The sequence below is a fragment of the Brevundimonas sp. TWP1-3 genome, from assembly GCF_049896085.1.
In the GTDB taxonomy this organism is placed as follows: domain Bacteria; phylum Pseudomonadota; class Alphaproteobacteria; order Caulobacterales; family Caulobacteraceae; genus Brevundimonas.
This window is the reverse complement of the sequence record NZ_JAFCTP010000001.1, coordinates 1,223,635-1,334,625: the sequence shown is the minus strand read 5'-3', so window position 1 is coordinate 1,334,625 and position 110,991 is coordinate 1,223,635. Positions and strand designations below refer to the sequence as shown.

Genomic DNA, 110,991 nt, shown 5'->3' with positions numbered 1-110,991 from the left:
GTCGTTATGGGCCATGCCCATTGCGGCGGGGTCAACGCCATGATCAACGGCGCGCCGGACATCGTCGCCGACTTCGTCGGCCCGTGGATCGCCCAGGGCACGCCCGTGGTCCAGCACGTCGCCGAGACCGTGGCCCATGACCAGCTGGAACGCGCGGCCGAGGAAGCCATCGTTCGCCTGTCGATCCGAAATCTGCGCACCTTCCCCTGGATCGCCGAGCGCGAAGCCAGAGGCGACCTGAAGCTCAGCGGCCTGCATTTCGGCATCTCCGAGGGCGCCCTGACCGTGATGACCGACAAGCCGCGGTTCGAGCCGTTGGCGTGACTTGCGAACCGTGTCACACCCGGCGCGTTGAACGGATATGACCATGACAGCCGCCCACCGCGCCAATCCCATCCCCAACATCTTGACCGGCCTGCGCCTTGTGGCCGGGGTGGTGATGTTCGCCATGATGGCCGGCGCGGCGCCGGGCGCGCTGGAGGCCTGGCTTTCGCCGGAAACCCAAGGTCGGTTCAGCGTCTGGGCCTTCTGGATCTTCGTCATCGCCGCATCGACCGACTGGGTCGACGGCTTCCTGGCCAGACGCTGGAACTCCACCACGCGCTGGGGCGCCATCCTCGACCCGATCGCCGACAAGGTTCTGGTGACAGGCGCCATCCTGGGCGTTCTGGCCTCGGGTTCGCTGCCGGGCATCGCCCTGCCCTGCGGCCTGATCCTGTTCCGTGAGTTCGCGGTTTCCGCCCTGCGCGAGACCATGGCCGGGCGGATCGAACTGCCGGTCACCTTAGCCGCAAAATGGAAGACCACAGTGCAGATGGTCGCTCTGGCCGCCCTTCAGCTGACCCTGCTGTGGAGCGCCCTGGGCCTGCAGAATCCTGACGGCTCGCCGTTGGCCTGGCAGCCGGCGTTCGAATCCTTCGCCATCTTCCTGATCTGGTTCGCCGCCATCATCACCCTGTGGACGGGCTGGCAGTATTTCAGCGAAGCCCGTCGCCAGATGAAGGACCTCTAGGGCCGCAGCGTCAGCCCGACCGGCGTGGCCTCGAAGGCCGAAAGCCGGCCCAGATAGCTCATGCCCAGCAGGGAATATTCGAGGCCCTGTTCGACGACCAGCGCCTCGACCTCGTCCACGCGCGCCCCGGCGACCGAGACTGATTTCAGCTGAACCGGGGCGGCGCTCACGACGCCCGAGGCGGTCTGGACGCGGCCGGTGAAATCCGCCGGTTCGGGATCGACGCCCAGCCGCAGGGCGTCCGCCCGCGTCAGGGCAACGACGCTGGCGCCGGTGTCCACCAGCACCCGCACCGCCCGCCCTTCGATCCTGGCCTGGGCCCAATAGTGACCGTCCGCGCCCTTGACCACCTGGGCGTCCGTGCCCGACGCGGGGGCGGTCGAAGCCGCGACCACGGGCGTCGCCGCCTGGGCGGCGCCGTCGCCGTCCAGATGTCGGATCGTCAGCGCCGTTCCGAACGAGGCCATGAGGGCGACGCCGAGCACGATGACGGACTGGAAATCGATACGAGCCATGTCGTCGGTCTAAGGCGCCAGCGTTTGGATGCCGTGAAACGACGTGGCTGACGAAAGCTTAAACCCCGAACCCCGCTAGCCCAGCTTGGCCGGATCGACCTGCGACCGCCGCGTCGGCAGGTCGGCCATGACCGCCTCGCGTTCGGCGTCGCTGAGCGCGCGCCAGCCGGCGATCTCCTTCAGGGTTCGAAAACAGCCCAGGCACAGGCCGCTCTCGCCATCGACGGCGCAGACCATGACGCAAGGCGTGGCGATCGCCTTGGGCGGTTCCGGCCTGCTCGGGATGGGGATGCTCATTGTGACACCGAAGCGAAATACACTCCGACTCCTGACGAATAAATTTGCAAATTCACCAAACTGTCTTATATTGCCCAATGACGCGAAACGACTGACGGTGGAATCCCATTGGTACGACGCGTCTCTTTTCATCGTTCTGCGAAAGGAGACGCCAAGATGAACGATAAGGAGCGTAACCTCCAACACGCCATGATGTCCTTCGCCCTTTGGGGCGGGATGCTGGTCAACAGTCGGCATATGCCGTCGAATTCGAGCCGGGTGGTCAGCCATCCGTCGAACTTCGTACCCTATACGATCAAGAAACGCTGACGGCCCTTTTCGGCCCAAGCCTGAAAAAGCCCCGGTCTCGACCGGGGCTTTTGCAATTGCGGACTTGCTGACGCGGCGTTCGCAGCCGATGACGGGCGCAAACAGGGAGACGACACATGGGCCTGATCGCCGAAGACCGCCAAGGTTCTATCCTGATCTGGACGCTGGACCGCGAGGCGCGTCTGAACGCCCTGCCCGACCTGACCGACGGGGACGAGGTTGCGGCGGCGTGCGAGCGGGTCAATGCCGAACCGTCGATCCGCTGCGTGGTCCTGACCGGCGCAGGGCGGGCCTTCTCGGCCGGCGGCGACCTGACCGCCATGCGGGACCGTCGCGACCTGTTCGAAGGGTCAGGCGCCGCCATCCGCGAACGCTATCGTCGGGTCGTGCACCGGATCGTCCGGTCGCTGTACGGGCTGGAGGCTCCGCTGATCGCCGCCGTCAACGGGCCGGCCATGGGGCTGGGCTGCGACATCGCCGGCCTGGCGGATATCCGCATCGCCTCGGATCGCGCCAGCTTCGGCGTGCCGTTCCTGAAGCTGGGCATCATCCCCGGCGACGGCGGGTCCTGGCTGCTGCCGCGCAATATCGGATACGCCCGCGCTGCCGAGATGCTGTTCACCGCCCGCTCGATCGACGCCGCGACGGCCGCAGAATGGGGGCTGGTCAATCGGGTGGTCGCCCATGACAGTCTGATGGACGAGGCCCTGACCACCGCCGCTCAGGTCGCGGCCCAGCCGCCCCAGGCGCTTCGCATGGCCAAGACCCTGTTGCGCCAGGGGCGCGACACGACCTTCGACCAGATGCTGGAGATGTCGGCGGCCATGCAGGCCCTGGCCCACCTGACCGAGGATCATCAGGAAGGCGTCGCCGCCGTGCTGGAAAAGCGGCCGGGCGTCTTCACCGGCCGCTGATCCACTCGCGTTCTACTGCGCGCGCATCGCCTGGTTGGGACCGACGCCGGTCGTGGCGACGCGCTTGGCGCCGGCGGTCTCGCCGGGCTTCATGAACTTGACCAGCACCCGCTGGCCGATCAGCAGGGGCGCGTCGCCGGCCGAGGCGACCACCTCCACCACCCGCTCGTCGGTGCGTTGCGAGGGATCGTCGGAGGCCAGCTTGCGGGCCCCGAACACCGCCGCGCGACGCATCACCGCGCCGATATAGACCTTGGTGGCGTCGCCCTCGGGGCTGATCTCGACAGCCTGGCCGTCGGTCAGGTTGGGCAGGTCGCTCTCGACCACCTCGGCGCGGACGATGCGCGGGGCGTCGGGCTCCAGGTCGAACATGTTCGAGACATTCAGGGTCGAGGCGCCGGCGCCGGGGTTGGCGTAACGCCGCACGATCCGGCCGTCGCTGGGCGCGCGGATGATCGTCAGTTCCTGATCATAACGCGCCTGGTTCAACTGGGCGCGGGCGGTCTGGACGGCGGCGGTCTGGGAGCCCAGGCGCGCCTGGGCGGTGGCGATCTGGTCTTCGGCCTGGTCCATCCGCTGGGCGGCGACGAAGTTGGTGGCGACCAGCCGTTGCAGACGATCGCGTTCGCGCTGGGCCGTGCGGATATCGACGCGGATCTGGGCCAGCTGGCTTTCGGCCTGGGACACGGCGGCCTGGGCGCTCTGGACGGCGAGGCGGGCCTCGTCGTCCTCCTGACGGGCCAGTATCTGGCCGGCGACGACGCGGTCGCCTTCCTGCACCAGAACGTCGCGCACGATGCCGCCGCGACGGGCCGCGATCTGGATGATGCCGCCCTCGACATCGACCTTGCCGTTGGCGATGGCCGCATAGGGGCTTTCGACCTTTGTCGCCGCCGCCTTCTCCTGCTCAACCTTCTTGGTCTTAGCGGCGGACTGGAACAGCATGAAGCCGACCACCAGCACGATCACCAGCAGCAGGCCGATCCAGGTGCGTTTTTTCTTCAGAAAGCCGGGCATTGGCGTGTCGTCCTAAGAGGAAATCGTCGTGTCGGTTAGTGGGACGCCAGGATGGCGTTCGGATCGGGAATGCGGCGCTGGTCGTCCAGGATCTTGCCGTCCTCGATATGGATGACCCGGTCAGCCCAGGCCTCCAGGCGCGGGTCGTGGGTCACGCAGATCACGGCGGCGCCGTGTTCGGTGGCGGCGCGACGCAGCAGCTTGATCACCACCTGGCCGTTCTCGCCGTCCAGGGCCGAGGTCGGTTCGTCGGCGAACAGGATCTTGGGATCCTTGGCCAGGGCGCGGGCGATGGCGACGCGCTGCTTCTCGCCGCCGGACAGGGCCGCCGGTCGCTGGTGCAGGCGATGGCCCAAGCCGACTTCTTCCAGCGCGGTCGTGGCGCGTTTCCTGGCCTGGCCGGAGGTCAACCCCTGGAACTTCAGCACGGTCTCGACCTGTTGCAGCGCCGTCAGGGCGGGGAACAGGTTGAAGCCCTGGAAGATGAAGCCGCAGTTATCCAGCCGGAACTTGTCGATCCGGCCCGAGGACAGTTTCCACAGGTCGTCCACGTCCAGCACGTCCACTCGACCCTCTTCGGGTTTCAGCAGGCCGGACAGGGCCGCGATCAGGGTGGACTTGCCCGAGCCGGACGGCCCCATGACCATGGTCAGGTCGCCGTGTCTGGCGTCGAAATCGACGCCCTTCAACACCTCGACCCAGGCTTTGCCGGATTTGAACCGCTTGACCAGGCTCTTGGCCTCGATGGCGAAGTCGCCGTGCTTGCCGTGAACCTTTGTATGCCCAGAACTCATGTCGGTCATCGCAGCAGGTCCGCCGGTTGGCTGTTCTTGAGGATGCCCAGGGACAGCAGGCCGGACACCATGGCGATGGCGATCAGGCCGATCCCCACGACGATCAGCAGCGACAGCGGCAGGGCGATGATCACCGCCCCCATCATCGCCAGCAACGACACCAGCCACGTCAGGACGATGGCCGCGATCACGCCCACGACGCCGACCCAGAAGCTGAGTTCGACCACGATCCGGCGCAGGGATCCCATGCTGACGCCCAGGGCCCGCAACGAGGCGAACTCCTTGATATTGGCCATAATGGCCCCGCGCAGGGTCTGCCAGGTGATGGCCACCCCGATGATGATGCCCAGCACGACGCAGCCGCCGATGATGATGACCAGGATGCCTTCCTCGAACATGGCGCCGGCGTTGGCGTCGGCCAGTTGCTGCTTGGTCCAGGCCTTCCACTGACCGTTGCCCATGGCGTTCAGCTGAGCCACCACGACCGGCGCACGTGCCGGATCGCGCAGCTTGACCATCAACGGCCCGACCCGCGCGCCGGTATCGGCTTGGCCCAGCATCCGCAGGGTGTCACGCGACATAACCACGCCCGGCTGCATCATGTTGGGATAGCCGCGCGTCACGCCGACGACGGTGACGGTCTGGCCATTATACAGAGCCTTGTCGCCCAGCTTGACGCCCAAGGTCGTCAGGGCCGTCTCGTCCACCGCGACGGTGTAGGGCTGACGCAGGGCATCGACCAGTTCCTGGGAATAGTCGGTCGGGATGGTCACCGAGCCGGGGCGGGTGTCGATGATGCTGGCCTGGACGAACTTCTGACGCGGCGCGCCCTGGTTGGCGTTGTCGGCCTGGCTCTTGGTCGGATCGACGCTCTTGATATTCTGGAAGGTGCCGCCCGCGCCGTCCAGCGGCATGACCTCGACCACCTCGGGGTGGTTGTAGGCCAGCGGGATGAAACGACGCGGCACGCCCGACGGTCCGCCGATCAGGCTCTTGGCGCCGGGTTGCATGATGAAGACGTCGGCGTTCGACCGTTCGATGGTAGCGGTGAACCCCTTGCCGATGCCGATGAAGACACCAGTCATCGCCAGGACCAGCAGGCCAGACAGGGCCAGGGCCATGACCGCCGCCATATAGCGGCGCCACTCGAACAGCAGCGTAGATAGCGCAAGCGACATGGTCGTCGATAAACCCCCGGTACGTCCGCCTATCTGAGCGTGAGCCGCCTCACCGCCAAGTTAAATCGGGGTAAGGGTTCCGTCTTGCAGACATTGCGGGTTCGAAATCAGGGGATTAAGGGCGGTGCAGCCTCTTGGCGCCGGCCCTCTATCGGCGTTAGTTACAACATAACAGATGGGACAGGCCGTCCCACGCTCCGGGAAACACGCTTCCATGTCCTTGCCCTCGCTTCGTCTCACCGCCTCGCTGATCGCCCTGGGCGCCGCGACCGCCGTCCTGTCGGCCCCCGCCACCTCCGCCCGCGCCGACGAGGGCATGTGGACCTTCGACAACTTCCCCATCGCGACGGTGAACGAGAAATACGGCACCAACATCGACCAGGCCTGGCTGGACCGGGTGCGCAACGCCGCCGTCCGTCTGCAGGGCTGCTCGGCCTCGCTGGTGTCGAACGAAGGCCTGGTGCTCACCAACCACCACTGCGTCGTTTCCTGCATCCAGGACCTGTCCACGGCCGAGAACGACTACGTCAAGAACGGCTGGATGCCGGCCACCCGCGAAGAAGAGAAGAAGTGCCCCGGTCAGACGGCCGAAATCCTGACCGATATCGTCGATGTCACCGACCGCGTCACGGGCGCCGGCGCCGGGCTTGAGGGCGCCGCCTTCGTCCAGGCCCGCGCCGCCGAGATTGACAAAATCCAGAAGGAGACCTGCGGCGACGACCAGAAGCTGACCTGCCAGGTCATCAGCTTCTACCGCGGCGGCCAGTACAAGCTCTACAAGTTCCGCAAGTATGACGACGTGCGCCTGGTCTTCGCGCCCGAGTTCCAGGCCGCCTTCTTCGGCGGCGACCCGGACAACTTCAACTTCCCCCGCTACGCCCTGGATGCCGGCTTCCTGCGCATCTACGAGGACGGCAAGCCGGTCGCCACGCCGAACCACCTGACCTGGAACGCCAATGCGCCCAAGGAAGGCGACGTCACCTTCGTCGCCGGCAACCCCGGCTCGACCCAGCGCCTGCTGACCATGGCCCAGCTGGAGGTTCTGCGTGACCAGCAGATGCCGCTGACCCTGATCCAGTCGTCGGAACTGCGCGGCCGCCTGCTCGAATATTCGACCACCGGCGAAGAGGCCAAGCGCGTCACCGTCGATCCGCTGTTCGGCCTGGAGAACAGCTTCAAGGTCTTCTACGGCCAGCAGGGCGCCCTGACCGACCCGGCCTTCATGGCCACCAAGCGTTCGGAAGAACAGGAACTGCGCCAGCGCGTCGCCGCCGACCCGGCCCTGGCCCAGCGCATCGGCGATCCCTGGGCCGATCTGGAGCGCGTCTCGACCGCCCAGCGCGACCTCTACCTGCCCTATCGCCAGCTGGAATCGGCGGCGGGCCAGCGCTCGTCGCTCTACAGCTACGCCAAGGCCATCGTCCGCGCGTCCAAGGAGCGCGCCAAGCCGGTCGCCGAACGCCGCGCCGGCTATTCGGACGCCGACATCGCCTCGCTGGGCCGCCGCCTGGCGACCGAGACGCCGATCTCGACCGATCTGGAGAAGATCTTCGTCGACTTCTGGCTGTCCAAGACCCGCGAATATCTGACCGTGGACAACGCCAATGTGAAGGCGCTGGACAAGGAAAGCCCGGAACAGGTCGCCGAGCGCCTGATCGACGGCACGCGCCTGGCCGATCCGGCCTTCCGCGCCCAGGCCCTGGCCATGACGCCGGAGCAGTTGGCCGCCTCGGGCGATCCGCTGATCGCCTTCGTCCTGGCCAATGACGACGCGGCCCAGGCCGTGCGCACCCAGTGGGAATCGGCCGTGTCCGGCCCGACCAGCCGCGCCGGCGAGAAGATCGCCCAGGCCCGGTTCGCGGTTTACGGCACCAACCTGTATCCCGACGCCACATTCAGCCTGCGCCTGTCTTATGGTCAGGTGAAGGGCTGGACCTATCGCGGCGTGACGGTGACGCCCTTCACCGAGATCGGCGGCCTGTACGAGCGCAACACCGGCGCCGAGCCGTTCAACGCCGCCGAGGACTGGATGGCGGCCGAGGACAAGGTCAACAAGTCGACCGTTTATGACTTCGTCTCGACCAACGACATCATCGGCGGCAACTCGGGCTCGCCCGTGATCAACGCCAAGGGCGAAGTCATCGGCGCGGCCTTCGACGGCAACATCCACTCGCTGGGCGGCAGCTTCGGCTACGATCCCGAACTGAACCGCACGGTGACGGTCTCGACCGCCGCCATCACCGAGGCCCTGCGCAACGTCTACAACCAGCCGCGCCTGCTGCGCGAACTGGGCGTGCGTCGCTAAAACCGACACATAATCTCCTCCCCGCTTTGCGGGGAGGAGGACCGCGGAGCGGTGGAGGGGCTCTTCACCACCGCACCGGCGCCTGTCATGTATCGCAGAGCCCCTCCGTCACGGCGCGAAGTCGCGCCGCGCCACCTCCCCATCCGCTGCGCGGATGGGGAGGAGACATAGGACCGTACCCATGCGTCTCGCCCTCCTCGCCTCCACCGCCGTCCTCGCTTTTGCCGCCACCTCGGCCAGCGCTGAGGAAGGCATGTGGACCTACGACAACTTCCCCATCGCTCGCGCCAACGCGACTTTGGGAACCGACATCGACCAGGCCTTCCTGGACCGTGTCCGCCTGTCATCGGTGAAGTTCGGCGGCTGTTCGGCGGGCGTGGTGTCGGGTCAGGGGCTGGTGATGACCAACAACCACTGCGTCGCCACCTGCGTCGCCAACCTGTCCACGCCCCAGGTCAACTACGCCGAGACCGGCTTCACGCCGAAGTCGCGCGAGGAAGAGCTGAAATGTCCCGGCGCCACCGCCGAAATCCTGACCGACATCAGCGACGTGACCGAGCGGATGCAGAAGGCCGGCGAGGGGCTTGAAGGCCAGGCCTTCACCCAGGCCCGCGACGCCGAGGCGGGCCGGATCGAAAGCGAAGCTTGCGGAAACGATCCCAAGATCCGCTGTCAGGTCGTCAGCCTGTACCGAGGCGGCCAGTTCAAACTCTACACCTACCGCAAATATTCCGACGTCCGTCTGGCCTGGGCGCCGGAAGACCGCGCCGCCACCTTCGGCGGCGACCTGGACAACTTCTCCTTCCCCCGCTTCGCCATCGATGCGGCCTTCATCCGCCTGTACGAGGACGGTAAGCCGGTCGAGACCCCGACCCATTTCGCCTGGAACCCGAACAAGCCGACGGAAGGCGAGGCCGTGTTCGTGTCCGGCAACCCCGGCTCGACCCAGCGCCTGCTGACGATGGACCAGCTGACCACCATCCGCGACGTAGTCCTGCCGCTGGACCAGCTTATTGCGTCAGAGCTGCGCGGCCGGCTGATCCGCTATTCGGAAGAGGGCGAGGAGCAGGCCTTCATCGCCATGGACCCCATCGTGGGCCTTGAGAACACCTACAAGCGCGGCCGCGGCCGGATGGCCGCCCTGATCGATCCGGCCTTCATGGCCCGCAAGGCCGAGCAGGAAACCGACTTCCGCGCCCGCGCCGCCTCATCCGGCGTCGATCCCTGGTCCACGCTCAGCACGGTCCAGCCTATCGCCCGCGAGCTCTATCCGTCCATGGCCCTGCTGGAAGGCGGAACCGGCCTGGGCACCACCTCGGTCGCGGGCGGGTCGCAGCTGTTCGCCTGGGCCCGCACCCTGGTGCGCGGCGCCCAGGAGCGGGCCAAGCCGTCCGACCAGCGCCTGCCCGAGTTCGCCGACAGCCGCCTGTCGGGCGTCGAATCCCGCCTGTTCGCCGAACGCCCCACCTATCCCGAGCTGGAGCAAATCCGGTTGGAATGGTGGCTGTCCAAGACCCGTGAATGGCTGACGGTCGACAATCCGTCCGTCCGCACCCTACTGGGCAAGGAAAGCCCCGAGACCCTGTCGGCCCGCGTCGTCGCCGGCACGACCCTGGCCGATCCGGCCGTGCGCCGCGCCCTGTGGACCGGGGGTCTCGCCGCCGTCCAGGCCTCGACCGATCCGATGATCCAATACGCCCTGGCCATAGACGCCGACGCCCGCGCCGTCCGCAACGCCTGGGAGACCCGCGTCCAGGCCCCGACCGACCGCGCCTCGGAACAGCTGGCCGCCGCCCGCTTCGCCGCCTATGGCGACGCCGTCTATCCCGACGCCACCGGCACCCTGCGCCTGACCTATGGCCAGGTCGAAGGCTCCGACGTTCCGGGCCAGCGGTTCGCCGCCTTCACCACCTTCGCCGGCCTGTGGGACCGCGCCACCGGCGCCGAGCCCTTCGCCGTCGCGCCCAAGCTGCTGGCGGCCAAGGACCGGATCGACCCGACCGCCGTCATGGACATGGCCGTCTCGACCGATACCATCGGCGGCTCGTCCGGCTCCCCGGCCATCAACGCCAGGGGCGAGATCATCGGCGCCAACTTCGACTCCACCGTCCTGACCCAGCGCAACGCCTATGGCTACGACCGCGCCGTCAACCGCAGCGTCATCGTCACCACCCAGGCCGTCACCGTGGCCCTGCGCGACGTCTATGGCATGGACCATCTGATCCAGGAGCTGGGCGTTTCCAGGTGAGCGAGATCGCCTTCCGCGCAGCGACGCCTGACGATGTCGCCGCGCTTCATCCCCTGATCGAACGCGCCTATCGCGGCGAGACGGCCAAGGCCGGCTGGACGCACGAGGCGGACCTGCTGTTCGACACCCGCACCAGCGCCGAGGAACTGGCGGGCCTGATCGTCGATCCAGAGCGGGTCATCCTGCTGGCGCATCGCGACGATGTGCTGATCGGCTGCGTCCAGGTCGCCCGCGTCGGCGACGACCGGGCCTATCTCGGCATGCTGACCGTCGAGCCGAGCCTGCAAGCCTCCGGCCTGGGCCGCCGCCTGCTGGCCGCCGCCGAGACCGAGGCCGTCGCCCGCTTCGCCGCCCGCCGCATGGAGATGACCGTCATCCACCGCCGCGCCGAACTGATCGCCTGGTACGAACGGCGCGGCTATGCCCCCACCGGCGAGACCCGCCCCTTCCCCGTCGCCCCGCCCCGGCCGGAGCTGGACTTCGTGGTTCTGGAGAAGGCGCTCTGACCTGATCCTTCTCCCGTTGGGAGAAGGTGGCCCGAAGGGCCGGATGAGGGTCGGGCGGTGGGCCAGGTCGCATCACCGGACCCTCACCCTTTCGCGCCAGAACGACGGCTGTCGCCGCCGTGCGCTCAAGCCCTCTCCCCACGGGAGAGGGAAGATTCTTCTATCCCCTTGCAAAACGGACACCATTGTCCATTTAAGCGCGTCACCATGTCGCGCCCTGCCCACAAACCTGTCCGCAAGGACGCCGTCCTTAATCGCGCCGCCGTGCTGGAGGCTGCACGCGCGGTCTTCGCGGACCAGGGTCTGGACGCGCCGCTGGAGCTGATCGCTGAAAAGGCCGGTGTCGGGCGCGGCACCCTCTATCGCCACTTCGCCGACCGCACAGAACTGGCTCTGGCCGTGCTGGAGGCCGATGTCGCGGACCTGGGTCGGCGCACCGCCGAACAGGGGGACGATCCGTCCGTCTTCTTCTGGTTTCTCGATCAGCTGGCCGAGGACATGATCCGCAACGCCGGCCTGGCGGGGGTCGTGCGGAACGTGCAGTCGCCGGATGCGCTTACCCCCTTGCGGCAGAGCTTGATGGAGGCGGGGGCCGCACCGCTGGCGCGGGCCCAGGCCGCCGGTCTGGTGCGAGAGGATCTGCGGCCGATGGACATCCGTCTGATCGCCACCCTGCTGGGCGCCGGCTTTCAGGGCGCCGACGCGGCCGAGCGTCAGGCCGTGTCGCTGCGCACACGGGCGATCATCCTCGACGGACTGAAGCCTCGCGGGGGTCCGCTCTGATGGCCCGCAACAACTGGCACCTGCCCTGGGAACAGTATGTCGAGACGCTGAAGCCGCACGAGCGGCCGATGATGCCCGGCTCGCCCGCCACCCCCGACCATTCCTGGCCGATGCGGATCCAGTACGCCCTGACCGGCCTGCTGGTCGCCATGGTCGGATCGCTGGGCAACGCCGCCGTCACCGCCAACATCCAGAACCTGCAAGGGTCGCTGGGGATCACCATCACCGAGGCCGCCTGGCTGCCGGTCGTCTTCGTCATGACCAACGCCTGCATGAACCTGATCTTGGTCAAGTTCCGTATGCAATATGGGCTGCGGCTGTTCACCCAGATCTTCCTGGGCGCCTTTGTGCTGGTGTGCGCGGCCCACCTGTTCGTCGACAACTATCAGTCGACCCTTTTGGTGCGGGCCATCGCCGGCATGGCGGGCGCGGGCCTCTCCAGCCTGGGCTTCCTCTACATCATCCAGGCCTTCCCGGCGGCGCACCGGCTGAAGGGGCTGATCATCGGCATCGGCCTGGCCAGTTTCGCCGTGCCGATCGCGCGCCTGATCATGCCCAGCCTGCTTCAGCTCGGCGACTGGCGCGCCTTCTACCTCTACGAACTGGGTATGTGCCTGATCTCCTGGGGCGCGGTGCAGGTGGTCAAGCTGCCGCCGTCCGAGCGGATGCGGGTGTTCGACCGTCTGGACTTCCTGACCTTCGCCCTGTTCGCGCCGGGTGTCGCCCTGCTGTGTGCCGCCCTGGGCCTGGGGCGGATCGTGTGGTGGACGCAGGCCCCCTGGATCGGCTGGGCCCTGATCGGGTCGATCGTCCTTCTGACCGCCGCCTTTCTGGTCGAGCACAACCGGAAAAATCCGCTGATCAACACCCGCTGGCTGACGGGGCCGGATCTGCTGCGCCTGTTCGGGGCCATCCTGCTGATCCGTATGGTGCTGACCGAACAGACCTCGGGCGCCGTGGGCTTTCTGACGGTCGTCGGCCTGGGGCCAGACCAGTTGCACGGCCTGTTCGTCGTCATCCTGCTGTCGATGATCGCCGGCACCCTGGTCAGCGCCTTCACCCTGAATATGGAGAAGCTGAACAAGCCGATCGCCATCGCTCTGGCCCTGATCGCGGTCGGCGCCTGGATGGACAGCCATTCGACCGTCCTGACCCGCCCGGCCCAACTCTATTTCAGCCAGGCCCTGATCGCCTTCGCCTCGGCCATGTTCATGGGCCCGGCCCTGATGATCGGCATCGCCAAGGTGCTGACCCAGGGCAAGCAGAACCTGATCAGCTTCATCGTCATGTTCAGCGTGCTTCAGAACGTGGGCGGCCTGGCCGGCGGCGCCCTGACCGGCACGTTGCAGATCATCCGCGAGAAATACCATTCCAACCAGTTGGCGGCCGGCATCTCGGCCCTCGATCCGCAGGTCGCGCTGCGCCTGCGCCAGCTGTCGGGCGCCTATGCGTCCACCATCACCGACCCTGCGTTGTTGAACGCCGAGGGCGCGGCCCTGCTGAGCCGACAGGTGACGCAACAGGCCAATGTGCTGGCCTACAACGACGTCTTTCTGGTCATCGCCGTAGTCGCCGCCCTGGGCTGCGCCTGGGTGACCGTCACCCATCTTCGCCCGCGCTGGAAGGCGCGCCGCGACGCCAAGACCAACACGACCGACGCTGCGACCCAGGCCGCCGCCGTCGCCGCTGCAGATTGAACCGAGACCCGCCATGACCGACGCCGCCCCGCCCGCCCCTGCACCTCAACCGGCCCCCGCCGCGCCGGCGCCGGCTCCTGCGCCGAAGAAGAATGTGCTGTGGGCCGTCATCGCCGCCGGGGTCGCCCTGCTGGGCGTGCTGATGGTGCTCTACGCCTGGCAGTTGCCGCCGTTCAAGGGCGCGGTCCAGCGCACCGACAACGCCTATGTGCGCGGCCAGGTGACCATCATCAGCCCGCAGGTGAACGGCTATGTGGTCCAGGTGCCGGTGCAGGACTTCCAGTCGGTGCAGCAGGGGCAACTGTTGGCCCAGGTGGACGACCGCATCTATCGCCAGCGGCTGGAGCAGGCTGAGGCCAGCCTGCATTCGGCCCAGGCCGCCCTGTCCAACTCGACCCAGACCCAGGCGTCCGCGCGCGGTTCGGTGGCCCAGCAGCGCGCTTCCATCGCCGCCGCCGAGGCGACGCTTACGCGGGCCCAGGCCGACGCCAACCGCGCCCGCACCCTGAAGGCCGGCGGCTGGGTGGCCCAGGCCAATGTCGACATCGCCGAGGCCGCCCTGCGCAGCGCCCAGGCCCAGGTCGCCCAGGCCCGCGCCGCCGAAGGCATCGCCGAGACCGGAGTCACTTCCGCCGTGGTCGGCCGCGACAGCCTGGCCGCCGCCGTGGAGAACGCCCAGGCCGCCGTGCGCCTGGCTCAGATCGACCTGGCCAACACCCGCATCGTCGCCCCGCGCCCCGGTCGCCTAGGCGAGATCGGCGTGCGCCAGGGCCAGTATGTCACCGCGGGAACCCAGCTGATGGGCCTGGTGCCCGACGTGATCTGGGTCACGGCCAACATGAAGGAAACGCAGATGAAGAACATCCGCGTCGGCCAGCCGGTCGAGATCACCGTGGACGCCCTGGGCGGTCAGACCCTGCGCGGCCACGTCGAACGCATCGCGCCCGCCGCCGGCAGCGAGTTCAGCGTCATCCGCCCCGACAACGCCACCGGCAACTTCACCAAGGTCGCCCAGCGCATCCCGGTGCGGATCCGCATCGATCCCGGCCAGGAAGGCATAGACCGGCTGTCGCCGGGGATGTCGGTGGTGGCGAAGGTGAATACGGCGGGTTAGGCGCCCGTTTCGGAACGCCCCGGTCGCCCTCGCGCTTCCTCTCCCATCAAGGGAGATCATCATGGACCGCGAACAGACCGAAGGCCGGGAGAAGAACGGCGCCGACCCCGCAGGCAAGCCCGACGCCCTGACCTCCGACAAGGATACGAAGAAGGTCGGTCAGGCCGAGCGCCAGAGCGCGGGACCGGATGGGCCGGACGCGACAGAGATCGGCGACACCTTTAAGAGAAAGCCCTGACGCCGCGTCTTGAGGCCCTGCGCGCCGACAGGCCGGCTAGAACCGAATGTTGGAATCTGGTGCGGGCGGCCGGGCTTGAACCGGCAAGGACTTTCGTCCGGCAGATTTTAAGTCTGCTGCGTCTACCAGTTTCGCCACGCCCGCGACCGGACCGGCTGTATAGCCAGCCTGTCCGTCGGGGCCAAGCGGGCTTAGCGAGCGGCGGGGGTCGCGGGCTTCATCGCCCGGAAATCCACGTCGGAGTCGGCGATCAGCCACAACAGGCCGGCCCAGGCGGCGACGTTCTGGTTCAGTTGCGCCGGGTCGATCTTGTCCAGGGTGTCGTTGGCGGTGTGGTGCAGGTCGAAATAGCGCGTGCCGTCCTGGGCCAGACCGAAGAAGGGCACGCCCAGCGGTCCCATCGGGCCGACATCGACGCCGCCATCGGTCTCGACCTCGTTCGAGGCCAGGACGCCGATGGGATAGAGGACACGCGTGGCGGCCTTCTGGAATTCAGACCCTTGCGCGCCGGCGGGGAGGCGCAGGGCGTAGACGCGGTCGGCGCCGAAATCGCTCTCGCCGGCGATGATGTGTTTGTCCAGGGCCGCACCCTGGCCGCGCGCATAGACCGCGCCGCCGTTGCCGGTCTGGGCGGTCGGTTGGGCCACTTCCTCGGACCCGTAGAAGATCACGCGCAGGGTGCGGGCCGGATGGCGGCCGCTGTCGGCTATGGCCTTGGCGGCGGCGACGGTGATGGCGCCCCCTGCTCCGTCGTCGATGGCGCCGGTGCCCAGGTCCCAGCTGTCCATGTGCGAGCCCAGAACGATGATCTCGTCCGGTCGCGTGGCGCCGGGCAGATCGCCGATCACGTTCTGGCTGGTGGTCCGATAGGTGCGGGCGGTCGAGGTCAGGCGCATCCGCACCGGCTGGCCCAGGGCGACCAGGCGGCTGACCTGATCGGCGTCGGGCGCGGCCAGGGCGAAGGCGGGGATGGTCGGCTTGCCGTCCACATAGCGGGTGGTGCCGGTGTGTGGCATCCGGTCTTCATCCGAACCGACCGACCGCATGACGAAGGCCGTTGCGCCCTTGGCCGCCGCTACGCCGGGGCCGGCGCCGCGCACGCGGGTCTGGGGACCATAACCGGAGCCGTCCTGCATGGCGTGCATCTGGCCCAGGTCGACATAGACGATCTTGCCCTGCACGGCGGCGTCAGGCGCGGCCTGAAGGTCTTCAAAGGTGGAGAAGCGGACAATCTCGGCCTCGACGCCATTGCGCGGCGTGGCCGGCGAATGGCCCAGGGCGGCGGCGACCAGAGCCTGGGCGTTGTCGCCGACGATGGCGGCAGAGCTTTCGCCCCGCTCCCATCCGACCAGCGGAAACTCCTCGATCCGCACGTTCTGGAAGCCGTTGGCGCGCAGATAGTCGGCGGCCCAGGCGGCGGCCTGCTGTTCCGAGCGCGAGCCGGCCGGGCGCGCGCCGAACCGCGTCGTCAGCTGGGTGACATAGTCCATGGCGATGTTGGAGCGCATCGCGGCGTCGCGCACGACGATGGCCTGGTCCACCGTCGCGGCGTCCTGAGCATTCGCGACAGGGGCGAAGGCGACGAGACCCAGAGCGACGGCGCTGGCGGTCAGCAGGCGGATGGACATGGGCAGGCTCCGGACTCAGGCAAGAGCCGGAACCTAGGTAGGTTCAGTCGTTCTGGAAATAGGGTTCGACAGGACCCTGCAGTTTGACAGTCAGGGCCTTGCCCTTGCGGTCCACGCGATTGCCCAGGGCCAGCCGCACCCAGCCCTCGGAGACGCAATATTCCTCGACATTGGTCTTTTCCTCGCCCTTGAAGCGAATGCCGACGCCGCGTTGCAGCACCTCGGCGTCGTGATGGGGGCTGGACGGATCGACCGAGAGGCGATCGGGAGGCGTGTCGGACATGGTCTTCGAGCGAGCTCAGGTTTTCGGCAAGGCGCGGTGATAGACGCGCGCGCGTCTCATGCCAATCCGAAACCGGGCGGCGGCGTGCTTATGGCAGCAGATGATAGTGCTGGGCCACGGCGACGATCATCACGGTTCCCACCGTCGGAACGGCGACAATGATGGCGCGACGCAGACGATGCGCGACGTAAAGCAGTTCTCCGACCATGACGTTTCCTCGATGCAGTCGCTCTCTGACGGAGCGTTCGAAGATCATTGGTCGAACTGATCATCCTGTCGAGACGAAACGTCCGATCAGGGAGCACAAATATCGTTACTGCACAGTCTGGCGCGGCTGGGCGTTGGGGGCGGCCGACGGCTGATAGGCCTGGGGACCGGCGGGCGGCGTAGCGGCCGGCGCCGCCGGACGACGCGCCGGCGTCGCAGCCGGACGACGGGCGGGCGTGGCGGCAGGGCGAGAGGCCGCTGGCCGGGGCGTCGGACGGGCCGCAGGCGTCGCGGTCGCGGCGGTCGGCTGAGCAACCGGGGTGGACGCAGGCGTAGCGGTCGCGGGCGTCGCAGCCGGCGGCGGCGTGGCGGCTTCGGCGGCGGCGGCGCGGGCGGCCATCTGCTGGGCCTGGAAGCGGGCGGCCAGCTTCTCGGTCAGTTCCTTGGCCTGGGGCGCCGTCATCTGGGCCATGATGGCGGCCAGGGTGCGCGGCCGCATGGCGGCGGCGACGGGCAGGCGCACGCGGTCCTCCAGCGTCGCCATGACGGGGGCGGCCTCCTTGGGACGCATGGCGGAATAGACCTGGACCAGGCGGTCGATCTCGGCCTTCTCGCGCTCGTCCACCTGACCGAGCATCTGCTTCATCTCGGCCTTCAGAGCGGCGAGGGCCTGGATCTTGGCCTCCAGCTTCTGTTCGGCGGCGACCATCAGCGGCAGGGTGGTGGCGAAGTCCTGGTCGCGCGCGTCCAGCGCCTCACGACGTTGCGACAGCGACTGGATGATCCTGAGTTCGGCGGGCGAAATACCCGCCTGCTGGGCCAGTTGCTCGGGCGACAGGGCGGAGCAGGTGCCCGGCAGGACAGGCTTGACCGGCGCGCCGGCTGCGGCAGGCGCCGCCTCCTCGGCCCAGGCCTTGGCGCCGTCGAACAGGCCGGGCGCCACGCCGATGGCGCGCACGGCCACCACCCCGCCGATGGCGATGGCGATCAGGGGCAGAAGGCGGGGTAGACGGGCCATGAAATGGGGTTCCGAACTCAGGCGGCGAACAGATCGTCGTCGAGATTACGACGCGCGGCGTTGAGGCTTTGTTTGGCGGAATGGTTAGCGGAACGTCCTGCCGTCAGGGCCTGGACGATGGCGGCGACATTGTCGCGCCCGGCCGGGGCGGCGCTCGCGGCGGCGCGATGGCTGGTCGAGGGGTTGGCCATGCCCTGGATACGCTCGGCCAGGGCGGCCATGCGCTCGGCGCGTTCCTCGTCTTCGGTCACGACCGGGGCGGCGGCGGGCGCGCGGCGGGCCGGCTCGTCCTCGACGATGCGAACGGGCGCGGCGGCCGGGGCGCGGGCGATCAGGGTTTCAAGCTGCGCCTTGACCTCACGCGCCTTGATGATGCGGTCGTGCAGCAGATCCGTCTCCTGGCCCGAGGCGCGCAGTGTGGCCAGGGCGTTCTCGGCGCGACCGGCGGCGGCGTTCAGCTCGGTCACCGCCTGGGCGAAGGCCAGTTGTCCGGTGCGCAGGGCGGCCAGCTTGCGTTCCAGCTTGATGCCGTAGCCGACCGCTGCGACCAGCAGCAGCATCAGCACCGCGTCCATGATCATTCCGGCCATCAGACATTCACTCCCAGGCGGGCGGCGACTTCGGGATTGACCGGCCCTTCGACGCGTATGGCGATGTGCTGCCCCTTGCGACCCATGCGGCCGGTGGTCAGGGGGATGGCGCCGGCGCGGATCGACACCTCCGAATCCGGCGTGGCGTTCAGCATCAGGGTGTCGCCGACCTTCAGGTTCAGCACGCTGGAAAGGGGCATCATCTGCTCGTCCAGCACGACGCGGACCTCGGTCTCCGTGGTCCAGAGCTCGGTGGCTAAGTGGCCTTCCCAGATATTGTCGCGGCCGAACTTCTCGCCCATGAACTGCTGCAGCAGCATCTTGCGGATCGGCTCCAGCGTCGCATAGGGCAGCAGCAGCTCGATCCGCCCGCCGCGATCTTCCATGTCGATGCGCAGTTTGATCAGGATGGCGGCGTTGGCGGGGCGCGCGATGGCGGCGAAGCGCGGATTGGTCTCCAGCCGGTCCAGGTTGAAGTGGACGGGGGTCAGGGGTTCGAACGCCTGGCGGGCGTCGTTAAGCACGACCTCGACCATTCGCTGCACAAGCACCCGTTCGATGGTGGTGTAGGGCCGCCCCTCGATCCGCAGCGCCGCCGTGCCGCGACGCCCGCCCAGCAACACGTCCACGATCGAATAGATCAGGTTGGAATCGACCGTCAGCAGGCCGTAGTTGTCCAGCTCCTCGGCGCGAAACACCGCCAGGATGGCCGGCAGCGGGATCGAGTTCAGATAGTCGCCGAACCGGATCGACGAGATGTTGTCGAGGCTGACTTCGACGTTGTCGGAGGTGAAGTTGCGAAGGCTGGTCGTCATCAACCGCACCAGACGGTCGAACACGATTTCCAGCATCGGCAGCCGCTCGTAGCTGACCAGAGCGGAGTTGATGATCGCCCGAATGCCCGAGCGTTCGGAGCCGTCGTCATCGCCCAGGTCGAAGCCCAGCAGGCTGTCGATCTCGTCCTGGTTCAGGACGCGTTCGGACATGACGTCGCCGGGATCGCCGAGACCGCCGAACGGGTCGAGCTGGGCTGCGTCAGTCATGCCTATTGCACCAGCATTTCTTCGATCAGCACGGCGTCGACCTTGCCCGGCGCGGCGATCAGATTGACGCGGCGCAGGATTTCGGCCCGCAGCTGATAGGTGCCGGCCGAACCGCTCAGGTCCTCGGGACGCAACTCACGCACGAAGCCGGTGAACATGTCCTGCAGACGCGGCATCTCTTCCTGCAGATGGGTCGCCACCTCGGCGTCCTGCATCTCCAGCGTCAGCTTCAGCTTCAGGAAGGTCGGACGACTGTCGGGCGACTGAATGTTCATGACCATGTCCGGCAGGGTGTAGAAGGTGACGCCGTCAGGCCCTGGCGCGATGACGCCCAGCGACGGGTCCGCCTCGCCGCCCTCGGCGCCGCCGCCGTGACCGCCGCCTTCCTTCTTCTCTTCCTTGCCGTGCTCGGCCTTCGCGTCCGCCTTCTCTTCGCCGTGACCCGCTTCAGCCTCGGCGCCCTGCGCCTCTGCGGGCTTGGGCTTCAGCATGAAGAAGGCGGCGGCCCCGCCCCCGCCCAGCACCAAGAGCGCGACCGGCGCGATGATGAACAGCAGCGGCAGTTTCTTTTTCTTGGGCGCGGCGGCGTCGCCTTCGACAGCGGCCTCGCCCTCCTTCACGGCAGGCAGATTGGCGTCCGCAGCGGGATCGCCCTTCTTCTTGCCAAACTTGAACATGCGCGCGCCCCGGAGACTCTCTCATGACGAGGATCGTCGGGTTTGGTTAACGCGACGTTTACAATGGGCAGGATTTGCCGGGTCATTCGGGGGTCGATGGCGCTCAAACCCGCATTCCGCCTGGATTAACCCTGTTGGCACGGCCGTTGCGAGGGACGAGAGCGAAGGAGCACGCCACTCGTGGAAAACGCCGCCTATATTGGACTGTCACGCCAGATGACGCTGCGCCGCGAACTGGACATCGTGGCCAACAACGTCGCCAACGCCAACACGACCGGCTTCAAGGTCGAGCAACTGATGCTCGGCACGGAGATCGGCCAGCGCGCCCGCAACGATTCCATCCGTCCCTCGGCCAGCTTCGTGCTGGACAACGGCGTCGGCCGCGACTTCGGCCAGGGGTCGATGCAGCAGACCGGCCGCGCCCTGGACTTCGCCATCGCCGGCGAAGGCGCCTTCTTCACCGTGCGCGACGGTGCGAACGGCGAGGCCTACACCCGCGACGGCGCCTTCACCATGGACCCGGAAGGGCGGCTGACCACCAAACAGGGCCAGGCGGTCCTGGGCGGGGGCGCGGAGATCGTTCTGGACCCCAACCTGGGCGCGCCCAGCGTCGGCGGCGACGGCACCATCACCCAGGAAGGCCAGGTCACCGGCCGTCTGTCGGTCGTTCGTTTCGAGGCACTGGGCGTCCTGGAGAAGGGTGGCGACAGCCTGTATCGCAACAACTCCAACACCCAGCCGATCGAGGCGGCGGACGCCCAGGTCCATCAGGGCTCGCTGGAATCGTCCAACGTCAACTCGTTGATCGAAATCACCAATCTCGTCGAGATCAGCCGCGCCTACGAGAGCATCTCGCGCATGATCGAAAACACCAACGACCTTAGCCGTCGCGCCGTCGAGCGCCTCGGCAAGGCCGCTTAAGGGAGCCCCGGACAATGCGCGCACTTCGCACCGCCGCCTCGGGCATGGCCGCCCAGCAGTTGAACGTGGAGGTAATCTCCAACAACATCGCCAACATGAACACGGTGGGCTTCAAGAAGCAGCGCGCCGAGTTCCAGGACCTGCTCTACCAGAACGTCGAGCGCATGGGCGCCCAATCCTCGGCCGCCGGCACCGTGGTCCCGACCGGCATCCAGATCGGCGCGGGCGTGAAGGCCGGCGCGGTCTATCGCATCACCGAACAGGGCACGCCCCAGGCGACCGGCAACCCCTACGACATGGCCATCGACGGCAAGGGCTATTTCCAGATCACCCTGCCCTCGGGCGAGCTAGGCTACACCCGCGCCGGCAACCTGCAGGTCAGCCCGGAAGGCCAGATGGTCACCGACGACGGCTATCTGCTGGAACCGGCGATCACCATTCCGCAGGACACCACCAAACTGTCGATCTCCAAGACCGGTCTGGTTCAGGTGACGCAGGCCGGGCAGACCGCGCCGACCACCGTCGGTCAGATCGAACTGGCCAACTTCTTCAACGAAGCCGGCCTGGAAGCCATCGGCGACAACTTGCTGCTGGAAACCGCCGCCTCGGGCCCGGCCATCGTCGGCACGCCCGGCGATGCGGGCTTCGGCCAGGTCATGCAGGCCTATACGGAGTCTTCGAACGTCGACGCCGTGTCGGAGATCAGCGCCCTGATCGTGGCCCAGCGGGCCTATGAGATGAACTCCAAGGTCATCAGCACCGCCGACCAGATGCTGTCGGTCGCCTCGCAAGTGAAGAGCTGAACCATGATGCTGATCCGCTCCCTCCTGCTCGCCGCCGCCGTCAGCGCCGCAGCCAGCGCCGCAGCCAGCGCCGCATTCGCCGGCCCCGTCGTCCTGCGCGTCAATCCCGTGGACGACGACGGCCGGGTCACCCTGGGCGATCTGTTCGAAGGCGCGGGCGCCGCCGCCAATGTCGCCGTCGCCGAGCGCGTCGGCCCCTCGGTCGTGCTGGAAGCCGGTCAGCTTCAGGCCCTGGCCCGCCAGGCCGGCCTCGACTGGAGCAATCCCAATGGTCTGCGCCGCGTCGCCGTGCGTCGTGCCGCCGGTCCGGTCCAGACAGCGTCAGACGTGGCATTCCAGCCTGCGGCTCAATCCGCCGCCCAGCCTATCGCCCGCGCCGCCTATCGCCCCGGCGCCGCATCGCAGGTCATCGCCCGCAACGACATGGTCCGCGTCACCTATCAGGTCGGCGGCGTGAACCTGGCCGTCATGGGCAAGGCCATGCGCAGCGCCGGTCTGGGCGAGCCCGTCGCCATCATGAACACCACCTCCAACCGCGTCATCGATGCGGTCGCCTCCGGTCCCGGCCAGGCCATCGCCGGCCCCGGCGCCGACAGCGCCCGCGCCAATCCTCAACAGTTCGCCGCCCGCTAGGGAATCCTCGTCATGCGTAAGACCATCCTGATCCTGGCCGTCCTGGCCCCGCTGGCCGCTTGCTCCACCGTCGCCGAGACGGTGCGCGGTCCCGAACTGGCCCCCATCGGCTATCCCGCCGCCCTGATCCCGGCGCAGCAAGCGTATTTGCCGGCGCGCGAGACCGCCCCCGCAAGCGCCAACAGCCTGTGGCGGACCGGCGCCCGCACCTTCTTCGGCGACCAGCGCGCGCGTCACATCGGCGACATCCTGACGGTCAAGATCGACATCGACGACCGCGCCCAGACCCAGAACTCGACCCAGCGGTCGCGCTCCAACAACATTTCCGGCGGCGTCTCCAACCTGTTCGGCCTGGAAAGCAGCCTAGGCCGCGCCTTCCCCGGCGGTTTCGATCCGTCGAACATGATCGGCATGGAAGGCGAGTCCAACTCTTCGGGCGCCGGAACGGTCAACCGCGCCGAAAAGGTGTCGCTGACCGTCGCCGCCGTCGTCACGGACGTCCTCGCCAACGGCAATCTGGTCATCCAGGGTCGGCAGGAAGTACGCACCAACCGCGAGGTCCGCGAACTGACCGTCGCCGGCATCGTGCGGCCCGAGGACATTTCGTCCGCCAACGCCATCAACCACACCCAGATCGCCGAGGCCCGCATCTCCTACGGCGGCCGCGGCGACGTCAGCCGCGTCCAGGCCCCGCCTGTGGCCCAGGCCCTGGTCGAGCGTTTCAGCCCGTTCTAGCCGACGCGGTGAACCGTTGACGGATAACCGCGTTCAGCCTTCATGCGTCGGTCTGGTCTATTGCGGTTACGACCGGGTCTGACGACATTGGGGGCGACGCGGCGATGCGCGTTGTCGGCGGGGGCTGACACATGATGCTTATTTTTTCCGCCGTGATGGCGGTCGCCCTTCAGGCCGCGCCGACGGCCGGCTGGACCTGGAGCCTGTATGAAGGCGACGGTCCCCTGGTGCTGGCGAACGAAGTTCCCGACACGGCTGATCTGCGCGCCACCCTGCAATGCCAACCGGGTTCGGGCGCCGTCTCGGTCGCGGTCTATGCTGAAGACGCGAAAAGCGGTTTCGCCCGGATCACCGCTGGAGGCGCGACCGCCACCAGCGAGGCCCGCGTCGGCCGCGGCGGCAAGCTGGAGACCGCGGTCCCGGTCGATCACCCTGCCTTTTCCGCCTTCGTCGCGACCGGCCGCATGACCGTCGCCGTCGGCGACGCCGCCGACACGATCACGGTCGAACGCCCCCATCTGGCCAAGCTTCGTCGCTTCGCCGACCGCTGCGCCGGATAGGAAGCCTATGCGTCTCTCTCGCCTGATCCTGCCCCTGATCACCCTGTCCGCCCTGGCGGCCTGCGCCACCAATGCGCCCGCCCCGACCGCAAATCTGGCGGCGGCGGGTTCCGCGCCGGCGCCGATGCCCGGCTACGACTGGTTCCTGAACCGTGAAGGGCCGGAGGCGATCCTGGCTTACGGCGTCGCCAACAGCGACGAGGTCAAGCTGCACCTGCGCTGCCAGGCCGGCTCCGGCGCGCTGGAGCTGACGGCGGCCAGCGAAAAGCCAGGCCGCGAAATCCATCTCGAATCGGGCGGCGACACCGAACGCTACCCCGCCGCCTCGGAACCGGCGGGCGTGCATGACGGCGAACTGCTGACGGCCCAGGCCAAGACCAAGGATCCGGTGTTCCAGCGCTTCCGCCGCCTGGGTTGGATCGCCTCCTGGTCTGACGAGGAGCGCCACATCTACGCCGCCCATCCGGACGCCAAGGCGGGAATCGAGCAGTTCTTCACCGTCTGCGGTTGACGCATCGGTCACGCTCGGCTTGCGTGCGCCCCTAAAGAGGAGGGGCGTGATGAAGTTTTCCCATTTGGCCATAACGGCCTTGCTCGCGAGCACGTCGCCGCTGGTCGCGGTGGCTCAAACGCCGCCCGCCGCCGTCGCGGCCACGCCCGCTGACACGGCGCTGAACGCCCTGATCGTCGATTACGAGGCGTATCTGAAGGCGGTCGATCCTCTGTCCGCCAGTGGAGAAGGCGACGTCGAGGCCATGGGCAGGCTTCCCGACCTGTCGCGTGCCTTCGAACTGGCCCAGCGCGCGCCGTTGGAGGCTTTCGTCGCCCGACTGAAGGCCATCGACCCGGCAAGTCTTTCCCACGCCGGCGGCATCAACCACGCTTTCCTGCTCTATACGCTGAACCGCAGCCTGGAGGGGCTGGACTACGACACCTCGCGCCTGGCGTTCGACAGCGAGGGCGGCCCCGGAACCTGGGCGCTCTACATCGGCGGGAGCACCCGGCTGAACTCCGTTGCAGAAGCCGAGGCCTATATCCGGCGCGTCAAAGGCTTCGGAAACATCTACGCCCAGACGACCGAAAACGCCCGGCGCGGCCTGGAGACCGGCCTGATCCAGGCCCGTTCCGTCACAGAAAGCGCCCTGGCCAACGCGCGCAACGACGTGGCGATCACGCCCGATGCCGAGCCCTTGCTCAAGCCGTTGAGCACCCTGCCCGCGACCGTGCCCCAGGCCGACAAGGACCGGCTGACGGCGGACGCCGCGTCTGCGGTCGCCACGATCATCGTCCCGGCCCGCCAGGCCTGGCTGACCCTCCTTGAGACCGACTATCTGCCCAAGGCCCCGGTCGAACCCGGCATCGGCAACCGTCCGGGCGGAAAGGACATCTACGCCTATCTGGTGCGCGGCCACACCACCACCGACCTGACGCCGGACCAGATCCACCAGATCGGCCTGTCCGAAGTCGCCCGTATCCGCGCCCGAATGGATGTGGAGATGAAGGCGTCCGGCTGGACCGGTGACTTCGCCGGTTTCCTGGCCTTCCTGCGCACAGATCCCCAGTTCTACGCCCCCACCCGCGAAGACCTGCTGGAGAAGGCGTCGGAGATGGCCAAGCGCGCCGACGGCGGTCTGCCGGCCCTGTTCGCCACCCTGCCCCGCCTGCCCTATGACGTGCAGCCGGTCCCGCCGCAGATCGAGGAAAACTACACTACCGGCCGCTACAACGGCGGCTCGATGCAGAACGGCGTGGCCGGCCATTATGTGGTCAATACGTCCAAGCTGGACCAGCGCCCGCTGTACGAACTGCCCGCCCTGACCCTGCACGAGGCCGTCCCCGGCCACCACATCCAGATCGCCCTGCAGCAAGAAGCCGAGGGCCAGCCCTATTTCCGGCGCCAGGCGAACGTCAGCGCCTTCACCGAGGGTTGGGGCCTTTACGCCGAATATCTGGGCGAGGAGATGGGCTTCTACCGCACGCCCTACGAACGGTTCGGCCGTCTGTCCTACGAGATGTGGCGCGCCTGTCGCCTGGTCGCCGACACCGGCCTGCACTGGATGGGCTGGAGCGAGGAACAGGCTCGCGCCTGTTTCCGCGACAACTCGGCCCTGGCGCCCCACAATATCGAGACCGAGCTTCAGCGCTACATCGGCTGGCCGGGCCAGGCCACGGCCTACAAGATCGGCGAAATCCGCCTGCGCGAGATCCGGGCGCGGGCCGAACGCGAACTGGGACCGAAGTTCAACGTCCGCACCTTCCACGACGCGCTGCTGACGGAAGGACCGCTGCCGCTGGCGTTGCTGGACCAGCGAATGGATGCGTGGATCGCAGAGCAGAAATAACCGTCACCTCCCCGTTCGCGAAGGCGAATGGGGAGGACCGGTCGCGCAGCGACCAGGAGGGGGGCGACTCCGACAGTCGTGATGACCACGCCAGCTTCTGACACCGAGTCGCCCCCTCCTGGCGCTCGCTGACGCGATCGCCTGTCCTCCCCGCGCGCCTTCGCGCGCGGGGAGGTGAGCTTTCAAGCCCACCCCGGGACCGGCAGCCCCTTCGACGTCAGGAATTCCGGATTGAACAGCTTCGACGCATAGCGCGAACCCGGATCGCACAGGCAGGTGACGATGGTCTTGCCCGGCCCGATCTCGCGCGCCAAACGCACAGCGCCGGCGACATTGACCCCGGCCGATCCACCCAGCGACAGGCCTTCATACTTCACCAGGTCGAACAGGATCGGCAGGAATTCCGCGTCATCGATCCGATAGGCGTGGTCAGGCTTGAACCCTTCCAGATTGCCGGTGATCCGCGCCACCCCGATCCCCTCGGTGATCGACGAGCCCTCGCCCGTCATCTCGCCCTTGGTGAACCAGTTGAACATGGCAGCGCCGGCCGGATCGGCCAGGGCGATTTTCACCTCCGGCTTGCGCTCGCGCAGATAGGCCGCGACGCCGGAGATGGTGCCGCCAGATCCCACGGCCGAGACGAAGGCGTCCACCGCGCCGCCCGTCTGTTCCCAGATTTCCGGACCGGTCGTCGTGTAGTGGGCGTCGCGGTTGGCGGTGTTGTCGAACTGATTGGCCCAGATGGCGCCGGCCTGTTCGCTCTCGTTCAGTTCCGCCGCCAGACGCCCGGAATAGTGGACGAAATGGTTGGGGCTGGAGAAGGGTGCGGCGTCCACCTCGACCAGGCGCGCGCCCAGCGAACGGATGGCCGACTTCTTCTCTTCCGACTGGGTGCGGGGAATGACGATGACCACCGGATGGCCCAGGGCCGCGCCGACCAGGGCCAGGCCGATGCCGGTGTTGCCCGCCGTGCCCTCGACGATGGTCCCGCCCGGCTTCAACGCCCCGGACGCCCGCGCGCCCTGGACGATCGACAGGGCGGCGCGGTCCTTGATCGAACCGCCGGGGTTCATGAACTCGGCCTTGCCCAGGATTTCGCAGCCCATCTCATCGGACAGGCGGTTCAGGCGGACCAGCGGCGTATGGCCGATCAGGTCGATGACAGACGGTGTGACGGACACGTTTCAGCTTTCAGGCGAGGTCGAACGGGAGGGGATCAGGCCGCGACCTGACGCTTGCCTAGGTGGATGCCGCACTCGACCTTGTCCATCCCCGACCAGCGTCCGGCGCGCGCCTCTTCGTCGTCCTGAACCGCGCGCGTGCACGGCCAGCAGCCGATGGAGCGATAGCCCTGCTCGACGAGCGGGTGGCGCGGCAGGTCGTGCGCCTCCAGCCAGGCCTCGACGTCCTGGGCGTCCCAGGCGGCCAGCGGATTGATCCGCAGCACTCCATCCAGCACCTCGAACGGCTTCAGTTGGGCGCGTGTCGCGGCCTGGTAGCGTTTGCGCCCGGTGATGACGGCGTTGAACCCGACCGTCGCCCGCGCCAGCGGCCGCACCTTCCTAAGATCGCAGCAGGCGTCGGCGTCGGTCCGCCACAGGTCGTCGCGGGCGTCCAGGGTCGCCTTCTCGTTCGCATCCGGCGTCACCAGCCTTACGTCCGACAGCCCCAGGGCCTTGGTCAGTTGGGTGCGATAGGACAGGGTCTGGAGGAAATGCTGGCCGGTCTCCAGAAAGACCACTGGCACGTCCGGGTCCGTTTCGGCGACGATGTGCAGCAGGGCCGCCGATTCCGCCCCAAACGAGGAGATGGCGCCGACGCGCAGGCCCAGGGCCGGGTCCAGCGCCGCCTTCAGGATCTCCGACGCATCCTTGCCCGCCGTCTCGCGGTTCAGCCGGTCGGCCAAGGCTTGCAGGTCAGGGTCGTTCGACGCCGCCCGCCGCCTTTGCCAAATGGTCGGCGCCGGATCGACCGCCGGCTGATACGACCCGCTGAAGGCCTGATCCATTCGCGCCCAGGCCGCCGCATCCGCGCCCGGCGCCAACTCCACCGCGTCAAAGCCCGATCGCCGCAGGTGCCGAGCCTGGTCCGGCAGGACCTTGCCCGCCGCAATCAGCCGCCCGGCATAGCCCCGCTCGCGCAACACCGCCGCCAGCGAGAAGCCGCGCCCGTCGCGAAAGGCGTCGAACTCCAGCACCAGGACGTCGGTCGCGGCGGTGGCCGCCTCGACCTCGTCCAGCGGCGTGGTGACCGACAGCCGCGGTCCGTTCTGAACCCCTTCAAGCGTTCGCAGCATCGAGCGTCTCATAGATGGCGTCACGGAAGGGGTCGGGACCGACACGGCGCACCGTGTCGATGAACCGCTCGCCGTCGGCGCGGATTTGCAGATAGCGATCCAGGGTCCGCTGGATCGCGGGCGCGACCTCGTCGGCGGGCAGGCTCTTGCCGACGATGTCGCCCAGAGCCGCCTGTTCGTCGGGCGAACCGCCGACGGTGATCTGGTAATATTCCTCGCCCTTGCGATCGACGCCCAGCACGCCGATGTGGCCCACGTGGTGGTGGCCGCAGGCGTTGATGCACCCGCTCATATTGATCCGGACCGGCCCCAGCTTCTCCTGATAGTCCATGTCGGCCAGCCGCTTCGACAGGGCCTGGGCCACCGGGATCGACCGGGCGTTGGCCAGGCTGCAGTAATCCAGTCCCGGACAGGCGATGACGTCCGTCGCCAGATCGGCGTTGGCGGTCGCCAGTCCCGCCTCGCGCAACGCCCGCCACAGCGCCGGCACGTCGTCCAGCTTCACATGCGGCAGGACCAGATTCTGCTCATAGGCGGCGCGCAGTTCGTCGAAACCGTATCGCTCGGCCAGATCCGCCACCGCATCCATCTGGTCCGCCGTGATGTCGCCCGGCACGCCCCCGACCGGCTTCAGCGACACCACCACCGAGGCATAGCCCGCCTGGCGATGACGCCGCACATTGTTGCGGGCAAACCGAGCGAAGTCCGGGTCGGCCAACAGGGCGCGGTCGAACGGCGCGCTGGCCTTTGGCAGGTCCTCGAACGGCGGCGGGGCGAAATAGGCCTTGATCCGCTCGGCCTCTTCCTCGGGGATCCGCAGGTCTTCGTGGCGCAGGGTGGCGTAATGCTTGTCCACCTCCTCGCGGAAGGCTTCCAGACCAACCGAGGCGACCAGGATCTTGATCCGCGCCTTATGGATATTGTCGCGGCGCCCCAGCAGGTTCCAGGCCCGCAGGATGGCGGTCAGATAGGCCAGCAGGTCCGCCGCCGGGACGGCCGAAGCGATCTCCTGACCGATATGGGGCAGACGCCCCTGCCCCCCGCCGACGAAGACGCGGAAGGCGGTTCCTCCATCCGCTCCGCGCACGATCTGAAGGCCGACGTCGTGCGTCCGGATCGCCGCCCGATCCTTCTCCGCCCCGATCACCGCGATCTTGAACTTGCGCGGCAGGAAGCTGAACTCCGGGTGGATCGTCGACCACTGGCGGATGATCTCGCACCAGGGGCGCGGATCCTCGATCTCGTCGTCCGCCGCCCCGGCGAAGACGTCCGTCGTGGTGTTGCGGATGCAATTGCCGCTGGTCTGGATGGCGTGCATCTCGACCTCGGCCAGATCGCTCAGGATCGCCGGCAGGTCGGTCAGGGCCGGCCAGTTGTACTGGATGTTCGTCCGCGTGGTGAAATGGCCGTAGCCCTTGTCATAGGTGCGGGCGATATGGGCCAGCTGGCGCATCTGGCGGCTGTTGAACGTCCCATAGGGAATGGCGACCCGCAGCATATAGGCGTGCAGTTGCAGATAGACGCCGTTCATCAGCCGCAACGGCTTGAACTCATCCTCGGTCAGGGTGCCGGACGCGCGGCGCGCCACCTGGTCGGAAAACTCCTCGACCCGTTCACGTACCAGGGCGTGGTCGAACTCGTCATAGCGATACATCAGGCGGGCTCCCGCACCAGGCTGTTGCAGACGGTCGGCCCGGTCGCGCGGATATGCTCCTTCAGCCGATCACGGCCGGACGGCGTGTGGTCCTGAACCTCGACCAGATAGGGGTTCACGAAGACGTCGGGTCGCGCGGCGACCTCGGCCAGCACGACCTCGGCCGTCGCCTCGTCCAGCACCGAGGCCTGGGCCAGTTGCTCCACCGGCTGATTGTCAGCGCCCGCATAGATGACGCGGCCGTCCGACAGGCGGTTAGCCGTCACGATCTTCACGCCGCCACCTCGTCCCGCTGGTCGATCTGGCTCGCCGAGAAGGCCGCCGTCTCGCCGACGAACAACAGGGCCGGGCCGGTCAGGGCCGCGCCGCGCACCAGGGCGCCCAGCCCGTCCAGACGGCCGGTCAGAACCCGCTCGTCCGGCCGGCTGCCGTTCTCGACCACCGCCACCGGGGTCGACGGGGACCGCCCGGCCGCGATCAGATTGGCGGCCGTCTCTTCGGCCCGGTCCGTGCCCATATAGATGGCCAGCGTATGATTCGGCCCCGCCAGTCGCGACCAGTCGGCCTCGATCCCGCCCGGCTTGGCCTGGGCCGTCACGAAGGTCACCGCCTGGGCGTGGTCGCGGTGGGTCAGGGGAATGCCCGCCGAGGCCGCGCAGGCCAGGGCCGCCGTTACCCCCGGCACCACGAAGACCGGCACCCCGGCCGCCCGCATGGCCTCCAGCTCCTCGCCGCCGCGCCCGAAGACAAACGGGTCGCCGCCCTTCAGCCGCACGACCCGATGGCCGGCGCGAGCCTCCTCGATCATCAGGGCCTCGATCTGGTCCTGGGGCACCGAATGTTCGCCACGCGCCTTGCCGACATACAGGCGTTTGGCGTCACGCCGCGCCCGCTCCAGCACGGCGTCCGGCACCAGACGATCGTGAATGATGACGTCGGCGTCCTGCAAAACCCGCAGCGCCTTCAGGGTCAGCAGTTCCGGATCGCCCGGCCCCGCTCCGACGATATGGACCACGCCCTGTTCCGGCGCGGCCGAATTCAGCAGACGCAGCATCTCGCGCCGCGCCTCGGCCGTGCGGCCCGCCGCCGCCAGATCGGCCGCCGGTCCCCGGAAGGCCTTTTCCCAGAACCGACGCCGCGCCATGAAGTCGGGCACATTGGCCTTGACCGTGTCGCGCAGCTCGCGCGCCAGCCGGGCTACATTGGCCAGACCGGCCGGCAGCACGCCCTCGACCGCCGTGCGGATGTCGCGCGCCAGGATGGGCGCCGATCCGCCGGTCGCAATGCCGATCACCACCTCGTCCCGATCGATCAAGGCCGGGGTCTGGAAGTCGCTCAGATGGGGCTTGTCGACCACATTGACCTGAGCCCCCGCCGCCCGCGCCAGGGCGCCCAGCCGCGCCAGCTCATCCGCATCGTCCAACGCCATGAAGACCAGCCGCGCGCCCGCCAGATCCTCGGCCTCGGGCGTCCGCAGCACCGGCTCCGGCGCGCTCAGCGGGATTTCCATCCGGGGCGGCGCCCCGTCCGGTGCGAACCACAGCAGCTGCGCCGGCGTGTTCAGAAACAGTCGCAGCTTGGCCAGGGCGGGTTCACCGCCGCCGATGATCACGATCTTGGCGGCCTCAAGCGGAATGGAGGCGAGAAATACACGCATCGTCTTGCTTTCAGGGCCGTCGGGAGAGGAAACAGGGACGACGGCAGGGCGCGAACCTTCGTCTTCCCCGTCCAGACCCGCAAACCAGATTGCCTTTGTCTCGCTGATAGGATTTCTATCCGCGATGGTCCGATCCCTGCTCCCGCTCAACGCCCTGCGCGCCTTCGAGGCTGCCGCGCGGCATCTGAACTTCTCGCGCGCCGCCGACGAACTGTCGGTGACGCCGGGCGCCGTCAGCCAGCAGATCCGCCTGTTGGAAGACATCGTCGGCGGCCCCCTGTTCGTGCGTGAGGCGCGCGGGCTTCAGCTGACCGACCTCGGCCGTTCCTCCGTGCCGCTGTTGCGCGAGGGGTTCGAACGGCTGATGGACGCCTCGGCCCTGCTGCGCGAACCGCCGCGCCGCAAACAGGTATCGATCAGCGTGGCGCCCGGCTTCGCCTCCAAATGGCTGATGCCGCGCATGGACGACTTTCACACCGCCCATCCCGAGATCGAGCTGTGGATCTCAGCCGACATGGAACCGGCCGACCTGACCGAGGGCAAGGTAGACTTGGCCGTCCGCTATGGCCCCGGCGACTATCCGGGCCTGACGGTGGACCGGCTGATGACCGAGACGGTCCTACCCGTCTGCGCGCCATCGCTGATGGACGGCGACAAACCGATCCGCAAGCCCGGCGACCTGATCGGCCACACCCTGCTGCACGACATGTCCAACGACGGCGATCCCAGCCGACCGGACTGGGCCATGTGGTTGAAGGCGCGCGGTGTTCGCCATCCCGATCCGCGTCGAGGCTCGCGCTTCAACCAGTCGGGCCTGCTGATCGAGGCGGCCATATCGGGACGCGGCGTGGCCCTGGCCAAACGCACCCTGGCCCAGGCGGACCTGGCGTCGGGGCGGCTGGTGGCGCCCTTCCCGGACGGCTCGGAAGCGGTCGGCTTCGCCTATTACGTCGTCCAGCCCCGCGACCGCCCGCCGTCGCCCAGCGCGACCGCATTCGTCGGCTGGCTGAAGAAACAGGCCGTGGATCACGACAATACGATGGGTCAGTTGTAGGCTCAGGCCTCATATTGAAAAGGACCTCCGCCATGGCTGACGAAAAGGCCCCGCGCCTCGCCGTCCTGATCGACGCGGAGAACGCCTCCGCTCGCATCGCAGAGGCGCTGTTCAACGATATCGCCACCCTGGGCGAGGCCTCGGCGCGGCGCATCTACGGCGACTTCGCCAGCCCGCAGATCGCAGGCTGGACGCGGGTCCTGGCCCGTTTCGCCATCCAGCCCCAGCAGAATTTCGCCAACACCAAGGGCAAGAACTCGGGCGACATCGCCCTGGTCATCGACGCAATGGACCTGCTGCATTCGGGACGGTTCGACGGCTTTTGCCTGGTGTCGTCTGACGCCGACTTCACCCGACTGGCGGCCCGCATCCGTGAGGAAGGCGTCGATGTCTATGGCTTTGGCGAACAGAAGACGCCCGAAAGCTTCCGCCAGGCCTGCACCCGCTTCATCTATACCGAGAACCTGATCGCCCCGATTCCGGCCGAGGCGGGCGCAAAGTCCCCGGTCGCGGAAAGCCGTGCGGCCAAGCGCAAGCCGTCGGAGGCGGCGCGTCTGATCGCGGCCATCATCGCCGACATGGACGAGGACGGCGACGGCTGGGTGGCGGTGGGCGGCATCGGCAATCGGCTGCGCAACGCCCATCCCGACTTCGACCAGCGCACCTATGGCTACGCCAAACTGTCGGACCTGATCCGAGCGACCGGCCGGTTCGAGGTCGAGACCGGTGAACGCGGCGCGATGCGGATTCGCGACCGCGCCTGACGAAGTTACGCGCGGACGGCCTGACTGGCGGACACGCCCAGGGCCTGAAGCGCGGCGGCGGCGATGTGTTCGGCGTTCAGACCGGCCTGGGCGTACATGGCCATCGGCGCATCCTGGTCCTGGAAGACGTCGGGCAGGTTCAGGGTGCGGATTTTCAGACCCGCATCCAGCGCGCCCTTCTCGGCCAGCAGTTGCAGCACGAAGGCGCCGAAGCCGCCCATGGCGCCCTCCTCGACCGTGATCAGCGCCTCGTGCTCGCGCGCCAGGCGCAGGATCATGTCGGCGTCCAGCGGCTTGGCGAAACGGGCGTCCGCCACCGTCGCCGACACGCCCTTGGCCGCCAGCATATCCGCCGCCTTAAGCGATTCCTGCAGGCGGGTGCCCAAGGACAAGATAGCGACCGACGTGCCCTCGCGCACGATCCGGCCCTTGCCGATCTCCAGCGGGGCGGCAAGCTCGGGAATCTCGACGCCCACGCCGTCGCCGCGCGGATAGCGGAAGGCGCTGGGTCGGTCGTCGATGGCCAGCGAGGTCGAAATCATCGCCGCCAGCTCCGCCTCATCGGCGGCGGCCATCAGCACCATGCCGGGCAACGCCCCCATGAAGCCGATGTCGAACGATCCGGCATGGGTCGCCCCGTCAGAACCGACCAGACCCGCGCGGTCCATGGCGAACCGCACCGGCAGCGACTGGATCGCCACATCGTGCACCACCTGGTCGTAACCGCGTTGCAGGAAGGTGGAATAGATGGCGCAGACCGGCTTCATTCCATCCGCCGCCAGGCCGGCCGCGAACGTCACCGCATGCTGTTCGGCGATGCCGACGTCATAGGTCCGCTCGGGGAAGGCCTGACCGAACAGGTCCAGCCCCGTGCCCGACGGCATGGCCGCCGTGATCGCCACGATCGACGGATCGATCTTGGCGTGTTTGATCAGCTCAGTCCCGAACACCTTGGTGTAGCTGGGCGTGTTGGAAATGGCCTTGGCCTGTTTGCCCGACACCACGTCGAACTTGACCACCGCGTGCAGCTTGTCGGCGCTGCTTTCGGCATGGGTATAACCCTTGCCCTTTTGCGTCACGACGTGAACCAGCACCGGCCGGTCCTCGATGGCGGCCGCCTTCTTCAGGATCGGCACCAGATTGTCCATGTCGTGCCCGTCGATGGGGCCGACGTAGTAGAAGCCCAGCTCCTCGAAGAAGGTGCCCCCGGTGACCATGCCGCGTGCATATTCCTCGGCCTTCTTGGCCGCCTTGCGGAACGGGCGCGGCAGGTGCTGGGCGACGGATTTTCCCAGCCGCCGCACGTTCTGATACGCCCCGCCCGACACCAGACCAGCCAGATAGGCGCTCATCCCGCCCACCGGCGGCGCGATGGACATGTCGTTGTCGTTCAGGATGACCATCAGCTGGCCGCTGGTCGCCTCGGCGGCGTTGTTCATCGCCTCATAGGCCATGCCGGCGGACATGGAGCCGTCGCCGATCACCGCCACGACGCGGTTCTTCTCGCCCTTCTGATCGCGCGCGGCGGCGAAGCCCAGGGCGGCGCTGATCGAGGTCGAGGCGTGGGCGGCGCCGAACGGATCGTATTCGCTCTCGCTGCGCTTGGTGAAGCCCGACAGGCCGCCCCCCTGGCGCAGGGTGCGGATGCGGTCGCGCCGTCCGGTCAAGATCTTGTGCGGATAGCACTGATGGCCGACGTCCCAGATCAGGATGTCCTTGGGCGTCTCGAACACATGGTGCAGCGCCGTGGTCAGCTCGACCACGCCCAGGCCCGCGCCCAGATGGCCGCCGGTTACCGACACCGCATCGATCGTCTCGGCGCGCACCTCTTGCGCCAGCTGTTTCAGCTGGGCGATATCGAAGGCCCGGGTGTCGGCCGGGAATTTGACGGTGTCGAGAAGCGGGGTGTCGGGCATCAGCCGTAAAACCTTGGAAAGTCTGATTGATCAACCCGCAGGTCGCGTCAACGTTTCGTATCAGGACCGGCGCTTTAGCACAAAGTCCACGCTGGCTCTGAGGATTTCAGCGTCTTCGCCGAAGGGCTCCAAGTGCGAGCGGGCTTGGTTTGCGAGATGCGCGACCCTGTGTCGCGCCGCTTCCAGACCCAGAAGGGTGACGAAATTGGTCTTGCCCAGGGCCGCGTCCTTGCCTCCGGCGGCCTTGCCCATCTCCTCGGCCGACCCTTCGGCGTCCAGAAGGTCGTCAACGATCTGATAGGCCAGGCCGACATCGTGGGCGAAGCTGATCAGGGCATGCTGCTGCGACATCGAGGCGTCGGCGATGATCAAGGGGATTTCGAAGGCATAGGCGAACAGGGCGCCGGTCTTCAGCCGTTGCATCCGCGCGACGCCGCCCAGGTCGTCACGCACGCCCAGCAGATCGATCATCTGACCGCCCGCCATGCCGCGCGCCCCGGACGCCAGCGACAGCCGCGCCGCCAGTTCGCACCGCACGGCCGCATCGTCGTGGGTGTCTTCGTGCAGGATGATGTCGAAGGCGGCGGTCTGAAGCGCGTCGCCGGCCAGAACCGCCGTCGCCTCGTCATAGGCGCGGTGAACCGTGGGGCGGCCCCGGCGCATGTCGTCGTCGTCCATGCACGGCAGGTCGTCGTGAACCAGGCTGTAGGCGTGGACGCATTCCAGGGCGCAGGCGGCGCGCAGCACCGACCGCTCGTCGATGTCGAACAGCCGCGCGGCCTCCAGCGCAAAGAACGGCCGCAACCGTTTGCCGGGGCCCAGCGCCGCGTAGCGCATCGCCTCGGTCAGGCGCGATTCGGGGCCCTCGGCGCGCGGCAGCAGTTCATCCAGCGCGACCGTGACCAGATCGGCGACCTCGGCCACGCGATCGATCACCGCCTGCTCGGGCGAGTTGGCGGCGATGACGCGGTTCAAGACCGTCCGCCCATTGCCGAGCTGACGCGGACAGGATTCGTCATTCGAACGACGCCGCCTGGACGCCCTTGGCCTGGCCGTCGGGGCCGACGACGATCTTCTCGACGCGCAGCTGGGCCGCCTTCAGGCGCGCCTCGCAATGGGCCTTCAGCTTGGCGCCCTCTTCGTACAGGGCGATGGATTCTTCCAGCGGCGCCTGGCCGGACTCCAGGCGGGACACGATGGTCTCCAGCCGCTGCAGGGCGTCTTCGAAGCTGAGATCGGCGGGGATGGCGGCGGCGGTGTCGGTCATGGCGCGGACCCTAATGGGGCGCAACCGCCGCATCAATGTCAGAAGCGGCTATCGTTTCTCGTAGCGCCGCTGGGACCAGTATTTGAAGCCCTGGTTGTGGACCAGTTTCCAGCCGTCGGCCTTCAGTGCACGACCGACCATATGGTTGAAATAGCCGTGGGCGAAGACCAGCACGTCCTGGCCGCTCTCGGCCCGCGCGATCAGCTTCTGCGCCGCCTGATCGGCGCGCGCCTCGGCCTGGGCGCGGGTTTCCTGGCCGTCGTGATGGTCGAAGGCGTGCCACCAGAAGCGCGACACCACGCCCCACCATTTGGGCGACAGCTTGATCCATTCAGGGATAGGCGGCGGCGGCAGGGGCGCCTCGATGAACATCACGTCGGCCATCACCTCGCGTCCGGCGGCGGCGGCGGCGGCGGTTTCCTGGGCGCGCTGGCGGGTCGAGGCGTAGATGGCGCCGGCGCCTTGAGCGGCGGCGACCAGTTCCGGCGGGGGCGTCTGGCCGGCCAGCAGACCGCCGATCTCGTATTTCGCCCACCAGTCGCCGTACTGACGGGCCGTGATCAGGCATTTGCGCGACAGCGCCGGCTCGCCGTGGCGCGTCAGGGTGATGGCGCCGGGCCGCAGGGCCACAAGCGCGCCGACAGACCCCGCGGCATCAGACTGGGGCACGGACGGTTCGGTCGAATCGAGGGACAGGGCGGGGGCTGACATGACAAACGGACGGGCCTTTGGTTTCAAGGCGTTAAGCGTCCTCAGTCCTCCCCGAGCGCGGCGACGTGGGCGACCGCAGAGCGGCCTAGTCCTTCAAGGTCGTAACCGCCCTCAAGCGCCGACACAACCTTGCCCGAACACGTCCGACGCGCGACCTCCAGAATCGCACGCGTCGCCCAGGCGAAATCTTCGGCCTCCAGCGACTGATGCGCCAGCGGATCGCGCCTGTGGGCGTCGAAGCCGGCCGAGATCAGGATCAGGTCCGGCCGAAACGATTCCAGCGCCGGCATCAGTCCGCCGGCGAAGGTCGCGCGCCAGTCTTCTCGCGCCGCATGGGGAACGACCGGGGCGTTGACGATATTGCCGACACCGATTTCGGACGCCGCGCCCGTGCCGGGATAGAGCGGCATCTGGTGGATGGAGGCCAGGAACAGGCTGTCGTCGTCTTCGAACGCGGCCTGGGTGCCGTTGCCGTGGTGAACGTCGAAATCCACCACCGCCACCCGCGCCATCCCTTCGGATTGCGCCACGCGCGCCGCAATCGCGACGGACGAGAACAGGCAGAACCCCATGGCCCGATCCGGTTCGGCATGGTGGCCGGGCGGGCGAACGGCGGCGAACGCGCGGTTCATCTCACCCCGCGCCACGGCCCGCACCGCGTCGATCGCCGCGCCCGCCGCCAGACGGGCGGCCGGCACGCTGCCGGGCGAAAGCATGGTGTCGGCGTCCAATGGGATCATCCCCTCGACCGGCGACGCGTCCAGCAGGCGCGCGACATAGGCGGCCGGATGCACCCGCTCCAGATCCGCGACCTCGGCCAGGGTCGCCGCCCGCCGATCGCCGGAAAGCCCCGCGTCGGCCAAGGCGTCCAGCACCGCCTTCAGACGCTCGGGACTTTCGGGATGTCCTGCGCCGGGCGCGTGAGACAGCATCGACGGATGGGTGAAGATCGGCAGTTGGTTCATGGCGGGTTGGTCATTTCTTGGATGCGCCTTGCGGCCAGCCTATCGCAAGCCGATGTGCAAGGCGACGAAACAAGCCCGAGGAGATCGTCATGAAGGCTATTGGCACGACCGGCCCCCGCCCCGCGACCGACCCCGTCGCCCTGGTCGCCTTCGACGCGCCCGAACCGATCCTGCGCCCACGCGACCTGCTGGTTCAGGTCAAGGCCGTCAGCCTGAACCCCGTGGACACGAAGGTGCGCGCCAGCCGCCAGCCCGAGGAAGGTCAAACCAGCATCCTGGGTTATGATGCGGCCGGCGTGGTGATCGGCGTCGGCGACGAAGCCAGCCTGTTCAAGGTCGGGGACGAGGTCTTCTATGCCGGCCAGATCGACCGGGCAGGCTCCAACGCGGAACGGCAAGCTGTGGATGAGCGGATCGTCGGACCCAAACCCAAGTCCCTGACATTCGCAGAGGCCGCCGCCCTGCCCTTGACGGTGATCACGGCCTGGGAGCTGTTGTTCGACCGGTTGAAGGCCGGCAAGGACGAGGACGAGAGCCTGTTGATCGTCGGCGGCGCCGGCGGCGTCGGCTCGGCCCTGATCCAGATCGCCCGCGCCGTCACCAAGCTGCGTGTCGTCGCCACCGCCTCGCGTCCTGAAACCCGCCAATGGTGCCTGGACCTGGGCGCCCACGCGGTGATCGATCACTCCCGCCCGATCGACGAAGCCCTGTCGGCGGCCAGCGAGCGCGCGCCGAAATATATCGCATCCCTGACCCACACCCAGGCCCATTTCGAAGCCTTGGCCCGCGCGGTGGCCGCGCAGGGCGTGATCGGGGCCATCGACGACTTCAAGGGGCTGCCGGTCGAACTGCTGAAACAGAAGGCGGCCGGCTTCGTGTGGGAGTTCATGTTCACCCGACCCGTGCAGCAGACACCTGACATGATCGAACAGCACAGGTTGCTGACGGAGGTCTCGCGTCTGGTGGACGCCGGCGCCGTCCGCACCACCCTGACCGAAAACCTCGGCGCGCTGTCGGTCGAAAATCTGCTTAAGGGTCACCGCCAGCTGGAAAGCGGCGCGACAATAGGCAAGATCGCGCTGGACGGCTTTTGACCTCTGCCTCTATGGGCGGATGATGACCGAGATCGTGATCCGCCCTGCCCACCCCGATGACGCCGCCGCCTTGGGCGCCCTGGGCCGCCAAACCTTCGTCGACACCTTCGTCGAGGGGTTCGGCATTCCCTATCCCGAGGCCGATCTGAAGGCCTTCCTGGACGCCAGTTTCGACGTGGAGCCGACACTGAAGAAGCTGGCCGAACCGGACTGCGCCTGGTGGGTGGCCGAGCGGAACGCCGATCTTCTGGCCTTCGCCAACGCGGGTCCCAACGGCCTGCCCCATCCCGAGGCCCGACCGGAGCACATGGAGTTGCGCCGCCTTTATGTGTCCAAGGCCGCGCAGGGTCTGGGCCTGGGCACGAAGCTGCTGACCCTGTCGCTGGACTGGATGGAGGCCCACACCCAAGGCCCGCTGTGGATCGGCGTCTGGAGCGGCAACGACAAGGCCCAGCGCCTCTACGCCGCCTACGGCTTCGAGAAGGCCGGGGAATATGACTACCCCGTCGGCGCCTGGCGTGATCGCGAGTTCATCTTGCGGCGCGGCTGATCCGGGTTCACATCCGTTCCATGCTTCTCCCTTTCTTCACCGCCCTGCGCGACGCCAAGGTTCCGGTATCGATGAAGGAATGGCTCCATCTGATGGAGGCGATGGATCGCGATCTGGCCGGACGCGAAGTGGAGACCTTCTATCACCTGTCGCGCGCGGTCCTGGTCAAGGACGAAAAACACTATGACCGGTTCGATCAGGTGTTCGGGACCGTGTTCAAGGGGGTGGAATCGGTCGGCTCGGGCGCGGACCTGACCACAGACATCCCTGAGGACTGGCTGCGGCTGCTGAACGAGAAATATCTGACCGACGAGGAAAAGGCTCAGATCGAGGCGCTGGGCGGGTTTGACAAGCTGATGGAGACGCTGAAACAGCGGCTGGAGGAACAGCACGAACGGCACTCCGGCGGCTCGAAATGGATCGGTACGGGCGGGACCAGCCCCTTCGGCCACGGCGGCTATAATCCCGAAGGCGTGCGCATCGGCGGGCCGGGAAAACACGGCCGGGCCGTCAAGGTGTGGGAGAAGCGCGAGTTCCGGAACCTGGACGACACGGTCGAACTGGGCACGCGCAACATCAAGGTGGCGCTGCGTCGCCTACGCCGGTTCGCGCGCGAGGGGGCGGCCGAGGAACTGGACATCGACAGCACCATCGACGGCACGGCGCGCCAGGGCTGGCTGGACATCCGCATGCGGCCCGAGCGGCGCAATACGATCAAGGTCCTGCTGTTTCTGGACATCGGCGGCTCGATGGACGGCCATATCAAGATGGTCGAGGAGTTGTTCTCGGCCGCCAAGACCGAGTTCAAGAACCTGGAGTTCTTCTACTTCCACAACTGCCTCTACGAGGGCGTCTGGAAGGACAACCGGCGTCGGCACACCGAGCGAATTCCGACCTGGGACCTGCTGCACAAATACCCTGGCGACTGGCGGGCCATCTTCGTCGGCGACGCGACCATGTCGCCTTACGAGATCACCATGCCCGGCGGCTCCGTCGAGCACTGGAACGAAGAGGCCGGCGCGGTCTGGATGAAACGCGCCCGTCAGCAGTGGGAGAAGTCGATCTGGCTGAACCCGGTGCAGGAACGCTACTGGAGCTACACCGCCTCGGTCGGCCTGCTGCGCGAGGTGATGGAGGAGCAGATGTTCCCCTTGACGCTGGAAGGTCTCGACAAGGCGATGCGCGCCCTGACAAGGTAGATTCGCGTCTTGGGCGAGTTCCTGCCCTGCGACCACATTGAGGGGCCTTGTCCATGATCGCCGCCGCCTTCGCCCTTCTTCTGTTTCAGCAACCCGCCCCCAGCGTCGTGTGGGAAGCCCCTGCGCCAGACCCCGTGGTCGAGACGCCCGCGCCGACGGTTCAGCATTCCGTGCCGGCGTGGGGCCTGGCCGATCCCTTCGGCTTCGAGCGCGCTCGGTGCAGTCCGCTGGTTCGCGGCGCCAAGTCGATGGAGACCTGTCAGACCGAGGTTCGCGAACAACTGGCCCTGGCAATGGGACCGGACCTGCCCGAGGCTCTGCATCCCAGCGGCATGGCAGGCGACTGTCAGATGATCCAGGCCAACGCCGGCGGCTCGGCCTATGCCGTTCAGTGCGGGCCGCAATCGCGGGCGGCCAGCGCGCCGTCGGCCTTGCGGGAAATGGACTGCCGCCCCCGTCCCGTCGAAGGCGGTTTCAGTTCCGAGTGCCGCCCCGTGGATGCGACGACCAGCAAGGGCCTGTCGATCAAGCTCTGGGGCGACAAGGACTGATCGAAACGCAGAAACGCCGCCCGCTTTCGCGGACGGCGCTTCCTATTTTCGCGCAATTCCAGTGAGGTTTAAGCCTTGTCGCGGAGGCTGTCCTTGACGCCGCCGACGGTGTTCTGGACCTTGCCTTCGACTTGGTCGGCCTTGCCTTCGGCCTGCAGTTTGCTGTCGCCGGTCACCTTGCCGGCGGCTTCTTTGATCTTGCCGCCGATGTTCTTGGCGGCGCCTTCGACACGATCGTGATCAGCCATCTGGACTCTCCGTTTTCAATAGCCGCGACAGGGCGTTGCGGGTTGAAAAGGAAACGACGCAGTCCAGCGCCCGTTCCGTAAGGCTCAGCTTGCGCGACGCAGCCACACGGCGACCGCCCAGGCGTGGGAATCGTGTCTCAGTCGGGACAGGGCGAAGGTCGGATCCAGCCACACCAGGGTATGGTCGTCCTCGCATTTCGCATCCGGGTTTTCTGCAGTGACGGTCGCGGTCCAGAAGCCGCCGACATTGTTCACAGGCTCGCGCGTCGAACGCACAAAATACTGGCTGGCCTCGGCGATGCGATTCAGCGGCGCGATGTCGAGCCCCGTCTCCTCGACGAACTCGCGTTTTAAGGCCTGGACCTCGGTCTCCTCGGTATCCACGCCGCCGCCGGGCAGATCGAAATAGGGACCGGCTTCGCGCTCGACGCGGACACAGGCGATCAGTCCGTCGCGTTCGACGATGCCGAACGCCGTGGCGCGGTGACGATAATCCGAAGCGGGTTTGCGAACGCCGAACTGCAACATCATGGATACCGACCCTAGAGGTCGAACGACAGCCGGGCGCGCACGCCCTTGTGGGCGCCGTCGAACTCGACGGCCGAGCGAAGGCCAGACGCCATGGCCGAGATGATCTTGCCGCCCAGGCCCGTGCCCTTGGGCGTGCCGTCGCCCATGCCGGGGCCGTCGTCCTCGACCATCAGGGAGACCTTGTTATCGCCCTCGCGGCGCAGATGGATGCGGATTTCGCCGCCCTGCCCCGGCGCATAGGCGTATTTGACAGCGTTGGTGACCAGTTCGGTGACGATGACGCCGATGGACACCGCCTGGTCGGTCGTGACCGACAGGGGTTCGGCGTCCAAGGTCAACTTGGGCGATCCCTCGTCCGGCCCGATGGACTTGGACAGTTCGTCCATCAACCCCACCAGATATTCGTCCATGGCGACGGTGCTCATGTCGCCCGAGGTGTAGAGGCGGCGGTGAACATGAGCGACGGCCTCGATGCGCGCCTGAGACTCGCGTAGCGCATCCCTGGCGCCTTGATCGGTCACGTGTCGCATCTGCAGCGACATGAAGCTGGACACCAGTTGCAGCGAGTTGCCGACGCGGTGGTTCACCTCGCGCAGCATCGCCTCCGCGCGGTCGCGGGCCAAGCGGATTTCCTCCTGCGCCAGGTCGTTCTCACGCTGCAGCCGGCGACGCAGCAGGGCGTCTTCCAGCGCCGAGCGCAACAAGGAGGTGAAGTCCTCGGACACGTCCTTGATGACGTAGTCGGCCGCGCCTGCGCGCAGGGCCGCTACCGCGATCCGCCCATCCTGCGTGCCTGTCACATAGACGACCGGCGGCGGCGCGTTCAGCGCCAGGATGTCGGGCAGGACATCCAGACCATCGCGCGCCGGCATGTAATGATCCAGGGCGCAGATATCGTACTCATGCTGCTGCAACAGCTCCAGCCCCGCGTCCCCGTCGGGGGCGCAGGTAACGGCATAGCCGTGACGCCCCAACTCCTTCTCGACCAGCCGGGACAGGCCCCGGTCGTCGTCGATGTAGAGCAGGCGGATGGCCTGGGGCGTCTCGATCACTCGATCTCCGGCGCCTGGATGACCGACAGGAACAGGCCCAGCTGACGGATCGCGCCGGCGAAGGATTCATAGTCGACCGGCTTGGTGATGTAGACGTTGCAGCCCAGGTCGTAGCAGCGCTGGATCTCGACCTTGTCGTCCGTGGTCGTCAGCACGACGACCGGCGCACGCTTCAGGCGGTCGTTGCCCTTCACCTTCTCCAGAATGTCAGTTCCCGACATATCCGGCAGGTTGAGGTCAAGCAGGATCAGCAGGGGTCCATTGGCCAGAATTTCCTCGCTGAACAGATAGTCCAGCGCCGCGCCGCCTTCGTCGAAATGCTTAATTTCGTTGTTTATATTGGCCCGGCGGATATTCTTTTCGATCAGCTTGGCGTGACCGTGGTCGTCTTCGACCATGATGATTTTGACGGGTTGCGTCACAGCGCGCCTCCGGGTTCAGCTAGGATCAGTCGTTTGGGGAATTTCAGCAGGAAAGTCGAGCCCTTACCCAGCTCGGACTCGATGTCGATCGTGCCCCCGATCCGTCGCACGCTGTTGCGCACGAAGGCCAGGCCCAGCCCCTCGCCCGACCGGTCCTGCTTGCCGGATCGGCGGAAAAGTTCGAAGATCCGTTCGTGGTCGCGCGGCGCAATGCCCCGACCGTTGTCGGCGACCCGGTAGACGACCCAGCCGCCCGGTACGTCCTCGCCCGACACCACGATCTCGCCTGGCCGACTGACGTCCAGATATTTGACGGCGTTGTCGATCAGGTTGCCCATGATCTGCTCCATCGAAATGCGGTCGCTTTCGATTTCGGGCAGAGACTGGACCTCGATGCGAGCGCCAGACGCCTCGGTCTGGTGATGGACGCTGTTGGCGATGTTCTGGGCCATCGCCGTCATGTCCAGCGTCTCCGGCAACAGATTGCGCCGGCCTTCGCGTGACAGTTTCAGGATGGCGTTGATCAGCCGATCCATCTTCTCGGTCGAGGCGCGGATGAAGCCGATGGCCTCGGGCATGTCCTCGCGGACCGCCATGACGACGTCGGGATCGACCGCGCGCGTCTTCTCCGCGTCGGTGATGGACTTGTCGACGATCTTGCCCGCCTGCTCCAGCTCGGAGGTATAGCCCATCACGTTGACCAGGGGCGCGCGCAGGTCATGGCTGACGATATAGGCGAAGCGCTGAATTTCCTCGTTGGCGCGCATCAAGTCGCCGGTGCGTTCGCGGACCTTGTCCTCCAGCCCGGCGTTGGCGGCGTCCAGCGTCGCGCGGGCGGCCTGAAGTTCAGACACGTAGCGCCGCACCATCCACGCCGACAGCAGCGCCAGGACGATCACCAGCAGGCCCGCGATGGCGTTCATCGTCACCGTCAGGACGCCGAACCGCTCGGAGGCCCTACTGCGCTCGGCGATCCGGGTCGATTTGATTGTGTCGAAGTCCTCCACGGCGACGCGCAGCTCATCCATGTAGCGCTTGCCTTCGCCGGACCTTACGGACTGGATCGACTGACCGATCCGCCCCTGCTGCGCCAAGGTCACGGTCCGTTCCATCTCGGCCCACTTGAGGTCCGCCAGACGATGGATACGGTCGATAGGCGCCTTGAGCGTCCGGTCCTGCACCGCACCCTCCTCAAGAAAGACCACGGCCGGCTCCATCTCCGCCCTTGCGTCGCGATAGGGCTGAAGGAAATCGCTGCGGCCAGTCAGCAGAAATCCCCGCTGTGCGGTCTCGGCGTTCAACATGGAAATCAGGATCGTACGCGACGCACGCCGCATCTGCTGCGCGTGCTCGACGGTGCGGTTCACCGACGCCGTCCGCTGGATCATCACGAAGGTCGTCGCATTGACGAGGATCAGCAGCCCGAAGACCAGGATCAGCATGGCCGACATCGATCGCGCGAGCGACGACGTGCGGGTGAAGTCGCGCAATCGCGACCATTGGGATCGGGGGCTTGGGATCATGACGGTGGAGCTTTAGCGGCGTGCTGCGCCGCGTCAAACGTCAAACTGAATCCGCCTAGTTACAGGCGGTTGCTAGACCTGGCCCAGTGTACGCAACCGTGCCTTGGGGTGGATTTCATTCTGGCTCATCACCACGGTCTGCCCCCGGAAGCGTTCGATGATCGACCGGACATAGGGCCGGGTCATCGGCCCGGTCAGCAGCACAGGATTTTCGCCCGTCATGGCGATCCGCTCAAAGGTGTCGCGCACGGCGCGGATGAAGTCCTGAAGCCGCGACGGCGCCATGGCCAACTGCTTGTCCTCGCCCTGCCCGACCAGGCTTTCGGCGAAGGCGTTCTCCCATTCCGGCGACAGGGTGACGATGGGCAGCGCGCCTTCGCCGTCCTTGTTCTGCCAGCAGAGCTGACGGCCCAGGCGGGCGCGGACATGTTCGACCAGGGTGGTGACGCTGGAGCTGTGCGGTGCGGCCTCGGCCAGCCCTTCCAGGATCGCCGGCAGGTCGCGGATCGACACCTTCTCGCGCAGCAGGGCCTGCAGCACCCGTTGCAGGGTAGTGACCGTGACCACGCTGGGGACCAGTTCCTCGACCAGCTTCTTCTCTTCGGCGCCCAGTTCCTTCAGCAGCTTCTGCACCTCCGCATAGGACAGCAGGTCCGCCATATTGTCCTTCAGGATCTCGGTCAGGTGGGTGGTCAGCACCGTCGATGGATCGACCAGGGTGTAGCCCCGGAACGTCGCCTCTTCGCGCATGCCGTCTTCGATCCAGGTGGCGGGCAGACCGAAGGCCGGCTCGCGCATGTGCTCGCCGGGCAGTTCGACCTGACGTCCCGACGGGTCCATCGCCATCAGATGGCCCAGCCGCACCTCGCCCGCGCCGCTCTCCATCTCCTTGATGCGAATGGCGTAGCCCTGGGTCGGCAGGCGCATGTTGTCGAGGATGCGCACCTGGGGAATGACGAAGCCGTATTCCTGGGCCAGCGAGCGTCGAAGGGCGCGGATCTGATCGGTCAGGCGGCGGCCTTCCAGATCGTTGATCAGGCTGAGCAGCGAATAGCCCAGCTCGATCTTGACCTCGTCGATGGTCAGGATGTTGGAGATGGGCTCTTCGACGTCTTCCTTGGGCTTGGCGGCGGCGGCGGTCGCGGCCATCTCGGCCTCGGTCGGTTGCGGCTTCAGGCGGTTACGACCCAGCTTCCAGGCCATGAAGCCCGAGCCGATGGCCAGTGCCGCGAACGGCAGCAGAGGCATGCCGGGGATAAGACCGATCAGGCCGGCCGCGCCCGACACGACGCCCAGCGACACCGGGTTTGTGGCCAGTTGCGTGACCATGGCCTTGTCCGCGGTACCCTCGACGCCGGCCTTTGACACCAGAAAGCCGGCGGCGATGGAGATGATGATGGCCGGAACCTGCGTCACCAGGCCGTCGCCGATGGTCAGCTGGACGTAGGTATTGGCGGCCTCCATCGCCGGCATGCCGTGCGTCAGGGTTCCGATCAGAATGCCGCCGATGGCGTTGATGAAGGTGATGATCAGGCCGGCGACGGCGTCGCCGCGCACGAACTTGGAGGCGCCGTCCATGGCGCCGAAGAAGGTCGATTCCTGCTCCAGTTCCTTGCGGCGGATCTTGGCCTGGTCCTCGGTGATCAGGCCGGACGACAGATCGGCGTCGATGGCCATCTGCTTGCCCGGCATGGAGTCCAGGGTGAAGCGGGCCGACACCTCCGCGATCCGGGTCGACCCCTTGGTGATGACGACGAAGTTCACCACCAGGATGATGGCGAAGATGATCACCCCGATGATGAAGTTGCCCCCCATCATCAGTTGCCCGAAGGCGTTGATCACCTGACCGGCAGCCTCATGGCCTTCCTGACCGTGCGTCAGGATCAGACGCGTCGAGGCCAGGTTCAGACCCAGGCGGAACAGGGTCGAGACCAGCAGAACCGTGGGGAAGATGGCGAAGTCCAGCGGCCGCTTCATCATCACGGCCGTCATCAGAATCAGCACGCTGGACACCAGCGAGAAGGCCAGCAGCAGGTCCAGAAGCATCTTCGGAACCGGCAGGATCAGCAGCATGATCACGCCGATCACGCTCACCGCCATCAGCACTTCGCCGCGGTTGACCCAGCCCAGGACGTCGCGCCCGGTGGGGCGCGCCATGCCGTCCTTCATCATCATGGGCGTTTCAGTCACGGCCCAGCGCCTTCAGTGCGCGACGCGTCGCCTCGGCGATCACGGCGTCGCGCTGATCATCGGTCGCCTCGGGCGCGCCGGTGAAGTAGGCGGCCATAAGAACCGGCGAACCCGACAGCGGCGTCAGCATGCCGATGTCGTTGGTCGCGCCATTGACGCCGGTCCCGGTCTTGTGCGCGACGGTCCATCCCACGGGCGCGCCCGCCTTGATGCGGCTGGGTCCGGTCGGCGAGGCGATCATCCAGCCGCTGATCAGTTGGTCGTGCTCGGGCGTCAGCCTGTCGCTGAACGCCAGTTCACGGATGTTGGCGATGGTTTGGTCCGGCAGGCAGGTGTCGCGCGGATCGTTGGGCAGGGCGGTGTTCAGGTCCGGCTCCAGGCGCGAGATGACGGTGGTGGTGTCGCCGAACGTCGGCCACCAAGAACGCCATACGGCGATTCCACCCATTTCACGGATCAGGATATTGGCCGCCGGATTGTCGCTGACCTCGACCGCCGCCTGCATCAGTTCGCGGATCGTCAGGGTGCGGCCGATGGCTTTTTCGGTGACCGGCGCATGGGGGATCATGTCCGCACGCGTGACGGCGACGGCGCGGTCCAACTGTTCTTCCTCGCGCTGCACCCGCTCCAGCGTGGCGACGGCGAGAAAGGCCTTGAAGGTCGAGCAGAAGGCGAACCGTTCCTGGCCGCGCCAGGACACCCGTCGCTGGCTGCCGACATCCAGGGCCGCCACGCCCAGCCGTCCGCCGTGGCGCTCTTCCAGGTCGTTCAGCAGGAAGGGTTGCGGCGTCTCTTCCGCCTTGGGTTCATCGCGTCGCGGATAGCAGCCGACAAGCGCCAGCGCGCCCGCCCCGCCGATCAGCGTCCTGCGATCGAACCCGGTGGCCATCCTCAGGCCGCGTAACCCGAGGCCGACACGCCGCTCATGGGCGCCGGGATGGCCGTGCCCTCATCGGAATATTCGTTCAGCTTGTTGCGCAGGGTGCGGATCGAGATGCCCAGGATGTTGGCCGCATGGGTGCGGTTGCCGAGGCAGTGGGTCAGGGTGTCCAGGATCAGGGTCTTTTCCATCGCAGCCACCGTCTGGCCCACGAAGCTGCGGGTCACGGCGTCGGCGGCTTGGGCGGCGCGAGCGGCGATGCCCCCCTGCCCGCCATCATAGGCATGGCCCGTCATAGCGCCCGCGCCTTGGCCGGACAGCGGCTGACCGTCCGGCAGGCGGATGGCGTCCACGTCGATCTCGGGACCCGTCGCCAGCAGCACCGCGCGGTGCATGGCGTTCTCAAGCTCGCGGACGTTGCCGGGCCAGCGGTGGGCGGCGATGGCCTGGCGCGCCTGGGCCGAGATCGGGCGAACCGGCACGCCGTTGGCGGCGGCGTATTTCTTGATGAAGTGGTCGGCCAGAACGACGATGTCGCCCGGACGTTCGCGCAAGGACGGCAGGCGCAGGTTCACGACGTTCAGGCGGTACAGCAGATCCTCGCGGAACGTGCCCTCCGCCACGGCCTTGGCGAGATCGCGGTTCGAGGTGGCGATGATGCGGATGTTGACCGAGACCGGCTTGGAGCCGCCGACGCGGTCGATGACCCTTTCTTGGATGGCGCGCAGCAGCTTGGCCTGAAGCCGGGCGTCCATCTCCGAGATTTCGTCCAACAACAGGGTGCCGCCGTCGGCCTCCTCGAACTTGCCGATGCGACGCGCGACCGCGCCGGTGAAGGCGCCCTTCTCGTGGCCGAACAGTTCGGATTCCAGCAGGTTGTCGGGAATGGCGGCGCAGTTGACGCTGATGAAGGGGCGTTCGGCGCGACGCGAATGCTCGTGCAGATACCGGGCCATCACCTCCTTGCCGACGCCGCTTTCGCCGGTGATCAGGATCGAGGCTTCCGAGCGCGCCACCTGGTCGGCCAGCTGCAGCACCGCCTTCATCGACGGATCGGCCGAGATCATCGGCTTTTCGTCATCGGCGACGGCCGACAGGACGGCCGCGATCAGTTCGGCGTCGGGCGGAAGCGGGATGAACTCCTTGGCGCCGGCCTTGATCGCGGCGGCGGCTTCGCGCGCATCGGCGTCGATGCCGAAGGCCACGACCGGGATGGTGATCCGCTCGGCCTCGTTGGCGGCGATCAGGGCGGCGATGTCCAGCTGATAATCGACCATCAGCAGGTCCGCGCCCTGTCCCCGGCGCAGTTGTTCGGTCGCCTGGTCGGCGCGCTCGACGTGGGTGACCTTGGCGCCGTGCGCCATGGCCATCTTCACCGCCGAAGCGAGCTGCCCGCTCAGTCTGCCTACCACCAGAAGACGCATCGTTCTTCTCCCTTAATCTCTAAAATCGGTCGCCTGTCAGGCGCCCGAATCCTCGGTCTTGATGATTTCCGTCATGGTCACGCCCAGTCGGTCATCGACGACGACGACCTCGCCGCGCGCGATCAGGCGGTTGTTGACGAAGATGTCGATCGCCTCGCCGACCTTGCGGTCCAGCTCCAGCACCGACCCCTTGTTCAGCTTCAGCAACTGGGCCACCGACATGTGCGACTTGCCCAGCACAGCCGAGATATTGACCGGCACGTCGAAGACGGTGGCCAGGTCTGCGGCGGTCTTGTCGCCGGCGTCGTCCACGGGCGGCAGGCCCGAAATGCTGGAGAACTCCTCCAGCGCCAAGTCGTCGGATGCCATCAGAACATGCTCCTGTCGACGGGAAGGATTTCGGCGTGTCCGGCCTCGGCTGCGAGGGCGGCGGTCAGCGCCTCAGCGACCCGGTCGGCCGAACCTTGCGGGTCGTGATCGGCGCGGCCATCGGCCCATTCCAGCTGAAATGCCGCGCGCGCCATGTTGGGCTCGTCACGGAACGCGACGACGCCGGTGAACCCGCTGTCGGCGCACGCCCGCTCGATCAGGGCGCGCGCCTCCTCGTCCAGCTCCGACGTGCGCACGACCAGTCGAGGGGAGGCGTCGATCTCCTGGGCCAGCATTTCCAGCGCGGCCTTCAGCGGCGCCTGGGGGAAACGCTCCAGCGCGGCGCCTCCGATGGCGCGGGCGGCGGCCAGGGCCAGGTCGGCGGACTGCTCGCGATGCGCCTGAGCCACGGCCTTCAGCGTCGGCATGGCCGAGGCCACCGACTGGGCGATGCTGCTCAGGGCAATGGCGCGAAGGTTCTCGATCTCGCCCAGCGCTTGTTCGCGGGCCTCCAACCGTCCCTGCGCCACAAGGGCCTCAACCTCGGCCAGCAGATAGGAGCGTTTGGCGGGCTTCCACGCACTGGCGCGCAAGACCGTACCGTCCGCGTCGAACTCCGTGTCGAAGACAAAGGGGCGATGGATCTCTGGGGAATGGGTCATGTCAGTAGATCAACTCATCCTCGGCGCCTTGGCCGGCCAGCATGATGTCGCCCTTGGCGGCCAGGTCCTTGGCGACCTGAACCATGGCCATCTGCGCCGCATCGACGTCCTTCAGACGCACGGGCCCCATCGATTCCATGTCTTCGCGCATGATCTTGGAGGCGCGCTCGGACATGTTGGAGAAGAACATCTCGCGCAGCCCCTCCGAAGCGCCCTTCAGCGCCAGGCCCAGCGAATCCTTGTCCACGCCACGCAGCAGGGTCTGGACGCCGCCGGGATCCAACTTGGACAGATCCTCGAACACGAACATCAGGGCGCGAATGCGCTCGGCCGACTCGCGATTGCGCTCTTCCAGGGCGCCGATGAAACGGGCCTCGGTCTGGCGGTCGAAGCTGTTGAAGATGTCGGCCATCATCTCGTGGCTATCGCGCTTGGACGTGCGGGCCAGGTTAGACATGAACTCGGTGCGCAGCGTCGCCTCGATCTTGTCGAGGATCTCACGCTGCACCGGCTCCATGCGCAGCATCCGCTGCACGCATTCGAGGGCGAAATCCTCGGGCAGGCTGGTCAGGACGCGGGCGGCGTGATCCGAGCGCACCTTGGACAGGATGACGGCGACGGTCTGGGGGTATTCGTTCTTCAGATAGTTGGCGAGGACGGCCTCGTTCACATTGCCCAGCTTGTCCCACATCGTGCGACCGGCCGGCCCCCGGATCTCTTCCATCAGGCCGTCGACGCGATCCTTGGGCAGGAAAGCAGCCAGCAGCTTCTGGGTCTGTTCGTAGCTGCCCATGACCGAGCCGGAGCCCGAAAGACCCGAGACGAACTCGATCATCAGGGCCTCGACGGCCTCGGCGCTGACGCTGCCCAGCGTCGCCATGGCCTGAGAGATTTCCTTGACCTCGTCGTCGTCCAGCCGCTCCCACAGGGCGGTGTGCTCCTCGCCCAGCGCCAGCAGGATGACGGCGGCCTTCTCCGGCCCCGTCAGCTTGTTCGGGTCGTCGATCGCAGACTTCTTGTTGACCAGCTTCGCCATCAGCCTTCGGCCACCCAGGTGCGCAGGATGCCGGCGGCATCATCGGGATGCGCCTGGACGAAGTCGGCGACCTTCTTGACCGAGGACGCCTTCACCTGCCCCTCGATTCGGGCGATGTCGATCTTCTGATCCATTTCGGTGGGGGCAGGCAGTTGAACCAGCTGCGGCTGACCGTCCGCGCCGATCACCGTCGTCGCCACCGTCGTCACCGGCGCGCCGTTGGCGCCCATGACGGCCGGCAGGTTCGTCCCGCCCGAGGCCGTCTTCAGCAGCGGGCGCAGCACGAAGAAGATCAGCAGCAGGGCGACGACCGTCAGTATGCCCAGCTCGACGAAGCGCATGATGTCGTTCTTGGAGAAGTCCAGCAGCGACGACTTGCCCTCCAGACCGCCTGCGATGCCGGTGTCGTGGTTGAAGCGGACGTTGATGACCTCGATCTTGTCGCCGCGCGTCTCGTCGATGCCGGCGGCGGCGGCGACCAGCGACTTGATCTGGGCGATCTCCTCGGCGGTGCGCGGCGCATAGGTCGGCTCGCCCTTGCCGTCGGCGGCGGGCGTCCACTTGCCGTCCACAGCGACGGCCACGGCCAGCTTCTTGACCTCGCCCGGCTCCTTGGTCGTGGTCGTGGTGGTCTTGGAGATTTCGTAGTTGGTGGTCTCGGCGTTTTCCGAGTTGGTCGAACCGGCCGGCGTGGCGCCGGGCGCTGCGCCGCCGGGGATGTTGTTCGTGGCGGTCACGCCGCCGTCGGCTTGGGCGGTGTTGTCAGCGGATTGCGAGCCGTTGGTGGTGGTCGAACGGACCACCTGGCCATCGGGATCGAACTTCTCTTCCTGGGTGGTGGCGCGGCTCTGATCGATGTCGGCCGTCACCTGTACCCGAGCCGAGCCGATGCCCACGACGCCTTCGACGATGTCCTTGATGCGCGCCTGCAGCTGGCTTTCGGTATTGCCCTTGGCCTCGGCGGCGGAGGCCGAGGAGAAGGTTCCGTCGTCGCTGCCGGCGGCCAGGGTGCGGTTGTTCTGATCGGCGACGGTGACGCGGTCCGGCTTCAGGTTCGGCACCGACGAGGCCACCAGGTTACGGATCGCCCGCACCTGATCCGCGCTCAGGTCGCGGCCGCCCAGCCCCACCAGAACGGCGGCGGTCGGATCGCCTGCGGCGGAGGTGAACATCTCGCGGCGCGGCATGGTGATGTGGACGCGGGCGGCGGTGATGCCGCGCATCGACATGATGGTGCGCGACAGTTCGCCCTGCAGCGCGCGCTGCTCGTTCAACTGCTGCTGGAACTCGGTCTGGCCCAGGACGGACTGATTGTCGAACAGCTCGTAGCCGACCGACCCCGAGGTCACGAGACCCTTCTCGGCCACCAGCATCCGCGCCGTGCCCACGTCGTCGCGGTTGACCATGACGGTCGAGCCGTCGCCCTTGGACTTATATTTGATGCCGGCCTGATCCAGGGCGGTGGTGATCTCGCTGGCTTCGCGCAGATCCAGGTTGGAATAGAGCAGCGCATCAGGCGCCTGGCCCATGCGCAGCATGACGGCGACCAGCACGGCGGCCACGCCCGCGGCGACGCCGAGGACCGCGGCCAGACGGCCGATCCCGAACTTCTGCAACGCCGCTGTGAAGCCGCCCACGCGTCCCCGCCCCATACACGCGGGAGACACAAACGCCCCGCTAGGCAGAAAATGCCGCCTGGATGGTAAACGTCGCGTTAAGAGAGGTTACGGTCGCGTCGGCGACCGGGCTTCCAGCTGCGGCAAGACGGCTGGCGCGCACGACGGCAGGGGCGCCTTTGGGTCTCTCAGCCACGACACGACGTCGCGATAGACGATCTCGGCATCCAGATCGCGGTTCAGCAGATGCCAGCCGTTCGGATACCAGGCGGTGCGCAATGTGCCGCCCTCGGCCTCGGCCCGTTGCAAGGCCAGCCGCATCGGCCCCTTCTTCACCACCTCGTCATGGGCGCCATACATCAGGATGGCGTCGCCCCGGATGCGGCCCAGGCTACGCGACGAGGTCTCCATCAGATCGACCAGCCCATAGACGGTGTCGAACCGCGTCGCGAGAATGCTCATCGGATCGCGACCGTTACGGATCAGCTCCAGCGTATTGCTGGAGGCATGGATGTCGCGGGTAATGAACTCGGGCGGCTCCAGCGCCACGTCGCCCAGCGCCCGCGCCGCGATATTCAGCGCCGTGCTGTTCAGCGGCCCTTGCGTGGACCAGCCCCAGACGCCGGGCGCCAGCAGCACGATCCGATCCGCATCCGGCGGGTTATCCGAACCGAAGGCCGCCGCCGTCACCGACCCGCCCATGCTCTCGCCCACCACCGCGATGACGGCGTTCGGATAGCGAGCCCGCGCCATGGCCGTGACCTCGCGCAGATCGTCGGTCATTCTCTGTTCGCCGGCCCACTCGCCCCTGCCCGGCGCTGCCCCGAACCCGCGCTGGTCATAGGACCAGGTCTCGATCCCCTGTTCGGCCCACCATGGGCCGGCCAGACGGAAGCTGGCGTCATGGTCGTTCATGCCGTGCAGCGCCACGATCACCGCCCAGGGCGCGCGATCCGTCGGCCCCCAGCGCAAGTAGGGCAATCGCGCGCCGTCCGACATGACCAGGGCGCGATCCTCGACATGCGCGCCCGCAAACCCCAGCGGCGGCGTCAACGGCGACTGGATATGGGGCGTGGCGCAGGCGGACAGGGCGAGCGCAGCCGCCAGCGGGATCAACTTGGAGAAATGCAAAACCATTGGTCCCACGCATCGCCTCACGAAAGAACTGGGTCCCCGCCTTCGCGAGGACGAGCGGTCGCAGAACTCAGGATCGAACGCACCCGTTCCCGCAAATACGGAACCACCTCCGCCTCGAACCACGGGTTCTTCCTCAGCCAGGCCGTATTGCGCCACGACGGATGCGGCAAAACCAGCAGGTCAGGCGCATAGTCGCGCCACGCCCGCACCGTCTCGGTCATGTTGCGCTTGGCTCGATCCCCCAGCGCCCAGGCCTGGGCATATCCGCCGACCAGCAGGGTCAGCTCCATATGCGGCAGGGCGTCCAGCAACTGCGGCCGCCACAGGTCCGCACACCGTGTCGGCGGCGGATAGTCGCCCCCTTTGGGCACCGTCCCCGGATAGCAGAAGGCCTGGGCCGCCACGCCGATGCGGTGATCGGCGTAGAAGGTCTCGTAGTCCACGCCCATCCAGTCACGCAGCCGGTCGCCCGACGGATCGGTGAACGGAAGGCCGCTTTCGTGCACCCGCCGTCCCGGCGCCTGGCCGCAAATCAGCAGCCGCGTCTCAGGAAAGACCCGCACCACCGGGCGCGGCGTGTGGGGCAGCACGCCCGCGCAGGCGCGACAGGCGCGGATGTCTCTCAGGACCTCATCGAGATCAGTCGTCATCGCCCTCGACGACCGGCGGACGGCGGCTCAGCGCCAGGGCCGTCTCTTCCTCGGTCGCCTGACGCAGGCGCGTCACGCCGCGGACGTGGTCCGGATCGACCGGCTTGCCCTTCTTGGTAATGGTCAGCTTGCCCTGACGCATCAGGCTCAGCGCGATGGCGCGGACCTTGGGCAGCATGCGCTGCCACTGCTCCGGCTGTAGCTCTTTGGCCACTTCGGCGGGCTCAATGCTCTTGCCGGGCTCAAGCGCAGCAATTTTGTTCAGGATTGCGGTTTCGATCGGATCGCTCATTGCGCCTATATGCTGCAACGCACGCCCATAAGTAAGGCCAAGTCTGCATGCCCAAGAAAATCACCATCACAGAGGGCGAGTTCGCCGGCTGGCAGACCTACGATCTGCACGACACCTTCGACACCGTCGTCGGCCCCTTTTACGGCAAACCCGACCCCGACGGTCACATGCGCTGCGCCTTCCGCGCCGAGCAGAAGCACATGAACGCGGGCGGCCGGATGCACGGCGGCTGTCTGATGACCTTCGCCGACATCGCCATGTTCCAGATCGCCTATCAGGAGATGGAGGGCGCCTCGGGCGTCACGGTCCAGCTGGATTCCACCTTCATCGACGGCGGCTATGTCGGCGAACTGATCGAAGCCACCGGTCAGGTCACCAAGGCGGGCAAGAGCCTGATCTTCGTGCGCGGCCAGATCAACACCGGCGAGCGCCTGCTGATGACCTTCTCCGGCGTCATCCGCAAGTTCACGCCGCGCGGCTGATCCGCGCGATACCCGCCATGACAAGAGCGAAGGCGGCGGCGGGCCACAAAGCTGCGAGACCCAGCCAGCCGAACGTCAGGGCGCCCAGCACAGCCCCGAACGTCAAGCCCGCCCATAGCGTCAGATAGTGACGAAAGGCGGATCGGTCCCCACCCCTGACCGCCCCGGCCAGAGCTTGCCCCAGCTTGACCAGGGTTCCGGTCATATAGGTCAGGCTGACCCCGACCTCTCCGTTGCGCAGGAAGACCGAGTTCTCCGCGCCCATGGCCATGACCATCAGGCCTACGGCCGGGGCAGTCAGCCCCGCGCCCGCCGCAGCGGCGGCCAGCGCCAAAAGCAACGCCTCGAACATCAGCACCCGGCTACGCGACCTTGCGTCCTCGCCGCCCGCGACCAGGGCGCCGGCAAAGGATCCCAGCACGAACAGACCAAGCACGGCGGCCAGATGCGCCGCCGCCGGCCAATGTCCCTCGGCCACGCTGGCGGCGAGCCGGGTGGAGTTGCCGCTCATGAAGGAAACGAAGACGCCGCCCAGCTGCAGAAAGCCCAGGCTGTCCACATAGCCCGCCAACCCCGCCAGCAGCAGGGCCAGCCACCGGTCGGACGGCGCCAGGAATCGCAAGGCCGCTTACCCCCCCGCCTTGGCCGGGGGCCGGTAACGGATCATCCGCGCGAACTCCAGGCCGACTACGGCGACGATGTCGGAGATGGTGAACCGGTTCAGGGCGATGAGCTTCCACTTGGTCCGGCGCCGGTCCAGGGTCTTCATGAAGCGTTCCACATTTCGACCACCGCCTGTTCGCGTGCATCTCTGCCGAACAGGTTCGGCTCCGGATATAGCGCGGGCAGATGCGGGTTGGGCGCGCGGTGCGAGCTATAGAGCTTCATGTCGGCCTTCCCGTTGTTTTGGAAATCCTACTATCCGAAGACCGCCGCCGGCATGACCCCGACGATGGCCGCGCTCATGGCTGTGGCCATGAAGCCGGCGAACAGGGCCTTCCAGATCAGGCCCAGCACCTCTTCGCGCCGCTCGGGCATCAGCACCGACAGGCCGGTCACGGTGATGCCCACCGAACCGATGTTGGCGAAGCCGCACAGGGCGTAGGTCATCAGCATCCGCGTGCGCTCGCTGATGGCATCGGCCGGGATTTTGCCCAGGTCGATGAAAGCCACGAACTCGGTCAGGGCCAGTTTGACGCCCAGCAGCCAGCCGGCCTGGCCCGCCTCGCGTGCATCGACGCCGATCAACCAGGCCAGGGGCGTCAGCAGAACACCCAGGATACGCTCGACCGTCAGCGGCTCGCCGAAGACGATGAAGCCGCCCAGCATGACGTTGACCAGGGCCACCAGGGCCACGAAGACGATCAGCACCGCCGAGATGTTCAGCACCACCATCAGGCCGTCGGACGTACCCTTGGAGATGGCGTCGATGGCGCTGTCGTATTTCAGGGCCGAGTCGTAGCTGATCGCCTGGATGGCTTCCTTGTTGGGTTCCGGCACCATGATCCGCGCCAACAGCACGCCGGCCGGCGCCGAGACGATGGAGGCGACCAGCACGTGGCCGGCGGCGTTGGGCAGGGTCTGGGACAGGATGCTGGCGTAGGCGACCATGGTCGAACCGGCGACCGTCGCCAGGCCCACGGTCATCATCAGGAAGATTTCGGACCGGCTCAGCTTGTCCAGATAGGCCTTGATGACGATCGGGCTCTCGATGGTGCCCAGGAAGATGTTGGCCGCCACCGCCAGGGCCGATGCGCCGCCCAGGCCCATGGTGCGCTGGAACAGCAGGCCAAAGCCGCGGATCAGCCACTTCAGGATCTTCCAGTGCCACAGCAAGGCCGACAGGGCCGAGATGACCATGATCAGCGGCAGGACGTTGAAGGCGAAGGTGAACAGGGCGCCTTCGTTCTGGACCGCATAGGGCTGATCGCCGCCGCCCAGATAGCCGAACACGAACCGCGTTCCCTGCGACGTCGCGACCGCCAGGCCGTCGATGGCCCCCGTCACCGCCGTCAGGACGGCGCGCGATCCCGGAATGGCGAACAGGGCCAGGACCAGACCGGCCTGAACCAGGACGGCGCCGATCGCCAGCTTCCATGGGAAGACGCGACGGTTCTCGGAGAACGCCCAGCAGATGGCGATGATGACGACCAGGCCGAACAGGCTCTGGAGGTTCAGAAGACTGAACATGAAAGACGATCCCCACGCCGCGCGCTGCGGCCGTCTGCACGCTTCAAGGACAAGTTGACGCGGCTGGCAAGGGGGACGCGGCCTCAGTCGAGCTTCAGAACCCGATCCAGGCTCGCCGCGCCCGGTCCGCGCGCGATCAGATAGACCAGCGGCCCGGCCCACAGCAGGTGCGTCGGCCAGCCGGTAGGGATGATGAACACCTGAATCACCGCCGTCATCAGCAACAGGCCAATGGCCGCCGGCCGCGTCAGCAATCCCAGAACCAGCAGGATCGGCAGGGCGTGCTCGGCATAGGTCGCCATATGGGCCGCCACGTCGGGCGCCAGCAGCGGCACATGATACTCCTCGGCGAACAGATACTGCGTCGAGGGCGACAGGGTCAGCAAGCCGTCAACCTTGGTGCGCCCGGACAGGAAGAAGGGCGCAGCGATCCCGACCCGCAGCAAAAGGGCCAGCGGCCATTCCGGAACGGCGTCGGTGATGCGCTGCTGAATGCGGGCGATGGCGGTCATGATTTCAGCCTCTGGCGAGCGGGGTTTCGAAGACGCCGATCGCGATCAGACCGGCGAAAAGAGCGGGGACGTCCAGACCGGGCTGAGCCGACTGGGCGCTTAGGGCGGCTGCGCCGAAAGGGCGACCTTTGCGGCAGGCGTCGAGGAAGGCCCATTCGGCGCGGCTCAGGCGCCGCGCGCGAACCTCGGCGTCGGGTCGCTGGATCAACAGGCCTTGCGGCTCCGCGCGCCAGGCCAGTTTAGCGCCTGCCGTCGGATAGCGATGCGCCAGCCACAGCGACGGCGCTGTCCAGTCGAACCAGAACAGACGCACGGACGGATGCAGGCGCGCGGGCATGCCGGTCAGGGCCAGGCCCAGCGTCGCGGCGTGCCGGGCGTCCATCGGCAAGGCGTTCGGCGACAGGTGCGCCTCGGTCCAGGCGCGGTCCAGGCGGGCCATCGGCGCCAGATAGGGCATGTCCCTCGCCGGCTCGAACCGGGCCAGCCAGTCGGGGAAGTCCGCGCCATAGGCGGCCAGCACAGGATCGTCGCCAGGCTGCGCCTCGACGAACTCGCGCGCCGCGGCGCGGAACCAATCGCTTCCGACCATCTGCGACACGGTCGGATAGTTGGCCTCCAGCGCGTCGATCCGACCCTTGACGGCGGTATTGCGATAGACGGCGATGGCGCCCAGCGTCAGTTCGTCCGGCTGCAGATGCGGCCACAGGTCGTCGAACCGTCCGTTCAGCGCGGTCTCGAAGGCGGCGTGAAAGGCGGTCACGCCAGGGCCTCCACCAGCATTAGGGCCTCTGCGGCGCGGGCCTGTTCGCCCAGCAGCTCGGAGAACTCCGGCACGTCGCCGTCGCGTTCGATCAGGGTTGGCCGCCCGCCGATGCGGCCGATCAACCGCTCGTAGAGCCGCCAGACCGCCTCGGCGACCGGGGCGTCGTGACTGTCGATCAACAGGGCCTCGCCCCACACCGGATCGGGCCGATGCCCCGCCAGATGGATTTCTCCGACCAGATTGGCGGGCACGGCGTCCAGCCAGGCCTCGGCCGATCCGCCCATGTTGGCGGCGTTGACATGGACGTTGTTCACGTCCACCAGCAGGCCGCATCCAGCGCGTCGGGCGATCTCGACCAGAAAGTCGACCTCGTCCCATTCATGGGCGGCCATCGGCAGGTAGGCGGTGGGATTTTCGATCAAAATTCGCCGGCCCAGATACGCCTGCGCCTCTTCGACATGGTCGCAGACCAGGGTCAGCATCTCGCGGCTGCGCGGCACGGGCAGCAGGTCGGGGTGATAGACGTTTCCACGCCGCGACCAAGCCAGGTGTTCGGACACCACGAAGGGCTCGAACCGGTCGATCAGGGCGCGGAAACGGGCCAGGTGCGCGCGGTCGGGACGCTCGTCCCCAGCCAGGGACAGGCCGACGCCGTGCAGCGACAGGGGCCGACGCGCACGAATGCGCTCCAGCCAGCTCAGACGCGGCCCGCCGTCGATCATGTAGTTCTCGGGATGCACCTCGAACCACAGTCCGTCCTGCACGCCGTTGAGGCCCCCGACCGCCGGGCAGGCCTCGGCCTCCACATAGTGTTGGGGCTTCAGACCCAGCCCGGCAGTCGGAAAGGCGGACATCAGCGGTTCGCGATCGGGCTCAGCGAACCATTGCCCTTGGGCGTCTGGATCGAGGCGCAGGTGCCCTTGGCGACCAGCTTCCAGGCGTTGCCCTGATAGTCCCGCACCGACGTGCCGGCGCAGGTGGTGCCGGGGCCGGCGGCGCAGTCGTTCTGACCGGCTTTGGCCACGCCGTAGCATTTCTCCATGGCGTTTTCCTGCTGGGCCGTCGGGCGGTTCTGGGCGGCGGCGGCATTGGCGCCGAGGGCCAGAAGGGCGCCGGCGCCGATCATGATTTTGGTGGGAGTATTCATGGGTTCGTCTCCTGGGTGAGGGCCGTCCGAAGCGGAGCGACCTGACAGGAGAGGTTTCGGCGTCGATCCGGCGAAGGTTACGAGAAATATTTTGTCGGATTTCGGCTCCGAACCTGTAACCTCCGTCCTGTCCGGCGCGAATGGGATGCTGCGTGGTCGACAAGGAAGCAGAGCTCAAAAGCCTGATGTTGCGGGGACTCGACGGAGACCCCGTGGCCTGGCGCGCCCTGCTGTCCGCAATGCGCGGCGCCCTGACCCCTTTCTTCAAACGTCGCCTGATCGGTCATGAGGCCGATGCGGAGGATCTCGTGCAGGACTGCCTGATCGCCATTCACGCCAAGCGCGCGACCTATGACCGGTCGCTGCCCTTCACCGCGTGGGCCTATGCGATCGCGCGCTACAAGCTGATCGACCATTTCCGTCGCCTGGGTCGTCGCCACGACGTGCCGCTGGAAGAGGCCTCCGTCCTGCTGGCCGAACATACGGTCGAAGACGGCGTCGTCCGCCGCGACCTGAACAAGGTCCTTTCCATCCTGCCGCTGCGCCAGCGCCGTCTGGTCGAGGACGTTCGCATCGGCGGCTTCAGCCTGGCCGAGGCCGCCGCCCGCAACGGCTTCACCGAGGGCGCGGCCAAAGTCAGCGTCCACCGCTCCATGAAGACGTTGGTCGCCAGCGTGAATCCCGATGAAGACTGAAGACCTGATCGACGCCCTGGCCGCCGGGCTTGAGCCGGCGCAGCCCGCACGGCCCAACGCTGCGCTGCTGGCCGGCGCCGGCTTGGCCGCCGTGACGGCCGTGGCATTGTTGCTGGGGGTGCGTCCGGACCTGACGCAGGCGCTCCAGGCGCCGACGCCGTGGCTGAAGGGACTTTACACCGCCGCCCTGACCACGAGCGCGATCTGGCTGGCGACACGGCTGGGTCGGCCGGGCGTCGATGCCCGGCCTGCAGCGCTTGCCCTGATTTCCGTCGTGGCGGTCGCGGCGCTGTGGGGCGCCGTCGAGATGAGCCTGACCCCGCCTGATGCGCGCATCGCCGGCTGGTTGGGCCAGACCTGGACCATCTGCGGTCGAAACATCGTGCTGGTCTCGGCCTTCGCCGCGCCGCTGGTCTTCCTGTCGGCGCGGCGGCTTGCGCCGACGCGGCCGACGGCGGCCGGTCTTGCGTTGGGTGTGGCGACGGGCGGTATCGCCGCCACCGCCTATGGCCTGCTGCACTGCGGGGAAGCGACGGCGGCCTTCGTCGCTACCTGGTATACGCTGGGCGTCGCGGCCGCCGGCCTGATCGGCGCCGTGATCGGCCGCTTCGCCCTGCGATGGTAGGGCTCAGAGCTGGCCGCGCACCAGCTTGCCGTAGTGGTCCATCAGGTCCAGCGACAGGGCGCCCGGCGTGAAGCGATACTCGCCCACCTCGGCGACCGGCGTCACCTCGACGGCCGTGCCGGTCAGGAAGCACTCGGAGAAGCCCGACAGTTCTTCCGGCAGGATGTCGCGCACCACGACCTCGATGCCCTTCTCGCGGGCGATCTCGATCACGGTCTGGCGGGTGATGCCGTCCAGGATATGCTCGACCTTGGGCGTGTGGATGACGCCGTCCTTGATGAAGAAGACGTTGGCGCCCGTCGCCTCGGCGACATAGCCGCGCCAGTCCAGCATCAGGGCGTCGGCGAAACCGTTACGCTCCGCCGTGTTCTTGGACATGGTGCAGATCATGTACAGACCCGCCGCCTTGGCCGTCGTCGGCGCCGTCGCCGGATCGGGGCGACGCCACTTGGCCCATTCCAGTCTCAGGCCGCGCGCCTTGACCTCGGGGTCGAAATAGCTGGGCCAGTCCCACACGGCGATGGCCAGATGGACCTTGTTGTTCAGGGCCGAAACGCTGGTCTGTTCCGGGCCGAGGTAGGCGACGGGACGCACGTAGCAGTCCGTCAGGCCGTTCTTGGCGCAGGTTTCCTTACACAAGGCGTCGATTTCAGCGACGCTGTAGGGTATCTCGAAATCGAGCAGGTTGGCGGACCGCTTCAGGCGCTCGGAATGCTGCGTCAGCTTGAAGATTTCGCCAGCGTACATACGCTCACCCTCGAAGACCGACGAGCCATAGTGCAGGGCATGGGTCAGAACGTGCGTTTTCGCTTCCCTCCAGGGGACGAAATCGCCATTCACCCAGATCCAGCCGTCACGATCGTCGAAAGGAACGAAGGCCATTGAAATACGTCTCCCGCGAAATTGACGGTGTTAGAGCCTCACGAATCGCTCAGGTCAACGCCCGCAGCGGGGGAAACGTCGCATGAGCATGACGGAATCGCGCTCGCACGGCCGTTCAGGCCCCATCGCCGGCCCCGGCGTGGGCCGCCATCTGCTGATCGTCGACGACGATGATCGCATCCGCGAGCTGCTGAAAGAATTTCTGGCGCGCGAAGGCTACCGGGTCACCGGCGCCGCCCACGCGGCCGCCGCCAAGCGGATGATGGAGCTGATCGAGTTCGATCTGGTCGTGCTGGACGTCATGATGCCAGGCGAAAGCGGGCTGGACCTGACCAGCTGGGTTCGCGGCAAGGCCGAACTGTCCAAGACACCGGTGCTTCTGCTGACGGCGCGCGGCGATCCCGAGGACCGGATCGAGGGCCTGTCGCGCGGCGCCGACGACTATATGTCCAAGCCGTTCGAACCGCGCGAGCTGGTGCTGCGCATCGACGCCATCCTGCGCCGCACCGGCGGCAAGCCGATCGGTCCCAAGGAGGTCAAGCTGGGGACGGCCGTCTTCGACATGGAACGGCTGGAGCTGATCCGCGACGGCGTTCCCCAGCGCCTGACCGAGGCCGAGGCGCAACTGCTCAAGACCTTGGCCCTGCACGCCCACGCTCCGGTCGAGCGGATGAGCCTGTCTCCCGACACCGCCGACATCACCGGCCGCGCCGTGGACGTTCAGGTGACGCGCCTGCGTCGCAAGCTGGAGGTCGACCCCAAGAACCCGCGCTATCTACAGACGGTGCGCGGCGTCGGCTATATGCTGGCGCCCGACTGATCCGATGCGGCTGCTGCCCGCCTATCTGTGGCCGCGGTTCCTGAAGCGGCGCCTGCCGACCTCACTGTGGGGCCGGTCGCTGCTGATCATCGTCCTGCCGGTGCTGGTCATGCAGATGGCGGTGACCTGGGTCTTCTTCGACGCCCACTGGCAGACAGTGACCGCGCGCCTGTCCGAAGGCCTGGCCGGCGACATCGCCTGGGCCGTCGAAACCTATGAGGACGATCCCAGCCCGGCCAACCTGGAAAAGCTGGCCAATCGCGCCGAGCGGTCGATGTCCCTGTCCATCGTGCTCCAGGAGGGCCGCACCCTGCCGACGGAAGAGCGGCGCGGGGCCATCGGCGTGGTGGACCGGGTGCTGGACAAGGCCTTGGACGCCCGTGTGGACCGCCCCTACTGGTTCGACACCACCCGCTACCCCGCCTATGTCGATATTCAGGTGCAGGAGCCGCAGGGCGTCCTTCGCATCATCGCCCCGCGCGAACGCGCCGTGGCGACCCAGGCCCACATCTTCGTCCTGTGGCTGGCGGTGGCGACCGTCCTCTTGATGGGCGTGGCCATCCTGTTCATCCGCAACCAGGTCCGCGCCATCGAGCGGCTGGCCGATGCGGCCGAGGCCTTTGGGCGCGGCGAGACCGTGCCACGGTTCAAGCCGCATGGCGCGCGCGAGGTCCGCGCCGCGGCCGTCGCCTTCATGGCCATGCGCGACCGCATCCAGCGCCACATCGACCAGCGCACCGCCCTGCTCGCCTCGGTCAGTCACGACCTTCGCACGCCCCTGACCCGTCTTCGTCTGGAACTGGCCCTGGCCCCGCCGTTCAAGCGCCAGGCCGCCATGCGCGGCGACTTGGACGAGATGGAGCATATGATCGACGAATATCTCGACTTCGCCCGGGGCGAAGCCGGCGAACCGCCCAAGCCGGTGTCGATCTCCGATCTGCTCAAGGCGGCCGGCGAGGACGCTCGGCGCGTCGGCGCCGAGGTCCAGGTCCTGGTCCCCGAAGGCCTGACCGCATCTGTCCGTCCCCTCGCCTTCAAGCGCGCCTTGGTGAACTTGGCCGGCAACGCCGCCTCGCACGGCGAACATGTGCGCCTGTCGGGCCGCGCCCTGGCGTCCGGCGGGCTGGAGATCATCGTCGAGGATGACGGGCCGGGCATCCCCGAGGCCATGTATGACGAGGCGTTCCGCCCCTTCTCGCGCCTGGACGAGTCTCGCAATCAGAACCGCAAGGGTGTCGGCCTGGGCCTGGCCATCGCTCGCGACGTGGCTCGCGGCCACGGCGGCGACGTCGCCCTGGACCGCAGCGACATGGGCGGGCTGAAGGCCACCATCCGCGTTCCGGGAACCGTCACGGTCGCCGAGACCGTCTGAGGCCTTTCAGCTTTCGCCGGTCAGGGGCTGGCGAAACCGCGCCGCAAGGGTCATCTTGGTTCCGACAGGGCTTGGAGATGAATTCGATGCGTAGACTTGCCTTCTTTGCACCCCTGGTCGCGACCCTCGCAGCCGCCGCCATGGCCCAGGCGCAAGCCCCGGCCGTCAACGTCACGGTCGGCCCGGAACTTCAGCGTCAGGTCGAGAAGCTTGGCGACCGCGAGGTCAACGAACAGATCGCCGGCCTTCAGGCCGAGGTCGGCAAGGCTTTGCAGCAACGCTACCCCGGCGCCACGGCCAATCTGATCCTGACCGACCTGAAGCCGAACCGCCCGACCATGGAGCAGGTGCGCCAGACGCCGGGCCTCGACCCGATCAACAGCATCTCGATCGGCGGCGCCGCGATCAAGGGCGAGATCGTCACGGCGGACGGCCAGACCCTGCCAGTGAATTATTCCTACTTCTCGCCCAACATCGCCGATGTCTGGGGCTACAGCGTCTGGCGTGACGCCGACCGCGCCTTCGAGCGCTTCGGCAATCAGATCGAGCGCGGGCGCTTCTAACCCATTTCGCGGTTGCGCTTCACCGCCGCCGCAACCGTCTCGTCCAGCATCGCCGTCAGGCGGCCGTCCTTCGCCATGGCGTCAAGCCCAGCGCGGGTCGAGCCGCCGGGCGAGGCGATCCGGCCGATCAGGGCCTCCAGCCCATCGTCGCCCATCGAATCCGCTGCGGATCTCAGGGTGGCGCGCGCCAGCACATCCGCCGTCGCCGCATCCAGACCCGCCGCCTCCCCGGCCCGCGCCAGGGCCTCGGTGAAGGCGTAGAAATAGGCCGCGCCCGATCCGGCCACCGCCGTCGCCGCATCCATCAGGGCTTCGACGGCCAGAACCACGGTCTCGGCCATCGGCTCGAACAGCGCCCGCCCGATGTCCCCGGCTCGCGCATCCGCCGACCAGACCGAGGCGACGCCGCGTCCACGCGACACGCCGGTCGTCGGCATCACCCGCACGATGGGCCAGCCCCCGATCCCTTCCGCCAGCGTCGGCGCGGTCACGCCCGCCATCACCGACAGGATGACGGCCCGATCGTTCAGGAACGGCGCCAGCGGGGCCATCACCTCACGCCATAGCGCCGGCTTGACCGCCAGCACGATGACGGCGGCCTGGGTCAGCGCCTCCAGCGGCGGATTGATCCGCGCGCCCTGAGCCCGCGCCATCTCGGCGGCGGGCTTTTCCGACGGGCTGAGGATGATCAGGTCGGACGCCGCCACCGTCGCGGTCAGCAGCCAGCCTTCCAGAATGGCGGATCCCAGCCGGCCGCAGCCGACCAGGACGACAGGCCCCGCCACAGAAGCCGCGCCTGGCATCAGGCGGTGCCGACGGTCTCGAACAGGCAGGCGTCGATGGCCTCCTGCGGCTTCTTGTTCCCGCGCACCATGAAGTCGAAGGCGGGGTAGTAACGATCCGAGGCCTCGATGGCGGCGTCGATCATGGACGCAGCCTGGGCCAGGGTCGGGCGCTCGCCCATCGGCAGGGCCAGCGAGTGGCGGAAGACGATCTCGCCGTCCTCGGCCCAGACTTCGAAATGGCCCATCCAGGTGCGCTGGTTGATCAGGCCGACCAGTTCATAGGCGGCGGTCTTGCGGCTCTTGGCCACCTTCAGGTCCAGCGCGCAGCACAGCTGAAGGCAATCACCCTCGGGCCGCCAGGCGAACCACAGCTCATAATCCTTCCAGTCGCCGGCCAGAGCAAAGGCCAGGTCGCCGTCATCGGTGCGGTCGAACGGAAGATTCTCGGCCGTAAGAACATGCTCGACGACCTCAAGCGGGTCGAACGGCACGTCCACTTCCTCTGACCGGGCGATATCCATCAGTAGTCTCGATTCGAGCTGCGTCCGCGAGAATCGCGGGCATTAACAGAACGGTAAGCCTGTTCGCAGATTCGGCTCAACCGGCTGCGTCCCCGGGTTGAGTTCCATCTGTGGACGTTCCCTCAGAAGGCTTGCTGGCGGGCTTTGCAGCCGGTTTGCCAGCAGGTTTCGAGGCCGCCTTCAGTTCCGAGATCTCGGCCCGCAGGGCGGCGATTTCGTCCTTCAGCACATCGAATTCGTCGCGGCGGACCAGGTCCATCTCGGCGGCGATACGGTCGGCCTGCCCTCGCCAGGCGGTCTTGGCCTCTTCGCCGGCGGCCTGGGCCAGGCCCATGGCGCCGGTCGTCAGTTTGGCGAACTCGTCCAGGATGGGATTGCGGGTCTGCATGGCGGCTCCGACCTCAACGTCGTTAACGAAGGTTCACCGACTATGGTGAACGAAACCTTTCTTTCTGCTGCTTCGCGGATGCCATCAAGGCGTTGTTATTCGTCTTCACAGGCGACGGACGCAGCGACGCTTGCTAAACCGCCTTTCAGAGACTGCCCTTCACAGGAACGCCCCTTGCCCTTTCCCGAATTCGATCCGGTTCTGATCCACCTCGGACCGCTTCCGATCCGCTGGTACGCCCTGGCCTATGTCGCCGGCATCGTGCTGGGCTGGTGGTACGCCGCGCGCCTGGCCAAGACCCAGCGTCTGTGGGCGCCGGGCAAGCCGCCCGTCACCACGACGCAGCTGGACGACCTGGTGCTGTGGATCGTGCTGGGCATCATCCTGGGCGGCCGTCTCGGCTACGCCCTCTTCTACAAGCCGGTCATGTACGGCCAGCTGTTCACTGGCCAGACGCTGGGCGAACGGTTCGAACTGTTCCAGCTGTGGACCGGCGGCATGAGCTTCCACGGCGGCTTCCTGGGCGTGGTCGTGGCCATCGCCCTCTATGCCCGCTCGCAGAAGATCGACATGCTGCGGCTCGGCGACATGGTCGCTCCTGTGGTGCCGATCGGCCTGATGTTCGGCCGCCTGGCCAACTTCATCAATGGCGAGCTGTGGGGCCGCGAGACGACCGTTCCCTGGGCCGTGCGCTTCTGCAACGCCCGCATCGAACAGATGTACGGCTTCTGCCCCGCCGGCGACGCGCCCCGCCACCCCAGCCAGCTCTATGAGGCCGGTCTGGAGGGGATCGTTCTGCTGTCCATCCTGTCCCTGGGCATCTGGAAGTTCGGCCTGCTCAAGAAGCCGGGCTACATCACCGGCCTGTTTCTGGTCGGCTATGGCGTCTGCCGCGCCGCGCTGGAGAATGTGCGCGAGCCCGACTTCGGCATGCCCGACTTCCCGCTGGGCCTGACCATGGGGATGATGCTGTCGATCCCGATGATCCTGGTCGGCGCCTGGCTCATCTGGCGCGCGTGGAAGCGTCCGCCCGTCGCCGCCGAGGCATGAGCCAGGACGAAACCCTGAAGTCCCGTCTGGCGCGAGAGATCGCCCTGACGGGGCCGATGACGGTGGCCGATTACGTCACCCGCTGCCTGCACGATCCCAAGGGCGGCTACTATGCCTCGCGTCCTGACCTGGGCGCACGCGGCGACTTCATCACCGCACCCCTGGTCAGCCAGATGTTCGGCGAACTGATCGGCCTGTGGGCGGTCGAGACCTGGAACCGGCTGGGCGCACCCGAACGCTTCCGCCTGGTCGAGGTCGGCCCCGGCGACGGCACATTGATGAGCGACGCCCTGCGGGCCGCCCGTCTGGCGCCCGGCTTCCTGGAAGCCTGCGACCTGATCCTGATCGAACCCAGCGCCCCCTTGCGCGATCTTCAAGCCAAGGCCCTGGCCGGCGCCGACCTGTCGCCCCGCTGGGTGCGCGACCTGACGCGGACCGAGACCGACGCCCCCGTCATCCTGATCGCCAACGAAGTGCTGGACTGCATGCCTGCGCGTCAGTTCGTCCGCACCGACGGCGGCTGGGCCGAACGCCGCATCGGCGTCACCGACAACGGCGACCTGATCTTCGGCCTCACCGCCATCTCCGGCGGCTTCCACAAGCCCGACTTCGACATCGCGCCGGGCGGCATCCTGGAAATCTCTGAGCAGCAGGCCTTCTTCGGCCGCGACCTGGGCATGCTCATGAAGGCCGCCTCGGGCGCCGCCCTGCTGATCGACTACGGCCGCGCCCGGCCCGAGGCCGGCGACACCCTCCAGGCCCTGCGCCGTCACCAGAAGGTCGATCCCTTGGCGACGCCGGGCGAGGCCGACCTGACCCAGTGGGCCGATTTCCTCCTGGTCATGGAGGCCGCCGTCCGCACCGGCGCCGACGTCACCGGCTGCCTGCCCCAGGGCGAGTTCCTGCGCCTTCTGGGCATCCAGGCCCGCGCCGAGGCCCTGGCGACCAGCCGGCCCGCAGCCGCCCCCGTCATCGCGCGCCAGCTCGACCGCCTGACCGGCGACGACCAGATGGGTAGCCTGTTCAAGGCCGCCGCGATCTTTGCGCCCCGATCCCTGGTCGTGCCCGGCTGGGACGCCTGATATAGGTGGGGGCATGAGCGATCTGGCCCCCATCACCCACCCGCTTCTGACCGCCGCCGGCATCGCCCACGGCTTCTTCACCCGCGCGGGCGGGGTATCGACCGGCATCTACGAAGGCCTGAACGCCGGGGTCGGCTCACAGGACGATCCCGCCGCCGTCGCCGAGAACCGCCGTCGCGTCGCCGCCCATTTCAATGCCGACGCCGACCATCTGAACGGCTGCTACCAGATCCATTCCGCCGTCGCCCGCGTCGCAGAAGGCCCCTGGCATGGCGACCGGCCCGAAGGCGACGCCGTCGTCTCGGCCGAGCCCGGACTGTTGTGTTCGGTCCTGACCGCCGACTGCGCGCCGGTGCTGCTGGCCGATCCCGAGACCCGTATCGTCGCCGCCGTCCATGCCGGCTGGAAGGGAGCCTTGGGCGGCGTGATCCATTCCGCCGTCGCCGCCATGCAGGCCCTGGGCGCCGATCCGCGCCGCACCTTGGCCGTCGTCGGCCCGTGCATCGCCCCCGCCAGCTATGAGGTCGGCGTCGATTTCGAAGACCGCTTCACCCACCACGACCCCGGCAGCGAGCGCTTCTTCCACCCCGGCGAGACCGACGACAAACGCCAGTTCGACCTGCCTGGCTTCGTCCTGTGGCGGCTGCAACAGGCCGGCGTCGGCCAGGCCGTCTGGACCGGCCACGACACCTGTTTGGACGCGGACCGGTTCTATTCGAACCGCCGCGCTTTTCAGCAAGGCGAACCCGACTTTGGACGTTTGATTTCGGTGATCGGGGCTTAGCCCGCGCGCGCCAGCTCCGGCACCCGCGTCACTTCGCGCCACGCATGCGGCGCAGCCAGCAGCGCCCGCACCAGACGGTTGTTCAGCGCGTGGCCCGCCTTGTAGCCCTCGTAACGGCCCAGCAGGGGCGCGCCCAGCACGTACAGATCGCCGATGGCGTCCAGCGCCTTGTGACGCACGAACTCGCGTTCCATGCGCAGGCCTCCGGGGTTCAGGATGTCGTCGCCGTCGATGACCACGGCGTTCTCCAGCGAGCCGCCCCGCGCTAGGCCCGCCTGACGCAAGGCCTCGACCTCATGGGCGAAGCCGAACGTGCGGGCGGCCATGATATCCTTGCGGAACGTCGGCTCGTCCACGACGAAATCGATGACCTGATTGCCGATCACCGCCGACGGGAAGTCGATCTCGAACCGCATCTCGTAACGGTCGCACGGCAGCAGGGCCGCGTGCTTGTCGCCCTCGACGACGTGGACCGTCTCCAGGATCTCGATATAGCGTTGCGGCGTGGGCTGCGGACGGAACCCCGCCCGGTCCAGCAGTTGCACGAACTCCAGCGCCGACCCGTCCAGGATCGGCAGCTCCGGTCCGTCCACCTCGATTACAGCATTCGACACGCCCAGCGCGGCGAAGGCGGCCATCAAATGCTCGATGGTCGACAGGCGAACGCCTGCGCCGTTCTCGATCATGGTGTTCAGGCGGGCGTCCACGACGGCCTCGCCCGACACCAGAATGCGGTTGTCGCGGTCGGTGATGTCGGTGCGCACGAAGACGATGCCCGTGCCCGAGGGCGCAGGCCGAACCGCCAGCCGCACGCGGCGGCCGGTGTGCACCCCGACGCCGGCGATGATGGCCGGTGCGACGATGGTGTGTTCGTGATGGTCGTTTCTGACCGACAAACTCAAACTCGCTCTTCATTATGCGCGCCGCACGCCGTGCGGATTGCGCCCTGCATGTCCTTTAGCCGGGGCGCCGCAACCGTGAAATCAAAGTCCGGTTTCGGATTGTTTCGCTCTGGCACAGCGCCTGAAACGAAGAACGCCCCGGAGCCGGGCTCCGGGGCGTTCCATCGTCACTTGGGTTGTCTAGTTGGCCAGACGGCGGAGAAAGGATGGGATTTCCAGGTCGTCATCGGCCTGTCCCGCCTCCGGTTCCGCTTGCTGCGCCGGCTGGGCCGCGCCGCGCATCTGATGCGTCGGCTGCGGCGCATAGGAGGCTTCGTGCTGAGGCTGGGTGCGCTTGCCACGACCGAACAGGCTCCAGCCGCTGCGGCGATGATCGCGGTCATCATAACCGTCGTCGGCCTGGGGCTGCGCGACAGGCGCGGCGCGTTCACGTTCGGCGTAGAGGTCGCCCTGAGGCGCGATGCGCGGCGCCGGGGCGCGGGTCTCATATTCCTCCACCCACGGATCGACGATGGGATCCAGGGCGCGCGGCTGCTGTTCGGCGACGCGGATCACCGGCTCGGGGCGCGGTTCCGGCTCGCGAGCGGCAGGGGACTGAAAGGTCGGCACGACCGGCGCCGCCTCGATGCGGGGCTCAGGCGAACGCGGCGCTTCCGCACGGACGGGCTCGCGATACGTGTCCCGCGTCGGTTCCGGCGCGCGCGACGGCTGCGTGCCATACAGACCGCCGGCCGAACGGCGGGCGTCATGGCCGGCCAGCGGCGCGCTGGCGGCGGGCGGCGCGATGGGTTCGATACGCTTGATCTCGCCCTCGTCCATGCCGGTGGCGACGACCGAGACGCGGATCTTGCCGTCCAGCGCCGGATCGAAGGCCGCGCCGAAGATGATGTTGGCGTCGCCGTCCACCTCGGCCGAGATGGCGTTGGCGGCCTCGTCGACTTCCAGCAAGGTCATGTCCAGACCACCGGTGATGTTCACCAGCACGGCCTTGGCGCCCTTCAGCGAGGTCTCGTCCAGCAGCGGGTTGGCGATGGCGTTCTGGGCGGCCAGCAGGGCGCGGTCATCGCCCGAGGCCTCGCCCGTGCCCATCATCGCCTTGCCCATCTCGGACATGACGGCGCGCACGTCGGCGAAGTCCAGGTTTATCAGGCCGGGCAGGATCATCAGGTCGGTGATCGAACGCACGCCCGAGTGCAGCACCTGGTCGGCCATGCCGAAGGCGTCGGCGAAGGTGGTGCGTTCGTTGGCGACGCGGAACAGGTTCTGGTTCGGGATGACGATCAGGGTGTCGACATAGCGCTGCAGCTCGGCGACGCCCGCGTCAGCCAGGCGCATCCGGTGGCGGCCTTCGAAGGTGAAGGGCTTGGTCACGACGCCGACGGTCAGGATTCCGCGATCGCGCGCGCACTTGGCGATGACGGGGGCCGCGCCGGTGCCGGTGCCGCCGCCCATGCCGCAGGTGATGAAGACCATGTGCGCACCTTCGAGGTGCTGATGGATTTCGTCGGCGGATTCTTCGGCGGCGTTCATGCCGACTTCGGGGTGGGCGCCGGCGCCCAGGCCTTGGGTGATGGTCTCGCCCAGTTGAATGCGGCGATCCGTCTTGGCGAAGCTGAGGTGCTGCGCGTCGGTGTTGGCCACGACGAACTCGACCCCTTCGAGGCCGGCGTCGATCATATTGTTCACGGCGTTGCCGCCGGCGCCGCCGACGCCGAACACGACGATCCGGGGCTTCAGTTCAGTGTGTTGCGGCTTGACCAATGAAAGCGACATTTTCTTTTTCCGACCTGCTGACCCGCCCCTTCAAACCAACCGACCGCCCCCGCCGAATCGCTTTGGTTATGAGCGCGTTAAGGATTGCGCCCATGAAGGTTAAGAGAAGGTTACGGCGATAATGTGAGTCGGGTGAAAGACCAGCACAAACCAAAAGCTTGGCCGCAGTTTTCCAGATTTCAAAGAAAAAGGGCGGCCCTTTCGAGCCGCCCTTTTCCCTGCTTGGATAGCCCTATTTACCAGGGACGGTAGTTCAGGCTGATCGAATAACGACGACCGTAGGGATCGAAGTTCGAGTAGAGCGTGGCGCCCAGCCAGCGCGCCTGTTCGGAGTCGAACGCGTTCTGGACGGTGCCCGTCAGGGTCAGGTCATCGCGAACCTGATAACGGACCGAGAAGTCGTTCCGCATGAAGTTCTTGGTGTCGAGATAGCGTTCATCACGCGAGTCGGCGTTCTGAACGAAATCACGACGTTGCACGATGTCCTGGGCTGTCTGCCAGTCGGCGACCCAGGTGATCCGCAGGGGCTCGATCGGCGTCTGCCAGGTCAGGGTCGAGGTCAGACGCGTTCGCGGATAGAAGAGCGTGCTCGACAGTTCGGTGAAGTCGTTCGGGTTCTCGATGTTGTTGAAGTTCTTTTGCTCGATCAGCCACGAACCGTTCACGGAATGCTGGAACACACCCCAGTTGCGGCCGAGCATGTCTTGCGTGTCGAACCGGTAGTTGGAGGTGAAGTCCAGGCCGCGAACATTACGCTTGGCGTAGTTGATCGAGCTTTGCAGGAAGTCGACCAACTGGAAGCGGTCATCACCCGGAGTAGCCGGAATATCCACGCCCGAACGGGTCAAGGTCTGGCAGGCACTGGTATTCAGCGAGGGGCCGTTGACGCAGTTTTCCGCTGCAACCTGCGCGCTGACCGCCGCGATGACCTTGTCGATGGTGATTTCGTAATAGTCGAGCACCAGCGAGAAGTTCGGGATGAAGCGCGGCTGAAGAACCGTCGAGAAGGTGAAGGACTCGGACTCTTCCGGCTGCAGGTCGGGGTTGCCGCCGTTACGACCAGCAACGCTGCTCGAATAGACCGGGCGATAGGCGTTCGCTGCCGTCGGATCGGTGAAGTTGTAGGTCAAACCAAACTGAGAGGCCAGGGCCGCGCAGTTGACGATACGGTTCGCAGCACGCTCCCGATCCGCCAGGTTCTGGATGTTCAGAGTGGCGCAAGGGTCGGTGAACGCGAGGAAGGTCTGCGTCTGCGGGGAGTTGGTTTCCGACAGTGTAGGCGCGCGAACCGAGGTGTTGAAGCTGGACTTGAACGCGATGTCGCGGATCGGGCGATAGACCAGATTCACGCCATAGACGTCGCTGGCGCCGAAGGTCGAGAAGTCGCTGTAGCGGTAAGAACCGCTCAGTTCGGCATACTCGCCCAGGAACGAGTCACGCATCAGCGGGATCGACAGCTCGGCAAAGGCTTCGTTGGTCTCATATTCGGCGGGCAAGAAGTCAGCGCCGCCGTTCAGCTGCGCGTAGGTCGTGCCCAGCGAGCGGCTGCGGCCCGTACCTTCGGTGTATTCCTTGCGGTATTCGGCGCCCAGAGCGACGCCGATAGGGCCAGCGCCCCAGAAGTCCCAAAGTTGACCCGAGACCGTAGCCAGCGCGTCGTGCTGTTCGTTGATTTGATCGATCGTCAGTTGAGCACGCACATATTGAAGTGCTTCTTCGCTCTGGTTGCCCAGACCGAACACGTTCAGAGGCTTACAGTTCTGAACGACCGACGACTGCGAGTTCAGCGTGCCCGGAACGTTCGGGTTGCGGCTGGTCACAGTTCCGCCGTTCGCCGTCAAGGCCTGGACGCGGCAGACGATGTTGCCCGATGCATCGCGAATGGAGTCCATCGCGTAAGAGAAACGTTCGATGTCCAGACCGCGTTCGACGTTCTTGTTATCGACGCGGCCGTAGGTGTAGCCGATGTCCCAGTCGATGTTCTTGACGAAGCCGAGATCGCCCGCCGACCCGTTCAAGCCGATGACGTAACGTTGCAACTGCTTTTCGTTGGTTTGCGGACGGTCGAGCAGCCAGGCGCTATAGCGCGCGAAGGGAGCAGGCGTGGTGCCCGTCTGGACGCCAGCGGCGCCTGCCGTCGCAGGACCATAGACCGGCGTGGTGTTGCCGCGGATGGCTGCGGCGAGATTGGCCGGCAGGAAGGCGTTGTCCGTGCGCGTCGTATAGGCCGACGTGCTGAGGATCTGCATCGAGTTGCCGGCGTTCAGCGTGTCGGCGATGTAGATATCGCCGAACGAATAACCGGTCGCCAGGTTCGTCGTCTCATCGACGTATTTGGCTTCGGCGTACAGATTGATATTGTTCGTGATCTTGAAGTTGGCGCCGACCTGGAAGCGGGCGTTTTCGGACTTCGGCAGCGTCGAATCGACGTTGAAGATCGTGTTCGGGTTCTCGCCGTCGCCGCCCACGTTCACGCCGCGGTTGGTGCCGGTCAGCTGCACCCAGTTTCCGAAATCGGCGACCCGTGCGTTGGCGCCGTCGAACACATAGGTTCTTCCAGGGGCCACGCCGAAGCAGGAGGCCGACGTGATCGACGTAGTCGTGCACTGTCCGGCAGGGATCGTGTTCGGATTGTTCAGCGCGCTGGGCTGATAGTTGTTGGCGAGGGTGACCTGACCCCAGCGAAGCAGTTGCAGCGTGCGTCGGTCCTTGTAGAGCAGGCTGTCGGTGACGCCGTCATAAGACGCAGCCGCCGTGTCGGCGTCGCGGCCGACCAGGCCCCAACCGCCTTGCAGCCAATCGATGTCGGCCGCCAGAACTTCGTCCAGCTCCTCGTATTCACCGAAGGCGTAGACGTTCAGGCGATCATCAAACAGATTCTTACCGGCCAGAACCGAGATACGCTTGGAATCTTGACCGCCGTCGTTCAGCTGGGCCCAACGGGTATCGATTTCCAGACCTTCGAAGTCCTTGCGGAGCTTGAAGTTCAACACGCCGGACACGGCGTCGGAACCATAGACGGACGCCGCGCCGCCGGTGACGATTTCGACGCTTTCGATCAGAAGGCGCGGAATGGTGTCGACATCGACTGCGAGAGTGCCTTGGGGCGAACCGACGTGACGACGACCATCGACCAGCGTCAGGGTCCGGCCGGAGCCCAACGAGCGAAGGTTCGGCAGCGACAGGCCGCCCGCGTTCAGAACGCCTGCGGTGGTGTCCGATGGCACCTGGGAATTCATCAGCGCCGGGATGGTCGCCAGGTAGTCGATGACCGTGTTCTGACCGGTGGTGAGCAGGGTCTCACGGTCGACCTGGATCAACGGGGTCGGCGCCGTGACGGGGTCGCGACGGATGCGCGAACCAGTGACGACGATCTCTTCAACCTGGGTCGCATCGGCGGCCTCAGCGGCCGTTTGCTGGGCTTGCGCCCAGGCCGGGGCGGACATGGCGACGACCCCTGCCAAGATCGTCGTTCCGAACAAGTGATTACGTTTCAAATTCATGATGGATGGCCCCACTGATACCCAGATGCGAATAAGCGAGTCAGCTCCCGGCCCGCTTATTGGATACCTTCGTCTATCCGAATATGTCGGCCAGGCAACCATTGTGACGCAAATCAGGCCGCCAAGCGTCGAATATGTTACAGGGATGACACAGTTCTGCCGTTCTCAGCCACGGCAGCTATCGGCCCGACTTATTAGGGCTAGAGGTTATCGCGCAACCACCCAGCCACGCGCCCCACCACATTGCCGCGGTGGATACGGGGCGCATCCGCAGCGGTGATCTGGCGCGCCATCAGCTTGCGGGCCGATACCGCCTCGCGCGGGCCGTAGGCGGCGCGGAGTAGTACGCCGGCGGTGGCGCAGAAGGCGGGGCCGGAGGCGGCGTCGGCCAAATGTGGCGCCCGTTGGGGTTTTCCGAGGCGGACGGGACGGTCGAAGACGCGCACCGCCAGTTCGCGCACGCCGTTCAGCTGGCTGGCGCCGCCGGTCAGGACCAGGCCAGCCCCAGGCTCCAGGCCCACGCCGGCGTTCTTCAGCCGGTCGCGCAGCAGTTCGAGGGTTTCCTCGACGCGCGGGGCGATGACGGTCTTCAGCATGGCGCGCGGGACGATGACGGGGCCGGCGGAGGCGTCCTCGCCACGCGGCGGGGCCTCAAGCATCTCGCGGTCTTCGTTGGCGCTGGCCATGGCCGAGCCGTGTAGGGTCTTCAACCGTTCGGCGCCGGCCTTGGACGTCGACAGGCCGCGCGCGATGTCCGAGGTGACGTGGTCGCCGCCGACGTTCAGGCTTTCGATATGCAGCAAGGACCGCCCGCCCCACACGGCGGCGCTGGTCGAGCCGCCGCCCATGTCGATGCAGACGGCGCCCAGGTCCATCTCGTCCTCTTCCAGAGCGGCGAGAGACGACACGACGGGCGCGGCGGCCACGCCCTGAAGGTCCAGATGCGCCAGTTCCAGGCAGTGGCTCAGGGTCGTGAACACATTCTCGGCCATGGAGACGACCAGCAGGTCCAGTCCCAGCGAACCGCCGCGCATCGAGCGCGGATCATGCACGCCGCGCGCCCCGTCCACCGACCAGGCGATGGGCAGGACGTGGATGGGCCGACGGTTGGGCAGGCGAATCTGCGCCAGGGCCATGCCGATGGCGCGCGCCAGGTCGGCGTCCCCGACCGGATTGGCGCCCAGAGAGACCCGAGCCTGGACCCGGTGGCTGGCCATCTGGCCGATGGCGGTGGTGACGACGACGCCGGAGACCGGGCTCTGGGCCGCACGCTCGGCGCGTTCGACGGCGTGGCCGATGGCCTGGGCGGCCTCGTCCATGTTGATGATGGCCCCGCCCTTAACGCCCTTGGACTGGACGTGGCTGGCGCCGGCGACGCGGATGGTGCGGTCGGCGTGGCGCACGCCGTCGGGCTTCATGATGAAGCACGAGACCTTGGACTGGCCGATGTCCAACGCCGCGATCACGGGCGCGCGACCGGCGCGAGGATCCATGCCCCGACCCTGATCGTTCGCCGCTCCGCGTTGCTTGGTCATGATCTTGGCGTTCCTAGGCGTCGCCGGCAGGTCGCACCGCGACCTCGTCCGGGGTTCTGAGATCGACACGGGCGAAGCCCAGGTCGAGCAGGCGTTCGCGCTGGTCCAGCGCATCGAGGCGGATCAGGGCCGCCTCCTGTTCGGTGGCGGGCAACTGGATCAGGCTGCCGTCCTTCAGACGCAGATCCCAGCGGCGCTCGTCCACGCGAACGAGGGCGTCCACCATCCCCATAAGGCGGGGACGCTGGGCCAGCAGCGGCAGGATTTCGCCGGCCGCGACATCGGCGCCCTTGCCCACGACCAGCGGCAGGCTCGGATATCGGCGCGCATCGGCCCCGTCGATGACCTGACCGCGCGCGTCGATGACCTTGATCTGACCGGCTTCCTGCCAGACGGCGAGACGGTCGTGTTCCTTGACCTCGATGATCAGGGTGTCGGGCAACAGGCGCACCACGCGCGCCTCCTTGACCCAGCCCACGCCCTGAACCCGCGTGCGGATGGCGTCCAGATCCAGGCTGGTGATCGGCTGGCCGGAATACAGACCCAGCGCCTGCTGGATCGCCGGCTCGGCCTCGGGCGAGGCGCCGGTGATATGCACCCGCTTCAGCGTCAGACCCATGCCGGCCGTCAGATTATCGACCCCATGCGAAACCGAGGCGCCGATCCGCTCGGCGCGGGCGCCCGTGGCCAGAACCCCGACCAGCAGCAGCGCGCCGGCGCCCAGGGCGATCACGGCGGTGCGGGGTGAAATATCGACACGGCCGATGGCGGCCATCTTGCCGGGAATGGCGGACGCGTTCTTGGCCCCGCCACGCGACCGCCCTCCGCCTTTGGGAGCCGCGCCGCGTTGGGGAGCCTGATTAGAACTCTGTCGCCGACCGCCGCGAACTACCGCGGGCATGAGGCGTCCTCCACCATCCACCGAACCAGATCGTCGTAGCTCATCCCGGTATGGGCCGCCTGCTCGGGCGCGAGCGAGGTCGGGGTCATGCCGGGCTGAGTATTGACCTCCAACAGGACCAGATCGTCCTTAACATCGTCATAACGGAAGTCGGATCGGGACACGCCCCGGCACCCCATGGCGACGTGCGCGGCCTCGGCCTGACGCAGGGCCTTATCGAACACAGGAGCAGGCAGGACGGCGGGCAGGACATGCACCGACCCGCCTGGCGCATATTTGGCCTCGTAGTCGTAAAAGCCCTTGGTCGGGGTGATGTCGGTCACCGTCAGGGCGCGCGGCCCGGCCGGTTCGCCCAACACCGTGACGCACAGTTCCTTGCCGGCGATATAGGGTTCGACCACGACCTGTTCGCCATAGGCCCAGCCCGGTTCGCCCACCTCGGCCACGGGCCGATTGGCGCCCTCGCGCACCAGGAAGACGCCGACGGACGAGCCTTCCGCGTTCGGCTTGACCACATAGGGCGGGTCGATGACGTGACGGCTGGCGACCTCGTGGCGATCATACAGGCCGCCGCCCGGCACCTTGATGCCCGCCGCCCGCAACACGGCCTTGGACTTGTCCTTGTCCATCGCCAGAGCCGAGGCCAGCACGCCCGAGTGGCTATAGGGTATCTTCAGCGTCTCCAGCACGCCCTGGACGCAGCCGTCCTCGCCCCAGGCGCCGTGCAGGCAGTTCAGCACCACATCGGGCTTGATCAGGCCGGACAGCACATTGGCCAGGTCGCGCCCGGCGTCCACGCGGCTGACGCGCACGCCCTGACGCTCCAGCGCCTGCGCGCACTGCTCGCCCGACGACAGCGAAACCTCCCGCTCTGCGGAAAGGCCACCCATCAGGACGGCGACATGAAGGGATGCGAAGGGGCGGGTCATGGGCGGCTCCAGAACCGTCTGGATGCCGCGCAGGTCGTTAACAGCCCGTCAACCAAACCCTCAAGACGTCACTGAAGTGTTGATGACGCTGTTGTTTCAATCACGATCACAGGCACATCCTCGGCCGTCGCCTCAATCGCGGCCGGCTCAACTTGCCGCGCGGTGGCCGCCGCCGGTGTCAGGTCCAAGGCATAGAGATAGGCGCCCTGACACTGTTCCTTGTCGCCGTAAGACCACTCCGCTGCGCGGTGACGCAGACCCGCTGTCGCAGCGGGCGACGCAGGCGCCAACAGATCGTCGCGCACCGTCATGTCCGGCCGAAGCTGCTCGCCAGACAAGTCGAACGCGCCGGCATAGACCGCCTCACCGTCGCGGGCCTCGAACCCTGAGTTGCCCAGGCAGAAATGGGTGATGTACTGGCCGACATTGACCGCGCTCAGCCGCCAGCGACCGGGCGGCACGGAGAAGGTCTGGGTCACGGCCCGTGTGCGGTCGCCGCGCACAGCGCCGCGCGTCGGCAGGGCGACGGCGAACAGCGCAGGACGACCGTCCTGCTCCCAGGGCTGGACATCGGGCGCGGGCCCCTGGCGCGTGAAGAACAGCGTCCGACCGCCTTGTTCGGCCATGCCGGTCAGCCGCACGGTGATCAGAGCGTCTCCAGCCGTCACCGCGACCTCTTCGGCCTTGAGAGCGCGCGGCGGGCGAGCGGTGCGCGGCGCCTGCGGCCCCTTTCGTCCGGGCGGCGGCGTCGCGCCTTCCGGAGGCTGGGCCTGCAGGCTCAGGGACACCTTGTCCAGATCGCCTGAACGGCCGATCAGCACCGTCCCGCCACGTACGGCGTCGTTATTATACGCGCGGACGATCTCGCCCTTCGGCTGCGTGGCGCCGACATGTTCGGCCAAGGCGGCGTGAAGCTCCGGCTGCTCCAGCGCGTCCAGCGTCTTGCCTTCCGTCTCGTCCAGGCGAACGACGCGCCAGCCGTCTACCACCATGCAGTTCTCGACGTTGGCGGCGACGCCTCTGCGTTCATGCATGCCGTTCATGGCGCCCTGCATGACGCCGACGACCAGCGCGCCCAGCAATCCGCCGGCCGCCGCAGCCCCCGCCGCGCCATTGTCGTCGGGCTGACGCATGCGCGAGGCCTCGACCATACAAGCGCTCACCGCCGCATCATGCTGAGCCAGATCGACGCCGGCGCGGTTGAAATAGGTGTATCCAGCGGTGGACCGCGTCAGGTCGATACGGTTCTTGGCATCCGGAACGGCAGGCCCGACCGCCGCCCGCGTGACGAGTTGAGCCTGAGCCGGTTCTGCGACCAGGGCCATAAGACCCACGACGGCTGCGATACGCTTCATCTGATTTCTCCCCCAAGAAATTTTCCCGTAACGCGCGGACCCCTCCCGCGCAACTAGAGATCAGCGTCGGCCGATCCGCTTGATCTCCCACTCCAGCTGAACGCCGGTCTTGGCCAGCACATCGGCCCGCACCGCCTCGCCCAGGCCTTCGATATCGGCGGCGGTGGCCTCGCCGGGGTTGATCATGAAGTTGGAGTGCAGGTCGCTGAACCTGGCTCCGCCGCCTGTCTCTGCGTGCAACTTGCCACGCCAGCCGGCCTCGTCCACCAGTTTCCACGACGAATGGCAGGGTGGGTTCTTGAAGGTCGAGCCGCCCGTCTTTTCCCGGATCGGCTGGGTGGTCTCGCGGCGGCTGGTGATGTCGTTGATCCGGGCGGCGACGGCCTCGGGCGCGTCGGGTGCGCCACGATAGGTCGCCTCGATCCAGATGATGTCGGCCGGCACCTGGCTATGGCGATAGGTGTAGCCGAAGTCGGCCAGAGCGTAATCGACCCGCTCGCCCTTGCGATTCAACCCCCATGCCGAGACCAGCACGTCCTTGGTCTCCGCGCCATAGCAACCGGCGTTCATGGTCAGGGCGCCGCCGATGGTCCCCGGAATGCCGGCATAGAATTCCAGCCCGGCGATCCCCGCCTTGGCCGAGGCCTTGGCGACCATGGAATCCAGCGCGCCGGCGCCGGCCGTGATCGTATCGCCGTCCGTCGTGATCTGCGCCCAAGGCCGCCCGGCCAGGCGGATCACCACCCCCTCGACCCCGCCGTCACGCACGATGACGTTCGAGCCCACGCCCAGCACGGTCACGGGCACAGCCGGGTCCAGCGCCTTCAGGAAGTAAGCCAGGTCATCAGCGTCCGCCGGGATGAACAAGGCCTCGGCGGCCCCGCCCACCCGGAACCAGGTGAAGGGCGCCAGCGGCTCGTTAAGCAGCAGCTTGCCGCGAACCTCGGGCAAGTCGATCACGACAGCGCCTCCAACTGCCCCGGCAGGGCATAGGCCCAGGACGTGATGTCGCCGGCGCCCAGCAGCACGACCAGATCACCCGCCTTGGCCTCGCCCGCGATCACGCCGGGCAGGGCCTCTACACCCTCCAACGCCTGGACCGAGCGGTGACCGAAGCGGCGGACGCCGTCCACCAGCGCATGCTTGTCCACCCCGTCCAGCGGCGCCTCGCCCGCCGCATAGACGTCGGCCACGATCACCGCGTCGGCGTCCGAGAAACAGGTCGAAAACTCTTCCATCAGGTCGCGCAGGCGTGTGTAGCGGTGCGGCTGGACCACGGCGATGACACGGCCGTCGCCCTCAGCGTTCTGCACCACCTGGCGCGCGGCCTTCAGCACGGCGGCGATCTCGACCGGGTGGTGGCCGTAGTCGTCCACGATCCGTACGCCATTGACGACGCCCGTGGTGGTGAAGCGGCGCTTGACCCCGCCGAAGCCGGCCAGGCCGGTCCTGATCGCCTCGTCGGCCACGTTCAGCTCGCGCGCCACGGCAATGGCGGCCAAGGCGTTGGCGATGTTGTGGCCCCCGGCCATGGGCAGATACAGGCCGTCGATCCGCGTCTCGTCGGCATCCGCTCCCGCGCCCTGGAACACCACGTCGAACCGGCAGCCGTCCGCGCCCATGTCGATGTTCTCGGCCCGCACCATGGCCTGGGGATTGACGCCGTAGGTCACCAGTCGCCGGTTATCGATGGCGGCGACCAGCCGCTGCACCTCCGGGTGATCCAGGCAGACGGCGGCGAAGCCGTAGAAGGGGATGTTCTCGACGAAATCGATGAAGGCCTTCCGCACCCCGTCGAAGTCGCCGTAGTGATCCAGATGCTCGGGATCGATGTTGGTCACGATGGCCGCCGTCGATTTCAGGCGCAGGAAGCTGCCGTCGCTCTCGTCCGCCTCGACCACGATCCAGTCGCCGTCGCCGACCTTGGCGTTGGTGCCATAGGCGTTGATGATGCCGCCGTTGACCACCGTCGGATCCAGGCCCGCCGCATCCAGCAGGGCCGCGACCATCGAGGTCGTCGTCGTCTTGCCGTGCGTGCCGCCGACAGCGATCGAGAATTGCAGCCGCATCAGCTCGGCCAGCATCTCGGCCCGTCGCACCAGCGGGATGCGCCGTTCGCGGGCCGTCTTCATCTCGGGGTTCTCGGCCTTGACCGCCGTCGAATAGACCACCGCCGAAACGCCCTCGCCCACATGGGCGGCGTCATGGCCGATGAAGATTCGGGCGCCGAGCTGTTCCAGGCGTTCAGTGTTGGCGCTGGCCTTGGCGTCCGAGCCCTGAACCGAATAGCCGATCTTCAGCATGATCTCGGCGATGCCGCTCATGCCGATGCCGCCTATGCCGACGAAATGGACGGGACCGAGGTCGAATGGAACGGGGCGAAGGCGTGCGATCATCGAAGCGTCATAGACAGACGCGATGCGTTTTGCATCACCCTTCGCAGCCGGTTACCCGACCTTAACCACAAGGATTCACCATGGCGGTCTCATTGTTGCGGGGCCGCGTTCCATGTCCGATCTGAAGACCCCTGTCCTCGCCAAGGACGTCATTCACCGTGGCGACTGCATCGAAGTGCTGAAGAGCCTGCCCGACGCCTCGGTGGACATGGTCTTCGCCGACCCTCCCTATAATCTGCAACTGGGCGGCGACCTGCTGCGTCCCGACAATTCCAAGGTCGACGCCGTGGACGACGACTGGGACAAGTTCGACAGTTTCGCCGCCTACGACGCCTTCACCCGCGCCTGGCTGGCGGAATGCCGGCGCGTGCTGAAGCCTGAGGGTTCGATCTGGGTGATCGGCAGCTACCACAATGTCTTCCGACTGGGTTCGGCGATCCAGGACCTGGGCTTCTGGGTGCTTAACGACATCATCTGGCGCAAGTCCAACCCAATGCCGAACTTCAAGGGCACCCGGTTCACCAATGCCCACGAAACCCTGATCTGGGCCGCCAAGAGCCGCGATCAGAAGCGCTACACCTTCAACTACGATGCGATGAAGGCCTTCAACGAAGACACCCAGATGCGGTCCGACTGGACCTTCGCCCTGTGCACCGGCGAAGAGCGGATCAAGGACGCCGACGGCAAGAAGGCCCACCCGACCCAGAAGCCCGAGGCCCTGCTGCACCGCGTCCTGCTGTCGGCGACCCGCCCCGGCGACGTGATCCTGGACCCCTTCTTCGGCACCGGCACGACCGGCGCCGCCGCCAAGCGGCTGGGCCGTCACTATATCGGCATCGAGCGTGACGAGACCTATGCCGACGTCGCCGAGACCCGCATCGCCTCGGTCATCCCCGCCCGCCCCGAGGACCTGATCGTCACCGGCTCCAAGCGCGCCGAGCCCAAGGTGCCCTTCGGCGCCCTGGTTGAGGCCGGCCTGCTGAACGCCGGCGATCGTCTGTATTGCCCCAAGGGCGAGCGCGAGGCCCGCGTCCGCGCGGACGGTTCCCTGGTCTCCGGCTCGCTCAGCGGGTCGATTCACAAACTGGGCGCCCTCCTGGAAAACGCCCCCGCCTGCAACGGCTGGACCTACTGGCGCTTCAAGACGGACCAGGGCCTGAAATCCATAGACGCCCTGCGCTCCGAGGTTCGCGCCGCGATGTAAGTTGATGCGACCCCACGTCGCATCAGCCACATCAAGCACTTAGCCGGCAACGCGGGGCCGATACGTACGATTTCGCACACGAACGCAGGGCCAGCTTCGCTGTAACCTACCGAAACCTATGTGAAAATTCGCAAGCCGCGATGGAACTTCGCAGTTGCGAGACCATTGTTGTCCACGGCCCCCGCCGGTGCGGGGTCGGAGCACAACATCATGAAGATCGCGCAGGTCACCCCGCTTTACGAGGCCGTTCCTCCGAAGCTTTACGGCGGCACTGAACGCGTCGTCGCGCACCTGACCGACGCCCTGGTCGATCTGGGCCATGATGTCACCCTGTTCGCCAGCGCCGACGCCCACACCAAGGCGCGCCTGGTGCCCGTCCGCGATCAGGCCATTCGCCTGGATCCCGCCCCGCTCAAATCCGACCTCGCCGCCCACCTGTCCATGCTGGGCGAGGTGATGGACCGCGCCGACGAGTTCGACCTGATCCACTTCCACACCGACATGATCCATTTCCCGCTGTTCCGGCAGTATGCGGACAAGACGATCACGACCCTGCACGGGCGCCTCGACATGAAGGACCTGCCCGGCGTCTATGCGCGCTGGAGCGAGTTTGGCCTGGTCTCCATCTCGGACGACCAGCGCAAGCCCCTGCATTTCGCCAACTGGAAGGCGACCGTCCATCACGGCATGCCGAGCGAACAGTATCTGTTTTCACCCAAGTCCGAGGGCTACCTCGCCTTCCTGGGCCGGATCTCGCCCGAGAAACGCCCCGACCGCGCCATCGAAATCGCCACCAGACTGGGCAAACGCCTGAAGATGGCCGCCAAGGTGGACGCCGCCGACAAACGCTATTGGGAAGAGACCATCCGTCCGATGGTCGAGGGCAATCCCCTGATCGAGTTCATCGGCGAGATCGGCGACCACCAGAAGTCCGCCTTCCTTGGCGGCGCCGACGCCCTGCTCTTCCCCATCGACTGGCCCGAGCCCTTCGGCCTGGTGATGATCGAGGCCATGGCCTGCGGCACACCGGTCGTCGCCTTCCGCTGCGGCTCGACGCCCGAGATCATTGAGGACGGCGCCACCGGCTTCCTGGTCGATACGATGGAACAGGCGATCGTCGCCGCCGGCCGCGCCCATCTGCTGGACCGACAGACTGTTCGCGCCCGCTTCGACCTGCGGTTCTCGGCCACCGCCATGGCCCGCCGCTACCTGGACGTTTACGGCGACCTGTTGGCCCGGCGTCCCTTCGCCGAGGCGCCGCTAGGCAATGTGATTACGCCCTTACGCCCCATCGAAGAAGATCGCAGCTTCGCCGCCATCGCCTAAGCGTCGCAGCCGACGATTATCCAAGAAAAACAGGCGGCGGAAATGAACCCTCCGTCGCCTGCTTCATTTGATCACTCAAGCGGCCACTGAGCGCCGCATTCGGGTGCGACACGTTCGGCCGAGGCCTCAAACGACGGGGAAGAGACCGCATGGACGACGCCTATTCCACCCAACTGACCGCCGGCGAAACCGTCGAGGCTTCCGGCCTCGAACAGTTGATGGCTCTGAAGGACGGCGACACCTTCCTGGTCGCGGACGGCTGGGGCGACATGAAAGGCGGCGCAGACGGCCTGTTCGCCGACGACACGCGCGTCCTGTCGCGCTGGGCCATGACGGTCGGTCTGCAGAAGCCGTCGCGGCTGTCTTCTGGCGTCAGCCAGGACAACGTCTTCTTCTCCTGCCACACCACCAACCGCCCCCTGCCCCCCATGGGCGGCCGGTCCGCCCCTGCCGGCGTCTTGCATATCGAGCGGCGTCGCTTCCTTTGGGGCCGACGGATGTTCGAGCGCATCCGCATGGTCAATCACGGCGTGGAGGACATCCTTCTGCCGCTGGCCTTCGATTTCGGCGCCGACTTCGCCGACATCTTCCAGGTGCGCGGCACGCCTCGGGCCAAGCGCGGGACCATCCACACCCCGACCACTGACGGCCGCCGCGTCACCTTCCGCTATACCGGCCTGGACGATGTCGATCGTTCCAGCTGCATCGCCTTCTCCGAGCCCCCCGCCCGCCTGACGCACCAGCGCGCCGAGTTCATGTTCAGCCTGCCCAAGGGGCGCTCGATGGACCTGTTCATCGAATGCGGCGTCGATGCCTGCGAGACGCCGGACGCCGGGCGCTGGCGTCTAAACGCCGTCCAGGCGCGCCTGGCCATGCGCGCCAAGCGTCGGCGCGGCGCCTCGGTGCGCGGGCCGCGCAGCCCGCGGTTCAACGACTGGCTGGACCAGTCGCGGGCCGACATGGCGCTGCTGACCACCGACCTGCCGACCGGTCCGTATCCCTATGCGGGCACGCCCTGGTTCTCGACCCCGTTCGGGCGCGACGGCATCATCGCCGCCTGGCAGATGCTGTGGCTGGACCCGTCCCTGGCCAAGGGCGTCCTGACCTATCTGGCGTCGCGCCAGGCGACCGAGACCTCGCTGTTCCAGGACAGCCAACCCGGCAAGATCATGCACGAGACGCGCGGCGGCGAGATGAGCGCCCTGCACGAGGTTCCCTTCGGCCTCTATTACGGCGGGGTCGACACCACCTGCCTGTTCGTCGCTCTCGCCGGCGCCTACGCCAACCGCACCGGCGATCTGGACCTGATCCGCACGCTCTGGCCGAACCTGATCGCCGCCGCCGACTGGATGCGCGACTATGGCGACAGCAACAACGACGGCCTGATCGACTATCAGCGCGGCGCCGACACCGGCCTGTCCAACCAGGGCTGGAAGGACTCCGAAGACAGCATCTTCCACGCCGACGGCCGCTTCCCCAAGGGCCCCATCGCCCTGCTGGAAGTGCAGGGCTACGCCTTCGCCGCCTGGCGCGCGCTGGGCGACCTGGGCGAACGCCTGCACGACGACCGCGCGGCCGAATGGCGGATGCGCGCCGAACAGGTCCGCGCCCTGGTCGAGGACAAGTTCTGGATGGAGGACGAAGGCTTCTACGCGGTCGCTCTGGACGGCGACGGCGAGCAATGCCGCGCCATCGCCTCCAACGCCGGCCATCTGCTGTTCACCGGCCTGCCGTCGCTGGAGCGCGCGCGCCGCGTCACCAAACGCCTGCTGTCGGCCGAGTTCCGCACCGGCTGGGGTATCCGCACGCTGGAGCTGGGCCAGGCCCGCTTCAATCCCATGAGCTATCACAACGGCTCGGTCTGGCCCCATGACACCGCCATGGCCGCCGCCGGAATGGCCAACTATGGAGAGCGAGAGGCCGTCTCGGAAATCCTGGCCGAGATCTACGCCGCCGCGGCCCATTTCCACCTGCGACTGCCCGAACTGTTCTGCGGCTTCCCGCGCGAACCGGGCGAGCCGCCCATCGCCTATCCCGTCGCCTGCCTGCCCCAGGCCTGGGCGGCGGGTTCGGTCTTCCTGATGCTGCAAGCCACGCTGGGCCTGTCCATCGACGCCTGGACCGAGACGGTCGATTTAGCCGACCCCGTCCTGCCCGCCGGCCTGGACCGTCTGAGGATCACTGGCCTGGAGGTCGGCGGCTCCGTCGTCGATCTGAACATCCAGCACGCCGGCGGCCGCGCCGTCGTCATCCCCAATCATAAACAGGGCAGGGTCGCGATCCGCACCCTGCGGTGAAGACCAGGCTCAGGCCGCAGACTTCCTGGCCAGCCAGTCGCGCAGGGCCTGGTTCATGCGGGTCTGCCACCCGGCGCCGTCCTGCTTGAACGCCGCCAACACGTCGGCGTCGAACCTTATGGTGGTCGAGACCTTCTCCGCGCCCTTTGGGCGTCCGCGTCGGACCAGCGTCTCTCCGCGATGATGATCCGCCTTTTCGAACCAGGCGTCGTCCAGCTCGGGCGCGTCGTCAGGATCGACCCAATCGGTCTTCGTAGCGTCGCTGTTCACGGTCATTGGCCTTCCTCATCGAAATGACGTGGCGCGCTTCCCCGCGCGGCGTCCACACCAGAACCACCATCCGGTCCGTCAAACGCCCGATGGTGATCAGGCGTCGTTCTCCATAGTCTTGGCGATCATCCTCGAACGTCAGATGATCGCCGTCGAACACGGCCGCCGCCTGGGCGAAATCCAGCCCTCGCTCGGCCAAGGTGCGCTCGCGCTTGCTCGGATCGAAGGTGATGCGCACGGATTTTTGTTACTACAAAAATAGATCAGGTTCAACGGTCGCCCGATCCAGCGCCTTGGCGAACACCGTGGGCAGGGCCGCGCGCGCCGCCTCGACCGGCATCCAGCGCCAGGCGCCGTCCGCCTCGCCGCGCGCCGTCATCACCGTCAGGGTCAGGCTGAAGTGGGTGAAGACATGCTCGACCGCGCCGGCCTCACGCCAATCGGCCTCGATCGGCGCCGCCCCTGACGGCGCGTCCGTCGTCCAGTCGCTGGTCGGCAGGCCCAGCATTCCGCCCAGCAGCCCCTTGTCGGGCCGCGTTTCGACCGCCACCCGACCCTGATCGTCGACCAGCACATAGGCTGTACCTCGCCGGTGCGGCCGATCCGCCTTCTTGGCCTTCAGCGGAAAACGGGCCGGGTCGCCGCTCGCCAGGCCCAGGCATTCGCTCGCCACGGGACAGGTCCCGCACGACGGCGACTTGGGTCGGCACACGGTCGCCCCAAGATCCATTAACGCCTGCGCCCAGTCTCCGGGCCGCTGGTCGGTAACGAACAGCCCCCCCAGCCGCCTCAGTTCAGGCCGGGCGGCCGGAACCGGCGTCTCGACCGCGAACAGCCGCGCCATGACCCGTTCGACATTGCCGTCCACCACATTGGCCGCCCGGTCGAAGGCGATGGACGCCACCGCGGCGGCCGTATAGGCGCCCACCCCCGGCAGGGCCAGCAAGCCGGCCTCCGTATCCGGGAACACCCCGCCATGCTCGCCGGCCACCGCTCGCGCGCAGGCCAGCAGGTTGCGGGCCCGGGCGTAGTAGCCCAGCCCCGCCCAGGCCCCCATCACCTCCGCATCCTCGGCCGCCGCCAGGTCGCAGACCGTCGGCCACCGCGTGGTGAAGGCGTGGAAATAGGGCGTGGCATGCGGCACGGTCGTCTGCTGAAGCATGACCTCCGACAGCCAGACGCGGTAAGGCTCGGTCCGCGCCGCGCCCACGGCCGCCCGCCAAGGCAGGCTGCGCGCATGGGCGTCGTACCAGGCCAGCAGCCGGGATCGGATCAGGACGATGTCGGGAGAGACGCAAGCCATGGACCGGGCTATATAGACCCATGCGCCGCACGCTGCCCACAGACGCCGAGGTCCGCGAGATCCTGTCTCGCCGCCGCACTCGTCCGGTCCCCAGGCCGGCGCCGCGCGCGGGCAAGGCGCTGACGCCCCTGATCAAGAAGCTGGACGAGCAGTTCGGACGCGGCGCCGGCGCGCTGGAGCCCCGCTGGCGCGAGATCGTCGGCGACCGTCTGGCCCGCGTCACCCGCCCCCAGAAGCTGACCAAGGGCAAGGGCGGCCAGCCCGGCGTGCTGGAGCTGCGCGTCGCCGGCGCCGCCGCCCTGCTGATCCAGCATCAGTCGGAAGACATCCTGGCCCGCGTCAATCTGTTCCTGGGCGCCGGAACGGTCGATCGCCTGCGTATCGCCCAGGGGCCGGTCGCCCCCCTGAAAGAGGCCGCCTCGCGCCCCAAACGCAGCGCCAAGCCCCCGCCCCTGCCCGCCCAGGCCGAGGCCGATCTCGCCGCCTCCATTGCCTCCGCCCCCGACGATCTGCGCGCTGCGCTAGCCCGCCTTGGCCGCGTCGCCCTGTCACGTCACAACAGTCAAGATTGACAAAACTTCGCCGCACCTGTTCTCGACAAGTCTGGGGTTGCGCTGTTCCGGGGGAATCGCGCCACCATTCGCCAACGATCCGATCAAGGAAGTCCCATGGCCGACACTGAATCCCGCTTCGTCCGCATGAGCCGTCGTGCGGCCATCACCGGCGCCGCCCTGGCGACCATGGCCCTAGCCGCGTGCGGCGGCGGCGCAAAGGGTGCGGCAGAGGGCGACATGGGTCTGGGCGCGCCGGAAGGCGCCAAGGTCACCGTGGTCGAATACGCCTCGGTCACCTGCCCCCACTGCGCCCTGTGGCAGAAGAACACCTGGCCGGCATTCAAGGCCAAATACGTCGACACCAACAAGGTCCGCTACATCTTCCGCGAGCTGCCGACCCCGCCGGTCGACGCCGCCACCGCCGGCTTCCTGGTCGCGCGCTGCGCCGGCCCGGACAAGTATTTCGACGTCGTTCACCAGCTGATGGCGACCCAGCAGGAGATGCTGACCTCGTCGCCGCGCGACTGGCTGCTGCGCACCGCCCAGGCCGCCGGAATGTCCGAGCAGCAGTTCAACGACTGCGTCACCGACAAGGACGCCGTCGCCGCCATGGAAACCCGCGTCCAGGCCGCCCGCACCCAGGGCGTGACCGGCACCCCGGCCTTCTATGTGAACGACACCCAGGTCATCACCCCCGGCGGCGAGGGCGCAAGCCTGGCCGACCTGTCCACCGCCATCGACGCCGAACTGGCGAAATAAGATGATCCGCCGCGCCGCCCTCTCGCTATCGGTCTTCGTCGCCCTGGCCGCCGCGGGTCTGGCGGCGCCGGCCTTCGCCGCCGATGCGCCGCCGCCCGTCACGGCCCAGGACCATGTCCTGGGTCGCGCGGATGCGCCGGTGACGGTGATCGAATACGCGTCCTTCACCTGCTCGCACTGCGCGGACTTCCACAACACCGTGCTGCCGGCGTTCAAGGCCAAGTACATCGACACGGGCAAGGTCCGGCTGGTTCATCGCAACCTGCCGACCCAGCCCGCCAATGTCGCCGCCGCCGCTGCTGCTGTGGCCCTGTGCGCCGCGCCCGAACGTTACTTCGACGTGGCGGGCATCTTCATGCGCGACCAGGCCAATCTGCGCACCACGGGGCCTCAACCCTGGTTCGCAGCGGGCATCGCCGCCAGCGGCAAGACGCGCGAACAGATCGAGACCTGCCTGGAAGGCCCGACCATCCGCGCTGAACTGGACGCCCAGATCGCGGGCGCCGATGCGGCCGGCGTCACCGGCACGCCCGCCTTCTTCGTCAACGGCAAGCCCGTCGCCGATCCCTCGCTGGACGCCCTGTCGGCCGCCATCGACCCACTGCTTCGGTAGCCCTCGACGCCGATGCAGTTCCAGCGCCTCCGGCTCGTCGGCTTCAAGTCGTTCGTCGACCCGGCGGAGGTGCATATCGAATCCGGCCTGACCGGCGTCGTCGGCCCCAACGGCTGCGGCAAGTCGAACGTGTTGGAAGGCCTGCGCTGGGTCATGGGGGCCAACTCGGCCAAGGCCATGCGCGGCCAGGGCATGGACGACGTCATCTTCGCCGGCGCGGCGGGCCGCCCCCCGCGCAGTCACGCCGAAGTCAGCCTGACCATCGACAATGCTGCTCGCCGCGCGCCCCAGCCCTTTACCGACAGTCCCATGCTGGAGGTGTCGCGCCGCATCGACCGGGGCCAGGGCTCGACCTATCGCATCAACGGCAAGGAGGTGCGCGCGCGGGACGTCCAGCTGCTGTTCGCCGACGCCTCGACCGGCGCCAACTCGCCCGCCCTGGTGCGTCAGGGTCAGATCAGCGAGCTGATCGCCGCCAAGCCGCAGAACCGCCGCCGCATCCTGGAAGAGGCGGGCGGCGTCGCCGGCCTGCACACTCGCCGCCACGAGGCCGAGCTGCGGCTCAAGGCGGCCGAGACCAATCTCGACCGGCTGGACGACATCGGCCGCGAGCTGGAGACGGCGCTGAACCGGCTGAAGCGCGAAGCCCGCCAGGCCGAGAAATACAAGAAGATCTCCGCCGAAATCCGCGCCCTGCAAGCCGCCCTGCTCTACGTCCGCTGGAACGACGCCAGACTGGCCGCCGAAGCCGCCGCCGAGGAACTGCGAGACGCCGACCGTGCGGTCGCTGAAACCACGACCGCATCCGCCGCCGCACAGACGGCCGCCCTCGTCGCTCAGGAAGCCCTGAAGCCCGCGCGGGAGGAGGACGCCGTCGCCTCGGCCCTGTTGCACCGCGCCAGCCTGGAGCGTGACCGGCTCGACATGGCCGAACAGGCCGCCCGCGCCGAGGTGGACCGGCTCAAGGCCGAGGCCGCCCGCATCGCCGCCGACGTCGAGCGTGAAACCAACATGGCCGCCGACGCCCAGCGCGAACTGGACCGGCTGGACCACGAGCTGACCCGGCTGAAGGCCGAGATCGCCGCCGCCCCCGAACGCGGCCCCGAACTGGACAAGGCCCTGGCCGCCGCCGAGGACGCCCGCAAGGCCGCCGACAGCGAGGTCGAACGCCTGGCCGGAACCCTGGCCGCCGTCGAGGCGCGCGCCAACGCCGAGACGGCGCGCAAGCGCGATGCCGAAACCCGGCTGGCCCGCGTCACCGGCCAGCACGATCAAGCCCTGCGTGAACGCGAGGCTCTGGGTCCGTTGGAGACGCCCGAGCTGCAGACCGCCCGCCAGGCGCTGGAGACCGCCCAGGCCGAGCTGACCACCGCGCGCGAGGCCGTCGAGGCGGCCGAGGCCAAGCGCGGCGACCTCGCCCGCACCGAGCAGGAGGCGCGCACCGCCGCCCGCGCCGCCGAAGACCGGCTTGGGCGGTTGCAGACCGAGGCGCGCGGCCTGGCCCAGCTGCTGGTCACCGGCAAGCGCGACCATCCGCCTGCGCTCGACAAGGTCCGCGCCGACAAGGGCTATGAGGCCGCCCTGGCCGCCGCCCTGGGCGACGATCTGGACGCTGCGCTGGACGCCAAGGCCGCAGCCTATTGGGGCGGGGCGGACGCGCCCTCCCCGTCCTGGCCCGCCGGGGTCACGCCCCTGTCCGACCATGTTCAGGCGCCCGAGCAACTGAGCGCCCGCCTCGTCCTGTGCGGCGTCGCGTCCCACGGACAGGCGGCCGACCTCGTCAAGGCCCTGCCTCCCGGCGCGCGTCTGGTCACGACCGAAGGCGACCTCTATCGCTGGGACGGGTTCGTCAGCCGCGCCGAGGCGCCCCGCCCCGCCGCCGTCCGCCTGGCCCAGCGCACGCGCCTGGCCGAACTGGAGGCCGAGATCGACAAGGGCCGACCCGCCCTGGATCAGGCCCAGGCCGCCCAGAAGGCCGCCACCGACGCCTTCCGCGCCGCCGAGGAGGCGGTGAAGACCGCCCGCCTGGCTCCCTTCGCCGCCGACAAGGCCGTGACCGCCGCCCGCGACCGCGTCGAAACCCTGGCCCGCGACCAGGCCCGCCGTGAGGCCCGCGCCCAGGCCCTGGGCGACACCGTGACACGGTTGGCCGCCGAGGTGACCGAGGCTGAGGCCGCTTTGAACGCCGCCCAGACCACGGACACCCCGTCCGAGACCCTGTCGGGCTTGCGCGACGAACTGACCGCCGCCCGGGCCGCCGCTGATGTCGCCCGCCTCGCCGCCCAGACCGCCCGCTCGGATCGTGACGCCGAGGCTCGCGACCGCCAGGGCCGCGAGCAGCGGTTGGGCAGCCTGACACGCGCCCGCGACGGCTGGATCACGCGGTCAAAGGACAGCGCCGCCCGCGTCGCCGCCCTGGGCAAGGACGCGGACAAGACCGCCGCGCAGCTGTTACAGGCCGAGGTCGCGCCCCAGGGCTTCGCCGAACAGCGCGGCAAGCTGCTGGACACGCTGACCGCCGCCGAACAGAGGAAACAGGCGTCATCGGACGCGATGGCCGTGGCCGAAACCGCAGCGGCCGACGCCGACCGCGCGTCTCGCGCCGCCGAGACTGCGGCGTCCCAGGCGCGCGAGGCTCGCGCCGGCCTGTCCGCCCGCGCCGAGGCCGCCGCAGAGAAGCTGACCGAGGCCGAGGCCACCCTGCGCGAGACGGCCCAGATGTCGCCCGACGAACTGGGCCGCAAACTGACCGACGACGCCATCGCCCGCCCGCCCGACGCGGCCGGGGCCGAGAGCCTGCTCTACGGGCTGGAGCGGGAACGCGAGGCCCTGGGCGCCGTCAACCTGCGCGCCGAGGACGAGGCGGTGGAATACGGCGACCGGCTGAACAGCATGAAGTCGGAACGGATCGACCTGACCCAGGCGATCGCCAAACTGCGCGACGGCATCGACGAGCTGAACGCCGAGGGCCGCGAGCGGCTGGTCGCCGCCTTCGACGTCATCAACGCCAACTTCAAGAGCCTGTTCGAGGCCCTGTTCGGCGGCGGTCAGGCCGAGCTGAAACTGGTCGAGAGCGACGATCCGCTGGAGGCGGGGCTTGAGATCTACGCTTGCCCGCCCGGCAAGCGGCTGTCGGTCATGAGCCTGATGAGCGGCGGCGAGCAGGCCCTGACGGCGGCGGCCCTGATCTTCGGCGTCTTCCTGGCCAACCCTGCGCCGGTCTGCGTGCTGGACGAGGTCGACGCCCCGCTGGACGACGCCAACGTCGACCGCTTCTGCCGCATGCTGCACGAGATGCGCAGCCGCACCGACACCCGCTTCATCGTCATCACCCACAATCCGGTGACAATGAGCCGGATGGACCGCCTGTACGGCGTCACCATGCCCGAACGCGGCATGAGCCAGCTGGTCAGCGTGGACCTGCACCAGGCGGAGACCCTGGTCGCATGATCGCCCTACTGCTGGCCTTGCTGCTGACTCGGGCCGATCCCCAACTGGTCGAGACCGGCGTCGGCCGGTTCGCCATCTACGCCGACGTGGCGTCCATCGAACAGGACGGCGACATCGCCCATATGCGCGAGCTTCAGGTCACGGAGGCGGGGTTCAAGGTCGGGGACGTGACCTATGTCGGGGGCTGGTCGCGGTGGGCCTTCGACTGCCGGGCGAAGACAGCGGACCGACTGGACTTCGCATCCTTGAAGTCCGACGGGACCGAAGGTCCGGCGACGGCCGATCCAGCCCCGGCCTATGCCGCCGCGCCCGGCGGCGATGCGGCGGAGCTGCTGGCCGTGGCCTGTGGCGACAGGATCAGTCCCGAGACGCTCACGCTGGACGAAGCAATCCGTCGGGGCCAGGCGGCGTTGGCGGACTGACCGGCCTCTCCTCCCCCTGCGGCCACTCGATGCGGTCGCGCGGCAGGGCTTCGCGGCATTCGTCGCGCATGAAGGCCATCAGCTTCTCGCGGATTTCGCAGCGCAGGTCGAAGGCGACTGGGGCCGAGCGGGCGCTGGCCAGGCAGCGGACCTGAAGCACGCGTTCGGTGATGTCAGTCACCTGCATGACCTGGACGTCGCCGTCCCACAGTTTCGAGCTCTTCACGATCCCCTCGAACGCCTCGCGCAGCCGATCGATCGGCGCCTCGTAATCGACGTAGAAGAAGGCCGTGCCGATCAGCCGTGCGTTCTCGCGCGTCCAGTTCTGGAAGGGTTTGGTGATGAAGTAGGACAGGGGCAGGACCATCCGCCGCCAGTCCCACAGCTTGACCACCACATAGGTGGCGGTGATTTCCTCGACATTGCCCCACTCGTTCTCGACGATGACGGCGTCGTCCAGGCGGATCGGCTGGGTCAGGGCGATCTGGATGCCGGCGACCATGTTCGTCAGGATCGGCTGAAGGGCCAGGCCGGCGATGATGCCGACGACGCCGGCCGAGGCCAGCAGACTGACGCCCCACTGGCGGAAGCCGGCGATGGTCATCAGGGCCAGACCGACGGTGACGATGAACAGGACGACCTTGGCCACCCGCTGCAGGATGCGGGTCTGGGTCAGGTGTTTGCGGGCCAGCAGATTGTCTTCGACGGCGACATTGTACCGTTTGAGGTGCATCACCGACCACATGTCGAGCACGCCCGAGGCCAGCCAGCCCAGGGTCAGGACGAACAGGAACTGCAGGACGTTGCGGATGTCCTGGGACGGGCCGGGGTCCATGGGCGAGACGGTCACGCCGATGCCGACGCCGATGATGATGATCAGGACGCGCAGCTTGATCCGGGCGCGCTCGACCACGCCGCGCCAGAAGACGTCCTTGTTCTTGACGACGCGGCGCAGGATGGCGAAGGCGATCTTATGCGTCAGCCAGCCGCCGCCGACGAAGACCAGCAGAACCAGCACGACGACCGCCCATTCGGGCAGCCAGTCGAACCGATGCCAAAGGGCGCGGATCTGGCGGGTGACGGCGATGATTTCGGGAGGCATGGGCTTCCTAACGCATCAGGGGCGTTGCGGTTGACCTGCCGTCGCCTCGACCAGATCGGCCAGGCGCTGGGCGGCGTCGGGGATGGCGACGGAGCGGGCGGCGGCGGACATGGCGGACAGGCGGGCGGGGTCTGACAGGACGGCGGTCAGGACAGCGGCGAGGCGGTCGACGGTCAGGTCGTCTTCCAGAATGACCTCGGCGGCGCCGGCGTCCGTCAGGGCCTTGGCGTTCAGGCGCTGGTGGTCGTCGGTGGCGATCTTCAGCGGGATCAGAATGGACGGCAGGGCCGCCACCGCCAGTTCGGCGCAGGTCGAGGCGCCGGAACGGCCCACCACCAGATGGGCGCTGGACAGACGTTCGGCCATGTCGCGGAAGAAGGGGGCGACCTCGGCCTCGATCCCGGCCTCCAGATAGATCTGCTGCGCGGCCTCCAGCGTCTCGGGCCGCGACTGCTGTTGCACCTTCAGGCGACGGCGCAAGGCCTCCGGCAATGCCGCCAAAGCCCGCGGCGTGGTCTCGGACAGGATGCGGGCACCCTGGCTGCCGCCCGTCACCAGCACATGGATCGGGCCATTGTCGGCGGGGGCGACATAGGGGCGGTCGAACAGGGCGCGGATCTCGGCCCGCACCGGCGAACCGACGACGTGCGAGCGGCCCTGGACCTTGGCCGGCGCCCGCTCCAGCGACGGGAAGGACGAGGCGACCTGACCGACATAGGGAGCCAGGATGCGGTTGGTGCGGCCCAGGACCGCGTTCTGTTCATGGATCACAGTCGGCCGCTGGGACGTGACGGCCGCAACCAGGGCCGGCGCGGAAGGATAGCCGCCGAAGCCCACGACCACGTCGGCGCCCAGCCGGTCGAAGGCCGTGCGCGCCTGGACCACGCCCCTGAAGATGGCGACGCCCGCCTTGATCAGACCCAGCGGCCCGGAGCCGGTGGCCGCATCCAGCGCCAGCCCTTCCTCGGCCGGGAAGGCGTGGGCGTATTGCTCGCCACGGTGATCGGTCGCCAGCACCACCCGCCAGCCGCGCGCCGCCATCTCGCGCGCCAGGGCCTCGGCCGGGAACATATGGCCGCCGGTGCCGCCGGCGGCGACGACGCAGAGCTTGGTCATGGGGCGGGCTCCGAAAAAGAGGGTCTGAATAGTGCAATTCGTCTGAAATCCAGACGGCGGGGGCGCGAAAAACACCGTCTAAATAGTGCAATTCGTCTGAAATCCGTGGCGGGCGGGTGGGGTCGAGGATGGGTGGCCACAGGATCGCACGGTTTTGGGGTGTGGACAGGAGAAGGCGGCTGGTCAGCATCAAACGGTCGAAATTACTGGGATATATTTGGCTGAAATGGCGGATTGTTGAGGCCGGCGCCATCAGCGCGGTCAAAAGGTTCGTCACAACGGGCACGACGAGGTCACGGCGGACACGACGGGACCGTGCCGGGCCCAGAAATCTTGATGGCCTGCGGCGCGACAAAGCCGCAAATTGATCAATCGCCTGGACATGGCGCTGGGAGCCGACGCGGTTCGATCCCGTCGTGTTCGCTGTGACCTCGTCGTGGCCGTTGTGATGAACGCCTTCCAAGCCCGCATCACCCTAGCGGCGCCGAAGAGGATGACGAAAGGAAGTTAGAGCAACCGCCGTCCCCTGCCCGGCAGGCTGGCCCCCGGCTCATACGCGCCGGGGCGGCGCCGCGTCAGGGCCAGGGCGAAGCCCATGGTCAGGCCCATGGCCAGCATGGACGAGCCGCCGTAGCTGATGAAGGGCAGGGTCATCCCCTTGGTCGGGATCAGGTTCAGGTTCACCGCCACATTGATGCAGGCCTGAAGCCCGATCAACATGAACAGGCCCGCCGCCGCCGTCTGTTCGAACGGGTCGGTCAGCTTCATCGCCCGGCGCATACCCCGGATGACGATGAAGGCGTAGAGGCCGATCATGATCAGGCTGAGGATCAGGCCAAACTCCTCAGCGCCGACGGAATAGATGAAGTCGGTGTGCAGGTCGGGCACCCGGCGTTTCATCACGCCCTCGCCGATGCCGCGACCCAGCAGGCCGCCGGCGCGGATGGCCTCGGACGCGCTGTCGATCTGGTGGGTGTCGGTAGTCTCGGGCGAGAAGAAGCGGCTGAGGCGGTCGCGCATATGGCCGAAGACGAAATACAGCGATACCAGCCCCGCCATGCCCGCGCTGGCCAGGACCGCCATCCATTTGAACGGCACCCCCGCCATGAAGAAGACGGCCATGAAGGTGGTGGTGATCAACAGGGTCTGGCCGATGTCGGGCTGGATCAGCAGCAGGGAGACCGTCAGGGCGTAGAAGCCAAAGGCGATGGTGACGCCCGGCACCCCCTGCCCTTTCTGCGCCTCGGCGAACATCCAGGCGGCGAAAACGATCAGGCCGGGCTTGGCGAACTCGGACGGTTGCAGGCTGAACGGGCCGAAGTTCACCCAGCGGGCGGCCCCCTTCACCGTGTCGCCGATGAACGGCAGGGCCATCATGACCAGGATGGCCCCGAACAGGGCGAGGACCGCGATGCGGCGCACCCCGCGCGGCGACAGCAGCGAGCTGGTCAGCATCAGGCTCAGTCCCAGGCCCGAGAAGACCATCATCCGCCAGGAATAGTGGAAGGGGTCGGTGATCGATTCATCGGCTAAAATGGCGGCGGGGCTGGAGGCGAAGCTGAGCGCCACCCCCAGGCCCATCAGCGCCAGCGCCGCGCCCAGCAGGCCGCGATCCACGGTCCAGAACCACTGGGCTACGTGGCTCTGGTCGTTGCGCGAGAAGGCGGGGGTATAGGGGGCGCTCATGACCGATGTTCCGGGACGGCGCCGAGGGCCAGGACGGCAGCGCGGAAGGCTTCGCCCCGCGCCTCGAAGTCGGGATACTGGTCGAAACTGGCGCAGGCGGGGGACAAGAGGACGATCTGGTCCCCGCCGGCGGATGCGGCGTCGGCAGAGGCTGTGGCGACGGCGGCGTCCAGGGTTTTTGCGATGACGTGGGGGGTGTCAGCCAGCGTCGCGGCGAAGGCCTCGGACGCTTCGCCGATCAGATAGGCCCTGGTCACGCGCATAAAGAGGTCGGCCAGGTCGTCGATGCCGCCGGCCTTTGGCACACCGCCCGCGATCCAGAAAACGTGGGGGTAGGAGGACAGGGCCTGACGCGCGGCGTCGGCGTTGGTGGCCTTGGAATCGTTGATGAAGCGGACCGGGCCGAGGCGGCCGACGGCCTCCATGCGGTGGGCCAGGCCGGGGAAGGACAGCAGGCCGGCGACGGCGGTGCGCTCCGAGACGCCAAGATTGAGGGCGGCCAGTAGAGCAAAGGCTGCATTCTGAGCGTTATGCTTACCGGGAAGCGATTTGGCTTGGGTCAGATCCACCACATCGCGAAAGACATCACCGTCTTCAAGAGCTAGCTGCCCAGCGATCAGATGCACGGCGGAATCAGCGTCCTCGCGCATAGAAATCGGGGCTGCAACACGCCCGTTGTCGATGAGATTTTCCCATATGAACTGCCCTTCGGGCTCATCCACACCGATCAGAGGAAAAGTGTCGGGAGATTGGAAGATCCGCGCCTTGGCGGCGACATAGCCCTCCATGCCACCGTGGCGGTCCAGGTGGTCGGGGCTGATGTTGGTCAGGATGGCGACATCGGGGGCGAAGGTCGCAGTCAGGTCCAACTGGTAGCTGGAGACCTCGATCACATAGACGGCGTCGGGCGTCGGCGCCGGCAGAGCCAGGACGCCGATGCCGATGTTGCCACCGACATGGACCGTCAGCCCCGCCGACTTCAGCACCCAGCCGATAAGGGCGGTGGTGGTGGACTTGCCGTTCGTGCCGGTGATGGCGACGACGCGAGGGCGCTGGTCTTTCGGCAAGGCGGTCAGGGCGCGGGCAAACAGTTCGACGTCGCCGATGACGGGGACGTTGGCGGCGCGGGCGCGGTCGACCGTCCAATGCGGTTTGGGATGGGTCAGAGGCGCGCCGGGCGACAGGACCAGGGCGGCGAAGGCGGGCCAGTCGGCCGTGGTCAGGTCCTCGACCGTGAAGCCTTCCGCCTCGGCCTGCATCCGCCCCGAGACGCCGTCGTCCCACAGGATGGGGATCGCGCCCCCGGCCTGGAGCGCGCGCGCGGCCGTGATCCCCGACCGTCCCAGGCCGAAGACCGCGACCCGCCTGCCCTCAAAGCCGGGAACGGGGATCATCGGATCAACGCAGCTTCAGCGTGGACAGGCCCAGCAGGGCCAGGGCGCCGGCGATGATCCAGAAGCGGATGACGACGGTGGATTCCGGCCAGCCCATCTTCTCGAAATGGTGGTGGACCGGGGCCATCAGGAAGATGCGTTTCTTGGTCAGCTTGTAATATCCAACCTGGATCATGACCGAGGCGGCCTCGGCGACGAACAGGCCGCCGACGATGCCCAGCACCAGCTCGTGCTTGGTGGTGACGGCGATGGCGCCGAGCGCGCCGCCCAGGGCCAGCGAGCCGGTGTCGCCCATGAAGATCTTGGCCGGAGGGGCGTTGTACCAGAGGAAGCCCGCGCCCCCGCCGATCATGGCCGCGCAGAAGATGGCCAGCTCGCCCGCGCCTGGCACGTGGTGGACCTGAAGATACTGGGCGAAGACGAAGTTGCCGGCGAGGTAGGAGATCACCCCGAAGGCGCCGGCCGCCATCATCACCGGCACGGTCGCCAGGCCGTCCAGACCGTCGGTCAGGTTCACCGCATTGGAGAAGCCGACGATGGTGAAGGCCGCGAACGCCACATAGAACCAGCCGATGTTCAGCAGCACGGCCTTGAAGAACGGAAACGCGATCGAGGTCTCAAGACCCGGCGAGGTCGGCGACACCGTCATCCACAGCACGGTCAGGACTCCGGCGACGACGGCCACGACCGTCTGGGCCAGCAGCTTCTGCTTCGAGGTCAGGCCGGCCGAGGTCTGTTTGGTCACCTTGGCGTAGTCGTCGATGAAGCCCAGCACGCCGAACGCCGCCGTCACGAAGCTGACGATCCAGATGTAGGGGTTGGTCAGATCGCCCCACAGGAAGACCGCCACGCCGATGCCGGCCAGGATCATCAGCCCGCCCATGGTGGGGGTGCCGACCTTGGACAGGTGAGACACGGGGCCGTCGTCGCGGATCGGCTGGCCCCGGCCCTGTTTGGTGCGGATCCAGTTGATGAAGCGGCTGCCCATGGCGACGGCGACGATCATGGCCGTGGCCATGGCCAGGGCGACGCGCACGGTCTGATACTGGACCAGGTTCAGCAGCGGATACTGGTCCGCCACGTCGGCGTAATAGAGGTACAGAAGATAGAACATTTCGGTTCCCTATCGCGTCGCGGGCGGCGTGTCGCGGCCTTGCAGGTCGGCCAACGCTTTTGCGACCAGCGACGCCTTGGACCCGTTCGAGCCCTTGACCATGACGATGTCGCCGGGCGCGACCAGCATGACCGCCTCGGCCGCCAGTTCCGCCGCCGTCGCGCGCCAGACGCCGCGTCGCGAGACCGGCAGGGCGTCATACAGCCAGCGCATCTCTGTACCGGCGACGTGGACCAGATCGAGGCCTGCGGCGTCGATGGGGCCGGCGAGGCCTTCGTGCAGATCACGGCTCTGGTCGCCCAGTTCCAGCATGTCGGTCAGCACCACGACGCGGCGCCCCGAGGTCGTGCGGGCGCCCAGAGTCTTGAACCCGGCGGCCATCGACAGCGGATTGGCGTTGTAGCTTTCGTCGATCAGGGTGAAGGCGCCGTTCGGCGTCATGACCGTGCGCGTCTGGCCGCGACCGGCCAGCGGCTGGAACCCGGCCAGGGCTTCGAGGCCGGTATCAAGCGACACGTCCAGCGCATCGAGCATCAGGAGGACGCACAGGCTGTTCAGGCCCCAGTGGGCGCCGGACTGGGCCAGTCGGTAGTCGATCCGCCGCCCGAACAGTTCGGCGGCGACCGATGCGCCCTCGGCGTCCGCACGGAAGTCCAGCAGGCGGGCGTCATGACCGGCGTCCGAGCCGAAGGTCAGCAGGCGGGCGCCGACGGATCTGGCCACGTCGCACAGGGCGTCGGCGAAGGCCACGTCGCCGTTCGCCACGGCCGCGCCGCCGGGGACCAGGCCCTGGAAGATGGCCGCCTTTTCGCGCGCGACGCCGGCCTCGCCGTCGGCGAAGGCCTCGATATGGACCGGGCCGACGGTGGTGACGCAGGCGGCGTGGGGGGCGACGAAGCGTGACAGGGGCGCGATCTCACCGGGCGCATTCATGCCGATTTCGAACACGGCGCGCCGGGTCTCGACCGGCATCCGGGCCAGGGTCAGAGGCACGCCGATATGGTTGTTATAGCTCTTTATCGAGCCATGTGCGGAGCCGGCGAGGTCCAGGCCGGCCTTGATGGCCTGGGTCACGCTGGTCTTGCCGACGCTGCCGGTGACGGCGCCGCGTTTGACATGGGGCGCGCGTTCGCGAGCGGCGACGCCTAGGGCTTCCAGGCCGTGCAGGGTGTCGGTAACGACGACATAGGAACCGCCCTCGACCGGATGTTCGACCAAGGCGGTCGCGGCGCCGGCGGCGAAGGCGCTGGCGGCGAACTGATGCCCGTCGCGTTCGCCCTTCAGCGCCAAAAACAGGTCGCCGGGGACGATCTCGCGGCTGTTGTAGGTCACGCCCGTGATGGGGCGGTCGTCGCCATGCAGCACGCCGCCCGTGGCGGCGGCGACTTCGGCGGCCGTCCAGAGCGGGCGGGCGGTGGGTTCAGGCATGAAGAGACAGGGCCTCGGACGCGACGGTGGCGTCGTCGAAGGGGTGGGTCACGCCCGCGACGATCTGACCCTGTTCATGCCCTTTTCCGGCGATGACCACCACATCCCCGTCACGCATCATTTCGACGGCGGCTTCGATGGCGGCGCGGCGATCACCGATTTCGAGGCCGTCGGAGCAACCGGCGCGGACCTGGGCGCGGATGGCGGCGGGATCTTCCGAACGCGGATTGTCATCGGTGACGATGGCCACATCGGCCAGACGCCCGGCGATGGACCCCATCAGGGGCCGCTTGCCGCGATCCCGGTCGCCGCCCGCGCCGAACACCACGATCAGTCGGCCGGTCGCGTGGGGACGCAGGGCGTTCAGCACCGTCTCCAGACCGTCGGGGGTGTGGGCGTAGTCGACATAGACCTCGCCGCGCCCTGTCTCGGCCCCACCGATGCGTTGCAGGCGTCCCTGGGCGCCGGTCAGGCCTTCCAGAGCGCCGATCACGGCGTCGGCGGGATCGCCCGCTGCGATGCACAGGCCCGCCGCCACCAGGGCGTTCGAGGCCTGGAAGGCGCCGGCCAGCGGCAGCAGAATCTCATGCACCTGGCCGCGCACGTCCAGGGTCAGACGCTGGCCCTCCGGCGTCGCGCGACGGCCGATCAGGGCCAGGTCGCGCCCGCGCTCGCCCACGCCCATAACGCCCAGGCCCGCCATGATCGAGGCCGAGGCGAAGGCGGAATAGGCGTCGGAATCGGCGTTCAGAACGGCGGTGCGGCCGCGCGGCAGCAGGGTCTCGAACAGGCGCATCTTGGCGGCGCGATAGTCCTCCATCGTGCCGTGATAATCGAGGTGGTCCTGGGTCAGGTTGGTGAAGGCGGCCGCCTTCAGCGCCACCCCGTCCAGCCGGCGCTGGTCGATGCCGTGCGAAGAGGCCTCCAGCGCGACGTGGGTCACGTCCTTAGCGGCCAGTTCGGCCATCAGGCGCGCGGCCTCGGCGGCGTCGGGGCTGGTCAGGCCGGGGCCGGTCAGGGCGTAGGTCTTGGCGCCCTTCTGGCCGATGACGCCGAGGGTGCCCATGCTGGCCGACTTGTGGCCGATGCCGGCCCAGATCTGGCGGCAGAAGGTGGCGACCGAGGTCTTGCCGTTGGTGCCGGTGACGGCGACGCAGGTCTTGGGCTGGACGCCGTAGAAGCCGCGCGCGGCGATGGCGTAGGCCCGGCGCACATCGCCCGAGGTGACCAGGACCGGCGCGGCGCCGTCCGGCGTATCGGTCGGGGCCAGGACCGCAGCGGCGCCTTGCGCCAAGGCCTGGGGGATGAAGGCGCGGCCGTCGGCGGCCGTGCCCGGCAGGGCGACGAACAGGGCGCCGGGGGCGACCTTGCGGCTGTCGGCGGTCACGCCGGTGATGATGGGGTCCGAGGACACGTCGCGGCGCAGCAGGTCGGACAGGTGAAGGGCGCTCACAGGCCGTCCCCCGCCACGTCCTGATATTCCGGCACCTTTTCGCCGGTCGCCGTGCGCCAGCGATCCTCGCGGCGCTCGACGCCCAGGAAGCCGGCGATGCGGTCGGCGATGTTCTTCACGGCCGGCGCGGCGACATAGGCGCCGGTCTTGGGATAGGTCCCCGGCTCGTCCATCACGATCAGGATGGCGTAGCGTTTGCCGTTCAGCGGGCCGTCGACGGGGAAGACCGCCGCGAAGGAGCCGAGCGCGTGGCTGGGGTCGTAGCGACCGTTGACCAGCTTGTTGGCCGAGCCGGTCTTGCCCCCGACCCGCAGACCCGGCGCGTCGGCGAACCCGCCCGAGCCCTTGACGACATTGCGACGCAGCAGATCCAGGATGGTGCGCGAGGTTTCCTCGGTTACGACCTGCTGGGGCTGGGCGCCGCGCGCGCCGCCCTTGCGCAGGGACAGGGGGATCATCCGCCCGCCATTGGTCAAGGCGCCCATGGCCTGAACCATCTGGGCCGGGGTGATCATGATGCCGTAGCCGAAGGACAGGGAGGCCAGGGTCGAGTTGTCCCAGCGGCGCGGCACGACGGGCTTGGCCGATTCCTTCAGCTCGATGGTCGAGGCGTCCAGCAGGCCCAGGCGGCGGAAATAGTCCCGCATCGTATCCGGTCCCATCTGCACCGCCAGTTGCGAGGTGCCGATGTTGGAGGAGTGCAGATAGACCTCCTCCAGGGTCATTACGCGGTTCTGGGCGTGGAAATCCTTGATCTTGCGGTCGCCGATCTGGAAGGCCTGGGACGCGTCGAACAGGGTGTTCATGTCGGCCCGGCCGGTGTCGAGACCGGCGGCGACGGTGAAGGTCTTGAACACCGACCCCATCTCGTAGTGGCCCGAGACGGCGCGGTTCAGCGTCGCGCCGTCGGGGGCGGCGTTGCGGTCGGCGGAGTTGAAGGTCGGCCAGCTGGCCATGCCCAGGACCTCGCCGGTCTGGACGTCGGTGACGATGCCGACGGCGCCCTTGGCCTGGGCCTTGATGGCGGCGGCGGCCAGTTCGTTTTCCAGCACGCCCTGGACGCGCAGGTCGATGGACAGGGGGAAGCTCTCGCCGCGCTGCCCCGCCGAACGGATCTCGTCGTTGAAGGCCAGTTCGGCGCCGGACACGCCCCGCCCGCCCGTGTCGGCGTCGCCGATCAGGTGAACGGCCGAGGTTCCCAGCGGATAGGCGCGGCGGTCTTCAGGTTCGAACGTCACCCCGCCCAGGGCCAGGTCGTGGACGGCGGCCTTTTCCTGGGGCGTCAGACCGGTCAGGGCGATGAGACGACGATCGCTGGCCAGGACGCGCTTCAGACGCTCGCTGGAGATACGCGGCAGGGCGCGGCGAAGCTGGCGATAAGCCAGGTCGCGATCCCAGATCTGGGCCGGGTCCAGATAGAGGCCGTAGTGGATGATGTTGGTGGCCAGCAGCTCGCCGTTGCGATCCGTCAGGTCGCCGCGCACCAGGGCGTTCGGATTGACGCCCGATCCGCGTCCGTTCGCCTCTGCGAACAGGGCCTTGTACGAGGCGCCGACGGCCAGGGCGCCGAAGACGCAGGAAAAGACGATCAGGATCAGGAAGATGCGGACGCGGGTGTCCTCTTCCGGCCGGGCGTCGGCGCGGGCGCGCTCGAACCCGTGCTCCAGACGCCAAATCAGTTCCGACAGCCAGCGCCAGAAGGGCGACAGGCGGCCCTGAAGATCGACGCCCGGCGCGGGGCGGTGATAGCGGTGGTCCTGAACGCTCATTGCGCCGGCTCCGGCGCGGAAGCGGCGTCTTCAGCGATGACGGGGGCCGCAGCGGGGGCGACGGCGGGGGTCGCGGCTGCGGTCGAGGCCGGGGCCGGCACGGGCTTCAGCTCGGTCAGCTGAGCTTCCTTGGCCTGACGATGCACGTCCACCGGCGCCATGCCGATCTGGCGCGACAGGGCCTCCAGACGCGCGGGCTGTTCCAGGCGGGCGACCTCGGCGCGCAGCAGGCGGACCCGCTGGCCGTTCTCGCGGATATCCTGCTCCAGCTGGGCGATGCGGCTGCTCTCGCGCGCCGCCGCTGCCTTGGCCGCATAGACCGACACGATCATGACCGCGACCAGGGCCACGCCGATGATCTCGATCCAGCGCACGCCGCGCACCTTCCAGTCGAACAGGCGCTGAAGGGCGGTGCGGGAATAGGTGAAGAAGGGCGCCGTGGTCATGCGGCCCCACCAGAAATCTTGCCCCAGGCCGGGGCGTCAGTGCGGACAGCGGCGCGCAGCTTGGCCGAACGGGCGCGGGGATTGGTCGAACGCTCTTCGTCGCCCGCCTCGCGTGCGCCCTTGAACTGAAGCGTGAAGCTGGGCTTGCGCGGATCGACGGCCATGGGGGCGTGACGCGAGCCGGCGGGGCTGTTGCCCGTGCGCTCGGTCATGAAGGCCTTGACGATCCGGTCCTCCAGCGAATGGAAGGTGACGACGGCCAGACGCCCGCCGGGGGCCAGGGTCGCCTCGGCGGCCTCCAGACCGCGCTCCAGCTCGCCCAGTTCATCGTTGACCGCGATTCGCAGGGCCTGAAAGACCCGCGTCGCCGGATGGATCGGCGCGCCTCGACGGCCGCCAAGGGCTTTCTCGACGACCTCGGCCAGATCCAGGGTGCGGGTGAAGGGCTGTTCGACGCGGCGGCGCAGAATGGCGGTGGCGACGCGGCCCGACTGACGCTCTTCGCCATACAGTTTGAAGATATGGGCCAGGGGGCCGTGGTCCCAGCCGTTGACGATGTCGGCGGCGGTCGCGCCGTCGTCGGACATCCGCATGTCCAGCGGCCCGTCGCGCATGAAGGAAAAGCCGCGCTCGGCCTGGTCCAGTTGCATCGAGGAGACGCCGATGTCGAAGACGGCGCCGTCCAGCTTTGCCTTGCCGCTGTCGGCGAAGGCTTGGGCCAGACCCGAGAAAGCGTTGCGGATCAGCTGGAACTGACCGGGGAAGTCATTGGCGACGGCGTCGGCGTGGGGCTGAACCGTCGGGTCGCGATCCAGGCCGACGACCTGGGCGCCGGTCTTCAGGATGGCGCGGGTATAGCCGCCGGCGCCGAAGGTGGCGTCGATCACGACATCGCCGGGCGCAGGCGCCAGGGCCTCGATCACCTCGGCCAGCAGGACGGGAGCATGGGGCGCATTGATGGAGGCGTCGGTCACGATCCGCCTCCAGCCAGCTTCATCTGTGCCGCCAGTTTCAGGGCGCCGATCTGGGCCATGCCGGCCTTGGCCAGGGCGCGCTGTTCGGCGCGGCGGGCCGCCCATTTCTCGCGCGACCAGATCTGGAAACGGTCGTTCAGGCCGACGATGACGACGGTGTTGTCCAGGCCCGCTTCGTTGCACAGCGCTTCGGGAAGGGTGATGCGGCCGCCGGAATCATAGGCCAGGCGGACCTGCTCACCCATGACCTGCCACTCCAGCGCCGAACGCTCTTCGGAGCCGAACGGCAGGGCCTCGATCATCTCGGCATAGACCGCGAACAGGCGGTCGCCGCCCGCTTCCAGGCAGTCGGCTTCGATCGAGGGGAAGATGAAGACGCCGCCGGCTGCGCCGTTTTCGGTCGTGCGGAAGTCGTTGGGGATGAGGAGACGGCGCTTGCCGTCCAGCTGCTTCTCATAGGTCGAGAGAAACACGCCCTGCCAATCGAACCTTCCGGCCCGTCCCTAGATGCCCTGACGAACGCCCGCCGCGCCCGTCTCTCAGCCCCAAATCATGATTGTGGGATAGCATGGGATCAGATGGGCCTCAATGGGATCGAAGCCAAGATTTAACCATGTTTTGACGTGTGACGACTTAAGCACGGTCGAACAGCAGGAACATACACGGAACAACCGAAGTATTCACAGGCTGTGAAGCGTTCTAACCTTCCTTGAACAGACAATAGGTTAACGAGCGCAAACCTTTGGGAGCGCTGCCAGAACGCTGAAATGCGGGGATAATCCGAACTCGGACCAAGGTCGCAGCCGATCGGGGGCGCAACAGCGCCCGCTTTGGCCCACCCGACGGGCCTCAAGTAGGCCGAAGGCCGATAGGCCCAAAAAAAATCCACCTCAAGCAGCGCGAAGCGCGATAGGCCAAGAAAGAAAGTATGCCAGACGGCCTGTAAGCCGGGTTTTGTTCCGCTCCGAGGCCGAAGCCTGGATCGGCGACGATCATTCCTCTGGACCGTCCATTGCTGAACGGTTCTCGCGACCTACCCGGACATCTGAGGCGGTGAGCCCCGCGAGGCGAACCCCGCGCGATGTCCCTATTTGGTCTTGCTCCAGGCGGGGCTTGCCATGCCGTCCCTGTTGCCAGGCACGCGGTGGGCTCTTACCCCACCCTTTCACCCTTACCGGCCTCGCGAGGCCGGAGGTTTGCTTTCTGTGGCGCTATCCCTCGGGTCGCCCCGGGCGGAAGTTATCCGCCGCCTTTTCACCGTGGAGCCCGGACTTTCCTCGACGGACGCGAAGTCCGCCGCGACCGCCCAGCCGTCTGGCGCGCGCTAGATGCGCCGCCACGCCGCGCAGGTCAACCAACGGATGCGTCGGCAGGGGAAATGGCGTATGGTGTGCGCATGGCCGAACCCGCCTCCAACATCGTCAATCAGGAAAGCCCGGAGCAGCGTGAGCGCCGCCTGACCTGGGAGCGGGCGCGCATCGCGGAAGCCGACGCGGACATCGCCGCCGGGCGCGTCATTTCCGGCGATGAAGCCCTGGAGTGGCTGGATCGCTGGGCGGCCGGCGAAGACCTTGAAGAACCCAGCCTCAGCTGAATGAGCGGCCCTTATCAGGTCATCTTCACCGCTCGGGCGCGCGTTGATCTGCTCGCGGTGCGGCGTTGGCTGTATCGCCCGGCAGCGGCCTGAAGGCGCGCCTGCGATCCGCCCGCATCACGCGCGCCATCGTCGAATTGCAGTTCACGCCGTTCCGATGGCCCGAGGGTCAAACGTCAGGCGTTAGAGAGCGCCCCGTCGAGGGCTATCGCATCCTGTATCGGATCGACGATGGAAACCGCACCATTTCGATCATCAGAGTCTTCGGCCCCTTTCAGGACCGCGCGGACCTTTAGTTCAGCAAGCCCGTGACGCTCTCGGCGCTGGCGAGTTGGAGCAGGCCGACCAGGCGGGCGCGGGTTTCGCCGTCGGCGACGCCGTCGACGCGGGTCGGCCGCCAGTGGCGCTGGAAGGCGCGGACGGCGGTTTCGGTCTCCACGTCATAGTCGCCGCCGGGTTTCAGCCCGTAGCCCAGACGGTGCAGGCCGGCGCGCAGGACCATGGCGCCGATGGCCTGATCGCCCTTTTGCAGCAGGCCGCCCAGGGCCTGGATCCGTTCGGGGGCCGGTTCGAACCACAGGCCATGGCCGGCCTCGGCCAGACGCTTCCAGGGGAAGAGTTCGCCGGGATCTTCCTTGCGGTCCGGGGCGAGATCGGAATGGGCGACTATGCGGTTGTCGGGAAT

115 protein-coding genes, 1 tRNA gene and 1 other RNA gene (2 of these 117 cut by a window edge) are annotated in these 110,991 nt (G+C 67.5%); 43 read left to right on the top strand and 74 right to left on the bottom strand.

Annotated features, from left to right (window positions below):
* Nucleotides 1-324: the 3' portion of a carbonic anhydrase gene (locus tag ACP693_RS06745; protein WP_426017976.1), read on the top strand. The gene continues 300 nt to the left of window position 1, outside the view; the window shows 324 of its 624 coding nt (coding positions 301-624); its start codon lies beyond the left edge, outside the window; the stop codon is at nt 322-324.
* Between the two features lie 43 nt (nt 325-367).
* Complete coding sequence (gene pgsA, locus ACP693_RS06740) at nt 368-1,012, top strand: CDP-diacylglycerol--glycerol-3-phosphate 3-phosphatidyltransferase (RefSeq protein ID WP_426017978.1); 645 nt, start codon at nt 368-370, stop codon at nt 1,010-1,012.
* Here the strand turns inward: pgsA and ACP693_RS06735 are convergent.
* Nucleotides 1,009-1,527 (bottom strand): retropepsin-like aspartic protease family protein, encoded by a 519-nt coding sequence (locus tag ACP693_RS06735; protein WP_426017980.1) that lies wholly within the window; start codon nt 1,525-1,527, stop codon nt 1,009-1,011. The two genes, pgsA and ACP693_RS06735, sit on opposite strands and share 4 nt — an antisense overlap.
* Nucleotides 1,528-1,602: 75 nt before the next feature.
* The gene (locus ACP693_RS06730; RefSeq protein WP_426017981.1) at nt 1,603-1,824 is read right to left on the bottom strand and encodes a DUF1289 domain-containing protein; all 222 of its coding nucleotides are present in this window, start codon (nt 1,822-1,824) and stop codon (nt 1,603-1,605) included.
* A 156-nt stretch (nt 1,825-1,980) separates the two neighbouring features.
* Between ACP693_RS06730 and ACP693_RS06725 the strand changes: the two genes are divergently transcribed.
* Nucleotides 1,981-2,133: a hypothetical protein gene (locus ACP693_RS06725; RefSeq protein WP_167762455.1), complete on the top strand. Its 153-nt coding sequence runs from the start codon at nt 1,981-1,983 to the stop codon at nt 2,131-2,133.
* Nucleotides 2,134-2,249: 116 nt separating this feature from the next.
* A complete protein-coding gene (locus tag ACP693_RS06720; RefSeq protein WP_426017982.1) occupies nt 2,250-3,047 on the top strand; it encodes a crotonase/enoyl-CoA hydratase family protein in 798 nt (265 codons plus the stop codon).
* Between the two features lie 12 nt (nt 3,048-3,059).
* Here ACP693_RS06720 and ACP693_RS06715 read toward each other — a convergent pair whose 3' ends face one another.
* Genes ACP693_RS06715 through ACP693_RS06705 form a run of 3 tightly spaced genes read right to left on the bottom strand, consistent with a single transcriptional unit; the run spans nt 3,060 to nt 6,036 of the window.
* Nucleotides 3,060-4,064 (bottom strand): HlyD family secretion protein, encoded by a 1,005-nt coding sequence (locus ACP693_RS06715; protein ID WP_135193421.1) that lies wholly within the window; start codon nt 4,062-4,064, stop codon nt 3,060-3,062.
* A 35-nt stretch (nt 4,065-4,099) separates the two neighbouring features.
* Nucleotides 4,100-4,858, bottom strand: coding sequence for an ABC transporter ATP-binding protein (locus ACP693_RS06710; RefSeq protein WP_426017983.1), 759 nt, complete (start codon nt 4,856-4,858; stop codon nt 4,100-4,102).
* A 5-nt stretch (nt 4,859-4,863) separates the two neighbouring features.
* The gene (locus ACP693_RS06705) at nt 4,864-6,036 is read right to left on the bottom strand and encodes an ABC transporter permease (protein ID WP_135193423.1); all 1,173 of its coding nucleotides are present in this window, start codon (nt 6,034-6,036) and stop codon (nt 4,864-4,866) included.
* A 214-nt stretch (nt 6,037-6,250) separates the two neighbouring features.
* On the opposite strand from ACP693_RS06705, the gene ACP693_RS06700 reads away from it, so the two are divergent.
* The 7 genes from ACP693_RS06700 to ACP693_RS06670 all read left to right on the top strand — a co-directional run bounded on the left by ACP693_RS06700 (nt 6,251) and on the right by ACP693_RS06670 (nt 14,927).
* Entirely contained in the window at nt 6,251-8,341 is a 2,091-nt protein-coding gene (locus ACP693_RS06700; protein WP_426017986.1) for a S46 family peptidase, read from the top strand.
* 181 nt (nt 8,342-8,522) lie between these two features.
* Nucleotides 8,523-10,589, top strand: coding sequence for a S46 family peptidase (locus ACP693_RS06695; protein ID WP_426017987.1), 2,067 nt, complete (start codon nt 8,523-8,525; stop codon nt 10,587-10,589).
* Nucleotides 10,586-11,095, top strand: a complete 510-nt coding sequence (locus tag ACP693_RS06690) for a GNAT family N-acetyltransferase (RefSeq protein WP_426017989.1) — start codon at nt 10,586-10,588, stop codon at nt 11,093-11,095. The genes ACP693_RS06695 and ACP693_RS06690 overlap by 4 nt, the downstream gene beginning before the upstream one ends.
* 207 nt (nt 11,096-11,302) lie before the next feature.
* The gene (locus ACP693_RS06685) at nt 11,303-11,878 is read left to right on the top strand and encodes a TetR/AcrR family transcriptional regulator (RefSeq protein ID WP_426017991.1); all 576 of its coding nucleotides are present in this window, start codon (nt 11,303-11,305) and stop codon (nt 11,876-11,878) included.
* Nucleotides 11,878-13,575, top strand: coding sequence for an MFS transporter (locus ACP693_RS06680; protein ID WP_426017993.1), 1,698 nt, complete (start codon nt 11,878-11,880; stop codon nt 13,573-13,575). Before ACP693_RS06685 ends, ACP693_RS06680 begins: the two co-directional genes overlap by 1 nt.
* A gap of 13 nt (nt 13,576-13,588) precedes the next feature.
* Nucleotides 13,589-14,689 (top strand): HlyD family secretion protein, encoded by a 1,101-nt coding sequence (locus ACP693_RS06675; protein ID WP_426017994.1) that lies wholly within the window; start codon nt 13,589-13,591, stop codon nt 14,687-14,689.
* 61 nt (nt 14,690-14,750) lie between these two features.
* Nucleotides 14,751-14,927, top strand: a complete 177-nt coding sequence (locus ACP693_RS06670) for a hypothetical protein (RefSeq protein ID WP_425982570.1) — start codon at nt 14,751-14,753, stop codon at nt 14,925-14,927.
* A gap of 57 nt (nt 14,928-14,984) precedes the next feature.
* Here the strand turns inward: ACP693_RS06670 and ACP693_RS06665 are convergent.
* The 7 genes from ACP693_RS06665 to ACP693_RS06635 form a co-directional block, all read right to left on the bottom strand.
* A tRNA-Leu gene (locus ACP693_RS06665) sits at nt 14,985-15,071 on the bottom strand.
* A 47-nt stretch (nt 15,072-15,118) separates the two neighbouring features.
* Nucleotides 15,119-16,555 (bottom strand): M20/M25/M40 family metallo-hydrolase, encoded by a 1,437-nt coding sequence (locus tag ACP693_RS06660; RefSeq protein ID WP_426017996.1) that lies wholly within the window; start codon nt 16,553-16,555, stop codon nt 15,119-15,121.
* A 43-nt stretch (nt 16,556-16,598) separates the two neighbouring features.
* Nucleotides 16,599-16,838: a DUF3297 family protein gene (locus tag ACP693_RS06655; RefSeq protein WP_045810378.1), complete on the bottom strand. Its 240-nt coding sequence runs from the start codon at nt 16,836-16,838 to the stop codon at nt 16,599-16,601.
* Nucleotides 16,839-17,151: 313 nt separating this feature from the next.
* The gene (locus ACP693_RS06650; protein WP_426017997.1) at nt 17,152-18,063 is read right to left on the bottom strand and encodes a MotE family protein; all 912 of its coding nucleotides are present in this window, start codon (nt 18,061-18,063) and stop codon (nt 17,152-17,154) included.
* Nucleotides 18,064-18,080: 17 nt separating this feature from the next.
* Nucleotides 18,081-18,653 carry a DUF6468 domain-containing protein gene (locus tag ACP693_RS06645; RefSeq protein WP_426017999.1) on the bottom strand — a complete coding sequence of 191 codons (573 nt, stop codon included), beginning with the start codon at nt 18,651-18,653 and terminating at the stop codon, nt 18,081-18,083.
* The gene (gene fliM / locus ACP693_RS06640; protein ID WP_425982562.1) at nt 18,653-19,696 is read right to left on the bottom strand and encodes a flagellar motor switch protein FliM; all 1,044 of its coding nucleotides are present in this window, start codon (nt 19,694-19,696) and stop codon (nt 18,653-18,655) included. The genes ACP693_RS06645 and fliM overlap by 1 nt, the downstream gene beginning before the upstream one ends.
* A 2-nt stretch (nt 19,697-19,698) precedes the next feature.
* Nucleotides 19,699-20,373, bottom strand: a complete 675-nt coding sequence (locus ACP693_RS06635) for a flagellar basal body-associated FliL family protein (protein ID WP_426018000.1) — start codon at nt 20,371-20,373, stop codon at nt 19,699-19,701.
* 180 nt (nt 20,374-20,553) lie between these two features.
* Here ACP693_RS06635 and flgF point away from each other — a divergent pair, with 180 nt between their 5' ends.
* The 7 genes from flgF to ACP693_RS06600 all read left to right on the top strand — a co-directional run bounded on the left by flgF (nt 20,554) and on the right by ACP693_RS06600 (nt 26,367).
* A complete protein-coding gene (flgF, locus tag ACP693_RS06630) occupies nt 20,554-21,294 on the top strand; it encodes a flagellar basal-body rod protein FlgF (RefSeq protein ID WP_426018002.1) in 741 nt (246 codons plus the stop codon).
* Between the two features lie 14 nt (nt 21,295-21,308).
* On the top strand, nt 21,309-22,097 hold the full coding sequence (gene flgG, locus ACP693_RS06625; protein WP_135195043.1) for a flagellar basal-body rod protein FlgG: 789 nt from the start codon (nt 21,309-21,311) through the stop codon (nt 22,095-22,097).
* A 3-nt stretch (nt 22,098-22,100) separates the two neighbouring features.
* Nucleotides 22,101-22,730 (top strand): flagella basal body P-ring formation protein FlgA, encoded by a 630-nt coding sequence (locus ACP693_RS06620; protein WP_426018004.1) that lies wholly within the window; start codon nt 22,101-22,103, stop codon nt 22,728-22,730.
* A gap of 12 nt (nt 22,731-22,742) precedes the next feature.
* Complete coding sequence (gene flgH, locus ACP693_RS06615; protein WP_426018005.1) at nt 22,743-23,465, top strand: flagellar basal body L-ring protein FlgH; 723 nt, start codon at nt 22,743-22,745, stop codon at nt 23,463-23,465.
* Nucleotides 23,466-23,596: 131 nt separating this feature from the next.
* Entirely contained in the window at nt 23,597-24,025 is a 429-nt protein-coding gene (locus ACP693_RS06610) for a hypothetical protein (RefSeq protein WP_426018006.1), read from the top strand.
* Nucleotides 24,026-24,032: 7 nt separating this feature from the next.
* Nucleotides 24,033-24,536 carry a hypothetical protein gene (locus tag ACP693_RS06605; protein ID WP_426018008.1) on the top strand — a complete coding sequence of 168 codons (504 nt, stop codon included), beginning with the start codon at nt 24,033-24,035 and terminating at the stop codon, nt 24,534-24,536.
* A gap of 49 nt (nt 24,537-24,585) precedes the next feature.
* The gene (locus ACP693_RS06600; protein ID WP_426018010.1) at nt 24,586-26,367 is read left to right on the top strand and encodes a DUF885 domain-containing protein; all 1,782 of its coding nucleotides are present in this window, start codon (nt 24,586-24,588) and stop codon (nt 26,365-26,367) included.
* 182 nt (nt 26,368-26,549) lie between these two features.
* Here the strand turns inward: ACP693_RS06600 and ACP693_RS06595 are convergent, their stop codons facing one another.
* From ACP693_RS06595 to cysG, 5 genes are read right to left on the bottom strand one after another with little or no spacing between them, the layout of a single operon-like run.
* The gene (locus tag ACP693_RS06595) at nt 26,550-27,548 is read right to left on the bottom strand and encodes a cysteine synthase A (RefSeq protein WP_426018012.1); all 999 of its coding nucleotides are present in this window, start codon (nt 27,546-27,548) and stop codon (nt 26,550-26,552) included.
* Nucleotides 27,549-27,583: 35 nt separating this feature from the next.
* A complete protein-coding gene (locus ACP693_RS06590; RefSeq protein WP_426018014.1) occupies nt 27,584-28,663 on the bottom strand; it encodes a phosphoadenylyl-sulfate reductase in 1,080 nt (359 codons plus the stop codon).
* Nucleotides 28,647-30,317: a nitrite/sulfite reductase gene (locus ACP693_RS06585; RefSeq protein WP_426018015.1), complete on the bottom strand. Its 1,671-nt coding sequence runs from the start codon at nt 30,315-30,317 to the stop codon at nt 28,647-28,649. The genes ACP693_RS06590 and ACP693_RS06585 overlap by 17 nt, the downstream gene beginning before the upstream one ends.
* Entirely contained in the window at nt 30,317-30,592 is a 276-nt protein-coding gene (locus tag ACP693_RS06580) for a DUF2849 domain-containing protein (protein WP_426018016.1), read from the bottom strand. The genes ACP693_RS06585 and ACP693_RS06580 overlap by 1 nt, the downstream gene beginning before the upstream one ends.
* A complete protein-coding gene (gene cysG, locus ACP693_RS06575) occupies nt 30,589-31,974 on the bottom strand; it encodes a siroheme synthase CysG (RefSeq protein WP_426018018.1) in 1,386 nt (461 codons plus the stop codon). Before cysG ends, ACP693_RS06580 begins: the two co-directional genes overlap by 4 nt.
* Before the next feature lie 124 nt (nt 31,975-32,098).
* Here cysG and gcvA point away from each other — a divergent pair, with 124 nt between their 5' ends.
* Together gcvA and ACP693_RS06565 are read left to right on the top strand one after the other, a co-directional pair.
* Entirely contained in the window at nt 32,099-33,028 is a 930-nt protein-coding gene (gcvA, locus tag ACP693_RS06570; RefSeq protein WP_426018020.1) for a transcriptional regulator GcvA, read from the top strand.
* A 32-nt stretch (nt 33,029-33,060) separates the two neighbouring features.
* Entirely contained in the window at nt 33,061-33,792 is a 732-nt protein-coding gene (locus tag ACP693_RS06565) for an NYN domain-containing protein (protein ID WP_426018021.1), read from the top strand.
* Between the two features lie 5 nt (nt 33,793-33,797).
* Here ACP693_RS06565 and dxs read toward each other — a convergent pair whose 3' ends face one another.
* The 5 genes from dxs to ACP693_RS06540 form a co-directional block, all read right to left on the bottom strand.
* Nucleotides 33,798-35,711, bottom strand: a complete 1,914-nt coding sequence (gene dxs / locus ACP693_RS06560; protein WP_426019614.1) for a 1-deoxy-D-xylulose-5-phosphate synthase — start codon at nt 35,709-35,711, stop codon at nt 33,798-33,800.
* A gap of 57 nt (nt 35,712-35,768) precedes the next feature.
* Entirely contained in the window at nt 35,769-36,644 is an 876-nt protein-coding gene (locus ACP693_RS06555) for a polyprenyl synthetase family protein (RefSeq protein ID WP_135195623.1), read from the bottom strand.
* A 79-nt stretch (nt 36,645-36,723) separates the two neighbouring features.
* Entirely contained in the window at nt 36,724-36,975 is a 252-nt protein-coding gene (locus ACP693_RS06550; protein ID WP_426018023.1) for an exodeoxyribonuclease VII small subunit, read from the bottom strand.
* A 48-nt stretch (nt 36,976-37,023) separates the two neighbouring features.
* Nucleotides 37,024-37,686 (bottom strand): histidine phosphatase family protein, encoded by a 663-nt coding sequence (locus ACP693_RS06545; protein ID WP_426018025.1) that lies wholly within the window; start codon nt 37,684-37,686, stop codon nt 37,024-37,026.
* A 41-nt stretch (nt 37,687-37,727) separates the two neighbouring features.
* Nucleotides 37,728-38,651 (bottom strand): histone deacetylase family protein, encoded by a 924-nt coding sequence (locus ACP693_RS06540; protein ID WP_426018027.1) that lies wholly within the window; start codon nt 38,649-38,651, stop codon nt 37,728-37,730.
* A gap of 89 nt (nt 38,652-38,740) precedes the next feature.
* Between ACP693_RS06540 and ACP693_RS06535 the strand changes: the two genes are divergently transcribed.
* Genes ACP693_RS06535 through ACP693_RS06520 form a run of 4 tightly spaced genes read left to right on the top strand, consistent with a single transcriptional unit; the run spans nt 38,741 to nt 42,045 of the window.
* A complete protein-coding gene (locus ACP693_RS06535) occupies nt 38,741-39,745 on the top strand; it encodes a zinc-binding alcohol dehydrogenase family protein (RefSeq protein ID WP_426018028.1) in 1,005 nt (334 codons plus the stop codon).
* 22 nt (nt 39,746-39,767) lie between these two features.
* Complete coding sequence (locus ACP693_RS06530; RefSeq protein ID WP_426018029.1) at nt 39,768-40,295, top strand: GNAT family N-acetyltransferase; 528 nt, start codon at nt 39,768-39,770, stop codon at nt 40,293-40,295.
* Nucleotides 40,296-40,315: 20 nt separating this feature from the next.
* Nucleotides 40,316-41,494: a vWA domain-containing protein gene (locus ACP693_RS06525; protein WP_426018030.1), complete on the top strand. Its 1,179-nt coding sequence runs from the start codon at nt 40,316-40,318 to the stop codon at nt 41,492-41,494.
* A 53-nt stretch (nt 41,495-41,547) separates the two neighbouring features.
* Nucleotides 41,548-42,045 (top strand): hypothetical protein, encoded by a 498-nt coding sequence (locus tag ACP693_RS06520; protein ID WP_426019616.1) that lies wholly within the window; start codon nt 41,548-41,550, stop codon nt 42,043-42,045.
* A gap of 68 nt (nt 42,046-42,113) precedes the next feature.
* On the opposite strand, the gene ACP693_RS06515 is transcribed toward ACP693_RS06520, so the two are convergent.
* From ACP693_RS06515 to ACP693_RS06445, 15 genes are all read right to left on the bottom strand, one after another.
* Entirely contained in the window at nt 42,114-42,293 is a 180-nt protein-coding gene (locus tag ACP693_RS06515) for a CsbD family protein (protein ID WP_135195023.1), read from the bottom strand.
* A gap of 84 nt (nt 42,294-42,377) precedes the next feature.
* The gene (locus tag ACP693_RS06510) at nt 42,378-42,821 is read right to left on the bottom strand and encodes an NUDIX domain-containing protein (protein WP_426019618.1); all 444 of its coding nucleotides are present in this window, start codon (nt 42,819-42,821) and stop codon (nt 42,378-42,380) included.
* A 14-nt stretch (nt 42,822-42,835) separates the two neighbouring features.
* The gene (locus tag ACP693_RS06505; protein ID WP_426018032.1) at nt 42,836-43,876 is read right to left on the bottom strand and encodes a sensor histidine kinase; all 1,041 of its coding nucleotides are present in this window, start codon (nt 43,874-43,876) and stop codon (nt 42,836-42,838) included.
* Entirely contained in the window at nt 43,873-44,298 is a 426-nt protein-coding gene (locus tag ACP693_RS06500; protein WP_425982506.1) for a response regulator, read from the bottom strand. Before ACP693_RS06500 ends, ACP693_RS06505 begins: the two co-directional genes overlap by 4 nt.
* A complete protein-coding gene (locus ACP693_RS06495) occupies nt 44,295-45,740 on the bottom strand; it encodes a sensor histidine kinase (RefSeq protein ID WP_426018034.1) in 1,446 nt (481 codons plus the stop codon). Before ACP693_RS06495 ends, ACP693_RS06500 begins: the two co-directional genes overlap by 4 nt.
* 153 nt (nt 45,741-45,893) lie before the next feature.
* Nucleotides 45,894-47,996 carry a flagellar biosynthesis protein FlhA gene (gene flhA / locus ACP693_RS06490; protein ID WP_426019619.1) on the bottom strand — a complete coding sequence of 701 codons (2,103 nt, stop codon included), beginning with the start codon at nt 47,994-47,996 and terminating at the stop codon, nt 45,894-45,896.
* Between the two features lie 7 nt (nt 47,997-48,003).
* Complete coding sequence (bla, locus tag ACP693_RS06485) at nt 48,004-48,900, bottom strand: class A beta-lactamase (RefSeq protein WP_426018036.1); 897 nt, start codon at nt 48,898-48,900, stop codon at nt 48,004-48,006.
* A 2-nt stretch (nt 48,901-48,902) separates the two neighbouring features.
* On the bottom strand, nt 48,903-50,315 hold the full coding sequence (locus ACP693_RS06480; protein ID WP_426018037.1) for a sigma-54 interaction domain-containing protein: 1,413 nt from the start codon (nt 50,313-50,315) through the stop codon (nt 48,903-48,905).
* A gap of 36 nt (nt 50,316-50,351) precedes the next feature.
* Nucleotides 50,352-50,684: a flagellar motor switch protein FliN gene (gene fliN, locus ACP693_RS06475; RefSeq protein WP_425982496.1), complete on the bottom strand. Its 333-nt coding sequence runs from the start codon at nt 50,682-50,684 to the stop codon at nt 50,352-50,354.
* A complete protein-coding gene (locus ACP693_RS06470; RefSeq protein WP_426018039.1) occupies nt 50,684-51,346 on the bottom strand; it encodes a flagellar assembly protein FlbE in 663 nt (220 codons plus the stop codon). Before ACP693_RS06470 ends, fliN begins: the two co-directional genes overlap by 1 nt.
* Before the next feature lies 1 nt (nt 51,347).
* Nucleotides 51,348-52,382, bottom strand: coding sequence for a flagellar motor switch protein FliG (fliG, locus tag ACP693_RS06465; protein WP_425982492.1), 1,035 nt, complete (start codon nt 52,380-52,382; stop codon nt 51,348-51,350).
* Nucleotides 52,382-54,019: a flagellar basal-body MS-ring/collar protein FliF gene (gene fliF, locus ACP693_RS06460; RefSeq protein ID WP_426018040.1), complete on the bottom strand. Its 1,638-nt coding sequence runs from the start codon at nt 54,017-54,019 to the stop codon at nt 52,382-52,384. The genes fliG and fliF overlap by 1 nt, the downstream gene beginning before the upstream one ends.
* An 87-nt stretch (nt 54,020-54,106) precedes the next feature.
* Complete coding sequence (locus ACP693_RS06455; protein WP_426018042.1) at nt 54,107-55,135, bottom strand: alpha/beta fold hydrolase; 1,029 nt, start codon at nt 55,133-55,135, stop codon at nt 54,107-54,109.
* A gap of 17 nt (nt 55,136-55,152) precedes the next feature.
* On the bottom strand, nt 55,153-55,785 hold the full coding sequence (locus ACP693_RS06450) for a uracil-DNA glycosylase family protein (protein WP_426018043.1): 633 nt from the start codon (nt 55,783-55,785) through the stop codon (nt 55,153-55,155).
* Complete coding sequence (locus ACP693_RS06445; protein ID WP_346493916.1) at nt 55,775-56,077, bottom strand: DUF3253 domain-containing protein; 303 nt, start codon at nt 56,075-56,077, stop codon at nt 55,775-55,777. Before ACP693_RS06445 ends, ACP693_RS06450 begins: the two co-directional genes overlap by 11 nt.
* Nucleotides 56,078-56,124: 47 nt before the next feature.
* On the opposite strand from ACP693_RS06445, the gene ACP693_RS06440 reads away from it, so the two are divergent.
* Entirely contained in the window at nt 56,125-56,559 is a 435-nt protein-coding gene (locus tag ACP693_RS06440; protein WP_017504495.1) for a PaaI family thioesterase, read from the top strand.
* Here the strand turns inward: ACP693_RS06440 and ACP693_RS06435 are convergent.
* The 8 genes from ACP693_RS06435 to ACP693_RS06400 all read right to left on the bottom strand — a co-directional run bounded on the left by ACP693_RS06435 (nt 56,543) and on the right by ACP693_RS06400 (nt 61,171).
* Entirely contained in the window at nt 56,543-57,181 is a 639-nt protein-coding gene (locus ACP693_RS06435; protein WP_426018047.1) for a YoaK family protein, read from the bottom strand. The genes ACP693_RS06440 and ACP693_RS06435 overlap by 17 nt on opposite strands.
* Before the next feature lie 6 nt (nt 57,182-57,187).
* Nucleotides 57,188-57,328 carry a hypothetical protein gene (locus tag ACP693_RS06430; protein WP_426018050.1) on the bottom strand — a complete coding sequence of 47 codons (141 nt, stop codon included), beginning with the start codon at nt 57,326-57,328 and terminating at the stop codon, nt 57,188-57,190.
* On the bottom strand, nt 57,325-57,447 hold the full coding sequence (locus tag ACP693_RS06425; protein ID WP_426018052.1) for a hypothetical protein: 123 nt from the start codon (nt 57,445-57,447) through the stop codon (nt 57,325-57,327). The genes ACP693_RS06430 and ACP693_RS06425 overlap by 4 nt, the downstream gene beginning before the upstream one ends.
* Before the next feature lie 30 nt (nt 57,448-57,477).
* Nucleotides 57,478-58,749: a NupC/NupG family nucleoside CNT transporter gene (locus ACP693_RS06420; RefSeq protein WP_426018054.1), complete on the bottom strand. Its 1,272-nt coding sequence runs from the start codon at nt 58,747-58,749 to the stop codon at nt 57,478-57,480.
* A gap of 83 nt (nt 58,750-58,832) precedes the next feature.
* Entirely contained in the window at nt 58,833-59,261 is a 429-nt protein-coding gene (locus tag ACP693_RS06415) for a DoxX family protein (RefSeq protein ID WP_426018056.1), read from the bottom strand.
* Between the two features lie 4 nt (nt 59,262-59,265).
* Nucleotides 59,266-60,021, bottom strand: coding sequence for a putative DNA-binding domain-containing protein (locus tag ACP693_RS06410; protein WP_426018058.1), 756 nt, complete (start codon nt 60,019-60,021; stop codon nt 59,266-59,268).
* Nucleotides 60,018-60,878, bottom strand: a complete 861-nt coding sequence (locus ACP693_RS06405) for a DUF692 domain-containing protein (RefSeq protein WP_426018060.1) — start codon at nt 60,876-60,878, stop codon at nt 60,018-60,020. Before ACP693_RS06405 ends, ACP693_RS06410 begins: the two co-directional genes overlap by 4 nt.
* Nucleotides 60,878-61,171, bottom strand: a complete 294-nt coding sequence (locus ACP693_RS06400) for a DUF2282 domain-containing protein (protein ID WP_346493928.1) — start codon at nt 61,169-61,171, stop codon at nt 60,878-60,880. The genes ACP693_RS06405 and ACP693_RS06400 overlap by 1 nt, the downstream gene beginning before the upstream one ends.
* A 140-nt stretch (nt 61,172-61,311) precedes the next feature.
* On the opposite strand from ACP693_RS06400, the gene ACP693_RS06395 reads away from it, so the two are divergent.
* Both ACP693_RS06395 and ACP693_RS06390 read left to right on the top strand, forming a co-directional pair.
* Nucleotides 61,312-61,866: a sigma-70 family RNA polymerase sigma factor gene (locus ACP693_RS06395; RefSeq protein WP_426018062.1), complete on the top strand. Its 555-nt coding sequence runs from the start codon at nt 61,312-61,314 to the stop codon at nt 61,864-61,866.
* The gene (locus ACP693_RS06390) at nt 61,856-62,491 is read left to right on the top strand and encodes an NrsF family protein (protein WP_426018064.1); all 636 of its coding nucleotides are present in this window, start codon (nt 61,856-61,858) and stop codon (nt 62,489-62,491) included. Before ACP693_RS06395 ends, ACP693_RS06390 begins: the two co-directional genes overlap by 11 nt.
* A 3-nt stretch (nt 62,492-62,494) precedes the next feature.
* Here the strand turns inward: ACP693_RS06390 and ACP693_RS06385 are convergent, their stop codons facing one another.
* The gene (locus ACP693_RS06385) at nt 62,495-63,373 is read right to left on the bottom strand and encodes a branched-chain amino acid aminotransferase (protein ID WP_426018066.1); all 879 of its coding nucleotides are present in this window, start codon (nt 63,371-63,373) and stop codon (nt 62,495-62,497) included.
* Between the two features lie 88 nt (nt 63,374-63,461).
* On the opposite strand from ACP693_RS06385, the gene ACP693_RS06380 reads away from it, so the two are divergent.
* From ACP693_RS06380 to ACP693_RS06370, 3 genes are all read left to right on the top strand, one after another.
* Nucleotides 63,462-64,193: a response regulator gene (locus ACP693_RS06380; protein ID WP_409714001.1), complete on the top strand. Its 732-nt coding sequence runs from the start codon at nt 63,462-63,464 to the stop codon at nt 64,191-64,193.
* A 4-nt stretch (nt 64,194-64,197) separates the two neighbouring features.
* Complete coding sequence (locus ACP693_RS06375; protein WP_426018068.1) at nt 64,198-65,565, top strand: ATP-binding protein; 1,368 nt, start codon at nt 64,198-64,200, stop codon at nt 65,563-65,565.
* A gap of 86 nt (nt 65,566-65,651) precedes the next feature.
* A complete protein-coding gene (locus ACP693_RS06370) occupies nt 65,652-66,128 on the top strand; it encodes a hypothetical protein (protein ID WP_426018070.1) in 477 nt (158 codons plus the stop codon).
* Here the strand turns inward: ACP693_RS06370 and ACP693_RS06365 are convergent.
* The 3 genes from ACP693_RS06365 to ACP693_RS06355 form a co-directional block, all read right to left on the bottom strand.
* Nucleotides 66,125-66,913 carry a pyrroline-5-carboxylate reductase family protein gene (locus ACP693_RS06365; protein WP_426018072.1) on the bottom strand — a complete coding sequence of 263 codons (789 nt, stop codon included), beginning with the start codon at nt 66,911-66,913 and terminating at the stop codon, nt 66,125-66,127. The genes ACP693_RS06370 and ACP693_RS06365 overlap by 4 nt on opposite strands.
* Nucleotides 66,914-66,930: 17 nt before the next feature.
* Entirely contained in the window at nt 66,931-67,434 is a 504-nt protein-coding gene (locus ACP693_RS06360; protein WP_426018074.1) for a YbjN domain-containing protein, read from the bottom strand.
* Nucleotides 67,435-67,510: 76 nt separating this feature from the next.
* Nucleotides 67,511-67,822: an accessory factor UbiK family protein gene (locus tag ACP693_RS06355; protein ID WP_426018076.1), complete on the bottom strand. Its 312-nt coding sequence runs from the start codon at nt 67,820-67,822 to the stop codon at nt 67,511-67,513.
* A 174-nt stretch (nt 67,823-67,996) separates the two neighbouring features.
* On the opposite strand from ACP693_RS06355, the gene lgt reads away from it, so the two are divergent.
* From lgt to pgeF, 3 genes are read left to right on the top strand one after another with little or no spacing between them, the layout of a single operon-like run.
* The gene (lgt, locus tag ACP693_RS06350) at nt 67,997-68,872 is read left to right on the top strand and encodes a prolipoprotein diacylglyceryl transferase (protein ID WP_409713313.1); all 876 of its coding nucleotides are present in this window, start codon (nt 67,997-67,999) and stop codon (nt 68,870-68,872) included.
* A complete protein-coding gene (locus ACP693_RS06345) occupies nt 68,869-69,954 on the top strand; it encodes a class I SAM-dependent methyltransferase (RefSeq protein WP_426018078.1) in 1,086 nt (361 codons plus the stop codon). The genes lgt and ACP693_RS06345 overlap by 4 nt, the downstream gene beginning before the upstream one ends.
* A 13-nt stretch (nt 69,955-69,967) precedes the next feature.
* Nucleotides 69,968-70,738, top strand: a complete 771-nt coding sequence (gene pgeF, locus ACP693_RS06340) for a peptidoglycan editing factor PgeF (RefSeq protein ID WP_426018080.1) — start codon at nt 69,968-69,970, stop codon at nt 70,736-70,738.
* On the opposite strand, the gene lpxC is transcribed toward pgeF, so the two are convergent.
* The 9 genes from lpxC to murC all read right to left on the bottom strand — a co-directional run bounded on the left by lpxC (nt 70,735) and on the right by murC (nt 84,032).
* A complete protein-coding gene (lpxC, locus tag ACP693_RS06335) occupies nt 70,735-71,634 on the bottom strand; it encodes a UDP-3-O-acyl-N-acetylglucosamine deacetylase (protein ID WP_426018081.1) in 900 nt (299 codons plus the stop codon). The genes pgeF and lpxC overlap by 4 nt on opposite strands.
* Nucleotides 71,635-71,820: 186 nt before the next feature.
* Complete coding sequence (gene ftsZ, locus ACP693_RS06330; protein ID WP_426018082.1) at nt 71,821-73,413, bottom strand: cell division protein FtsZ; 1,593 nt, start codon at nt 73,411-73,413, stop codon at nt 71,821-71,823.
* Nucleotides 73,414-73,649: 236 nt separating this feature from the next.
* Nucleotides 73,650-76,859, bottom strand: a complete 3,210-nt coding sequence (locus tag ACP693_RS06325) for a TonB-dependent receptor domain-containing protein (protein WP_425982444.1) — start codon at nt 76,857-76,859, stop codon at nt 73,650-73,652.
* A gap of 257 nt (nt 76,860-77,116) precedes the next feature.
* Nucleotides 77,117-78,451 (bottom strand): cell division protein FtsA, encoded by a 1,335-nt coding sequence (gene ftsA / locus ACP693_RS06320; RefSeq protein ID WP_236547504.1) that lies wholly within the window; start codon nt 78,449-78,451, stop codon nt 77,117-77,119.
* Between the two features lie 13 nt (nt 78,452-78,464).
* Nucleotides 78,465-79,352: a cell division protein FtsQ/DivIB gene (locus tag ACP693_RS06315; RefSeq protein ID WP_426018083.1), complete on the bottom strand. Its 888-nt coding sequence runs from the start codon at nt 79,350-79,352 to the stop codon at nt 78,465-78,467.
* Complete coding sequence (locus ACP693_RS06310; protein WP_426018085.1) at nt 79,340-80,281, bottom strand: D-alanine--D-alanine ligase; 942 nt, start codon at nt 80,279-80,281, stop codon at nt 79,340-79,342. Before ACP693_RS06310 ends, ACP693_RS06315 begins: the two co-directional genes overlap by 13 nt.
* 68 nt (nt 80,282-80,349) lie before the next feature.
* Nucleotides 80,350-81,636 carry a hypothetical protein gene (locus ACP693_RS06305; RefSeq protein ID WP_426018086.1) on the bottom strand — a complete coding sequence of 429 codons (1,287 nt, stop codon included), beginning with the start codon at nt 81,634-81,636 and terminating at the stop codon, nt 80,350-80,352.
* A gap of 60 nt (nt 81,637-81,696) precedes the next feature.
* The gene (gene murB / locus ACP693_RS06300) at nt 81,697-82,596 is read right to left on the bottom strand and encodes a UDP-N-acetylmuramate dehydrogenase (RefSeq protein WP_426018088.1); all 900 of its coding nucleotides are present in this window, start codon (nt 82,594-82,596) and stop codon (nt 81,697-81,699) included.
* On the bottom strand, nt 82,593-84,032 hold the full coding sequence (gene murC / locus ACP693_RS06295; protein WP_426018090.1) for a UDP-N-acetylmuramate--L-alanine ligase: 1,440 nt from the start codon (nt 84,030-84,032) through the stop codon (nt 82,593-82,595). The genes murB and murC overlap by 4 nt, the downstream gene beginning before the upstream one ends.
* Before the next feature lie 112 nt (nt 84,033-84,144).
* Here murC and ACP693_RS06290 point away from each other — a divergent pair, with 112 nt between their 5' ends.
* From ACP693_RS06290 to ACP693_RS06280, 3 genes are all read left to right on the top strand, one after another.
* Nucleotides 84,145-85,236, top strand: a complete 1,092-nt coding sequence (locus ACP693_RS06290) for a site-specific DNA-methyltransferase (protein ID WP_409713348.1) — start codon at nt 84,145-84,147, stop codon at nt 85,234-85,236.
* A 210-nt stretch (nt 85,237-85,446) separates the two neighbouring features.
* Nucleotides 85,447-86,562: a glycosyltransferase family 4 protein gene (locus ACP693_RS06285; protein WP_426018092.1), complete on the top strand. Its 1,116-nt coding sequence runs from the start codon at nt 85,447-85,449 to the stop codon at nt 86,560-86,562.
* A gap of 149 nt (nt 86,563-86,711) precedes the next feature.
* Nucleotides 86,712-88,859 carry a glycogen debranching N-terminal domain-containing protein gene (locus ACP693_RS06280; protein WP_426018093.1) on the top strand — a complete coding sequence of 716 codons (2,148 nt, stop codon included), beginning with the start codon at nt 86,712-86,714 and terminating at the stop codon, nt 88,857-88,859.
* A 9-nt stretch (nt 88,860-88,868) separates the two neighbouring features.
* Here ACP693_RS06280 and ACP693_RS06275 read toward each other — a convergent pair whose 3' ends face one another.
* The 3 genes from ACP693_RS06275 to mutY are packed head-to-tail and all read right to left on the bottom strand — an operon-like array spanning nt 88,869 to nt 90,432.
* The gene (locus ACP693_RS06275) at nt 88,869-89,135 is read right to left on the bottom strand and encodes a BrnA antitoxin family protein (protein ID WP_426018095.1); all 267 of its coding nucleotides are present in this window, start codon (nt 89,133-89,135) and stop codon (nt 88,869-88,871) included.
* Nucleotides 89,089-89,367 (bottom strand): BrnT family toxin, encoded by a 279-nt coding sequence (locus tag ACP693_RS06270; protein WP_426018096.1) that lies wholly within the window; start codon nt 89,365-89,367, stop codon nt 89,089-89,091. The genes ACP693_RS06275 and ACP693_RS06270 overlap by 47 nt, the downstream gene beginning before the upstream one ends.
* A 12-nt stretch (nt 89,368-89,379) precedes the next feature.
* Nucleotides 89,380-90,432 carry an A/G-specific adenine glycosylase gene (gene mutY, locus ACP693_RS06265; protein ID WP_426018097.1) on the bottom strand — a complete coding sequence of 351 codons (1,053 nt, stop codon included), beginning with the start codon at nt 90,430-90,432 and terminating at the stop codon, nt 89,380-89,382.
* Between the two features lie 20 nt (nt 90,433-90,452).
* On the opposite strand from mutY, the gene ACP693_RS06260 reads away from it, so the two are divergent.
* From ACP693_RS06260 to ACP693_RS06240, 5 genes are all read left to right on the top strand, one after another.
* Nucleotides 90,453-91,004, top strand: a complete 552-nt coding sequence (locus ACP693_RS06260; RefSeq protein ID WP_426018098.1) for a DUF721 domain-containing protein — start codon at nt 90,453-90,455, stop codon at nt 91,002-91,004.
* 96 nt (nt 91,005-91,100) lie between these two features.
* Nucleotides 91,101-91,745 (top strand): DsbA family protein, encoded by a 645-nt coding sequence (locus ACP693_RS06255; RefSeq protein ID WP_409713369.1) that lies wholly within the window; start codon nt 91,101-91,103, stop codon nt 91,743-91,745.
* Nucleotide 91,746: 1 nt separating this feature from the next.
* A complete protein-coding gene (locus ACP693_RS06250; RefSeq protein WP_426018099.1) occupies nt 91,747-92,358 on the top strand; it encodes a thioredoxin domain-containing protein in 612 nt (203 codons plus the stop codon).
* A gap of 12 nt (nt 92,359-92,370) precedes the next feature.
* The gene (gene smc, locus ACP693_RS06245) at nt 92,371-95,808 is read left to right on the top strand and encodes a chromosome segregation protein SMC (RefSeq protein WP_426018101.1); all 3,438 of its coding nucleotides are present in this window, start codon (nt 92,371-92,373) and stop codon (nt 95,806-95,808) included.
* Nucleotides 95,805-96,230 carry a surface-adhesin E family protein gene (locus tag ACP693_RS06240; RefSeq protein WP_426018102.1) on the top strand — a complete coding sequence of 142 codons (426 nt, stop codon included), beginning with the start codon at nt 95,805-95,807 and terminating at the stop codon, nt 96,228-96,230. The genes smc and ACP693_RS06240 overlap by 4 nt, the downstream gene beginning before the upstream one ends.
* Here the strand turns inward: ACP693_RS06240 and ACP693_RS06235 are convergent.
* From ACP693_RS06235 to rnpB, 12 genes are all read right to left on the bottom strand, one after another.
* Entirely contained in the window at nt 96,181-97,332 is a 1,152-nt protein-coding gene (locus ACP693_RS06235) for a mechanosensitive ion channel family protein (RefSeq protein ID WP_426018103.1), read from the bottom strand. The genes ACP693_RS06240 and ACP693_RS06235 overlap by 50 nt on opposite strands.
* Nucleotides 97,333-97,347: 15 nt before the next feature.
* Nucleotides 97,348-98,448, bottom strand: coding sequence for an undecaprenyldiphospho-muramoylpentapeptide beta-N-acetylglucosaminyltransferase (murG, locus tag ACP693_RS06230; RefSeq protein WP_426018105.1), 1,101 nt, complete (start codon nt 98,446-98,448; stop codon nt 97,348-97,350).
* 507 nt (nt 98,449-98,955) lie between these two features.
* The gene (locus ACP693_RS06225) at nt 98,956-100,134 is read right to left on the bottom strand and encodes a peptidoglycan glycosyltransferase FtsW (protein WP_426018107.1); all 1,179 of its coding nucleotides are present in this window, start codon (nt 100,132-100,134) and stop codon (nt 98,956-98,958) included.
* Nucleotides 100,131-101,528: a UDP-N-acetylmuramoyl-L-alanine--D-glutamate ligase gene (gene murD / locus ACP693_RS06220; RefSeq protein ID WP_426018109.1), complete on the bottom strand. Its 1,398-nt coding sequence runs from the start codon at nt 101,526-101,528 to the stop codon at nt 100,131-100,133. The genes ACP693_RS06225 and murD overlap by 4 nt, the downstream gene beginning before the upstream one ends.
* A 4-nt stretch (nt 101,529-101,532) precedes the next feature.
* Nucleotides 101,533-102,642: a phospho-N-acetylmuramoyl-pentapeptide-transferase gene (mraY, locus tag ACP693_RS06215; RefSeq protein WP_426018111.1), complete on the bottom strand. Its 1,110-nt coding sequence runs from the start codon at nt 102,640-102,642 to the stop codon at nt 101,533-101,535.
* A 9-nt stretch (nt 102,643-102,651) separates the two neighbouring features.
* Nucleotides 102,652-104,070: a UDP-N-acetylmuramoyl-tripeptide--D-alanyl-D-alanine ligase gene (locus ACP693_RS06210; protein ID WP_426018113.1), complete on the bottom strand. Its 1,419-nt coding sequence runs from the start codon at nt 104,068-104,070 to the stop codon at nt 102,652-102,654.
* The gene (locus ACP693_RS06205) at nt 104,063-105,523 is read right to left on the bottom strand and encodes a UDP-N-acetylmuramoyl-L-alanyl-D-glutamate--2,6-diaminopimelate ligase (RefSeq protein WP_426018114.1); all 1,461 of its coding nucleotides are present in this window, start codon (nt 105,521-105,523) and stop codon (nt 104,063-104,065) included. Before ACP693_RS06205 ends, ACP693_RS06210 begins: the two co-directional genes overlap by 8 nt.
* Complete coding sequence (locus ACP693_RS06200) at nt 105,520-107,292, bottom strand: peptidoglycan D,D-transpeptidase FtsI family protein (RefSeq protein ID WP_426018115.1); 1,773 nt, start codon at nt 107,290-107,292, stop codon at nt 105,520-105,522. Before ACP693_RS06200 ends, ACP693_RS06205 begins: the two co-directional genes overlap by 4 nt.
* On the bottom strand, nt 107,289-107,738 hold the full coding sequence (gene ftsL / locus ACP693_RS06195) for a cell division protein FtsL (RefSeq protein WP_426018118.1): 450 nt from the start codon (nt 107,736-107,738) through the stop codon (nt 107,289-107,291). Before ftsL ends, ACP693_RS06200 begins: the two co-directional genes overlap by 4 nt.
* Nucleotides 107,735-108,697, bottom strand: coding sequence for a 16S rRNA (cytosine(1402)-N(4))-methyltransferase RsmH (rsmH, locus tag ACP693_RS06190; protein ID WP_426019620.1), 963 nt, complete (start codon nt 108,695-108,697; stop codon nt 107,735-107,737). Before rsmH ends, ftsL begins: the two co-directional genes overlap by 4 nt.
* A gap of 11 nt (nt 108,698-108,708) precedes the next feature.
* Nucleotides 108,709-109,185, bottom strand: a complete 477-nt coding sequence (locus ACP693_RS06185; protein ID WP_426018120.1) for a division/cell wall cluster transcriptional repressor MraZ — start codon at nt 109,183-109,185, stop codon at nt 108,709-108,711.
* Nucleotides 109,186-109,639: 454 nt separating this feature from the next.
* Nucleotides 109,640-110,030, bottom strand: an RNA gene (rnpB, locus tag ACP693_RS06180) — RNase P RNA component class A.
* 78 nt (nt 110,031-110,108) lie between these two features.
* On the opposite strand from rnpB, the gene ACP693_RS06175 reads away from it, so the two are divergent.
* Together ACP693_RS06175 and ACP693_RS06170 are read left to right on the top strand one after the other, a co-directional pair.
* Nucleotides 110,109-110,306, top strand: coding sequence for a hypothetical protein (locus ACP693_RS06175; protein WP_426018122.1), 198 nt, complete (start codon nt 110,109-110,111; stop codon nt 110,304-110,306).
* Nucleotides 110,307-110,371: 65 nt separating this feature from the next.
* Nucleotides 110,372-110,602 carry a type II toxin-antitoxin system RelE/ParE family toxin gene (locus ACP693_RS06170; RefSeq protein ID WP_426018123.1) on the top strand — a complete coding sequence of 77 codons (231 nt, stop codon included), beginning with the start codon at nt 110,372-110,374 and terminating at the stop codon, nt 110,600-110,602.
* Here ACP693_RS06170 and ACP693_RS06165 read toward each other — a convergent pair.
* Nucleotides 110,599-110,991 carry the 3' portion of an N-acetylmuramoyl-L-alanine amidase gene (locus tag ACP693_RS06165; RefSeq protein ID WP_426018126.1) on the bottom strand. It continues 369 nt past the right edge of the window, so only the last 393 of its 762 coding nucleotides appear in the window; its start codon lies beyond the right edge, outside the window; its stop codon occupies nt 110,599-110,601. The genes ACP693_RS06170 and ACP693_RS06165 overlap by 4 nt on opposite strands.

Bases quoted from the DNA above. Each gene is read 5' to 3' on its own strand.
- pgsA (WP_426017978.1), top strand. From the start codon at position 368: ATGACAGCCGCCCACCGCGCCAATCCCATCCCCAACATCTTGACCGGC.
- ACP693_RS06735 (WP_426017980.1), bottom strand. From the start codon at position 1,527: ATGGCTCGTATCGATTTCCAGTCCGTCATCGTGCTCGGCGTCGCCCTC.
- ACP693_RS06730 (WP_426017981.1), bottom strand. From the start codon at position 1,824: ATGAGCATCCCCATCCCGAGCAGGCCGGAACCGCCCAAGGCGATCGCC.
- ACP693_RS06725 (WP_167762455.1), top strand. From the start codon at position 1,981: ATGAACGATAAGGAGCGTAACCTCCAACACGCCATGATGTCCTTCGCC.
- ACP693_RS06720 (WP_426017982.1), top strand. From the start codon at position 2,250: ATGGGCCTGATCGCCGAAGACCGCCAAGGTTCTATCCTGATCTGGACG.
- ACP693_RS06715 (WP_135193421.1), bottom strand. From the start codon at position 4,064: ATGCCCGGCTTTCTGAAGAAAAAACGCACCTGGATCGGCCTGCTGCTG.
- ACP693_RS06710 (WP_426017983.1), bottom strand. From the start codon at position 4,858: ATGAGTTCTGGGCATACAAAGGTTCACGGCAAGCACGGCGACTTCGCC.
- ACP693_RS06705 (WP_135193423.1), bottom strand. From the start codon at position 6,036: ATGTCGCTTGCGCTATCTACGCTGCTGTTCGAGTGGCGCCGCTATATG.
- ACP693_RS06700 (WP_426017986.1), top strand. From the start codon at position 6,251: ATGTCCTTGCCCTCGCTTCGTCTCACCGCCTCGCTGATCGCCCTGGGC.
- ACP693_RS06695 (WP_426017987.1), top strand. From the start codon at position 8,523: ATGCGTCTCGCCCTCCTCGCCTCCACCGCCGTCCTCGCTTTTGCCGCC.
- ACP693_RS06685 (WP_426017991.1), top strand. From the start codon at position 11,303: ATGTCGCGCCCTGCCCACAAACCTGTCCGCAAGGACGCCGTCCTTAAT.
- ACP693_RS06680 (WP_426017993.1), top strand. From the start codon at position 11,878: ATGGCCCGCAACAACTGGCACCTGCCCTGGGAACAGTATGTCGAGACG.
- ACP693_RS06675 (WP_426017994.1), top strand. From the start codon at position 13,589: ATGACCGACGCCGCCCCGCCCGCCCCTGCACCTCAACCGGCCCCCGCC.
- ACP693_RS06670 (WP_425982570.1), top strand. From the start codon at position 14,751: ATGGACCGCGAACAGACCGAAGGCCGGGAGAAGAACGGCGCCGACCCC.
- ACP693_RS06660 (WP_426017996.1), bottom strand. From the start codon at position 16,555: ATGTCCATCCGCCTGCTGACCGCCAGCGCCGTCGCTCTGGGTCTCGTC.
- ACP693_RS06655 (WP_045810378.1), bottom strand. From the start codon at position 16,838: ATGTCCGACACGCCTCCCGATCGCCTCTCGGTCGATCCGTCCAGCCCC.
- ACP693_RS06650 (WP_426017997.1), bottom strand. From the start codon at position 18,063: ATGGCCCGTCTACCCCGCCTTCTGCCCCTGATCGCCATCGCCATCGGC.
- ACP693_RS06645 (WP_426017999.1), bottom strand. From the start codon at position 18,653: ATGGCCGGAATGATCATGGACGCGGTGCTGATGCTGCTGCTGGTCGCA.
- fliM (WP_425982562.1), bottom strand. From the start codon at position 19,696: ATGACTGACGCAGCCCAGCTCGACCCGTTCGGCGGTCTCGGCGATCCC.
- ACP693_RS06635 (WP_426018000.1), bottom strand. From the start codon at position 20,373: ATGTTCAAGTTTGGCAAGAAGAAGGGCGATCCCGCTGCGGACGCCAAT.
- flgG (WP_135195043.1), top strand. From the start codon at position 21,309: ATGCGCGCACTTCGCACCGCCGCCTCGGGCATGGCCGCCCAGCAGTTG.
- ACP693_RS06620 (WP_426018004.1), top strand. From the start codon at position 22,101: ATGATGCTGATCCGCTCCCTCCTGCTCGCCGCCGCCGTCAGCGCCGCA.
- flgH (WP_426018005.1), top strand. From the start codon at position 22,743: ATGCGTAAGACCATCCTGATCCTGGCCGTCCTGGCCCCGCTGGCCGCT.
- ACP693_RS06610 (WP_426018006.1), top strand. From the start codon at position 23,597: ATGATGCTTATTTTTTCCGCCGTGATGGCGGTCGCCCTTCAGGCCGCG.
- ACP693_RS06605 (WP_426018008.1), top strand. From the start codon at position 24,033: ATGCGTCTCTCTCGCCTGATCCTGCCCCTGATCACCCTGTCCGCCCTG.
- ACP693_RS06600 (WP_426018010.1), top strand. From the start codon at position 24,586: ATGAAGTTTTCCCATTTGGCCATAACGGCCTTGCTCGCGAGCACGTCG.
- ACP693_RS06590 (WP_426018014.1), bottom strand. From the start codon at position 28,663: ATGCTGCGAACGCTTGAAGGGGTTCAGAACGGACCGCGGCTGTCGGTC.
- ACP693_RS06585 (WP_426018015.1), bottom strand. From the start codon at position 30,317: ATGTATCGCTATGACGAGTTCGACCACGCCCTGGTACGTGAACGGGTC.
- cysG (WP_426018018.1), bottom strand. From the start codon at position 31,974: ATGCGTGTATTTCTCGCCTCCATTCCGCTTGAGGCCGCCAAGATCGTG.
- gcvA (WP_426018020.1), top strand. From the start codon at position 32,099: ATGGTCCGATCCCTGCTCCCGCTCAACGCCCTGCGCGCCTTCGAGGCT.
- ACP693_RS06565 (WP_426018021.1), top strand. From the start codon at position 33,061: ATGGCTGACGAAAAGGCCCCGCGCCTCGCCGTCCTGATCGACGCGGAG.
- ACP693_RS06550 (WP_426018023.1), bottom strand. From the start codon at position 36,975: ATGACCGACACCGCCGCCGCCATCCCCGCCGATCTCAGCTTCGAAGAC.
- ACP693_RS06545 (WP_426018025.1), bottom strand. From the start codon at position 37,686: ATGTCAGCCCCCGCCCTGTCCCTCGATTCGACCGAACCGTCCGTGCCC.
- ACP693_RS06540 (WP_426018027.1), bottom strand. From the start codon at position 38,651: ATGAACCAACTGCCGATCTTCACCCATCCGTCGATGCTGTCTCACGCG.
- ACP693_RS06535 (WP_426018028.1), top strand. From the start codon at position 38,741: ATGAAGGCTATTGGCACGACCGGCCCCCGCCCCGCGACCGACCCCGTC.
- ACP693_RS06530 (WP_426018029.1), top strand. From the start codon at position 39,768: ATGACCGAGATCGTGATCCGCCCTGCCCACCCCGATGACGCCGCCGCC.
- ACP693_RS06525 (WP_426018030.1), top strand. From the start codon at position 40,316: ATGCTTCTCCCTTTCTTCACCGCCCTGCGCGACGCCAAGGTTCCGGTA.
- ACP693_RS06520 (WP_426019616.1), top strand. From the start codon at position 41,548: ATGATCGCCGCCGCCTTCGCCCTTCTTCTGTTTCAGCAACCCGCCCCC.
- ACP693_RS06515 (WP_135195023.1), bottom strand. From the start codon at position 42,293: ATGGCTGATCACGATCGTGTCGAAGGCGCCGCCAAGAACATCGGCGGC.
- ACP693_RS06510 (WP_426019618.1), bottom strand. From the start codon at position 42,821: ATGTTGCAGTTCGGCGTTCGCAAACCCGCTTCGGATTATCGTCACCGC.
- ACP693_RS06495 (WP_426018034.1), bottom strand. From the start codon at position 45,740: ATGCTGATCCTGGTCTTCGGGCTGCTGATCCTCGTCAATGCGACGACC.
- flhA (WP_426019619.1), bottom strand. From the start codon at position 47,996: ATGATGATGAAGGACGGCATGGCGCGCCCCACCGGGCGCGACGTCCTG.
- bla (WP_426018036.1), bottom strand. From the start codon at position 48,900: ATGGCCACCGGGTTCGATCGCAGGACGCTGATCGGCGGGGCGGGCGCG.
- ACP693_RS06480 (WP_426018037.1), bottom strand. From the start codon at position 50,315: ATGCGTCTTCTGGTGGTAGGCAGACTGAGCGGGCAGCTCGCTTCGGCG.
- fliN (WP_425982496.1), bottom strand. From the start codon at position 50,684: ATGGCATCCGACGACTTGGCGCTGGAGGAGTTCTCCAGCATTTCGGGC.
- ACP693_RS06470 (WP_426018039.1), bottom strand. From the start codon at position 51,346: ATGACCCATTCCCCAGAGATCCATCGCCCCTTTGTCTTCGACACGGAG.
- fliG (WP_425982492.1), bottom strand. From the start codon at position 52,382: ATGGCGAAGCTGGTCAACAAGAAGTCTGCGATCGACGACCCGAACAAG.
- ACP693_RS06455 (WP_426018042.1), bottom strand. From the start codon at position 55,135: ATGGTTTTGCATTTCTCCAAGTTGATCCCGCTGGCGGCTGCGCTCGCC.
- ACP693_RS06450 (WP_426018043.1), bottom strand. From the start codon at position 55,785: ATGACGACTGATCTCGATGAGGTCCTGAGAGACATCCGCGCCTGTCGC.
- ACP693_RS06445 (WP_346493916.1), bottom strand. From the start codon at position 56,077: ATGAGCGATCCGATCGAAACCGCAATCCTGAACAAAATTGCTGCGCTT.
- ACP693_RS06440 (WP_017504495.1), top strand. From the start codon at position 56,125: ATGCCCAAGAAAATCACCATCACAGAGGGCGAGTTCGCCGGCTGGCAG.
- ACP693_RS06430 (WP_426018050.1), bottom strand. From the start codon at position 57,328: ATGAAGACCCTGGACCGGCGCCGGACCAAGTGGAAGCTCATCGCCCTG.
- ACP693_RS06425 (WP_426018052.1), bottom strand. From the start codon at position 57,447: ATGAAGCTCTATAGCTCGCACCGCGCGCCCAACCCGCATCTGCCCGCG.
- ACP693_RS06420 (WP_426018054.1), bottom strand. From the start codon at position 58,749: ATGTTCAGTCTTCTGAACCTCCAGAGCCTGTTCGGCCTGGTCGTCATC.
- ACP693_RS06415 (WP_426018056.1), bottom strand. From the start codon at position 59,261: ATGACCGCCATCGCCCGCATTCAGCAGCGCATCACCGACGCCGTTCCG.
- ACP693_RS06405 (WP_426018060.1), bottom strand. From the start codon at position 60,878: ATGTCCGCCTTTCCGACTGCCGGGCTGGGTCTGAAGCCCCAACACTAT.
- ACP693_RS06400 (WP_346493928.1), bottom strand. From the start codon at position 61,171: ATGAATACTCCCACCAAAATCATGATCGGCGCCGGCGCCCTTCTGGCC.
- ACP693_RS06395 (WP_426018062.1), top strand. From the start codon at position 61,312: ATGGGATGCTGCGTGGTCGACAAGGAAGCAGAGCTCAAAAGCCTGATG.
- ACP693_RS06390 (WP_426018064.1), top strand. From the start codon at position 61,856: ATGAAGACTGAAGACCTGATCGACGCCCTGGCCGCCGGGCTTGAGCCG.
- ACP693_RS06385 (WP_426018066.1), bottom strand. From the start codon at position 63,373: ATGGCCTTCGTTCCTTTCGACGATCGTGACGGCTGGATCTGGGTGAAT.
- ACP693_RS06380 (WP_409714001.1), top strand. From the start codon at position 63,462: ATGACGGAATCGCGCTCGCACGGCCGTTCAGGCCCCATCGCCGGCCCC.
- ACP693_RS06375 (WP_426018068.1), top strand. From the start codon at position 64,198: ATGCGGCTGCTGCCCGCCTATCTGTGGCCGCGGTTCCTGAAGCGGCGC.
- ACP693_RS06370 (WP_426018070.1), top strand. From the start codon at position 65,652: ATGCGTAGACTTGCCTTCTTTGCACCCCTGGTCGCGACCCTCGCAGCC.
- ACP693_RS06360 (WP_426018074.1), bottom strand. From the start codon at position 67,434: ATGGATATCGCCCGGTCAGAGGAAGTGGACGTGCCGTTCGACCCGCTT.
- ACP693_RS06355 (WP_426018076.1), bottom strand. From the start codon at position 67,822: ATGCAGACCCGCAATCCCATCCTGGACGAGTTCGCCAAACTGACGACC.
- ACP693_RS06345 (WP_426018078.1), top strand. From the start codon at position 68,869: ATGAGCCAGGACGAAACCCTGAAGTCCCGTCTGGCGCGAGAGATCGCC.
- pgeF (WP_426018080.1), top strand. From the start codon at position 69,968: ATGAGCGATCTGGCCCCCATCACCCACCCGCTTCTGACCGCCGCCGGC.
- ftsZ (WP_426018082.1), bottom strand. From the start codon at position 73,413: ATGTCGCTTTCATTGGTCAAGCCGCAACACACTGAACTGAAGCCCCGG.
- ACP693_RS06325 (WP_425982444.1), bottom strand. From the start codon at position 76,859: ATGTCCGCCCCGGCCTGGGCGCAAGCCCAGCAAACGGCCGCTGAGGCC.
- ftsA (WP_236547504.1), bottom strand. From the start codon at position 78,451: ATGACCAAGCAACGCGGAGCGGCGAACGATCAGGGTCGGGGCATGGAT.
- ACP693_RS06315 (WP_426018083.1), bottom strand. From the start codon at position 79,352: ATGCCCGCGGTAGTTCGCGGCGGTCGGCGACAGAGTTCTAATCAGGCT.
- ACP693_RS06310 (WP_426018085.1), bottom strand. From the start codon at position 80,281: ATGACCCGCCCCTTCGCATCCCTTCATGTCGCCGTCCTGATGGGTGGC.
- ACP693_RS06305 (WP_426018086.1), bottom strand. From the start codon at position 81,636: ATGAAGCGTATCGCAGCCGTCGTGGGTCTTATGGCCCTGGTCGCAGAA.
- murC (WP_426018090.1), bottom strand. From the start codon at position 84,032: ATGATCGCACGCCTTCGCCCCGTTCCATTCGACCTCGGTCCCGTCCAT.
- ACP693_RS06290 (WP_409713348.1), top strand. From the start codon at position 84,145: ATGTCCGATCTGAAGACCCCTGTCCTCGCCAAGGACGTCATTCACCGT.
- ACP693_RS06285 (WP_426018092.1), top strand. From the start codon at position 85,447: ATGAAGATCGCGCAGGTCACCCCGCTTTACGAGGCCGTTCCTCCGAAG.
- ACP693_RS06280 (WP_426018093.1), top strand. From the start codon at position 86,712: ATGGACGACGCCTATTCCACCCAACTGACCGCCGGCGAAACCGTCGAG.
- ACP693_RS06275 (WP_426018095.1), bottom strand. From the start codon at position 89,135: ATGACCGTGAACAGCGACGCTACGAAGACCGATTGGGTCGATCCTGAC.
- mutY (WP_426018097.1), bottom strand. From the start codon at position 90,432: ATGGCTTGCGTCTCTCCCGACATCGTCCTGATCCGATCCCGGCTGCTG.
- ACP693_RS06260 (WP_426018098.1), top strand. From the start codon at position 90,453: ATGCGCCGCACGCTGCCCACAGACGCCGAGGTCCGCGAGATCCTGTCT.
- ACP693_RS06255 (WP_409713369.1), top strand. From the start codon at position 91,101: ATGGCCGACACTGAATCCCGCTTCGTCCGCATGAGCCGTCGTGCGGCC.
- ACP693_RS06250 (WP_426018099.1), top strand. From the start codon at position 91,747: ATGATCCGCCGCGCCGCCCTCTCGCTATCGGTCTTCGTCGCCCTGGCC.
- smc (WP_426018101.1), top strand. From the start codon at position 92,371: ATGCAGTTCCAGCGCCTCCGGCTCGTCGGCTTCAAGTCGTTCGTCGAC.
- ACP693_RS06240 (WP_426018102.1), top strand. From the start codon at position 95,805: ATGATCGCCCTACTGCTGGCCTTGCTGCTGACTCGGGCCGATCCCCAA.
- ACP693_RS06235 (WP_426018103.1), bottom strand. From the start codon at position 97,332: ATGCCTCCCGAAATCATCGCCGTCACCCGCCAGATCCGCGCCCTTTGG.
- murG (WP_426018105.1), bottom strand. From the start codon at position 98,448: ATGACCAAGCTCTGCGTCGTCGCCGCCGGCGGCACCGGCGGCCATATG.
- ACP693_RS06225 (WP_426018107.1), bottom strand. From the start codon at position 100,134: ATGAGCGCCCCCTATACCCCCGCCTTCTCGCGCAACGACCAGAGCCAC.
- murD (WP_426018109.1), bottom strand. From the start codon at position 101,528: ATGATCCCCGTTCCCGGCTTTGAGGGCAGGCGGGTCGCGGTCTTCGGC.
- mraY (WP_426018111.1), bottom strand. From the start codon at position 102,642: ATGTTCTATCTTCTGTACCTCTATTACGCCGACGTGGCGGACCAGTAT.
- ACP693_RS06210 (WP_426018113.1), bottom strand. From the start codon at position 104,070: ATGCCTGAACCCACCGCCCGCCCGCTCTGGACGGCCGCCGAAGTCGCC.
- ACP693_RS06200 (WP_426018115.1), bottom strand. From the start codon at position 107,292: ATGAGCGTTCAGGACCACCGCTATCACCGCCCCGCGCCGGGCGTCGAT.
- ftsL (WP_426018118.1), bottom strand. From the start codon at position 107,738: ATGACCACGGCGCCCTTCTTCACCTATTCCCGCACCGCCCTTCAGCGC.
- ACP693_RS06175 (WP_426018122.1), top strand. From the start codon at position 110,109: ATGGCCGAACCCGCCTCCAACATCGTCAATCAGGAAAGCCCGGAGCAG.